General features: G+C 74.4%; 90 protein-coding genes and 1 tRNA gene (1 of these 91 cut by a window edge). 54 read left to right on the forward strand and 37 right to left on the reverse strand.

Annotated elements, in window-relative coordinates:
• The first annotated feature begins 326 nt into the window (after positions 1–326).
• The 4 genes from IEX99_RS12675 to dnaJ all read left to right on the forward strand — a co-directional run bounded on the left by IEX99_RS12675 (position 327) and on the right by dnaJ (position 4336).
• Positions 327–674 carry an ETC complex I subunit gene (locus IEX99_RS12675; protein WP_188900799.1) on the forward strand — a complete coding sequence of 116 codons (348 nt, stop codon included), beginning with the start codon at positions 327–329 and terminating at the stop codon, positions 672–674.
• Positions 675–779: 105 nt separating this feature from the next.
• A tRNA-Arg gene (locus IEX99_RS12680) sits at positions 780–856 on the forward strand.
• A gap of 282 nt (positions 857–1138) precedes the next feature.
• Positions 1139–3073, forward strand: coding sequence for a molecular chaperone DnaK (gene dnaK / locus IEX99_RS12685; RefSeq protein WP_188900801.1), 1935 nt, complete (start codon positions 1139–1141; stop codon positions 3071–3073).
• A gap of 105 nt (positions 3074–3178) precedes the next feature.
• Positions 3179–4336 carry a molecular chaperone DnaJ gene (gene dnaJ / locus IEX99_RS12690; RefSeq protein ID WP_188900803.1) on the forward strand — a complete coding sequence of 386 codons (1158 nt, stop codon included), beginning with the start codon at positions 3179–3181 and terminating at the stop codon, positions 4334–4336.
• Positions 4337–4360: 24 nt separating this feature from the next.
• Here the strand turns inward: dnaJ and IEX99_RS12695 are convergent, their stop codons facing one another.
• From IEX99_RS12695 to IEX99_RS12720, 6 genes are all read right to left on the reverse strand, one after another.
• Positions 4361–5209: a serine hydrolase gene (locus IEX99_RS12695; protein ID WP_188900805.1), complete on the reverse strand. Its 849-nt coding sequence runs from the start codon at positions 5207–5209 to the stop codon at positions 4361–4363.
• 54 nt (positions 5210–5263) lie between these two features.
• Complete coding sequence (locus IEX99_RS12700) at positions 5264–6232, reverse strand: Bug family tripartite tricarboxylate transporter substrate binding protein (protein ID WP_229677994.1); 969 nt, start codon at positions 6230–6232, stop codon at positions 5264–5266.
• 19 nt (positions 6233–6251) lie between these two features.
• Positions 6252–7247 (reverse strand): Bug family tripartite tricarboxylate transporter substrate binding protein, encoded by a 996-nt coding sequence (locus IEX99_RS12705; RefSeq protein WP_188900807.1) that lies wholly within the window; start codon positions 7245–7247, stop codon positions 6252–6254.
• Between the two features lie 17 nt (positions 7248–7264).
• Positions 7265–9370, reverse strand: coding sequence for a hydantoinase/oxoprolinase family protein (locus tag IEX99_RS12710; protein ID WP_188900809.1), 2106 nt, complete (start codon positions 9368–9370; stop codon positions 7265–7267).
• A complete protein-coding gene (locus IEX99_RS12715) occupies positions 9367–11028 on the reverse strand; it encodes a hydantoinase B/oxoprolinase family protein (RefSeq protein ID WP_188900810.1) in 1662 nt (553 codons plus the stop codon). Before IEX99_RS12715 ends, IEX99_RS12710 begins: the two co-directional genes overlap by 4 nt.
• A 66-nt stretch (positions 11029–11094) precedes the next feature.
• Entirely contained in the window at positions 11095–12168 is a 1074-nt protein-coding gene (locus tag IEX99_RS12720; RefSeq protein WP_188900812.1) for an LLM class flavin-dependent oxidoreductase, read from the reverse strand.
• 380 nt (positions 12169–12548) lie between these two features.
• Between IEX99_RS12720 and IEX99_RS12725 the strand changes: the two genes are divergently transcribed.
• The 3 genes from IEX99_RS12725 to IEX99_RS12735 are packed head-to-tail and all read left to right on the forward strand — an operon-like array spanning position 12549 to position 17223.
• Positions 12549–14345 (forward strand): FAD-dependent oxidoreductase, encoded by a 1797-nt coding sequence (locus IEX99_RS12725; RefSeq protein WP_188900814.1) that lies wholly within the window; start codon positions 12549–12551, stop codon positions 14343–14345.
• A complete protein-coding gene (locus IEX99_RS12730; protein WP_188900816.1) occupies positions 14333–16171 on the forward strand; it encodes a 2-oxoacid:acceptor oxidoreductase subunit alpha in 1839 nt (612 codons plus the stop codon). The genes IEX99_RS12725 and IEX99_RS12730 overlap by 13 nt, the downstream gene beginning before the upstream one ends.
• A complete protein-coding gene (locus IEX99_RS12735; RefSeq protein ID WP_188900818.1) occupies positions 16168–17223 on the forward strand; it encodes a 2-oxoacid:ferredoxin oxidoreductase subunit beta in 1056 nt (351 codons plus the stop codon). The genes IEX99_RS12730 and IEX99_RS12735 overlap by 4 nt, the downstream gene beginning before the upstream one ends.
• Positions 17224–17260: 37 nt before the next feature.
• Here IEX99_RS12735 and IEX99_RS12740 read toward each other — a convergent pair whose 3' ends face one another.
• Genes IEX99_RS12740 through IEX99_RS12750 form a run of 3 tightly spaced genes read right to left on the reverse strand, consistent with a single transcriptional unit; the run spans position 17261 to position 21776 of the window.
• Positions 17261–18418 carry an acyl-CoA dehydrogenase family protein gene (locus tag IEX99_RS12740; RefSeq protein WP_188900820.1) on the reverse strand — a complete coding sequence of 386 codons (1158 nt, stop codon included), beginning with the start codon at positions 18416–18418 and terminating at the stop codon, positions 17261–17263.
• A gap of 5 nt (positions 18419–18423) precedes the next feature.
• Positions 18424–19629: an acyl-CoA dehydrogenase family protein gene (locus tag IEX99_RS12745; protein ID WP_188900822.1), complete on the reverse strand. Its 1206-nt coding sequence runs from the start codon at positions 19627–19629 to the stop codon at positions 18424–18426.
• 26 nt (positions 19630–19655) lie between these two features.
• Positions 19656–21776, reverse strand: coding sequence for a 3-hydroxyacyl-CoA dehydrogenase NAD-binding domain-containing protein (locus IEX99_RS12750; protein WP_229677995.1), 2121 nt, complete (start codon positions 21774–21776; stop codon positions 19656–19658).
• Positions 21777–21981: 205 nt separating this feature from the next.
• Between IEX99_RS12750 and IEX99_RS12755 the strand changes: the two genes are divergently transcribed.
• A complete protein-coding gene (locus IEX99_RS12755; protein WP_188900824.1) occupies positions 21982–23169 on the forward strand; it encodes an acetyl-CoA C-acyltransferase in 1188 nt (395 codons plus the stop codon).
• Positions 23170–23182: 13 nt separating this feature from the next.
• Here IEX99_RS12755 and greB read toward each other — a convergent pair whose 3' ends face one another.
• On the reverse strand, positions 23183–23710 hold the full coding sequence (greB, locus tag IEX99_RS12760) for a transcription elongation factor GreB (RefSeq protein WP_188900826.1): 528 nt from the start codon (positions 23708–23710) through the stop codon (positions 23183–23185).
• A 197-nt stretch (positions 23711–23907) separates the two neighbouring features.
• Between greB and cnbZ the strand changes: the two genes are divergently transcribed.
• From cnbZ to fcl, 7 genes are all read left to right on the forward strand, one after another.
• Complete coding sequence (cnbZ, locus tag IEX99_RS12765; protein WP_188900829.1) at positions 23908–24693, forward strand: 2-amino-5-chloromuconate deaminase CnbZ; 786 nt, start codon at positions 23908–23910, stop codon at positions 24691–24693.
• A 40-nt stretch (positions 24694–24733) separates the two neighbouring features.
• Positions 24734–25828: an alpha-hydroxy acid oxidase gene (locus IEX99_RS12770; protein ID WP_188900831.1), complete on the forward strand. Its 1095-nt coding sequence runs from the start codon at positions 24734–24736 to the stop codon at positions 25826–25828.
• Between the two features lie 5 nt (positions 25829–25833).
• Complete coding sequence (locus IEX99_RS12775; protein WP_188900833.1) at positions 25834–27585, forward strand: thiamine pyrophosphate-binding protein; 1752 nt, start codon at positions 25834–25836, stop codon at positions 27583–27585.
• A gap of 41 nt (positions 27586–27626) precedes the next feature.
• Positions 27627–28517: a TauD/TfdA dioxygenase family protein gene (locus IEX99_RS12780; RefSeq protein ID WP_188900835.1), complete on the forward strand. Its 891-nt coding sequence runs from the start codon at positions 27627–27629 to the stop codon at positions 28515–28517.
• Between the two features lie 1762 nt (positions 28518–30279).
• The gene (locus IEX99_RS12785) at positions 30280–31440 is read left to right on the forward strand and encodes a Hint domain-containing protein (protein WP_188900837.1); all 1161 of its coding nucleotides are present in this window, start codon (positions 30280–30282) and stop codon (positions 31438–31440) included.
• A 257-nt stretch (positions 31441–31697) separates the two neighbouring features.
• Positions 31698–32822 (forward strand): GDP-mannose 4,6-dehydratase, encoded by a 1125-nt coding sequence (gene gmd / locus IEX99_RS12790; protein WP_188900839.1) that lies wholly within the window; start codon positions 31698–31700, stop codon positions 32820–32822.
• A complete protein-coding gene (fcl, locus tag IEX99_RS12795; RefSeq protein WP_308421494.1) occupies positions 32815–33762 on the forward strand; it encodes a GDP-L-fucose synthase in 948 nt (315 codons plus the stop codon). The genes gmd and fcl overlap by 8 nt, the downstream gene beginning before the upstream one ends.
• An 18-nt stretch (positions 33763–33780) precedes the next feature.
• Here fcl and IEX99_RS12800 read toward each other — a convergent pair whose 3' ends face one another.
• From IEX99_RS12800 to IEX99_RS12820, 5 genes are all read right to left on the reverse strand, one after another.
• Positions 33781–36915: an ATP-binding protein gene (locus IEX99_RS12800; protein ID WP_188900841.1), complete on the reverse strand. Its 3135-nt coding sequence runs from the start codon at positions 36913–36915 to the stop codon at positions 33781–33783.
• Between the two features lie 31 nt (positions 36916–36946).
• Positions 36947–38125 carry a TRAP transporter substrate-binding protein gene (locus tag IEX99_RS12805; protein WP_229677996.1) on the reverse strand — a complete coding sequence of 393 codons (1179 nt, stop codon included), beginning with the start codon at positions 38123–38125 and terminating at the stop codon, positions 36947–36949.
• Between the two features lie 225 nt (positions 38126–38350).
• Positions 38351–40528, reverse strand: coding sequence for a glycosyltransferase family 2 protein (locus IEX99_RS12810; protein WP_188900843.1), 2178 nt, complete (start codon positions 40526–40528; stop codon positions 38351–38353).
• 8 nt (positions 40529–40536) lie between these two features.
• Positions 40537–41478 (reverse strand): hypothetical protein, encoded by a 942-nt coding sequence (locus IEX99_RS12815; protein WP_188900845.1) that lies wholly within the window; start codon positions 41476–41478, stop codon positions 40537–40539.
• Between the two features lie 240 nt (positions 41479–41718).
• Positions 41719–43197, reverse strand: coding sequence for an oligosaccharide flippase family protein (locus IEX99_RS12820; RefSeq protein ID WP_188900847.1), 1479 nt, complete (start codon positions 43195–43197; stop codon positions 41719–41721).
• Positions 43198–43434: 237 nt separating this feature from the next.
• On the opposite strand from IEX99_RS12820, the gene egtB reads away from it, so the two are divergent.
• The 10 genes from egtB (at position 43435) to IEX99_RS12870 (ending at position 54652) form a co-directional block, all read left to right on the forward strand.
• Positions 43435–44655: an ergothioneine biosynthesis protein EgtB gene (egtB, locus tag IEX99_RS12825; protein ID WP_188900849.1), complete on the forward strand. Its 1221-nt coding sequence runs from the start codon at positions 43435–43437 to the stop codon at positions 44653–44655.
• On the forward strand, positions 44652–45611 hold the full coding sequence (gene egtD, locus IEX99_RS12830; RefSeq protein WP_188900851.1) for an L-histidine N(alpha)-methyltransferase: 960 nt from the start codon (positions 44652–44654) through the stop codon (positions 45609–45611). Before egtB ends, egtD begins: the two co-directional genes overlap by 4 nt.
• A gap of 42 nt (positions 45612–45653) precedes the next feature.
• Complete coding sequence (locus IEX99_RS12835; protein ID WP_188900853.1) at positions 45654–46397, forward strand: glycerophosphodiester phosphodiesterase family protein; 744 nt, start codon at positions 45654–45656, stop codon at positions 46395–46397.
• Between the two features lie 139 nt (positions 46398–46536).
• Positions 46537–47349: an ABC transporter ATP-binding protein gene (locus IEX99_RS12840; RefSeq protein ID WP_229677997.1), complete on the forward strand. Its 813-nt coding sequence runs from the start codon at positions 46537–46539 to the stop codon at positions 47347–47349.
• The gene (locus tag IEX99_RS12845; RefSeq protein ID WP_188900857.1) at positions 47346–49274 is read left to right on the forward strand and encodes a long-chain fatty acid--CoA ligase; all 1929 of its coding nucleotides are present in this window, start codon (positions 47346–47348) and stop codon (positions 49272–49274) included. Before IEX99_RS12840 ends, IEX99_RS12845 begins: the two co-directional genes overlap by 4 nt.
• 7 nt (positions 49275–49281) lie before the next feature.
• Entirely contained in the window at positions 49282–50175 is an 894-nt protein-coding gene (locus IEX99_RS12850) for a branched-chain amino acid ABC transporter permease (protein ID WP_188900859.1), read from the forward strand.
• Between the two features lie 16 nt (positions 50176–50191).
• A complete protein-coding gene (locus IEX99_RS12855; protein WP_188900861.1) occupies positions 50192–51259 on the forward strand; it encodes a branched-chain amino acid ABC transporter permease in 1068 nt (355 codons plus the stop codon).
• A 20-nt stretch (positions 51260–51279) separates the two neighbouring features.
• Positions 51280–52569 (forward strand): ABC transporter substrate-binding protein, encoded by a 1290-nt coding sequence (locus tag IEX99_RS12860; RefSeq protein ID WP_188900863.1) that lies wholly within the window; start codon positions 51280–51282, stop codon positions 52567–52569.
• Between the two features lie 68 nt (positions 52570–52637).
• The gene (locus tag IEX99_RS12865) at positions 52638–53420 is read left to right on the forward strand and encodes an ABC transporter ATP-binding protein (protein ID WP_229678018.1); all 783 of its coding nucleotides are present in this window, start codon (positions 52638–52640) and stop codon (positions 53418–53420) included.
• Positions 53417–54652, forward strand: a complete 1236-nt coding sequence (locus IEX99_RS12870; RefSeq protein WP_188900865.1) for a phenylacetate--CoA ligase family protein — start codon at positions 53417–53419, stop codon at positions 54650–54652. The genes IEX99_RS12865 and IEX99_RS12870 overlap by 4 nt, the downstream gene beginning before the upstream one ends.
• 948 nt (positions 54653–55600) lie before the next feature.
• Here IEX99_RS12870 and IEX99_RS12875 read toward each other — a convergent pair.
• The gene (locus IEX99_RS12875; protein ID WP_188900867.1) at positions 55601–56065 is read right to left on the reverse strand and encodes a hypothetical protein; all 465 of its coding nucleotides are present in this window, start codon (positions 56063–56065) and stop codon (positions 55601–55603) included.
• Positions 56066–56343: 278 nt separating this feature from the next.
• Here IEX99_RS12875 and IEX99_RS12880 point away from each other — a divergent pair, with 278 nt between their 5' ends.
• From IEX99_RS12880 to IEX99_RS12890, 3 genes are all read left to right on the forward strand, one after another.
• Entirely contained in the window at positions 56344–57402 is a 1059-nt protein-coding gene (locus IEX99_RS12880; RefSeq protein WP_188900869.1) for a cysteine synthase A, read from the forward strand.
• Positions 57403–57419: 17 nt separating this feature from the next.
• Positions 57420–58088, forward strand: a complete 669-nt coding sequence (gene cysE / locus IEX99_RS12885; protein ID WP_188900871.1) for a serine O-acetyltransferase — start codon at positions 57420–57422, stop codon at positions 58086–58088.
• A 160-nt stretch (positions 58089–58248) separates the two neighbouring features.
• Positions 58249–59403, forward strand: a complete 1155-nt coding sequence (locus IEX99_RS12890) for an amidohydrolase (RefSeq protein ID WP_188901095.1) — start codon at positions 58249–58251, stop codon at positions 59401–59403.
• Positions 59404–59424: 21 nt separating this feature from the next.
• Here IEX99_RS12890 and IEX99_RS12895 read toward each other — a convergent pair whose 3' ends face one another.
• Complete coding sequence (locus tag IEX99_RS12895; protein ID WP_229677999.1) at positions 59425–60384, reverse strand: alpha/beta hydrolase; 960 nt, start codon at positions 60382–60384, stop codon at positions 59425–59427.
• Positions 60385–60481: 97 nt separating this feature from the next.
• Between IEX99_RS12895 and IEX99_RS12900 the strand changes: the two genes are divergently transcribed.
• On the forward strand, positions 60482–63172 hold the full coding sequence (locus tag IEX99_RS12900; RefSeq protein WP_229678000.1) for a bifunctional acetate--CoA ligase family protein/GNAT family N-acetyltransferase: 2691 nt from the start codon (positions 60482–60484) through the stop codon (positions 63170–63172).
• A gap of 36 nt (positions 63173–63208) precedes the next feature.
• Here IEX99_RS12900 and IEX99_RS12905 read toward each other — a convergent pair whose 3' ends face one another.
• Entirely contained in the window at positions 63209–63781 is a 573-nt protein-coding gene (locus tag IEX99_RS12905) for an NADPH-dependent FMN reductase (RefSeq protein ID WP_188900873.1), read from the reverse strand.
• Positions 63782–63886: 105 nt separating this feature from the next.
• Positions 63887–65548: a thiamine pyrophosphate-dependent enzyme gene (locus IEX99_RS12910; protein ID WP_188900875.1), complete on the reverse strand. Its 1662-nt coding sequence runs from the start codon at positions 65546–65548 to the stop codon at positions 63887–63889.
• 113 nt (positions 65549–65661) lie between these two features.
• Here IEX99_RS12910 and IEX99_RS12915 point away from each other — a divergent pair, with 113 nt between their 5' ends.
• The 4 genes from IEX99_RS12915 (at position 65662) to IEX99_RS12930 (ending at position 69118) form a co-directional block, all read left to right on the forward strand.
• Positions 65662–66411 carry a metallophosphoesterase family protein gene (locus IEX99_RS12915; protein WP_188900876.1) on the forward strand — a complete coding sequence of 250 codons (750 nt, stop codon included), beginning with the start codon at positions 65662–65664 and terminating at the stop codon, positions 66409–66411.
• Between the two features lie 4 nt (positions 66412–66415).
• On the forward strand, positions 66416–67837 hold the full coding sequence (locus tag IEX99_RS12920; protein ID WP_188900878.1) for a bifunctional serine/threonine-protein kinase/universal stress protein: 1422 nt from the start codon (positions 66416–66418) through the stop codon (positions 67835–67837).
• 142 nt (positions 67838–67979) lie between these two features.
• Positions 67980–68480 (forward strand): PaaI family thioesterase, encoded by a 501-nt coding sequence (locus IEX99_RS12925; protein WP_188900880.1) that lies wholly within the window; start codon positions 67980–67982, stop codon positions 68478–68480.
• On the forward strand, positions 68477–69118 hold the full coding sequence (locus IEX99_RS12930; RefSeq protein WP_188900882.1) for a hypothetical protein: 642 nt from the start codon (positions 68477–68479) through the stop codon (positions 69116–69118). Before IEX99_RS12925 ends, IEX99_RS12930 begins: the two co-directional genes overlap by 4 nt.
• A gap of 110 nt (positions 69119–69228) precedes the next feature.
• Here the strand turns inward: IEX99_RS12930 and IEX99_RS12935 are convergent, their stop codons facing one another.
• Positions 69229–70221, reverse strand: a complete 993-nt coding sequence (locus IEX99_RS12935; RefSeq protein ID WP_188900883.1) for a Bug family tripartite tricarboxylate transporter substrate binding protein — start codon at positions 70219–70221, stop codon at positions 69229–69231.
• Positions 70222–70374: 153 nt separating this feature from the next.
• Between IEX99_RS12935 and IEX99_RS12940 the strand changes: the two genes are divergently transcribed.
• Positions 70375–71163, forward strand: coding sequence for an SDR family oxidoreductase (locus tag IEX99_RS12940; RefSeq protein WP_188900885.1), 789 nt, complete (start codon positions 70375–70377; stop codon positions 71161–71163).
• A 27-nt stretch (positions 71164–71190) separates the two neighbouring features.
• On the opposite strand, the gene rnd is transcribed toward IEX99_RS12940, so the two are convergent.
• Complete coding sequence (gene rnd, locus IEX99_RS12945) at positions 71191–72378, reverse strand: ribonuclease D (protein WP_188900887.1); 1188 nt, start codon at positions 72376–72378, stop codon at positions 71191–71193.
• Between the two features lie 111 nt (positions 72379–72489).
• Here rnd and IEX99_RS12950 point away from each other — a divergent pair, with 111 nt between their 5' ends.
• From IEX99_RS12950 to IEX99_RS12960, 3 genes are all read left to right on the forward strand, one after another.
• Positions 72490–73443 (forward strand): aldo/keto reductase, encoded by a 954-nt coding sequence (locus IEX99_RS12950; RefSeq protein WP_188900889.1) that lies wholly within the window; start codon positions 72490–72492, stop codon positions 73441–73443.
• A gap of 98 nt (positions 73444–73541) precedes the next feature.
• Entirely contained in the window at positions 73542–75362 is a 1821-nt protein-coding gene (aspS, locus tag IEX99_RS12955; RefSeq protein WP_188900891.1) for an aspartate--tRNA ligase, read from the forward strand.
• Positions 75363–75396: 34 nt separating this feature from the next.
• Positions 75397–76338 carry a cell envelope integrity EipB family protein gene (locus IEX99_RS12960; RefSeq protein ID WP_229678001.1) on the forward strand — a complete coding sequence of 314 codons (942 nt, stop codon included), beginning with the start codon at positions 75397–75399 and terminating at the stop codon, positions 76336–76338.
• A gap of 424 nt (positions 76339–76762) precedes the next feature.
• Here IEX99_RS12960 and IEX99_RS12965 read toward each other — a convergent pair whose 3' ends face one another.
• The 3 genes from IEX99_RS12965 to IEX99_RS12975 form a co-directional block, all read right to left on the reverse strand.
• Positions 76763–77272 carry a L,D-transpeptidase family protein gene (locus IEX99_RS12965; protein WP_188900893.1) on the reverse strand — a complete coding sequence of 170 codons (510 nt, stop codon included), beginning with the start codon at positions 77270–77272 and terminating at the stop codon, positions 76763–76765.
• A 10-nt stretch (positions 77273–77282) separates the two neighbouring features.
• Entirely contained in the window at positions 77283–77861 is a 579-nt protein-coding gene (locus tag IEX99_RS12970; RefSeq protein WP_188900895.1) for a YqaA family protein, read from the reverse strand.
• Between the two features lie 110 nt (positions 77862–77971).
• Positions 77972–79237 carry a GTP cyclohydrolase II gene (locus IEX99_RS12975; RefSeq protein WP_188900897.1) on the reverse strand — a complete coding sequence of 422 codons (1266 nt, stop codon included), beginning with the start codon at positions 79235–79237 and terminating at the stop codon, positions 77972–77974.
• 330 nt (positions 79238–79567) lie between these two features.
• On the opposite strand from IEX99_RS12975, the gene IEX99_RS12980 reads away from it, so the two are divergent.
• Positions 79568–80284: a response regulator transcription factor gene (locus IEX99_RS12980; RefSeq protein ID WP_188900899.1), complete on the forward strand. Its 717-nt coding sequence runs from the start codon at positions 79568–79570 to the stop codon at positions 80282–80284.
• Positions 80285–80518: 234 nt separating this feature from the next.
• Here IEX99_RS12980 and IEX99_RS12985 read toward each other — a convergent pair whose 3' ends face one another.
• Positions 80519–81124, reverse strand: coding sequence for a malonic semialdehyde reductase (locus IEX99_RS12985; protein ID WP_188900901.1), 606 nt, complete (start codon positions 81122–81124; stop codon positions 80519–80521).
• A 207-nt stretch (positions 81125–81331) separates the two neighbouring features.
• Between IEX99_RS12985 and IEX99_RS12990 the strand changes: the two genes are divergently transcribed.
• Together IEX99_RS12990 and IEX99_RS12995 are read left to right on the forward strand one after the other, a co-directional pair.
• On the forward strand, positions 81332–82684 hold the full coding sequence (locus IEX99_RS12990) for an NAD(P)/FAD-dependent oxidoreductase (protein WP_188900903.1): 1353 nt from the start codon (positions 81332–81334) through the stop codon (positions 82682–82684).
• 22 nt (positions 82685–82706) lie between these two features.
• On the forward strand, positions 82707–83078 hold the full coding sequence (locus IEX99_RS12995; RefSeq protein ID WP_188900905.1) for a DUF5368 family protein: 372 nt from the start codon (positions 82707–82709) through the stop codon (positions 83076–83078).
• Positions 83079–83120: 42 nt separating this feature from the next.
• Here IEX99_RS12995 and IEX99_RS13000 read toward each other — a convergent pair whose 3' ends face one another.
• On the reverse strand, positions 83121–83687 hold the full coding sequence (locus IEX99_RS13000) for a NifU family protein (RefSeq protein WP_188900907.1): 567 nt from the start codon (positions 83685–83687) through the stop codon (positions 83121–83123).
• Between the two features lie 427 nt (positions 83688–84114).
• Here IEX99_RS13000 and IEX99_RS13005 point away from each other — a divergent pair, with 427 nt between their 5' ends.
• From IEX99_RS13005 to IEX99_RS13015, 3 genes are all read left to right on the forward strand, one after another.
• Entirely contained in the window at positions 84115–84774 is a 660-nt protein-coding gene (locus IEX99_RS13005) for a class I SAM-dependent methyltransferase (protein ID WP_188900909.1), read from the forward strand.
• A 114-nt stretch (positions 84775–84888) separates the two neighbouring features.
• Positions 84889–85725, forward strand: a complete 837-nt coding sequence (locus tag IEX99_RS13010) for an SDR family NAD(P)-dependent oxidoreductase (RefSeq protein WP_188900911.1) — start codon at positions 84889–84891, stop codon at positions 85723–85725.
• A gap of 33 nt (positions 85726–85758) precedes the next feature.
• Positions 85759–86556: an enoyl-CoA hydratase/isomerase family protein gene (locus IEX99_RS13015; protein WP_188900913.1), complete on the forward strand. Its 798-nt coding sequence runs from the start codon at positions 85759–85761 to the stop codon at positions 86554–86556.
• Positions 86557–86588: 32 nt separating this feature from the next.
• Here the strand turns inward: IEX99_RS13015 and IEX99_RS13020 are convergent, their stop codons facing one another.
• From IEX99_RS13020 to IEX99_RS13030, 3 genes are read right to left on the reverse strand one after another with little or no spacing between them, the layout of a single operon-like run.
• Positions 86589–87767, reverse strand: coding sequence for an acyl-CoA dehydratase activase-related protein (locus tag IEX99_RS13020; protein WP_188900915.1), 1179 nt, complete (start codon positions 87765–87767; stop codon positions 86589–86591).
• Positions 87700–89865 (reverse strand): BadF/BadG/BcrA/BcrD ATPase family protein, encoded by a 2166-nt coding sequence (locus tag IEX99_RS13025; protein WP_229678002.1) that lies wholly within the window; start codon positions 89863–89865, stop codon positions 87700–87702. Before IEX99_RS13025 ends, IEX99_RS13020 begins: the two co-directional genes overlap by 68 nt.
• Positions 89866–89876: 11 nt before the next feature.
• A complete protein-coding gene (locus tag IEX99_RS13030; protein WP_188900919.1) occupies positions 89877–91385 on the reverse strand; it encodes a hypothetical protein in 1509 nt (502 codons plus the stop codon).
• 1207 nt (positions 91386–92592) lie between these two features.
• On the opposite strand from IEX99_RS13030, the gene IEX99_RS13035 reads away from it, so the two are divergent.
• The 3 genes from IEX99_RS13035 (at position 92593) to IEX99_RS13045 (ending at position 97332) form a co-directional block, all read left to right on the forward strand.
• The gene (locus tag IEX99_RS13035) at positions 92593–94848 is read left to right on the forward strand and encodes a xanthine dehydrogenase family protein molybdopterin-binding subunit (RefSeq protein ID WP_229678003.1); all 2256 of its coding nucleotides are present in this window, start codon (positions 92593–92595) and stop codon (positions 94846–94848) included.
• 272 nt (positions 94849–95120) lie between these two features.
• Positions 95121–96278, forward strand: a complete 1158-nt coding sequence (locus IEX99_RS13040; RefSeq protein ID WP_188900921.1) for an acyl-CoA dehydrogenase family protein — start codon at positions 95121–95123, stop codon at positions 96276–96278.
• A 37-nt stretch (positions 96279–96315) separates the two neighbouring features.
• A complete protein-coding gene (locus IEX99_RS13045) occupies positions 96316–97332 on the forward strand; it encodes a Bug family tripartite tricarboxylate transporter substrate binding protein (protein ID WP_188900923.1) in 1017 nt (338 codons plus the stop codon).
• 428 nt (positions 97333–97760) lie between these two features.
• On the opposite strand, the gene IEX99_RS13050 is transcribed toward IEX99_RS13045, so the two are convergent.
• Entirely contained in the window at positions 97761–98477 is a 717-nt protein-coding gene (locus tag IEX99_RS13050) for a glutathione S-transferase family protein (protein WP_188900925.1), read from the reverse strand.
• 82 nt (positions 98478–98559) lie between these two features.
• Here IEX99_RS13050 and glpK point away from each other — a divergent pair, with 82 nt between their 5' ends.
• Positions 98560–100125 carry a glycerol kinase GlpK gene (gene glpK / locus IEX99_RS13055; protein ID WP_188900927.1) on the forward strand — a complete coding sequence of 522 codons (1566 nt, stop codon included), beginning with the start codon at positions 98560–98562 and terminating at the stop codon, positions 100123–100125.
• Positions 100125–100832, forward strand: a complete 708-nt coding sequence (locus IEX99_RS13060; RefSeq protein ID WP_188900929.1) for a phosphatase PAP2 family protein — start codon at positions 100125–100127, stop codon at positions 100830–100832. The genes glpK and IEX99_RS13060 overlap by 1 nt, the downstream gene beginning before the upstream one ends.
• Before the next feature lie 30 nt (positions 100833–100862).
• Here the strand turns inward: IEX99_RS13060 and IEX99_RS13065 are convergent, their stop codons facing one another.
• From IEX99_RS13065 to IEX99_RS13080, 4 genes are all read right to left on the reverse strand, one after another.
• Positions 100863–102734, reverse strand: coding sequence for a sensor histidine kinase (locus tag IEX99_RS13065; RefSeq protein WP_188900931.1), 1872 nt, complete (start codon positions 102732–102734; stop codon positions 100863–100865).
• Entirely contained in the window at positions 102727–103038 is a 312-nt protein-coding gene (locus IEX99_RS22510; protein WP_229678004.1) for a hypothetical protein, read from the reverse strand. Before IEX99_RS22510 ends, IEX99_RS13065 begins: the two co-directional genes overlap by 8 nt.
• A gap of 70 nt (positions 103039–103108) precedes the next feature.
• A complete protein-coding gene (locus tag IEX99_RS13075; protein WP_188900933.1) occupies positions 103109–103687 on the reverse strand; it encodes a sigma-70 family RNA polymerase sigma factor in 579 nt (192 codons plus the stop codon).
• A gap of 69 nt (positions 103688–103756) precedes the next feature.
• A complete protein-coding gene (locus tag IEX99_RS13080) occupies positions 103757–104326 on the reverse strand; it encodes a sigma-70 family RNA polymerase sigma factor (protein WP_188900935.1) in 570 nt (189 codons plus the stop codon).
• Positions 104327–104382: 56 nt separating this feature from the next.
• Here IEX99_RS13080 and IEX99_RS13085 point away from each other — a divergent pair, with 56 nt between their 5' ends.
• Positions 104383–105165 (forward strand): PhyR family response regulator anti-anti-sigma factor, encoded by a 783-nt coding sequence (locus IEX99_RS13085; protein ID WP_188900937.1) that lies wholly within the window; start codon positions 104383–104385, stop codon positions 105163–105165.
• Positions 105166–105476: 311 nt separating this feature from the next.
• On the opposite strand, the gene IEX99_RS13090 is transcribed toward IEX99_RS13085, so the two are convergent.
• A complete protein-coding gene (locus tag IEX99_RS13090; protein WP_188900939.1) occupies positions 105477–106451 on the reverse strand; it encodes a TerC/Alx family metal homeostasis membrane protein in 975 nt (324 codons plus the stop codon).
• Between the two features lie 406 nt (positions 106452–106857).
• Between IEX99_RS13090 and IEX99_RS13095 the strand changes: the two genes are divergently transcribed.
• Positions 106858–107151, forward strand: coding sequence for a twin-arginine translocase TatA/TatE family subunit (locus tag IEX99_RS13095; RefSeq protein ID WP_188900942.1), 294 nt, complete (start codon positions 106858–106860; stop codon positions 107149–107151).
• A gap of 236 nt (positions 107152–107387) precedes the next feature.
• Here IEX99_RS13095 and IEX99_RS13100 read toward each other — a convergent pair whose 3' ends face one another.
• Positions 107388–108449 carry a phosphotriesterase family protein gene (locus IEX99_RS13100; protein WP_229678006.1) on the reverse strand — a complete coding sequence of 354 codons (1062 nt, stop codon included), beginning with the start codon at positions 108447–108449 and terminating at the stop codon, positions 107388–107390.
• Positions 108446–110044: an ABC transporter substrate-binding protein gene (locus IEX99_RS13105; protein ID WP_188900943.1), complete on the reverse strand. Its 1599-nt coding sequence runs from the start codon at positions 110042–110044 to the stop codon at positions 108446–108448. The genes IEX99_RS13100 and IEX99_RS13105 overlap by 4 nt, the downstream gene beginning before the upstream one ends.
• A gap of 233 nt (positions 110045–110277) precedes the next feature.
• Here IEX99_RS13105 and IEX99_RS13110 point away from each other — a divergent pair, with 233 nt between their 5' ends.
• The 4 genes from IEX99_RS13110 to IEX99_RS13125 form a co-directional block, all read left to right on the forward strand.
• Complete coding sequence (locus IEX99_RS13110; RefSeq protein WP_188900945.1) at positions 110278–111642, forward strand: MmgE/PrpD family protein; 1365 nt, start codon at positions 110278–110280, stop codon at positions 111640–111642.
• 192 nt (positions 111643–111834) lie between these two features.
• Positions 111835–112860, forward strand: a complete 1026-nt coding sequence (gene dctP / locus IEX99_RS13115) for a TRAP transporter substrate-binding protein DctP (RefSeq protein WP_188900947.1) — start codon at positions 111835–111837, stop codon at positions 112858–112860.
• Positions 112847–113383, forward strand: coding sequence for a TRAP transporter small permease (locus IEX99_RS13120; protein ID WP_188900949.1), 537 nt, complete (start codon positions 112847–112849; stop codon positions 113381–113383). Before dctP ends, IEX99_RS13120 begins: the two co-directional genes overlap by 14 nt.
• Positions 113380–113941: the 5' end (the start) of a TRAP transporter large permease gene (locus tag IEX99_RS13125; RefSeq protein ID WP_188900951.1), read on the forward strand. 713 nt of this gene lie beyond the right edge of the window; 562 of the gene's 1275 nt are visible here — the first part of the coding sequence; it begins with the start codon at positions 113380–113382; its stop codon lies beyond the right edge, outside the window. Before IEX99_RS13120 ends, IEX99_RS13125 begins: the two co-directional genes overlap by 4 nt.

The raw sequence follows: 113941 nt of genomic DNA on the forward strand, positions 1-113941 counted from the left end.
AACCTGAAGGCCGCAGGTTCAAATCCTGCCCCCGCACCCACCCTTCCAACCTCAACCAGACCAGCCGGACGCAAGGGCAGCATCCCCGCATGCTCGCGCCGTTGCCCCGAAAGTATCCATCCGGCGAAGGCCGCAGGTGATATGAGCGCCTTCGGCCGGCAGGAACACCATGAGCGGGTCCGTGAACCCCGCGGACAGACCGCCCGATCCGGGCCACTCCGATCCCGATGTTCCGCTTCCTCCCTCCGGAAGGGTCTGTTTTTGGTAGAAGAGGCCACGGTTGGATTCCCGCCGCCCCGATTGGCACCAGCAGGGACCCGAGTCGCATGGACAGCGCCATTCGCCACCCGCCTTCCGGTCGCGCCCGCCTCTACCAACCGCCGAAATCAGCGATGCAGTCCGGACGCGCACGCGCGCGGGGCTGGGTATTGGAGTTCGCCCCGGCCGAGCCGAAGCGCATCGACCCGCTGACCGGCTGGTGCGGCTCCGGCGACACGGTGGCGACGCAGCTTCGGCTGCATTTCGACACGAAGGACCACGCGCTGGCCTACGCGAGGGCCAACGGCATCGCGATCGAGGTCGAGGCGCCGCCGCCGTCGGAGCGGGCGGCGATCCGGCCGAAGGCCTACGCCGACAACTTCCGCTGGGGGCGGACCGAGAACTGGACGCATTGAGCCGGCGCGGGCGCGGCGCCGCGAAGCGGGCGCCGCTGCGGCTTGCGGCGGGCCAACCGCCGCTGGGCGAGTGGCGCCGATCCCGCTAGTCTGCGCCGCAAAGCGGCGCCCTTAGCTCAGCCGGATAGAGCGGCGACCTTCTAAGTCGCGGGTCGGGGGTTCGAATCCCTCAGGGCGCGCCAGAAAGCGAGAAACCGGTCGCTCATGCTCCCGCCGTTCGCTTCGCACGGGCCATGCAGGAAGCCGAAGGCGAGGGCCGGAGGCGCCACCTCGCTCCTTCTCCTTCCGTCTCCGGCCAGACCCTTGTTTCCGCCTCCGCGCCTCAATACATCCCCGGCGTGCAGGGCCCCGCCCGGCCGGGATCGGGTCCCCCCTCCGCCACAACCGACCCCATCCGCAACGAAGGGGGCGGGCGCGGTGCCTCCACCAGGGCCGCCCCCGCCAGCCGCTAAAGGAGATCACGGATGAGCAAAGTCATCGGCATCGACCTCGGCACCACCAACTCCTGCGTCGCCATCATGGAGGGCAAGGAGGTCCGGGTGATCGAGAACGCCGAAGGCATGCGGACCACGCCCAGCATGGTCGCCTTCACCAAGACAGGCGAGATTCTGGTGGGCCAGGCCGCGAAGCGCCAGGCGGTGACCAACCCGCAGAACACGCTCTACGCCGTCAAGCGCCTGATCGGCCGCCGCTTCGACGACCCGATGGTCCAGAAGGACATCGGCCTCGTCCCCTACAAGATCGTGCGCGCCGACAACGGCGACGCCTGGGTCGAGGTCGAGGGCAAGCGCTACGCGCCGCAGCAGATCAGCGCCTACGTGCTGACCAAGATGAAGGAGACGGCCGAGGCCTATCTCGGCGAGAAGGTGACGCAGGCCGTCATCACCGTCCCCGCCTACTTCAACGACGCCCAGCGTCAGGCGACGAAGGAGGCCGGCCAGATCGCGGGCCTCGAGGTGCTGCGCATCATCAACGAGCCGACCGCGGCCGCGCTCGCCTACGGGCTCGACAAGAAGCAGTCCGGCACGATCGCGGTCTACGACCTCGGCGGCGGCACCTTCGACATCTCGATCCTCGAGATCGGCGACGGCGTCTTCGAGGTGAAGTCCACCAACGGCGACACCTTCCTCGGCGGCGAGGACTTCGACCAGCGCGTCATCGACTACCTCGCGGACGAGTTCAGGAAGGAGCAGGGCATCGACCTGCGCAACGACCGCCTCGCGCTGCAGCGCCTGAAGGAGGCGGCGGAGCGCGCGAAGATCGAGCTCTCCTCGGCCAAGGAGACCGAGATCAACCTGCCCTTCATCACCGCCGACGCCAGCGGGCCGAAGCACCTGGTGATGCGGCTGACGCGGGCCAAGCTCGAGTCGCTCGTGGACGACCTCATCCAGCGCACGCTCGAGCCCTGCCGGCAGGCGCTGAAGGACGCCGGCATGGCGGCCAACGAGGTGGGCGAGGTGATCCTGGTCGGCGGCATGACCCGCATGCCCAAGGTCATCGAGACGGTGAAGCAGTTCTTCGGCAAGGAGCCGGCGCGCAACGTCAATCCGGACGAGGTGGTGGCGATCGGCGCTGCCATTCAGGGCGCGGTGCTGAAGGGCGAGGTGAAGGACGTCCTGCTGCTGGACGTGACGCCGCTCTCGCTCGGCATCGAGACGCTGGGCGGCGTGTTCACCCGGCTGATCGAGCGCAACACCACGATCCCGACCAAGAAGAGCCAGATTTTCTCCACCGCCGACGACAACCAGACCGCGGTCACCATCAAGGTGTACCAGGGCGAGCGCGAGATGGCGGCGGACAACAAGCTGCTCGGCCAGTTCGACCTGGTCGGCATCCCGCCCGCGCCGCGCGGCGTGCCGCAGATCGAGGTGACCTTCGACATCGACGCGAACGGCATCGTCAGCGTCTCGGCCAAGGACAAGGCCACCGGCAAGGAGCAGCAGATCCGCATCCAGGCCAAGTCGGGCCTGACCGAGGCCGACATCGAGCGCATGGTGAAGGAGGCCGAGGCGAACGCCGAGGCCGACCGGAAGCGGCGCGAGGCCGTGGAGGCGCGCAACCAGCTCGACGCGCTGGTGCACTCCACCGAGAAGACGCTGAAGGAGAACCAGGACAAGGTCCCGGCCGCCGAGAAGGCCGAGGTCGAGTCCGCCCTCTCCGCCGCGCGCTCGGCCATGGAGGGCCAGGACGCCGATGCCATCCGCCGCGCCTCCGAGCGGCTGAGCCAGGCGGCGATGAAGATGGGCGAGGCGCTCTACAAGGCGCAGCAGGCCGCCCCGCCGCCGCCGGGCGGCGAGGCGGCGGGCGGCGGTGCCGGGGCGGGCGGCGGTGCCGCGGGCGACAAGGTCGTGGACGCCGAGTTCGAGGAAGTGGACCCGAACAAGAAGAAGTCGGCGTAACCTAGGGGGACCGCCGTGTTCCGCGGCATGTGACGGGCGCCCGGTCCCGCGAGGGGCCGGGCGCCGTCGCCACGGCGCGGCGCGGCTCAGGGAACAGACCGGCGCATGGCCAAGAGGGATTACTACGAGGTTCTGGGCGTCGGACGCGACGCGGGCGAGGAGGACCTGAAGAGGGCCTACCGCAAGCTCGCGATGAAGTACCACCCGGACCGCAACCAGGGCGACAAGCAGGCCGAGGCACGGTTCAAGGAGGTCAACGAGGCCTACGACGTCCTCAAGGATGCGGAGAAGCGCGCCGCCTACGACCGCTACGGCCACGCCGCCTTCGAGCCCGCCATGGGCGGCGGCTATGCCGCCGGCGGCCATGGCGCGGGCGGCCCCTTCGGCGGTGCCTTCGAGGACATCTTCGAGGAGATGTTCGGCCGCTTCACCGGCCGCGGGCCGGGGGGGCGCGCCGCCGGGCGGGGCGCCGACCTGCGCCAGCAGGTCGAGATCTCGCTCGAGGAGGCGTTCAGCGGCACCAAGAAGACCATCCGCGTGCCGACCCTGGTCGCCTGCGAGGCGTGCAGCGGCACCGGGGCGGAGGGCGGCAGCGCCGCGGTGCAGACCTGCGCGGCCTGCCACGGCGCGGGCAAGATCCGCGCCCAGCAGGGCTTCTTCCTGATCGAGCGCACCTGCCCGACCTGCGGCGGCCAGGGCCGCGTCATCAAGAATCCCTGCAAGGTCTGCGCCGGCGCCGGGCGGGTGCAGCGCGACCGGGCGCTCTCCGTCACCATCCCGGCCGGGGTCGAGGACGGCACGCGCATCCGCCTCGCCGGCGAGGGCGAGGCCGGGGTGCGGGGCGCGCCGCCCGGCGACCTCTACGTGGACGTCGCGGTGCGCCCGCACCCGATCTTCCATCGCGAGGGCGCCAACATCTTCATCCGCGTGCCGCTGCGCATGACCCAGGCGGCGCTCGGCGGGCCGATCGAGGTGCCGACCATCGACGGCGGCCGGGCGCGGCTGACGATCCCGCCCGGCACCCAGAGCGGCGAGAAGTTCCGCCTGCGCGGCAAGGGCTTCTCCGTGCTGCGCAGCGCGGCGCGCGGCGACATGTATGTCGAGGTGGCGGTCGAGACGCCGCAGAACCTGACCAGGCGCCAGCGCGAGCTGCTCGAGGAGTTCGAGGCCGAGGCGGCGAAGACCGGCCGCTCCAGCCCCGAGAGCGAGGGCTTCTTCGCCAGGGTGAAGGAGTTCTGGGACGGGCTGAGCGGCGGGCGGTAGCGCCGCCCGGCCCGGCCGCCGCCCTCAGGTCCCGATCGCCTCCCAGCAGGCGCGCGACAGCCGGGCGATCGTCGCGAACGCCGCGGCATAGCCGGGCAGGCCGTCCGGCATCGTCTCCGGCACGAAGTCGGTGAAGGCGGCGAGGATGTAGAGCGGCCGCTCGTCGCGGAAGACGATGCCCGCGTCCATCCGCCCGCGCCGGCCGCGGCCGGTCTTGTTCGCGACCTTCGTCGCGTAGGGCAGCAGCGCCGGGATCATGGTGCGGTGCTGCTGCCAGGTGAGGATGTCGAGCCCGAGCCGGCAGAGGTCCGCGCTGCAGCCGAGCCGGTCTGCCGCCGCCGCGTCGCCCTGCGCGCCGCGCAGGACGAGGTCGAGCAGCAGGCCCTGGTCGCGCGGGGCGGTGTAGGCGTTCTGCTCGATCGGGTGGTCGTAGGCGAGGGTGAGGGGCGGGATCCTCGGGCCGTGGTGCGTGTGCGCCATGCCGAGGGCGCGGCACCAGGCGTTCAGCCCGTCCGCGTCCAGCCGCTCCAGCACGATCTGCGTGCAGACGTTGTCGCTGGTGATGATCATGTTGACGATCGCGTCGCGCAGCGGGATGACGCAGCCCGGCGTCATGTAGCGGTAGGTGCCGGACATCACGTCCTTCTGCAGCCGCGCCTCGATCGTGCAGGGCTCGTCGAGGCGGAGCCGGCCCTCGTGCACGGCCCTGAGCGCGGCCATCATGATCGAGGTCTTGCGCACGCTGGCCGAGGGCACCGGCACGTCGCCGTCGCGGTCGGCCTCCCGGCCGGTGGTGAGGTCCCTGAGGTACCAGCTCGTGCGGAAGGGCTGCGCGTCGCAGATCGCGTGCAGGCACGTGACCAGTTCGTCCACGGTGTCTCTCCCGTTGCGGTGTGGGATCCGCCGTGCGCGGTGCCGGCCGCCCGCTCAGTCGGCGGTGATGCCGGCGCGGCGGATCACCGCGCCCCAGCGCTCGATCTCGGCGCGCATGAAGGCGGCGTATTCGTCGGGACCGGCGGGGTGCGGCGCGACGCCAAGCTCGGCGAAGCGGGCGACCAGCCCCGGCGCGGCGAGGGCGTCCCGCGTGGCGGCGGCGATGCGCTCCACGATCGGGCGCGGCGTCGCGACGGGGGCGAAGAGCCCGGTCCAGACGCCGACCTCGAAGCCGGGCAGGGTCTCCGCCATGGTCGGCAGGTCGGGCAGGGCGGCGATGCGCCGCGGCGAGGTGACGGCGAGCGCGCGCAGCTTGCCGTCGCGCACATGCGGCAGCGCCGAGGCCAGGGTGTCGAACATCATGTCGAGCTGCCCGCCGAGCAGCGCGGTGGTGGCGAGCGAGGTGCTGCGGAACGGCACGTGCAGCACGTCCACGCCCGCCATGCCGCGGAACAGCTCGCCCGCCAGGTGGGTGGAGGTGCCGGCGCCGGCCGAGCCGTAGGTGAGACGCCCGGGCCGCTCGCGCGCCAGCGCGATCAGGCCGGCGAGGTCGCGCACCGGGAGCGAGGGATGCACGACGAGGATGTTCGGCCCGTTCGCCACCCCCGAGACCGCGGCGAAGTCGCGCTGCGGGTCGTAGGGCAGGCGGCGGTAGAGGGTGACGTTCATCGCGTGCGTGCTGACGCCGCCCATCACCAGCGTGTAGCCGTCCGGCTCGCTGCGCGCCACGGCCTCGGTGCCGATGATGCCGGCAGCGCCGGCGCGGTTCTCGATCACGACCGACTGGCCGAGGCGCGGCGAGAGCTGCGCGGCGAGGAGGCGCGCCGCGATGTCGGTGAACCCGCCCGGCGCGAAGGGCACGACGATGCGGACCGGGCGCGTCGGCCAGGGATCGGCCGCGGCGGCGGGCCTGCCGAGCGTCGCCGCCGCGGCGGCGCCGAGCGCGAGGCGTCGCGTGATCACGGGTCCCTCCCCGGCGCGGTCAGGGCGCGCGGATGTTGCGGGCGCGGATGATCTCGCCCCACTTCTCGCCCTCCCGGCGGAGGTAGGCGGCGAACTCCTCCGGCGCGCTGCCGACCGGCGTCATGCCCTGCTGCAGCAGCTTCTCCGTCACCTCCTGCGAGCGCAGCGCCGCGACGACCGCGGCGTGGATGCGGCGGAGCAGGGGGGCGGGCAGGCCGGCGGGCGCGAACAGGCCGAAATCGGTGGAGGACTGGTAGCCGGGCAGCCCGGCCTCGGCGAGGGTCGGCACCTCCGGCGCGAGCGGCGTGCGCAGCGCGGTGGAGACGCCGAGCGCGCGGAGCTGGCCCGCGCGCAGGAACGGGAGGGCGGTGATGGCGTCCACGAAGGTGACCTTGGTCTCGCCGGCGAGGATCGCCTGCGCCGCCGGGCCGCCGCCGCGATAGGGCACGTGCAGCATCTCGATCCCCGCCATGGACATCAGCAGCTCGGTCGCGAGGTGGCTGGTGCCGCCGAGGCCGGAGGTGCCGAAGGTCAGCTCGCCGGGGCGGGCGCGGGCGTAGGCGAGGAACTCGGCGAAGGTGTTGACCGGCAGCGAGGGATGCACGCAGAGCATCTGCGGGTTGGTCGCGAGCTGCGTGATCGGCGTGAAGGCGCGGTCGTTGTCGTAGGGCAGGCTCGCGTAGAGGTGGGGCGCGATGGCGTAGGTGCTGTTGGTGCCGGCGAGCAGCGTGTAGCCGTCGGGCCGCTGCCGCGCGACCCAGGCGTGGCCGACCGTGCCGGTGGCGCCGGGCCGGTTGTCCACGACGACCGGCTGGCCGAGGTCGGCGGAGAGCCGCTGGACGAGGATGCGCACCATCACGTCCGTCGAGCCGCCGGGCGGCCAGGGCACCACGACGGTCACCGGCCGGTTCGGCCAGTCCGATCCCGGCTGCGCCGCGCCCTGGGCCGCGGCGCGGCGCGCGGCGGCGGGAGGCAGCGCGGCGGTGGCGAGCAGCAGGCGGCGGCGGATCGGCATGGCGCACCTCCGGGGGGTCAGGGCAGGTCCATCACCAGGTTGAGGACGGAGTCCACCGTCACCTGCGCGTCCGGGCCGACGACGCAGGTGGATTCGCGCTCCTCGACCAGAGCCGGACCCGCGAAGCGGGCGCCGGGGGCGAGGGCGTAGCGGTCGTAGACGGCGCAGGCGAGCGGTCCGGCGCCCTCGAACACCACCTCGCGCGTGCCGCGGCGCGCGGCGGCGGCGTCGGCGCGCGCGGGGGCGGCGGCGCCGAGCGCGGCGTCGAGGCGGATGTCCTGGCCGGGCGCGCTGCAGGCGAGGCGCCAGGAGAGGGCCTCGATCGGCACCTCCTCGACGGTGCGGCCGAAGCGCTCGCGGTAGCTGGCGAAGAAGGCGGCGCGGATCGCCGGCAGGTCGGCGGGGCCGAGGGCGAGGGAGGGAAGGGGGACCGGGATCTCGAAGCCCTGGCCGACATGGCGCATCTCGGCGCTCGGCCTCAGCGCGATGCGGGCGGGATCGGCGCCGGCCTCGGTGAGCAGGCGGCGGCCCTCCTCCGCCATCTCGGCGAAGAGGGCGTTGACGTGCGCCCAGTCGGTCCGCTCCAGCCGCGCGACGTAGCTGCGCACCATGTCGGAGGCGGGCGGCGCGACGAGGAAGCCGAGGGCGGAGGCGACGCCGGCGCCGAGCGGGACGACGACGCGGCGGATCTTCAGCAGCTTCGCCAGCGCGTAGGCGTGCACCGGCCCGGCGCCGCCGAAGGCGACGAGGGTGTAGCGGCGCGGGTCGCGGCCCTTCTCCGCGAGGTGCATGCGCGTCGCGGCGGCCATGGTCTCGTCCACGAGGCGCTGCACGCCGAGCGCGGCCTCGGTGGCCGGGATGCGGAGCCGCGCGCCCACGCCCTCGGCGAAGGCGCGGCGCACGCGGTCGGGGTCGAGGCGCATCTCGCCGCCGAGGAAATAGGCGGGATCGAGCCGGCCGAGCAGCAGGTCGGCGTCGGTGACGGTGGGCTCGGTGCCGCCGCGGCCGTAGCAGATCGGGCCGGGCTTGGCGCCGGCGCTGCGCGGCCCGACCTTCATCAGGCCGGAGCCCTCCTCGACCCGGGCGATGGAGCCGCCGCCGGCGCCGATCTCGATCATGTCCACGACCGAGACCTTGAGCGGCAGGCCGCTGCCCTTGACGAAGCGGCGCACGCGCCCGGCCTCGAAGTCGAACTTGTGGTGCGGCGCGAAGTCCTCGACGAGGCACATCTTCGCCGTCGTGCCGCCCATGTCGTAGGAGACGACGCGGTCGAGGCCGGCGAGCCTCGCCAGGAACGCCGCGGCCATGGCGCCGGCGGCGGGCCCGGATTCGATCAGGCGGATCGGGAACTCCTTCGCCTCCCGCACCGCGGCGATGCCGCCGCCGGAGAGCATGACGTAGAGCCGCCCCTCGAAGCCGAGCGCGGTGAGCTGCGCCTCCAGCCGGTCGAGGTAGCGGCGCATGCGCGGCTGGACGTAGGCGTTGGCGACGGCGGTCGAGGTCCGCTCGAACTCGCGGATCTCCGGCGCGACGGCGGAGGAGAGGGTGAGCGGCAGGTCGGGGTAGAGGGAGCGCACGATCTCCGCGGCGCGGCGCTCGTGGCGCGGGTCGCGGTAGCTGTGCAGGAAGGCGATGGCGAGCGCCTCGGCGCCCTCGCGCTCGACCAGGTCGCGCGCGGCCTCGCGCACGGCGCCCTCGTCGAGCGGGCGCAGCACGTTGCCCTCGGCGTCCAGGCGCTCCGGCACGGTGCGGCGGCGGTGGCGGGGGACGAGGGTCGGCGCGGGCTCGAGGAAGAGGTCGTAGAGGTCGTAGCGGATCTCGCGGCCGATCTCGATCACGTCGCGGAAGCCCTCGGTCGCGATCAGGCCGACGATGGCGCCGGTGCGCTCGATCACCGTGTTGGTGACGAGGGTGGTGCCGTGGACGATGCTGTGCACCTCGCCCGGCGCGAGGCCCGCCTCGTCGAGGATGCGGCGGATGCCGGCGACGATCGCCTCCGACGGGTCGTCGGGCGTGGTGAGCAGCTTGCCGGTGCGGACGACGTTCCGGCGGGCGTCGTGCAGGACGAGGTCGGTGAAGGTGCCGCCGACGTCCACGCCGATCCGGGCGGTGGGCGCGCTCATTCCGAGGCTCCGTAGGCGCTGCGGGCGGCGGCGGGCGAGACGTAGCCGTTGCGCACGTCCTCGCGCAGCGCGGCGGGGTCGCGCTCGCGCGGGTCGCCGTAGCCGCCGCCGCCGGCGTAGCGCATCGTCAGCCGCGCGCCGGGCCGGATGGTGGTGCGCGACTTCGGGTGCGGGCGCGTGCCGTCGCTGATCGTGATCTCCGCCGGGGCGCCGGGGGCGCCGCCGAGGATGCCGGAGGCGGGATGGTCGCGCCGGTCGGAGAGCAGCGAGAGGCGCAGCGGGCCCGGCGCGCGGACCTCGATCTCCGCCTCCTGGCCGAGGCCGCCGCGGAAGCGGCCGGGGCCGCCGGAATCCGGGCGCAGCTCCTTCTTCCACACGACGAGCGGCGCGACGCTCTCGAAGGCCTCGATCGAGCCGGCGCCGGCGTTGGTGGGGAAGGCGGTGGTGGGCAGGCCGTCGCGGTGCGGGCTCGCGCCCATGCCGCCGCTCGCGAAGAGGATCTGCGAGAAGCGGTCGCCGTTGCGGTCGAGCCCGCTGAACAGGCAGCGCATGGTCGGCGCGCCGCCGCATTCGGCGATCACCCTGTCCGGGATCACCGTGCTCAGCGCCTTGTAGATCGCCCCGGCGAGCAGGTGGCCGGTGAGCTGGCGCGCGCTGCACGGCGCGGGGAAGCGGGGATTGAGGATGCTGCCCTCGGGCGCGGTGACCTCGATCGCCCGGTAGCTGCCCTCGTTGCGCGGGGTGAAGGGATCGAGCGCGCACTTGACCGGATAGACCGCATAGGCGTGGGTGTAGTTCATCACGCAGTTGATGCCGCGGTCCACCTGCGGCGAGGTGCCGGCGAAGTCAATCAGCATCCGCTCGCCCGCGACGGTGACGGCGCAGGCGATGCGCGTCACGTGCTCGTCGAAGCCGTCGGCCTCGATGGTGGCGCGCCAGGTGCCGTCGGGGAGCGCGGCGATGGCGCGGCGCATGGCGCGGTCGGCGCGGGCGCCGAGCGCGCGGGAGAGGGCCTGGAGGTCGTCGAGGCCGGCGTCCTCCAGGAACTCGGCGACGCGCGCGGCGCAGACCTGGTTGGCGGTGACCTGCGCCTCGAGGTCGCCCATCACCTGGTCCGGCACCCGCACGTTGGCACGCAGCAGGCCGACCAGCTCCTCGTTCCGCCTGCCCTCGCGCAGCAGGCGCATCGGCGGGACGCGGATGCCCTCCTCGAACACCTCGCGGCAGTCGGCGGACCAGAGCGCGCCGCCGACGTCGGGCGAATGCGCGATCGAGCCGGCGAAGCCGACCAGGCGGCCGCGGTGGAAGATCGGCGAGACGGTGGTGAAGTCCGGCAGGTGGCCGGTGGCGAGCCAGGGGTCGTTGGTGATGACGCAGTCGCCGGGCCGCCAGGTCTCGGGCGGGAAGGCCGCGAGGAAGGCCTTCGTCGTCCTCGGCAGGATGCAGGAGAAGGAGGCGATGCCGCCGGTGTTCTCGGAGACGGAGTCGCCGTTGCGGTCCATCAGTACCGTGGCGAAGTCGTTGGACTCGCGCACGATGGTGGAGAAGGCGGTGCGCAGCAGCGCCGCGGCGGCCTCGTCGGCGATGGAGATCAGGCGGCTCCAGTAGATCTCCAGCGTGATCGGGTCGAAGCCCTCGTCGGTGTCCGCGCCGCTCATGCCAGCCCTCCGCCGCTCCTGCCGGGCACGGTATCGGCGCGGCGCGGCGCTGTCACCGGTGCCTCGCTACTCTGCCGCGGCGGCGGGCGGGGCGCGGCGGCTCCGGAACCGCGGGGCGACCCTGGTCATGAACAGCCGGATCGATTCCGCCGCCACCTCCGCCGGCATGGGGCCGAGGCGGAAGGAGCAGATCACGCCGCCGACGCCGATCGCGTCGAGCTCCGCCATCCGCTCGGCGACCGTGTCCGGCGAGCCGTGGATCAGCGCGTGCTCGACCTGGACGCGGGCGGGCGGCGCGGCCTCGCGCCGCATGACGATGCCCTGCTCGGCCTCGACCGTCTCGCGCATGCGCCTGCGGTGCTCCTGCATCGCCTCGAAGGCCGGGATGCCGATGCGCGCCGCCTCGGCATCGGTCTCGGCGACGACGACGTTGCGCCAGACCCAGCTCTCGGCGACGCAGCGGGCGATGTGGGCCTCGTCGTGGCCCGCCTCGCGCATCGCCGCGCGGTAGAGCGCCATGCGCCGGCGCGTCACCTCGAGCGACTGGACGTTCATCATGAAGGGCAGGCCGCGGCGGCCGAGCGCGATCGCGCCCTCCTCGGAGGAGGCGGCGCGCAGCACGTAGGGGTGCGGGCGCGTGTAGGGCGTCGGCCGCAGGCGCGGCACCTTGAGCGTCCAGAACCGGCCCCGGTGCTCGAAGCCCTCGGGGCTGGTCCAGGCGCGGAGCATCACCTGCTCCGCCTCCTCGTAGCGCGCCTGGGCCTCCTGCCAGGCGATGCCGTAGCCCTGGTACTCGTACACGTTGTAGGCCGTGCCGCGGCCGAGGCCGACGATCAGGCGCCCGTGCGCGATGTTGTCGAGCAGCGCCATCTGCTCCGCGAGCCGCACGGGATGGTGCAGCGAGACCTGCGCCACCGCGAAGCCGACCCGGATGCGCGTCGTGCTCGCCGCGACCGCGGCGGCGAAGGTCACCGGGTCCACATAGGCGCAATTGCCGTCGAAGTGATGCTCGGCGAGCCAGAGCACCTCGACGCCGAGCGCATCGCAGAGCCGCGCCTCGGCGAGGCTCTCGTCGATGACGCGCGAGTCCTGCGCGGGGTCGCGGCTCTCCGGGAAGAGGAAGTTGCTGAACCTCAGCATGCCGCGGGTGCCCCTGTGCCGGTCCTCTCGACCAGCGTAACGCGGCGCGCCGGCGCGGCAACGGGGCGCGTCGCCTGCGGCCGGGGTGCGCTCCGTCACATGCTGCACGTGCGAAGAAGCGCCGGGGTGGGCCGGTTGCGGAGGGGCAGCCCTTGGGGCACAGTCCCGGGTCGCGGACAGGCAGGGAATGTCCATGGAATCCGGTCCCGACCCAGGCGGCGACGGCCCCGGGGGCATGGCGGCGCCGCGGCGCGCGGCGGCCGGCCCCGCCCTTCCGCGCCGGGCCGGCACGCCCTACATCGCGTGCCGCGCACGCGGGCGATGAGGACGACCACGGGGGCCGCGCCCGTCCTGACGATGCCGATCGCGGAGGGAGTCGCTTGAAGCCGACCGACGTCCGGAACCCGGACTACTTCCACAAGGTCGTGGACTGCCAGTGGGCGTGTCCGGCGCACACGCCGGTGCCGGAGTACATCCGGCTGATCGCGGCCGGTCGCTACACCGACGCCTACATGATCAACTGGCACTCCAACGTGTTCCCGGGGATCCTCGGCCGCACCTGCGACCGGCCCTGCGAGCCCGCCTGCCGGCGCGGCCGCGTCGAGCACGAGCCGGTGGCGATCTGCCGCCTCAAGCGCGTCGCCGCCGACAACAAGGAGGACATCGCGGCGCGCCTGCCGCCGATCCCGAAGGAGAAGAACGGCAAGCGCATCGCCTGCATCGGCGCCGGGCCGGCCTCGCTGACGGTGGCGCGCGACCTCGCGCCGCTCGGCTACGAGATCCACGTCTTCGACGACCAGGCGAAGCCCGGCGGCTTCATCCGCACCCAGATCCCGCGCTTCCGCCTGCCGGAGGAGATCATCGACGAGGAGTGCGGCTACATCACCGGGCGCGGCGGCGTGGTGCTGCACATGAACCGCCGCGTCGGGAGCCTGAAGGCGGTGCTGGCGGAGGGCTACGACGCCGTCTTCGTCGGCACCGGCGCCCCGCGCGGGCGCGAGCTGGAGGTGCCGGGGCGCAAGGAGGCCGCGGCCAACATCCACATCGGCATAGACTGGCTCGCCTCGGTGTCCTTCGGCCACGTCCATACGATCGGCCGGCGCGTGATCGTCCTCGGCGGCGGCAACACGGCGATGGACTGCTGCCGCTCCGCGCGCCGCCTCGGGGGCGAGGACGTGAAGGTCGTCGTCCGCTCCGGCTTCGAGGAGATGAAGGCCTCCCCCTGGGAGAAGGAGGACGCGATGCGCGAGGGCATCCCGATCCTCAACTGGCTGGTGCCGAAGGAGGTGCTGCACGACGACGGCCGCCTCACGGGCATCGTCTTCGAGAAGGTCCGGGCCGAGTACGACGCGAAGGGCCGCCGCAGCCTGGTGCCGACCGGCGAGCCGGACGTGGCGATGGAGTGCGACGACATCCTGGTCGCGATCGGCCAGGAGAACGCCTTCCCCTGGATCGAGCGGGACATCGGGCTGGAGTTCGACCGCTGGGGCCTGCCGAAGCTCGACCCGGCGACGCTGCAGTCCACCATCCCGAACGTCTTCTTCGGCGGCGACGCCGCCTTCGGCCCGAAGAACATCATCTGGGCGGTGGCGCACGGGCACGAGGCCGCGGTCTCGATCGACCTGTTCTGCCGCGGCGAGGACGTGCGCAACCGCCCGCCGCCCGAGGTGCGGATGGGCAGCACCAAGATGGGCATCCACGAGTGGTCGTACGACAACGACGTCTCGCTGGACCTGCGCTACAAGGTGCCGCACCGCGACCTGTCGCAGTCGCTGCGCGACATCACGGCGGAGGTGGAGCTCGGCTACGACCGCGAGCTCGCCTACAAGGAGGCGCAGCGCTGCCTCAATTGCGACGTGCAGACGGTGTTCACCGCCTCGCTCTGCATCGAGTGCGACGCCTGCGTGGACATCTGCCCGGTGGACTGCATCAACTTCACCGAGAACGGCGAGGAGGAGGAGCTGCGCCAGCGGCTCAAGGCGCCGGCGATCAATCCGGAACAGGCGCTCTACGTCGCCGACGGGCTCAAGACGGGCAGGGTCATGGTGAAGGACGAGGACGTCTGCCTGCACTGCGGCATGTGCGCCGAGCGCTGCCCGACGGGGGCGTGGGACATGCAGAAGTTCTTCCTCGAGACCGCGAAGCCCAAGGCGAGGCAGCCCGCATGCGCGCTCTGACCGCGACGAACGACTTCGTCGTCAAGTTCGCCAACGTCAACGGATCCGGCTCGGCCAGCGCGAACACGCTGTTCGCGAAGTCCATCCTGCGCATGGGCATCCCGATCGCCTCGCGCAACATCTTCCCCTCGAACATCCAGGGCCTGCCGACCTGGTTCGAGGTGCGGGTGAGCGGGGAGGGCCATCTCGGGCGACGCGGCGGCGTGGACCTGATGGTGGCGATGAACCCGCAGACCTGGGACCGCGACGTCGCCGAGATCGAGCCCGGCGGCTACCTGCTCTACGATTCGACCAAGCCGCTGCCGAAGTCGAAGTTCCGGGAGGACGTCAACGTCATCGGCGTGCCGCTGACCGAGATGTGCAACGCGGCCTACACGGACGCGCGGCAGCGGCAGCTGATGAAGAACATCATGTACGTCGGCGCGCTCTCCGCGCTGCTGCAGATCGACCCCGCGGTGGTCGAGACGCTGCTCGGCGAGCAGTACAAGGGCAAGGAGCGGCTGGCGCAGTCGAACCGCGACGCCTTCCACATGGGCCGCGACTGGGCGCTCAGGAACCTGGAGTGCCCGATCGGGCTCAGGCTGAGCGCCCTCGACGCGGTGGGCGAGCGCATCTTCGTGGACGGCAATTCGGCCGCGGCGCTCGGCGCCGTCTATGGCGGCGCCACGGTCTGCGCGTGGTATCCCATCACCCCCTCGACCTCGCTCGCCGAGGCCTTCGAGCGGTATTGCCGCCGCCTGCGCATGGACCCGGAGACGGGGAAGAAGCGCTTCGCCATCGTCCAGGCGGAGGACGAGCTGGCCTCGATCGGCATCGTGGTCGGCGCGGCGTGGAACGGGGCGCGCGCCTTCACCGCGACCTCGGGCCCCGGCATCTCGCTGATGCAGGAGTTCGTGGGTCTCGCCTACTTCGCCGAGATCCCGGCGGTGATCTTCGACGTGCAGCGGGCCGGCCCCTCGACGGGCATGCCGACGCGCACGCAGCAGGCCGATATCCTCGCCGCCGCCTACGCGAGCCACGGCGACACGAAGCACATCCTCCTCTTCCCCGAGGACCCGCACGAGTGCTTCACCATGGGCGCGGACGCCTTCGACCTGGCGGACCGCTTCCAGACGCCGGTCTTCGTCATGCTCGACCTCGACATCGGCATGAACGACTGGCTGTGCGAGCCCTTCCGCTGGGACGACGCGCGCCGCATGGACCGCGGCAAGGTGATGACCGCCGAGGAGCTCGAGGCCGGCAAGACCTTCGGCCGCTACCTCGACGTGGACGGCGACGGCATCCCCTACCGCACCTACCCGGGCACGCACCCGAGCAAGGGCGCGTTCTTCACCCGCGGCACCTCCCGCGACCGCTTCGCCAGGTACACCGAGCAGGGCTCGGCCTACGTGGACAACATGCAGCGCCTGCTGCGCAAGTTCGAGACGGCGAAAGCCTACGTGCCCCGCCCGGTCGAGCGGCGCGCGGCGCAGCCGACGCGCGACGGCGTGATCTACTACGGCTCGTCCAGCGCGGCGATGCGCGAGGCGCTCGGGGCGCTGGAGGCGGACGGCATCCATCTCGACGCGCTCAGGGTGCGCGCCTTCCCGTTCCACGACGACGTGATGGACTTCATCGCCCGCCACGACCGCGTCTTCGTCGTCGAGCAGAACCGCGACGCGCAGCTCCGCACGCTGCTGACCATCGAGGGCTGCGTCGATCCCGCGCGCCTGGTTCCCATCCTCCACTACGACGGCACGCCGATCACCGCGCGCTTCATCCGCGCGGCGATCGCCGACAAGGCCTCGGCGCTGAACGTCGTGCCGCTGCGCAAGGCGATGCCATGAGCTACCTGCCCAAGCCCAAGCTGCACCACCCGACGCTGCCGAAGAACGCGCTCGGCTACACGCGGCGCGACTACGAGGGGGCGATCAGCACCCTCTGCGCCGGCTGCGGGCACGATTCGATCAGCGCGGCCATCATCCAGGCCTGCTGGGAGCTCTCGATCGAGCCGCACCGGGTGGCGAAGCTCTCCGGCATCGGCTGCTCCTCCAAGACGCCGGACTACTTCCTCGGCGCGAGCCACGGCTTCAACTCCGTGCATGGGCGCATGCCCTCGGTGCTGACGGGGGCGAACCTCGCCAATCGCGACCTGATCTACCTCGGCATCTCGGGCGACGGCGACTCGGCCTCGATCGGGCTCGGCCAGTTCGCGCACATCATGCGCCGCGGCGTGAACATGACCTACATCGTCGAGAACAACGGCGTGTACGGGCTGACGAAAGGGCAGTTCTCGGCGACCTCCGACAAGGGCTCGAAGGCGAAGAGGGGCGCGGTCAACACCGACGAGGCGATCGACCTGGTCGGGCTCGCGATGCAGCTCGGCGCCACCTTCGTCGCGCGCAGCTTCTCCGGCGACAAGGCGCAGCTCGTGCCGCTGATCAAGGCGGCGCTGCTGCACGAGGGCGCGGCGTTCATCGACTGCATCAGCCCCTGCGTCGCCTTCAACAACCACGAGGGCTCGACCAAGAGCTACGACTTCGTGCGCGAGCACAACGAGGCGGTGAACAGGCTCGACGTCATCCTCGGCCGCCAGCCGATCACGGCGGAGTACGCGCCCGGCTCGGTCACCGAGGTGACGCAGCACGACGGCTCGGTGCTCCGCCTGCGCAAGCTCGCCCCGGACTACGACCCGACCGACCGCGTGGCCGCGATGAACTACCTGCAGGAGCGCAAGGCCGCGGGCGAGATCGTCACCGGCCTGCTCTACGTGGACCCGGACCCGACCGACCTGCACGCGAACATGGGCACGGTCGCGGTGCCGCTGAACCGCCTCGGCGACGCGGAGCTCTGCCCAGGCTCGGCGGCGCTCGCGCGCATCAACGCCGCGCTGCGCTGATCCGCGGGGCGGGCGCCGACGCGCCCGCCCCCCTGCCTCAGGCCGCGGCGGCGCTGATCAGGCCGCCGGCGCCGGCGAGCGCGTCGAGGTGGTGCTCCGCGTCGCCGAACGTCATGTCGATCGCCGTCAGCCGCTTGAAGTAGTGGCCGGCCGCGTACTCCATGGTCATCGCGATGCCGCCGTGGAGCTGGATGGCCTGCTGCCCGACGTACTTCGCCGAGCGGCCGACCTGCAGCTTCACCGCGCGCATCTGGCGGCGGCGCTCCACGGCGTCCTCCTCCTCGGCCATCATCGCGCCGAGCATCGCCATGCTGCGCGCCTCCTCCAGCGCGACCATCATCTCCGCCGCGCGGTGCTGCAGCGCCTGGAAGGAGCCGATCGGGCGGCCGAACTGCCTGCGCGTCTTGAGGTATTCGACGGTGAGGGCGTGCACCGCCTCCATCGCGCCGACCGCCTCGGCGGCAAGCGCGGCGATCGCCTCGTCCACCACCCGGTCCACGAGCGGCAGCCCGTCCTCCGGGTCGCCGAGCACCGCCTCCGGCCCGACGCGCACGCCCTCCAGCGTCACCTCCGCCGCCCGGTGCCCGTCCACCGCCGTGAAGCCGCGGCGGGAGACGCCGGGTGCCGCGGCGTCCACCAGGAACACGCCGATGCCCTTCCGGTCGCGCTGACCGCCGCCGGTGCGCGCCGTGACCACCAGGCGGTGCGCGGAATCGCCGTGCAGCACGACCGTCTTGCGCCCGTCCAGCACCCAGCCCGCGCCGTCGCGCTTCGCCGCCGTCGCCACGTCGTGCAGGTCGTAGCGCGACTGCGCCTCGGTGTGCGCGAAGGCGAGCAGCATCTCGCCCGCCGCGATCCGCGGCACCAGCGCGCGGCGCTGCTCGGCCGAGGCGCCGTGGCGGAGGAAGCCGCCGCCGAGCACCACCGTCGGCAGCCAGGGTTCGAGCGTCAGCGCCCGGCCCATCTGCTCGGCGACGATCATCGTCTCCTCGGCGCCGCCGCCGTGGCCGCCCTCGGCCTCGGCGAAGGGAAGCGCAAGCAGGCCCAGTTCGGCATAGGCCGTCCACATCTCGCGCGACCAGCCCTCCGGCGTCTTCATGTACGCCTTGCGCTGCTCGAACTTGTAGCGGTCGGCGAGCAGCCTGCCCACGCTGTCCTGCAGGAGCCGCTGCTCCTCGGTGAGGTCGAAATCCATCTGCGTCAGAGCCCCAGGAAGGCCTTGGCCATGATGTTCTTCTGGATCTCGTTCGATCCGCCGTAGATGCTCTGCTTGCGCCAGTTGAAGTAGGTCGGCTGCGCGAGCGCGGCCCAGTCGGGCACGAATTCGGGCTCGTTGCGGCGGTCCGCGTCGGGGTGCGCGCCGGCGAGGCCGTAGGGGCCGGCGGCGAGGACGAAGAGCTCGCTGATCGCCTGCTGCAGCTCCGTGCCGCGGATCTTGAGGATCGAGGAGGCCGGGTTGGGCTTGCGCTGCCCGAGGTTCTTCTGCTCCGTGGCGAGCACGCGCAGCGTCGTGATCTCCAGCGCCTTGAGCTGCACCTCGACCTCGGTGAGCCGCTCGCGGAAGCGCGGGTCCTCGATGATCGGCCGTCCGCCGCCCGGCGCCTGGCTCGCGATCAGCTTCAGCCGCCGGATCCGCTCCTTGGAGGCGCCGACGCGCGCCTGGCCCGTGCGCTCGTTGGAGAGCAGGAACTTCGCGCAGTCCCAGCCGCGGTTCTCGGTGCCGACGAGGTTCTCGACCGGAACCTTCACGTCGTCGAAGAAGACCTCGTTCACCTCGTGCGCGCCGTCGATGGTGATGATCGGGCGCACGGTGATGCCGGGCGTCTTCATGTCCACGAGCAGGAAGGAGATGCCCTCCTGCGGCTTCGCCGCCTGCGGGTCGGTGCGGACCAGCAGGAAGATCCAGTCCGCGTGCTGGGCGAGCGTCGTCCAGGTCTTCTGGCCGTTGACCACGTAGTGGTCGCCGACGCGCTTCGCCGCGCACTTGAGGCTGGCCAGGTCCGACCCGGCGCCCGGCTCGGAGAAGCCCTGGCACCACCAGTCGTCGAGGTTCGCCATGCGCGGCAGGAAGCGCTTCTTCTGCGCCTCCGTGCCGAACGCGATGATCACCGGGCCGCACATGCTGGTGTTGAAGGCGAGCGGCTGCGGCGCCGGGGTCTGCTGGATCTCCTCCTGCAGGATGAAGCGCCTGATCGGCGACCAGCCGGTGCCGCCCCACTCGACCGGCCAGTGCGGCACGGCCCAGCCCCTGGCGTTGAGCGTGCGCTGCCACTGCACGACCATCTCCTTGGTCGGCGTGCGGCCGGACTCCATGCGCTCGCGCGTGGCAGCGGGCAGGTTGCGGTCGATGAAGTCGCGCACCTCCTGGCGGAAGGCGCGCTCCTCCTCGGTGAAGCGGAGTTCCATGACCGTCGTCTCTCCCTTCGGTTCCTTCAGCCCGCCGCCCCGGCGCCCGCGATCGGCGACTTGCCGCCGTCGAGGCCGGCGAAGCTGCCGCCCTCGGCCGCGAGCCGCTCGATCAGCGCCGCCGGCTTGAGGTTCGGGTCGTTCGTCGCCGCGGCGTAGCGCGCGAGGCGGTCGCGCACCTCCTTGAGGCCGACCCGGTCGGCCCAGAACATCGGCCCGCCGCGCCAGGCGGGCCAGCCGAAGCCGTTGACGAAGACCACGTCGATGTCGGAGGCGCGGGTCGCGATGCCCTCCTCCAGGATGCGCGCGCCCTCGTTCACCATCGGCAGCAGCAGGCGGTCGAGGATCTCCTCGTCGGAGATCCTGCGCCGCGTGATGCCGAGGCGCTGCGAGGTCTCGAGGATGATCCGCTCCACCTCCGGGTCGGGGTGGCGCCTGCGGTTCTCGTCGTAGCGGTACCAGCCCTTGCCGGTCTTCTGCCCGTAGCGGCCGGCGGCGACGATCGCGTCGGCGATCGGCGCCACCGTGCCGCGCGCCCGCCGCACCGCCGCGCCGACGTCGAGGCCCGCGAGGTCGCCGGTCGCGAGCGGGCCCATCGCCATGCCGTAGGACTCCATCACCCGGTCTATGTCCTGCGGCAGGCAGCCCTCGGCCAGCAGCTTCTCGACCTGCGGGCCGCGCTTGCCGGTCATGCGGTTGCCGACGAAGCCGTCGCAATTGCCGACGACGACGGTCACCTTGCCGATCGCCTTGCCGACCTCCATCGCGGTGGCGATCGCCTCGGGCGAGCTCTCCCTGCCGCGCACGATCTCGAGCAGGCGCATGATGTTGGCCGGGCTGAAGAAGTGCATGCCCAGCACGTCGCGCGGCCGCTGCGTCGCGCGCGCGATGCGGTCTATGTCGAGGGTGGAGGTGTTGGAGGCGAGGATCGCGCCCGGCCGCGCGTGGCGGTCGAGCTCGGCGAACACCTTCTCCTTCACCGCGATGTCCTCGAACACCGCCTCGATCACCAGGTCGGCGTCCCCGATCGCCGCCATGTCGGTGGTGCCGTTCATCAGCGAGAGGCGGCGCCGGATCTCCTCCTCCGGCGGGGCGTTGCGGCTGCGGCGCCAGTTGGCCGCGCAGCGCTCGATGCCCTTCCGCAGCGCCTCCGCGTCCGCCTCGACGATGGTCACCGGGATGCCGGCGGCGGCGAAGCACATGGCGATGCCGCCGCCCATGGTGCCGGCGCCGATCACCGCCGCCTTCCTCACCTTCACCGTCGGCGTGCCGGGCGGGACGCCGGGGACCTTCTGCGCCTCGCGTTCGGCGAAGAAGATGTGGCGCAGCGCCAGCGACTGCTCGCTGTTCACCAGCTCGTTGAACAGCGCACGCTCGGTCTGGAGGCCCTGGTCGAAGGGCTCGGTCAGCGCGGCGCGGACGCTCTTGGCGCAGTTGACCGGCGCCAGCATGCCGCGGCTGCGCCTGAGCAGCGCCTCCGCCTCCGCGTCGAAGGCGGCGAGGTCGGCGCCCGCGGTCTTGTCGGCGCGGTCCCTGGCCAGCACGAAGCGCCGCCCCTCGGCGAGCGCGCGGCGGGCGAAGGCGACCGCCGCCGCCTCGATGTCGCCCTCCGCGACCTCGTCCACGAAGCCGAGCTTCAGCGCCTCCTCCGCCGTCACCGGCTCGCCGGAGACGATCATGCGGAGGGCGGGGATCGGGCCGATCAGACGCGGCATCCGCTGGGTGCCGCCGCCGCCCGGCAGGATGCCGCGCTTCACCTCCGGCAGGGCGAGCTTCGTGCCCTTCGCCGCGACCCGCGCATGGCAGGCGAGGGCGAGCTCCAGCCCGCCGCCGTAGGCGCCGCCGTGGATGCCGGCGACGACCGGCCCGGGGAAGCGCGCGATCTCCTCGGCGATGTCGTGCAGGCCGGGCGGCACGCGCGGCTTGCCGAACTCCGTCATCTCGGCCCCGGCGCTGAACATGCGCCCGGTGCCGACGATCACGACCGCCTTCGCGCCGGCCTCGCGCGCCGCGTTCAGGCCGGCGACGAGGTCCGCGCGCAGGGCGGCGCGGAGCGTGTTCACCGGCGGGTTGGCGAGGCGCAGGATGTGGATGTCGCCCTCGGCGGCGCGCTGCACGTAGCTGCCGGCGTCGTCCTGCTGCTGCAAGATCGTTTCTCCTCCGCATGGGCGGCCGCGGCGAGGCGGCGCCTCGGCGGACAGGCTACACGGCCGGCGGCCGGTCCGACAGCCCGCAGGGGAGGGGCGCCGGCCTTGCCGTGCGGCGCCGCTCACGCGCGGCCGGGCGGCCGGTTGCGGCGCGCCGGCCGCGCGCGCAGGATCGGGCCGACCGCGTGAGAGGAGGCCGCCCCCGATGGACCGCGCCGTGATCGTCTCCACCGCCCGCACGCCGATCGGCCGGGCCTATCGCGGGGCCTTCAACAACACCCCCGCTCCCACCCTCGCCGGCCACGCCATCCGCGCCGCCATCGAGCGGGCGGGCGTGGCGCCGGAGGAGGTGGCGGACGTCATCCTCGGCTGCGCCATGCAGGAGGGCAGCCAGGGCTACAACATCGGCCGCGTCGCCCTGATGCGCGCCGGCCTGCCCGCCTCGGTGCCGGGCACCAGCGTGGACCGGCAATGCGCCTCCGGCATGCAGGCGATCGCGGTCGCGGCCTGGCACGTGATGCACGAGGGGGTGAAGGTCGCCGTCGCCGGCGGCGTCGAGAGCATCAGCCTGGTGCAGACCGAGCACCGCAACCGCCACCGCGCCCGCGATCCGTGGATCGAGGCGCACCGGCCGGACGTGTACATGGCGATGCTCGACACCGCCGAGGTGGTGGCGAGGCGCTACGGCATCCCCCGCGAGGCGCAGGACGAGTACGCGCTGAGGAGCCAGCTCCGCACCGCCGCGGCGCAGCAGGCCGGGCGCTTCGACGACGAGATCGCCCCGCTGCCCACGACCATGCTCGTCGCCGACAAGGAGACGGGCGCGGTCACGGAGAAGCCGGTCACGCTGACGCGCGACGAGGGCAACCGGCCGGGCACGACGCTCGAGGGGCTGGCCGCGCTCAAGCCCGTCCGCGAGGGCGGCACCGTCACGGCGGGCAACGCCTCGCAGCTCTCGGACGGCGCCTCCGCCTGCGTGGTGATGAGCGAGCGGGAGGCGGAGCGGCGCGGCCTCAGGCCGCTCGGCGCCTTCGTCAGCCTCGCCGTCGCCGGGGTCGAGCCGGACGAGATGGGCATCGGGCCCGTGCGCGCGGTGCCGGAGCTCCTGCGGCGCAACGGGCTGACGATGGACGACATAGACCTCTGGGAGCTGAACGAGGCCTTCGCGGTGCAGGTCGTGTACTGCCGCGACACGCTCGGCATCCCGGACGAGAGGCTGAACGTCAACGGCGGCGCGATCGCGATCGGCCATCCCTACGGCATGTCGGCGGCGCGGCTGGTCGGGCACGCGCTGATCGAGGGGCGGCGGCGCGGCGCGAGGCGCGCGGTGGTGACGATGTGCGTCGGCGGCGGGATGGGCGCGGCGGGGCTGTTCGAGGTCTTCCCGGGCTGAGCGCCCGCCGCGCTCAGCCCTCGCCGTAGCGGATCGCCACCACCTCGACCTCCTCGGTGCCCTGCGGCGTGCGCACGCGCGCCAGGTCGCCGACGCGCCGGCCGAGCAGCGCGCGCGCGACCGGCGAGACCCAGGAGATGCGGCCGCGCGCGGTGTCCGCCTCGTCAATGCCGACGATGGTGACGGTGACCTCGCTGTCGTCCCCGCGGGCGTAGGTGACGGTGGCGCCGAAGAAGACCTGGTCGCGCCGCGTCTGCGCCGCGGGGTCCACGACCTGCGCGCGCTCCAGCCGCTTGCGCAGGAAGCGCACGCGGCGGTCGATCTCGCGCAGGCGGCGCTTGCCGTACTGGTAGTCCGCGTTCTCGGAGCGGTCGCCGAGGGAGGCGGCCCAGGCGACGACCTCGACCACCTGCGGCCGCTCCTCGTTCCACAGCCGGCGCAGCTCCTCGCTGAGCCGCGCGTGGCCCTCGGGGGTCATGTAGAAGGGCGTGCCGGGCGGGATGCCGGGCGGGCCGTCCTCGTCGTCCTCCTCGTCCGTCATGGTCCGTTTCCTCGCGACGCGGCCGGCCCGCGGCCGCGGGGGGGCGCCGCCTCATGCGGGGCGTGCGCGGTGCCATGGCGGAGCGCGAGGATCAAGTCCCGGGTCCGTCCCGCCCGTTGCCCTGGCCGCCCCGCTCGGCTTGACTGCCGCGTCGGTCCCGGACCAGCCGGCACGCGCGGGAGGCGCCACCTCGAACCATGCCCTACACCACCCTCGAGCGCCCCGCCGCCGGCTACCGCTTCATCCCCGCCGTGTTCCAGTATTCCGCCGGCGTCGCCGCCCTGCCCGGCTTCCGCATCGAGCGCGTGCGCTTCGCCGAGCCGGTGCCGCTCGCCGAGGGCTGGCGCCGCATCGCCGCCCTGCTCGACGCCGCCGGCCGCCCGCGCGCCGCCTTCTGCGCCTGCGAGCTGCGCTCGCCCGCGCCCTTCACCGAGGAGGGCTTCGCCGCCTTCAACCGCGGCTACGCCGCCGTCCTCGCGGCATGGGGCGTGCTGGGCGCGGACGGCCGCAATCCGGTCGCGCGCAGCAACGTCTGCCCCGAGGTCGCGCCGCCCGCGGAGCCCGCCTTCCACGCCTTCTGCTACACCGTGCCCGATGCGCAGGCGGCGCCCTCCTTCGTCGTCGCCGGCAGCGGCGAGGCGGAGGAGGGCCACGCCACCTACCGCGACCACGTCGTCGCACCCGGCGACGTCTCGCCGGCGGGGCTGCGCGCCAAGGCGCGCTGGGTCCTCGGCGAGATGGAGCGCCGCATGGCCGCGCTCGGCGCCGGCTGGCGCGCGACGACCGGCGTGCAGGCCTACACGGTGCACGACCTGCACCCCTTCCTCGCCGAGGAGATCGTCGCCCGCGGCGCGGCGCGGCACGGCCTCACCTGGCAGTTCTGCCGGCCGCCGGTGGCGGGGCTCGACTTCGAGATGGACTGCCGCGGCGTGCCGGTGGAGCGGGTGATCGCCGCCCGGGGCTCAACAGCCGCGCCGTCCTGAGGCATGCTCCGTCCCCGATCCCGGCGAGGACCCCCATGCGATGCTGAGCGAGACCGAAGGCCAGTTCCTGACCCTGCACGAATTCGTCAAGGCCGCGCGCCTCCGGCTCAGCGCCAACATCTGGGACTACCTGGTCGGCGGCACCGAGACCGAGACGACGCTGCGCCGCAACCGCATGGCGCTCGATTCCATCGCCTTCCGCCCGCGCGTGCTGCGCGACGTCTCGAGGGTGGACCCGAGCGGCCAGATCTTCGGGCGGAAGATCCGCCTGCCGGTCGCCCTCGCCCCGGTCGGCTCGCTGGAGTCCTTCGAGCCCGGCGGCGCGGCGACGGCGGGCAAGGGGGCCTCGGCCTTCGGCGTGCCGATCATCGTCAGCTCGGTGACGCATCCGGGGCTGGAGGCGGCGGCGGCGGCGACGCCGGGGCCGAAGATCTTCCAGCTCTACGTCCGCGGCGACGATTCCTTCGTGGACGAGCACGTCCGCCGCGCCGTGGATGCCGGCTACGACGCCTTCTGCCTCACCGTGGACACGGCGATCTACAGCCGCCGCGAGCGCGACATCGCCAAGCGCTTCGTCAAGCCCTGGCGCGCCCGCGCCTCCGGCATGGACTGGCAGGCGGGCCTGAGCTGGAGCCATGTGCGCCGCTTCAAGGACAGGCACCCGTCCGTGAAGCTGATCCTCAAGGGCATCGCCACCGCCGAGGACGCCGCGCTCGCCTGCGAGCACGGGGTGGAGGGCGTCTACGTCTCCAACCACGGCGGGCGGCAGCTCGACCACGGGCGCGGCGCCATCGAGGTGCTGCCCGAGGTGGTGAAGGCCGTCGCCGGCCGCGCGCGGATCCTGATTGACGGCGGCTTCTGCCGCGGCAGCGACGTGGTGAAGGCGATCGCGCTCGGCGCCGACGTGGTGGGGATGGGCCGCATGTACTGCTACGCCCTCGCCGCCGCCGGGGCGGAGGGCGTGCAGCGCATGCTGGAGATCCTCGAGGCCGAGATGATCGAGGTGATGGGCCTGCTCGGCGTGGACCGGCTCTCCGCCCTGGACGCGTCCTACCTGCACCCGGCGCAGCCGACCAACCCGCCGCACGTGCTGAGCGCCTTCCCGCTGCTCGACCTCGAGCACAAGGGGTATTGAGCGCGATGGGCGGCAGCACGGGAACGCGCCCCAACGCGGCGCCGGCGCGGATGACCGGCGGCGAGGCGCTGGCGCGCACCCTCGCCGCGGCGCGCGTCGGCCCGATGTTCGGCATGGGCGGCTTCCAGCTCCTGCCCTTCTACGAGGCGGTGCGCGCGCTCGGCCTGACGCACTTCCTCATCAACGACGAGCGCACCGGCTGCTTCGCCGCCGACGCCTGGGCGCGCGTCGCCAACCGCCCGGGCGTGTGCGACGCCACGCTCGGCCCCGGCGCCACGAACCTGACGACGGCGCTGGTCGAGGCGCTGAACGCCGGCACGCCGATGCTCGCGATCATCGGCGGCGCCAACCGCGACCACGCCGGCAAGAACATGACGCAGGAGGCGCGCCAGGCCGAGATCCTGCGCCCCGCCGCGAAGGAGCTGATCCGCGTCGAGAGCGTCCGGCGCGTGCCGGAGCTGGCGAGGCGCGCCCTCTCGGTGGCGACCGCCGGCCGGCCGGGGCCGGTGGTGCTGGAGGTGCCGGAGGACGTGGCGCACGGCGAGCACGAATTCCGGCCCGAGGAATTCGACCTTCCCGAGCGCATCACGCGCATCCCGGCGATGCGCGCGCGGCCCGACGCGCGGGAGGTGGAGCGCGCCGCCGCGATGCTGGCGCGGGCGAGGCGCCCGATGCTGCTGGTCGGCGGCGGCGTGCACCTCTCCCAGGCCTACGCGGCCTGCCAGCGGCTGGTGGAGGAGCAGGGCGTGCCGCTCGCCTGCACCATGAGCGGCAAGGGCGCGATCGCCTGCACGCATCCGCTGAACGCCGGCCTGTTCGGCCGCTACTCGCGCATCGCCAACGACCTGATCGCCGAGGCCGACCTGCTGCTCGTCGCCGGCTGCAAGCTCGGCGAGATCGCGACCAGGCGCTTCCAGCTCCTGCCGCCGGAGGTGCCGGTCATCCAGCTCGACATCGTGGCGGAGGAGATCGGGCGGACCTCGCGCTGCGACATCGCGCTCTGGGGCGACTGCGCGGCGGGGCTCGAGGACCTCGCGGAGGCGGCGAGGGGCGCGCGGCACGACCGCGCCGACTGGGCGGCGCAGGTGGCGCCGCGCATGGCGGCCTGGCGCGAGGGGGCGCGGGAGCGCCTGGAGAGCGCCGAGCGGCCGATCAACCTCGCCCGCGTGATCGCGGAGCTGAACCGGCTGATGCCGGAGGACTCCGTCCTCGTCGGCGACGGCGGCTTCGCCGGCCACTGGACCGGCCTGCTCTACGAGACGAAGCGGGCCGGGCGGCACTACGTCGCCGACCGCGGCCTCGCCTCGATCGGCTACGGGCTGCCGGGGGCGATCGGCGCCCAGCTCGCCGTCGGCGGGCGCCGCCGCGTCGCGGCGCTGACCGGCGACGGCGGGTTCAACATGACGCTCGGCGACCTGGAGACGGCGCGGCGCGCGGGCGCGGCGCCGGTGATCCTGGTGGTGAACAACGCCGCCTCCGGCTACGTCAAGGCGCTGCAGCACGCGATGTACGGCGCCGGGAACTACCAGTCCTCCGACCTCGTCGAGATGGACTACGCGGCGATCGCCCGCGCCATGGGCTGCGCCGGCATCCGCGTGGAGGACCCCGACCGCGTGGCGGACGCGCTCCGCGCGGGGCTCGCCAACACCGACACGCCGACCGTCATCGACCTGATCGTCACGCGCGACCCGGCGCGGATGCTGCCCGCGACGGACTCGCGCACCCTGAGGGTGGAGAAGGGCGACCGGCCGGCGTGACCACGGTCCGCGCCGGGCCGGCGCAGGGAGGGAGGTGCGGCATGAGCGCGACGACGGCGACAACGGTCGGGGACGGCACGGTCACGGTCGTCCCCACCGGCGCGGCGCTGGGGGCGGAGGTCCGCGGCGTGGACCTGCGGCGCGTCACGGACGCGCAGTTCGCGGCGATCCACCGGGCCTGGCTCGACCACTCGGTGCTCCTGTTCCGCGGCCAGACCCTCTCCGACGACGAGCTGATCGCCTTCAGCCGCCGCTTCGGCGAGCTCGACTGGGCGCCGGTGCAGGAGAACGGCCGGCGCTTCGTCGAGGGCAAGCCGGAGATCTACATCGTCTCCAACGTGCTCGGGCCGGACGGCCAGCCGATCGGCAGCCTCGGCGCCGGCGAGGCGGTGTGGCACACCGACATGTCCTACCTGGAGCAGCCGCCCAAGGCCTCCCTGCTCTACGCGCTGGAGATCCCGCCCGCCGGCGGCGACACGCACTTCTCCAGCATGTACGCCGCCTACGAGGCGCTGCCGGAGGCGCTGAAGCGCCGCGCCGCCGGCCTGCGCGTCAAGCACGACGGCACCTACAACAGCGGCGGCTTCCTGCGCGCCGGCGTGACGCCGACCGACGATCCGCGCACCGCGCCCGGCACGCTGCACCCGCTCGTCATCCGCCACCCCGAGACGGGGCGCCTCGCCCTCTACCTCGGCCGCCGCCGCAACGCCTACATCGCGGGCCTGCCGCTCGAGGAGTCCGAGGCGCTGCTCGACGCGATCTGGGCGGAGGCGACGCGGCCCGCGCATGCCTGGACGAACCACTGGCGCGTCGGCGACCTGGTGCTCTGGGACAACCGGTGCACCATGCACCGGCGCGATCCCTTCGACCCGCAGGCGCGGCGCATCATGCACCGCACGCAGATCAAGGGCGCGGCGCCGCCCTCGGCGTGATGGCGCGCCGGTGGCGTCGGGCGGCCGGCTCTCGGGAAGCGCCGTGTGGGGAGGCGCGACCGGCAGGCCGCGCGAGGCGGTCCCGGATCGGAGGCGCCCGGCGATGACGGCCGCGCCGTCCCCTCACCGACCGCACGGCCCGACGCTTCGGGCGGGAGGCGGTGCCGGCCGCTCCCGCCGTCATCCGGCGCCCGCGGCCGGGTGACGCGTGCGGCGCAGCTCGCCGAGCTGCTGCGGCGCGTGCCCGTCTCGCCCGCCGCGCGGCGCGAGATCCTGCGGCGCATGGGCGCGCCGGGGCGGCGCTAACACGGCCTCTCGCACATCGCCGAGCTCTGGGCACGGCATCGCCGCCTCGGCCGCGGCACGCCGTTCCGCGCGCCGCGGATCGAGCCCCTGCTCGCCGCGACCATCGCCTATCATGATGCGATGCGGCGCCTTCCGCCGCCGGCGATCGCACGGGTCGCCGGGCCATCGAGGTAGCGGCGGAACACCTCGGCGCCGCGCCCGCCGCTCGGCCGCGCGCGGCGGCGATCCGCCGCCCCGCTTCGCGCGGAGTACGCGCATCTTCCGCCGGCCGCGTGGAACGCCGCCCGTGCCGCCTTCCTGCGGCGCCCGGCGGCGCATCCGTGGCTGTTCCGCATCCCCCGCGTCGCGGCGCGCTACGAGGGGCAGGCGCGCGCGCCGCCATCGCCGCCGCGCTGGAGGCGATCGGGGGCGACTCCGCGGGCTGACCGCGCCCGGCCAAGGGCCGGCGATCCCGGCGCGCAGGCTGCGACGCCGCGGGATGGCGGAGCGAGGGAGGGGCAGCCAGCCCTGCGGGGCGGTTTCCGCCTTGGCGAGGGGCGCGCGGCCCGGCGGTCCGCCGTGCCGGCTCCGTCGCCGGAGCCGCGACCCGCGCACGCCCGTGGCGCCATGGATCGCGCCGAAGCGCCGGAGTCCGGCGTTTCTCCATCTTCCGATAGGGCGCCGCGGATCGGGATTCACGGTCGGACGGCTCATTTCTCGTTGACCCCCGTATCGTTTCGCCTACTGTGATGAACCACGGGCTTTGGAACGCGGACCCTGCTCGCCTGATGATCGGCACCCACGGCAACCTCGGAGCGAAGGGCGCGGCGGCTCCCGCCGGCGCGGCGTCGCGCCGGGGCGTGTACCGGGCGGCCCTGGTCGGCCCCTGGTCCATGACGGTCGGGGGGAGCGCCTCCGGCATGCGCCGCGCCCGTCGCCTGGTGCGCAAGCTCCGCTTCGGCGGGACGATCCGGGTGCCGCCGCTCGATTTCCGGCTCGGCGAGGCCCGCTGGGACGCGGCGCCGACCCCCGGGTGGCACCCGGCCGGGGCGGCCGGATCGGAGACGGGGATGTCCCTGGCGGGGACCGCCGCCGGGGAGCCGCCCGGCGCGGACGACGCACCGATCACGGAGAGCGCCGCCCGAAGGCGCGCGCCGCGCCGTCGGCAGCGCGCCGGCGCGCCCGGCGGCGGCCGCGGCAGGAGCGGCGGCCGCGCCGGCAGACCCGCGGGACGAGGCCGGTCGGGCGATCATCCGGCGCTGAAACCCTGCGTTGCGGCAGCGGCATGGCGCGAGCCCGCCGTGCCGCCGGCCATGCGCCGGCGCTTCCGGCCCTCGCGCCGCGACAGGCCTCCCTGGCCGGGATGCCCGCGGTTCCGGCGCGTCCCGGGCCGTGACCCCCCCTGCGCACCGCCTGAACCGCTCCTCGACCTCACAGCCCGGCATGGCGCCGGGCGCCATCCGAACGGAGGACCACGATGTCCGGCACCATCATCGTCGGCGACCAGAATCCCGCGAACCTCAACGACTCGCTCACCGGCGGCACCGGCGGCAACACCATCTACGGCGGGCAGGGCGACGACACCCTTGTCGGCGCCCAGCAGGCGGATCTGCTGATCGGTGGCGCGGGCGCCGATTCGATCGTCGGCGGCAACAGCGGCGACACGATCTATGGCGGCGGCAGCTACGACAGCGTCACCGGCGCCATCACCAATTCCGGGGATGACGGCGCCTCGGACACCATCATCGCCGGCAATGGCAATGATCTGATCTACGCCGGCTGGAACGACTACGTTGACGGCGGCACTGGCACCGACACCGTCGTCCTGCCGAGCGGCACCTGGACCGGCACGTCCACGACCGTGACCGTGGGCGGCACCACCTACACCCGCTGGGACGACGGCAACGGCAACTCCGTCTACCTGAGCGGCGTCGAGAGCACCACCACCATCGGCGGCGCCCCCTGCTACCTGGAGGGCACGCGGATCATGACCGCGCGCGGCGAGGTCGCGGTGGAGGATCTGCGCATCGGCGACCTCGTCGTCACCGCCCACGGCAGGGGACCGGTGCTGCAGCCCGTGGTCTGGATCGGCAAGCGCCGCGTCAACCTCGCCGCCCACCCGAACCGCGCGGCGGTCGAGCCGATCCTGATCCGCGCCGGCGCCCTCGGCGAGGGCGTGCCCTTCCGCGACCTGCGCGTCTCGCCGGAGCACGCGATCTTCGTGGACGGCCGCCTGGTGCCCGCCGGACTGCTGGTCAACGGCGCCAGCATCGTGCGCGAGCCCTGGTGGCAGGCGGTGACCTGGTACCACGTCGAGCTGCCCGAGCACGGCCTGCTGATGGCCGAGGGCGCGCCGGCGGAATCCTACTTCGACGCCGGCAACCGCCAGATGTTCGGCGAGGGGGCGCTCGCCGCCCTGTTCCCGGACTTCGCCGCCGGCCGCGACGAGCGGCGCTACGAGGACGCCGCCTGCTTCCCGCTGCTGCGCGAGGAGGGCCCGGAACTGGCCGCGATCCGCGCGAAGCTCGACGATCGCGCGGCGGCGGCGTTCGGCCCGCCGGCCTCGGCGCCGGCGGCGCGCGAGCCGGGCTGGGCGATCCGCATGCCGGCCGGCCGGCGCGCGCGACGCGCGGGCTGAGTTCCCGGCCGGCTCCGGAAGGACCTGCATCCCGGCGTGCCGCGCCTTCCCCTGCGGGCGGCGGGCACGCCATCCTCCGCGGGACGACCAGCGCCGCCGGCCAGGACCCGTTCGGGACCCGAGGCGGGCGGGGCGGCGGCGGCGGGGCCGGGGAGGGCCGCGGCGAGTCTGCCGCTCCCCGGCCTCCGGTCCGCGTAACCGCATGTTGAATCTCCCCCCTCCATGGTGCATGGAACGAGCGAAACCAGGGGGAACCCGTGCGCCGACGACGTCCCGTCGCCCTGATCACCGGCGTGACCGGCCAGGACGGCTCCTATCTCGCCGAGCTCCTGCTCTCCAAGGGCTACGAGGTCCACGGCATCAAGCGCCGCTCCTCCAGCTTCAACACCCAGCGCGTGGACCACCTCTACGCCGACCGGCACGAGCCGCGGGACGTCCGCTTCTTCCTGCACTACGGCGACCTGACCGACGCCACCAACCTGATCCGCATCCTGCAGGAGATCCGGCCGGACGAGATCTACAACCTCGGCGCCCAGAGCCACGTCGCCGTCAGCTTCGAGACGCCGGAATACACCGCCAATTCCGACGCGCTCGGCACGCTGCGGCTGCTCGAGGCCATGCGCATCCTCGGCCTCGGCGGGACCACGCGCTTCTACCAGGCCTCCACCAGCGAGCTCTACGGCAAGGTGCAGGCCGTGCCGCAGGACGAGCGGACGCCCTTCTACCCCCGCTCGCCCTACGGCGTGGCCAAGCTCTACGCCTACTGGATCGTGGTGAACTACCGCGAGGCCTACGGCTTCCACGCCTCCAACGGCATCCTCTTCAACCACGAGAGCCCGCGCCGCGGCGAGACCTTCGTGACGCGCAAGATCACCCGCGCCGCCGCGGCGATCGCGCTCGGCCGGCAGGACTGCCTCTGGCTCGGCAACCTCGAGGCGCGGCGCGACTGGGGGCACGCGCGCGACTACGTCGAGGGCATGTGGCGCATCCTCCAGCAGGACGCGCCGGACGACTACGTCCTCGCCACCGGCGAGACGCACAGCGTCCGCAGCTTCGTCGAGATGGCCTTCCGCGAGGTCGGCATCGCGCTGGAATGGCGCGGCGCGGGCGTGGAGGAGGTCGGCGTCTGCCGCGCCAGCGGGCGCGTCCTGGTGCGCATCGATCCGGCCTATCTCCGCCCGACCGAGGTGGACCTGCTGGTCGGCAACCCGGCGAAGGCGCGCGAGCGTCTCGGCTGGCGCCACACCGTCGCGCTCCCCCAGCTCGTCGCCGAGATGGTCGCGCACGACCTCGCCGTCCTGCGCGGCGCGGCGCCGGCGCAGTCCGAGGTCGAGGCGGCCATCGCCCGCGCCGCGGCGCTCGAGACCGCCGGCGATGGCTGAGTTCGCGCTGCGCGGCCGGCGCGTCTTCGTCGCCGGGCACCGCGGCATGGTCGGCTCCGCCTGCGTGCGCCGGCTGGAGCGCGAGGGCTGCACCATCCTGACCGTCGGCCGCGAGCGGCTCGACCTGACGCGCCAGGCCGCGGTCGAGGCCTGGATGGAGGAGGCGCGGCCGGAGGTCGTGGTGGTCGCCGCCGCCAGGGTCGGCGGCATCCTTGCCAACGACACCTATCCGGCCGAATTCCTCTACGAGAACCTGATGATCGAGGCGAACCTGATCCACGCCGCGCACCGCGTGGGGGTCGCGAAGCTGCTCTTCCTCGGCTCCTCCTGCATCTACCCGCGCGAGGCGCCGCAGCCGATCCCGGAGGAGGCGCTGCTCGCCGGACCGCTCGAGCCGACGAACGAGTGGTATGCCGTCGCCAAGATTGCCGGGATCAAGCTGTGCCAGGCCTACCGGCGCCAGCACGGCCGCGACTTCATCGCCGCGATGCCGTGCAATCTCTACGGGCCGAACGACTACTTCCACCCGGAGCGCAGCCACGTCATCCCCGCCCTGCTGCGCCGCTTCCACGAGGCGGCGCGGCGCGGCGACCCGGAGGTGGTCTGCTGGGGCACCGGCCGCCCGCGGCGCGAGTTCCTGCACGTGGACGACCTCGCCGAGGCCTGCGTCTTCCTGCTGCGCCGCTATTCCGACGCGCCGCACGTGAACGTCGGCACCGGCACCGACATCAGCATCGCCGAACTCGCCGCGCTGGTGGCGCGTGTCACCGGCTTCCGCGGCCGCATCGCGTGGGACACGTCGAAGCCGGACGGCACGCCGCTCAAGCGCATGGACATCGCGCGGATCACGGCGATGGGCTGGGCGCCCCGCATCCCCTTCGCGGAGGGGCTTGCGGAGACCTACCGCTGGTTCGTGGAGCAGGAGCGCGTCCGGGCCTGACCGGGACCGTCCCGCGCGTCACGCCCGCTGCGGTTCCGGGTGCGGCGACGGCACCGCCTCGGCCGTGTCGGCGCCCCCTTCGGGCGGCGCGATCTCCGGCCGCGCGTCGAGCTCGGCCAGGGTGACGCCGGCCAGCGCCAGCACCGTCGCCTGCAGCGCCCGTGCCTCCCCCATCGCGCCCGCCGCCGCGGCGCGCTGCAACCGCTCGGCGGCCGCCGCCAGGCGCAGTGCGCCGAGTGTGCGCCCGGCCCCGACCAGCCGGTGGGCACCCTGCCGCAGCGTGACCGGATCGGTCCGGCCCGGCGCGAGCGCGTCGGTCACCAGCACCAGCGCGCGGCGCAGCTCGCCGACGAACTCCGCGAGGATGCCGCGCGCCGCGGGCCCGAGATCGGCCGCCAGCCTGGCCAGGACGGCCTCGTCCAGCAGCGGCGGCGCCTCCGCGCCCTCGGCGTCCGCCGGCGGGGTGTCCGCCGCGTCCGCCTCCGGCGCGGGGGATGGCGCGGCGCGGGCCGGCCGCGCCAGCAGGCCGAGCGCGCCGGCGAGCGCGCCGCGCTCGACCGGCTTGACGAGGTGGCCGTCCATTCCCGCGGCGCGGCAGGCTTCGATCTGGTCGGGCAGGGCCGCGGCGGTCAACGCGATGATCGGCACGCGGCCCCGCGGTCCAGGCAGCGCCCGGATGCGCCGCGACGCCTCCAGACCGTCCATGCCGGGCATCTGCACGTCCATCAGGACGGCGTCGAAGTCCTCGCGCTCGACCGCGGCGACCGCCTCGGCGCCGCCGCAGACCGCGACCGCCTCGTGCCCCGCGGCGTCGAGCATGGCGCAGGTGACCAGCCGGTTCGCGGGCACGTCGTCCACCACCAGCACCCTGGGACGCGCCGCGGGCGGCGGCGCGGCGGACGCCGAGCGCGCCGCCGCGGCGTCCGGGGCCGGCGGTGCGCCCCGGGGCGCCGCGCGCGCGCCGGCGCCCGCGGCCGATCCGGGACCTCCCGCCGGCGCGGGCGCGGCCGGGGCCGGCGCGAGGGCCAGCGGTGGCGGGGCGGCGGCCCGCGCCTCCGGCGCGGCCGCGGGCTCCGGCCGCAGGCTGCGGAGCGGCAGCTCCACCCAGAACAGCGCGCCCTTGCCCGCCTCGCTGTCGCAGCCGATCCGTCCCCGCATCAGCGCCACCAGCCGGGCGGAAATGGCCAGGCCCAGCCCCGTCCCGGTCGCCTCCGCGCCGGAGCCGTCGCCGCCGAGCTGGACGAATTCCTCGAACAGCAGGTGGCGCTTGTCGGCCGGCACGCCCGGCCCGGTGTCCTGCACCTCGATCCGCAGCCCGTCCCCGGCGGGCGGCCCGGCGAGGCGGCGCACCCGCAGCGTCACCCGTCCGCCCGCCGGGGTGAACTTCACCGCGTTCGACAGCAGGTTGAGCACGAGCTGGCGCAGCCGGGTGGGGTCGCCCTCGATCAGCGCCGGCAGATCCTCCGGCGCGTCGAGGCGGAACTCGATGCCCTTGCGGTCCACCTCGGGCCGGAGCAGCGTGGCGCAGCCGTCGAGCAGCGGGCGCAGCGCCACCTCCCGCATGTGCAGGTCGAGCCGGCCGGCCTCGATCTTGGAGAGGTCGAGCAGGCCGTTGACCAGCTCCAGCACGTGCCGCCCCGCCTCGTGCAGGGTGCGCACCTGCTCGCGCTGATCGGGCGCGAGGCGCGGATCGTCCAGCAGGAGCTGGGCGAAGCCGAGCACGCCGTTGAGGGGCGTGCGCAGCTCGTGGCTCATCCGCGCCAGGAACTGGCTCTTGGCCTCGCCGGCGGCGGCGGCGGCGTCGCGCGCCGCGGCGAGCTCCTCCATGGTGCGCTTGAGCGCCGTGATGTCGGTGCGGATGCCGACGGTGCCCCCGTCGGGCGTGCGGCGCTCGGTGATCAGCACCCAGCGGCCGTCCGGCAGCAGGCGCTCCATCGGCGGGTTGTCGCCGCGGTGCCAGGCGACCATCTCGCGCACCCAGCTCTCGACATCCTCGCCGATCTGCGGGTACTGGCCGCGCAGCGCACCCTCGCGCAGGATGTCCTCGAACCGCGCGCCCGGCAGGATGAAGGGGGCGCTGATCCGGTAAAAGTCGCGGTAGCGGCTGTTGCAGACGACCAGCCGGTCCTCGGCGTCGAACATGACGAAGCCGTCGGACATGGCCTCCAGCGCGTTCTCGAGCGTGCGGCGGAACCGCGCCCGCTCCGCCTCGGCCCGCTCGCGCTGCGCCAGCGCGACGGAGAGGGCGAGGGCGAGGGCGGCGACCAGCAGCGCCAGCGCGCCCGAGACGATGAGCGCCCGCTCGCGGTCGCGGCGCCAGCCGGCGAGCGCGATCTCGGTGTCCTTCGTCGCGGCGACGAAGAGTTCCGCATAGAGGGTGGGCCGCGCGGCAACCAGCATGGGGCCGCCGCCGAGGCGCCTGGCGATCACCTCCCTGCCGTCGCCGCGATGGGCCAGGGAGGAGGCGGCGGGGCGCAGGCGCTGGCCGATCCGCGTCTCGTCGTGCGGCAGGCTCGCCAGCAGCGTGCCGTCGGCGCGCTCCAGCGCCACGCGCAGGCCGGGGCTCTCGCCGCCGACGCCGAGCAGCGAGCGGACCAGCGGCACCGGCACCTCGGCCACGCCGGTCGCCGGCCCGAGGCCGGGGATCTCGAGGCTGCGGGCGAAGAACAGCGTCCATTCGCCGGAGGCGGCATTCTGCACCGGCCCGCCGATCGTCACGGCGCCGCCCCGCGCGGCCGCCTCGGCGAAGCCCGAGGGCACGGGCAGCGGCGGCGGCCGCCGCCGCGAGACCGGCAGCGCGCTCGCCAGCGGCTGACCGTCGGGCCCGAGCAGGAGCAGGTCCCGGTAGGTGAGGTTCTGGTTGTTCAGCTCGCGCAGCAGGCGGTTGGCCAGGGCGGCGTCGAGCCGGCCGTCGGCCGCGACGAAGGGCTCGAGCAGCGCCGGCAGCCCGGCCAGCGTCGCGTCCACCTGCACGAAGGTGCGGTTGATCGAGGCCTCGACCGCCCGGGCCACGCGCTCGAGCGTCTCCGCGGCGGCGGCAAGCGCCGTCTCCCGCGCCTGGGCGACGACGAGCGCCGTCGCCACCCCCTGGGCGAAGAGGATGACGATCGCCGCGGCGAGGACCGCGAGCCGGAGGCGCCGCGGATTCTGCATCGGCCCCGCTCTCTCCCGCCCCCTCTCCGCCCTACTCCGGCCGCGCCAGGATCCCGAGCGCCGGGCCGAGCCGGGCGTTCCAGGCGGCGACGCAGTCGAGGCCGCAGCGCTGCACCCAGCGCGGCAGCACCGCCTCGGTCACCAGCCGTTGCCGCCGGGCGTCGTCGGCCGGGGTCACCGGCACGATGGTCATCCGGCCGGGCCGGCCGGCGCGGCAGTCCGGGCGGCCCGCGTTGCAGGCCAGCCCGTCGTCCGTCTCGCGGTCCGCCGCGTCCCAGATCGCCCGCTCGAGGTCGGCGATCTCGCGCCGCAGCAGCTCCTGGAGGTCGCGCGGCAGGGCGGCCCAGGCCGCCCGGTTGGCGCCGAAGACCGACAGGCCCCAGTTGATCGCCATGGCGTGGACGTGGGTCGTCACCTCGTGCAGCCCGATCGCGTTTCCCGACAGCGTGCCGGTGATGGCGCATTCCACCACGCCGGAACGGATCGCTGCCATGGTCTCGGCGAAGGAGGTTACGATCGGGATACCGCCGATCGCCGCCACCAGCTCGGACTGGGCGACCGAGGAAGTGCGGATGCGCCGGCCCGCGAGGTCGGCGAGGCCGCCGAAGGGACGGCGGCAGAACACCACCTGCGCCGGGTAGGTGTAGACGGCGAGCAGCTCGATCCCGTAGCGCTCCGCGAGCAGCGCCGCAAGGTGCGGGCGGTACAGGGCGACGGTCCGGCGCAGCGCGGCGATGTCGGGATTGATCCCCGGCAGGTCGGCGGCGTTGAACTCCGGCTCCTCGGAGCTGGTGAGCGCGAGCAGGGCGGTGCCGAAGGGCACCACGCCGAGCCGGACGAGCTGCAGCATCTCCGGCCCGCGGATGCCGCTGCGGTCGAAGGGAGCGATCTCGGGCAGCACGCGCCCGCCGGTGACCTCGGGGATGCGGTGGCGCCAGAACGGCTCCTCGTAGCGCACGTACTGGCTGACATCGGCCAGGCCGCCGACGACCCGCAGCCGGAGCGGCGCGGCGACGGCGGCTGGCGCCGGCCGGCCCGGCGGCGGGTCGGCCTGGGAGGGCGCCTGCCGTTCCGCTGCGGCCCCATCGCCCCCGCCCCCGGCCGCCGCGAAGCCGCCGCCGATCCTCGGCGCGGCGCAGGCCACGGCCATCGCCGCGGCGGCGAGACGAACCCATCTCGCGATCCTGCCGGACCGCGATGGCGGCGGCACGCGAGGCTCCTGGCGCGCACGCGCCGCCCCGTCGCATCGGCCGGCTTCGCCCGTGCCGGCGCCGCAGCGCCGCGGCCGCGCGCTCGGGGCCCGGCCCTCCGCGTCAAGAACGGTCACGCGCCGGCGCGCGTCGCGACGCCTGCTCTCCTCGCGCCCCCCATCCGATCGCATCCGGGGCCGGACGCCACCGCCGCGGCCGATCGCCGTGCAGCCGGGACAAACCGGTCACGTCCCCTCTTTCGCCAGCCCCTCCGCTCCGAGCGCGTGGCGAGCCGGGACATGCGGCGCTCCCCCATCGCATTCCGCGTCCGCACGTGCCGTGCGCCAAGCCTCGCTGTCGCGCATCAGCCCGAGCCGGAGCAGCTGGTCGGGGCCACTATAGCCGACGCTGCGCGGGCCGTGCAGCCGGAATTGCGGATCTGCGGCGAGCGCGGCGAGGTAGCGTCGGTACTCGCGCGAGTCGTCGAAATGCGCGCCGCGCGCCACCGCGTCGAGCGCGCGGGCGTGGAAGTCCTGCAGGAACTTGAAATGCAGCAGCACGCCGGTGGGCTGTCCGGCCGCCATCGCCATCGGCGCCAGCATGTGGGTGGACGCGATCAGCCGCGCGCCCTCGCGCCAGCGCACCAGCGGCACCTTCGTCAGGTTGGGCGAGCACCGCGGCGCCAGGGCGCGGAACCAGGCCGCGCCGCGCAGCGGGCGGAGCCGCCAGGCGAGGTTGTAGAGCCGCCGGTGCAGGAAGCGCGCCGGCCGGCGCGGATCGGCCTCCGGGAAGAAGACCCGCTCGCGCAGGCCGCCGTACTGCTGGACGTAGGGGAAGTGCTCGCACGGCTCCTCCCGCAGCCGCGGCGGCTCGAAGAACGGCGCCGCCGCGACGAGATCGTCGCCGGGGCGGAACGCCATCTCGTGCAGCGGCCCCGCGGGGAAGCAGTCGAGCAGCACGGCGCGCAGCGCCTCGGAGCCGATGGCGTCGAGGTGGGCGCACAGGGCGCGCAGGGAGCCGTCGCGCTCGCTGCCCGGAAAGACCAGCACCTCGTCGGCGTCGAGCACCAGCACCCAGTGCCCACGCGCCCAGCGGTCGAGCACCGCATTGGTCCAGTCCACGCCGAAATTCGAGCCGGCGTAGCTGCCCGGCGCGTCGATCAGGTGCACCCAGCCGCGCTCGGCCTCGGCGACGGCGCGGGTGCCGTCGCGCGATCCGTTGTCGATGAGGATGGCGCGGTCGACCCCGAGGCGGCGGGCATGGGCGAGCGCCGAGGGCAGGCGCAGCGCCTCGTTGCGCGCCACGATCAGCGCCAGGATCTCGCCCGCGCGCGGCGCCGGCGGCGCGCCGACCGGGGCGAGGCCGTCGGGGAGCGGGGCCGCCTTCCCCGGCGCTGCCGCCGGCGTCACGATCCCGCCCATCCTGCCGTCGCTCCGCCCCCGCCTCCGGCGCCGTCCCGCCACCACCGTCCTGTCGTCGCCCGGACCGGCGGCGCCGGCCGCCGGATCGCCGGAGGCGGCCAGGGCGAGGCTGACCGCCTCCGGCTCGATCCGCGAATCGAATTTCCGCGCGAACGGCAGGCCGCTGGCGAAGGCCGGCGGCAGGTCGCGGACCCCGAGGATGCGGGGGCCGTAGCCCTCCATCACCTGGTAGCTCGACGGCGGGCCGAGCCGCACGGCGCCGCGGGCGACGAAGGCGCCGAGCAGGGTCTGGAAGAAGCTCTCGTCCGGGATGTGCGCGAGGCGGAAGAACCGGGCGTACCAGGGGTTGGCGTCGAGGAATTCGAGCATCCGACGGGCGGTGCCCGCGGTCAGGCACCACCACTGGCTGCCCACCATCGGCGTCATGCCGCGCAGTCCGCGCGCCAGGTCGCGGCGGCCGAGGCGCCAGGCGTTGCGGTTGACGAGCCGGAGCAGCCGGGAGTCCTGCTCGCGGCCCCGCAGGGTGGGGTACCAGAAGCGGCGCAGGCTCTCCCGCTCGGGCGGCTCGGCGCAGGCGAAGCGCAGGTCGGCATGCTCCCGCCCGTCGAGGAGGAGGTCGGCGATCTCCGCCGCCGGACGGATCGGCAGGTGGGTGCCGGAGAGCAGGCACAGCGCGCGCGGCGCTCGCGCCGCCCCGGCCGCCCCCTCGGCCGGCGGCGCGAGCGCCGCGCGCATCAGCGCGAGCGTCGCCTCGACCATGGCGAACCCGCCCCATTCGGCGGCGAAGGAGCGCTGCCGCGGCAGCAGTTCGGCTCCGGCCGGCAGGCCGGCGAGGTGCAGCGCGGCGCGGGTCTCCTCGGCGCGGCGGTCGAGATGCACCCAGCACCGCGCGCCGCCCCGCGTCAGGCGGTCGAGCAGCAGCCGGATCTGGGGCGCGTTCTCATGGGCGAGCACCAGGCAGCCGAGGCCGGCGAGCGGGGAGCCGCCGGGGGCGTCCGGCACCGGCGCGTTCATGCCGCGGCAGCGCTGTCGCGCGGCGCCGGGCCGGCCGACGGGACGGCGGACCATGGCGCGGCCGGGGCGACCGGCGCCGGCAGCGCCAGCCAGCGGCGCCAATAGCGCGCGATGGCCCCGGCCTCGGGACCGGCCGGACGAAAGGGGCGGCCGAGCAGCGCGGCGAACAGGCTGGCGCCGAGGCTGCCGGTCTCGATCTCGTCGTGGGCGACGAGGCGGCGCCGTGCCGCCTCCAGCGCCCGGCCGCGGGCGATGCCGAGCGGCGCCGACGCCCACGCCGGGAGGCCGCCCGGGGCACGGCGCAGCGCCTCATGGGCCAGGCGCAGCGCATGCCGCCGCGACCCGGGCAGCAGGGCCGGCCAGCAGAGGGCCTTAGCCGCGGAGCCGTCCGGCGGCACGTCGAGCGCGCAGGCGGCTGCCCCGCCGCGCGGATGCTGGTCGAGCAGGCCCCAGAGCGCATGCGCGGGATCGGGCAGGAGGCGCATCCGGACCCCGGAGGGGAAGGCCGCGGCGGACGGGCCGGCGCGGTCCGTCTGGGCGAGGACCGGCCGCCAGCCGTGCTCCGCGAGCCTCTGCGCCAAGCCTGGCGGGGAGGGGCAGACCGCCGCCGCCGGGTCGTGCATGAACACCAGCGGACGGGGCGGCCGATCGGCCAGGGCGGCGAACCCCTCGGCCTCGACGGCGCCCGGCGTCGCGCCGCCGAGCCAGAGGATCGCCGCGTCCGGGGGCAGCCGGGCCGCGGCCGCCCGACCGAAGCCGCCGGCCGCGACCCGTCGCGCCACGCCCAGCCGGTGGGCCGCGAGGAGGGACTCGATCCCCTCGGCCCTCAGCTGCCCGCCGAGGTCGCCGAGCGGGGGCAGGCCGAGCAGGACCACGCGCGGCGCGGGGGCGAGCAGCGGGATCAGCCCGTCCTCGAGCCGCCGCTTGATCCGCTCCATCTGCCATGCTCCTGGCGCCGCCCGCATCCCGTCTCCTCATCCGGCCGCACCCCGGTCCGGACCGGTCGGCCGCGGAACGCACGGCAGTACGGACGGTTGCGACGCAGGGTGGCGCGGGGAGGCGGGCCGCGCCCGCCAGTGGTTGCGCCGGCGCGCGGACGGCCGCTCCGGCGAGGACGGCCGCGAGCCGCACGGATCCCGCGGAGGCGGCGCCGGCCGGCGTCGCCCGGCGCATCCGCCTCAGCCGGGCGCCAGGACCGGGGCCGGCGAGGGACTTCCGTGCGGGGGCGGTCCCGCCGCCAGCAGCGCCCGGGGCAGGCGCCGCCCGAGCGCGAGCCATGCGACGAGCGTGAAAACCGTGGCGCCGATCGCCGCCGCCGCCGCCATGCGGAGGAGGGGAGGCGCGGAAAGGCGGGTCTCGAGCGCCAGCACCGCCGCGACCATCGCCGCCGTGGCGAGGACGCCGGGCGCGATCCGCCGGGCCAGCCACGGCGGCGACCGGCCGAGGTGCCGCAGCGCAAGCCCGGCGAGCGGCGGGGCGATGGCGACCGTGGTCGCGGCCCAGCACAGCGCGACCCCGCTCGCCGTCTCCGGACGCAGCACCAGGAGGAGGGTGAGCGGCGCGCCGAGCTGGGCCAGCGCGACGGCGAGGTTGATGCGGGTGCGCCCGAGGGCGACGAACAGCCCGCCGGTGTCGCCATAGGCGAAGCCGACCACCGCGGCCAGGCCGGCGATGCGCGCCGCGTCGGCCGCTCCCTGCCAGGCCGGGCCGAGCAGCCCCTGAACCAGGTCGCCGGCGGTGAGCGCGACGCCGGCCGCGATCGGCATGCCCATCAGGGCCTGCAGCTGGGCGAGATCGCCATAGGCCTCGGCGAGCGCGGCGCGGTCGTGCTGGAGCGCGGAAAGGCGCTGGATGGACAGCCGCGCCATCGAGCCCCAGGCGACGGCGAGGACCGAATCGACCAGGCGGAAGGCGATGTGGCTCACCGCGACCAGCGCCTCCGCGACGAGCATGCCCAGCGCGACGACGAAGATCCGATAGCGGCCCGCGAGCGCCAGGATGGAGAGCACCTGAGGCCCGGCGACGGGCCAGAGGTCGGCGAGCGCCGCGAGGCGGATGCGCGGCCGGTAGGCGATGCGCAGACGCCAGGCGAGCAGGGAGAAGGTGATGGCGGTGGCGACCGCCTGCTGGACGAACATCGCCCAGGCTCCGGCGCCGAGCTGCGCCGCGGCCAGGCCGGCGGTCAGGCCGATCGGGTGGCCGATGATGGCGCGCATCGCCAGCAGCCGGTTGCGCCGCTGGCGCAGCAGCAGCCCGGAACAGGCGCCGGAGACGGCGGAGAAGGGCAGCAGCGGCGCCAGCGCCAGGGCGATGTCCCTGACCTCCTCGCCCGAACCGGCGCCGAGCGAGAGCAGCGGGGCGAGCCCGACGAGCAGCAGCCCGCCGCCGAAACCCGCGAGCAGGTGCGCGGTCAGCGCACCGTCCACATGGTCCTGCTCGAGTCGCGGCCGCTGTACCAGCGAATCCGGGAACAGCGAGGAGGCGGCGAGGTCGATCAGCAGGAAGGCGGAGAGCGCCACCGTGCCGACGCCCGCCGCGTGCGGCCCGATGACGCGGCCGATCAGCAGCAGGGAGAACAGCGAAAGCACGGCCGTCGTCCCGGTCTCGAGGATCACCCATGCCGGCGCCTGGGCACCGGGAATGCGGAAGCGTGGCACGTGGTCCCTGCTGTTGCTGCGCGCCCCCATCATCGCCCGGCGCCCCCGGATCGGGAGCCGATCATGGTCGGCCGCGTCTCAACAATGCGGCGACCGGTTCGCGGTTGCGCGCGCCGCGTCGCCACGCGCGCGGGCACCGGCAACCTCGCGATCACGGAACCGTGTGCCGGGCCGGGGCGAAGGTTGCCGCGAGGGGACCGCCAGGGTTGGATGGCGCCGTCGAGGATGAGGTGTCGGATGAACGCCAGCGACCGGAGCGCCGCCGCGGCCGGCCTCGCCGCCCGCTACGCCGCCGTGCGCGCGCGCACCGAGGCCCTCGCCGCGCCGCTCTCGGCCGAGGACCAGTGCGTGCAGTCCATGCCCGACGCCTCGCCCGCGAAGTGGCACCGGGCGCACACCACCTGGTTCTTCGAGACCTTCGTGCTGGTCCCGCACGCGCCGGGCTACGCCGCCTTCGACCCGGCCTTCGCCTTCCTGTTCAACTCCTACTACGAGGCGGCGGGACCGCGGCACGCGCGGCCGCGGCGGGGGATGCTGACGCGGCCCTCCTGCGCCCGGGTCGCGGACTATCGCGCGCATGTGGACGCGGCGATGGCGGCGCTGCTGGACGGCGCCGGGCCGGCGCCCGGACTCGCGGCGCTGGTCGAGCTCGGCCTGCAGCACGAGGAGCAGCACCAGGAGCTGCTGCTGACCGACATCCTGCACGCGCTGGCGCAGAACCCGCTGCGCCCCGCCTACGATCCGGACTGGCGCGATCCCGCCGCGCCGGAGGGGCCGGCGCGCTGGCTCGACGGGCCCGCGGGGATCGTCGAGATCGGGCACGCCGGGCCGGGCGGGGCGGCCGGCGGCGGCTTCGCCTTCGACAACGAGACGCCGCGCCACCGCGCGCTGCTCGCGCCCTGGCGCGTCGCCGACCGGCCGGTGACCAACGGCGAATGGCTCGCCTTCCTCGAGGCGGGCGGCTACCGCGAGCCGCTGCTCTGGATGGCGGACGGCTGGGCGGCGCGCCAGGCCGAGGGCTGGGAGGCGCCGCTCTACTGGGAGCGCCGCGACGGCGCCTGGCTCGCCTTCACCCTGGGCGGGCTGCGCCCGCTCGACCCGGCGGCGCCGGTCCGGCACGTGAGCTGGTACGAGGCCGACGCCTTCGCGCGCTGGGCCGGCAAGCGCCTGCCGACCGAGCAGGAGTGGGAGGCGGCGGCCGGATTGCCGGGCTTCCTCGCCGCGGACGGCCATGTCTGGCAGTGGACCGGCAGCGCCTACCGCCCCTATCCGGGCTTCCGGCCGTGGGAGGGCGCGGTCGGCGAGTACAACGGCAAGTTCATGATCGGCCAGATGGTGCTGCGCGGCGGCTCGCTCGCGACGCCGCCCGGCCATGCGCGGCCGACCTACCGCAACTTCTTCCCGCCCGGGGCGCGCTGGCAGTTCTCCGGCCTGCGGCTGGCGGAGGACGCGGCGTGAGCGGCGCGGCGCAGGCGGCGGGGCGGCAGCGGGCGGCGCTGCTGGCCGACGCCCTCGCCGGCCTCACCGCGCCGCGCAAGACGCTGCCCTGCAAGTGGCTCTACGACGCGGAGGGGGCGCGGCTGTTCGAGGCGATCACGCGCCTGCCGGAGTACTACCCGACGCGCACCGAGACGGCGATCCTGCGCGGCGGCTGCGCGGCGGAGGCGGCGAGGCTGGCCGGGCCCGGGGCGGCGGTGGTGGAGTTCGGCTCCGGCAGCGCGGAGAAGGTGGCGATCCTGCTCGCCGCGCTCGCCGCGCCCGCCGCCTACGTGCCGGTGGACATCGCGCCCGACTGGCTCGGGGCGGCGGCGGCGCGGGTCGCGGCCGACTGGCCGGGGCTCGCGGTGCTGCCGGTGGTCGCGGACTTCACGCGCCCCTTCGCGCTGCCCGCGGGCCTGCCGGCGAAGGCGCCGCGCCTCGGCTTCTTCCCCGGCTCGACCATCGGCAATTTCGATCCGGCGGGGGCGGAGGCGTTCCTCGCGATGGCGCGGCGGGTGCTGGGGGAGGGGGCGCGGCTGCTGATCGGCGCCGACCTGGTGAAGGACCCGGCGGTGCTGGAGGCGGCCTACGACGACGCGGCCGGCGTGACGGCGCGGTTCAACCTGAACCTGCTGGCGCGCCTCAACCGCGAGTGCGGCGCGGATTTCGACCTCTCGGCCTTCCGCCACCAGGCGGTGTGGAACCCGCGGGAGGAGCGGGTGGAGATGCACCTCGTCTCGCTGCGGCCGCAGGCGGTGAGCCTGGCGGGGCGGCGCATCGGCTTCGCCGCCGGCGAGACCATCCACACCGAGAACAGCCACAAGTACCGCCCCGAGGGCTTCGCGCGGCTCTGCGCGCGCGGCGGCTGGGACGCGGAGCGGTGCTGGACCGATCCGGCGCGGCTGTTCTCCGTCTGGCTGCTGCGCGCCGGCTGAGGCTTCCCCCCGGCCGGCGCCTCGCGCAGGATCGGGCGCGCCATGACGACCCGACGACGCCCGCAGATCGCCAGCCACCGCGGCGGGGCCTTCCTCTGGCCCGAGAACAGCATGACGGCCTTCCGCGAGACCGCGCGCCTGCCGGTGGACCAGGTGGAGTGCGACGTGCACCTCTCCGCCGACGGCGAGGTGGTGGTCATGCACGACGCGACGCTCGACCGCACGACCGACGCGCGCGGGCCGGTCGCGGCGCGCAGCGCGGCGGAGCTGCGCGCGGTGCGGGTGCGGGGCACCGGCGGGGAGGGGGTGCCGATGCTGGCCGACCTCGCCGCGCTGATCCGGCCGACCGGTCTGCTGCTGCGCGTGGAGATCAAGGCCGACGCGGACGGCCTGCCCTATCCGGGCATCGTGGAGCGCGTGCTCGCGGTGCTGGACGCGGCGGGGATGCGCGGGCGCACGGTGGTGATCGGCTTCCAGGCGCCGACCGTGGCGGAAGCGGCGCGGGCGGGCGGGCTGGCCGGGGTCGCCTGGCTGCTGGAGCGTCCCTGGTGGCGCGCGCTCGACCTCCCGGGTGCGATCGCCGCGGCGCGCGCGCACGGCGTCGGCGAGATCGGGCTGCACGAGGCGCTGGTGGACGCGCGGGTGGTGGCCGCGGTGCGCGCGGCGGGGCTCGGCATCGGCTGCTGGGGCGCCAACCACGCGCCGAGCATCCGGCGCATGCTCGCGCTGGGCGTGGACGTGTTCGCCACCGACGATCCGCCGCTGGCGCTCGGCCTGCGCGGCTGAGCGCGCCGCGGCCGGGCCACGCCTCCGGCGGCGGCTTGCCGCCGGCCGGGACGCCGCCATATGCTGAGGCATAAGGTCCGCACGCAGCCGGACCGGGAGGCCGGGCCGCCGGGGCGGCCGGATGCGGGAGAGCGTTCGCGTGGACGCCGAAACGCCGATTCTGGAGGCCGAGCGTGTCTCGCTGCGCTTCGGCGGCGTGCGCGCCCTGACCGACGTCTCCTTCGCGGTGCGGCGGGGCGAGATCTTCTCCATCATCGGGCCGAACGGCGCCGGCAAGACCTCGATGGTCAACTGCGTCTCGGGGCGCTACCGGCCGACCGAGGGGCGCATCCTGTTCGAGGGCCGGGACATCACGCGGATGCCGACGCGCCGGCGCGCCGCGCTCGGCATCGGGCGGACCTTCCAGAACCTCGCCCTGTTCGGGCACATGACGGTGCTCGACAACATCATGGTCGGGCGCCACCACCTGCTGCGCTCGGGCTTCCTGCGCGGGATGGTCTACTGGCTCGGCGGCGCGCAGCGGGAGGAGATCGCGCACCGGCGCGAGGTCGAGGAGATCATAGATTTCCTCGAGATCCAGCACGTGCGCAAGGCGGTCGCCGGGCAGCTCCCCTACGGGCTGCGCAAGCGCGTGGAGCTGGCGCGCGCCGTGGCGCTGCGGCCGAAGCTGATCCTGCTCGACGAGCCGATGGCGGGCATGAACCTCGAGGAGAAGGAGGACATGGCCCGCTACATCCTGGACCTGAACGAGGAGTGGGGCATGACCGTGCTCATGATCGAGCACGACATGGGCGTGGTGATGGATATCTCGCAGCGCGTGATGGTGCTCGACTTCGGCAGGAAGATCGCCGAGGGGCCGCCCGAGGCGGTGCTGGCCGACGAGCACGTGAAGCGCGCCTACCTGGGCGAGGCGGACGAGGCGGTCTCCGAGCCGGAGGAGGCGGTGGCATGAGGACGGCCGAGGCGGCGCCCGACACCCTGCCGAAGCTCTTGGTCCGCAACGCGCGCGCGCACCCGGAGGAAGTGGCGCTGCGCGAGAAGGAGTTCGGCATCTGGCGCAGCATCACCTGGGCGCAGTACGAGGCGCGCACCCGCGCCATCGCGCTCGGCCTGCACGGCCTCGGCCTCGGGCGCGGCGACGTGGTGGCGCTGATCGGCGACAACCGGCCCGACTGGGTGATGGGCGAGATCGCGGCCCACGCGCTGGGGGCGCGCTCGCTCGGCATCTACCGCGACGCGCTCGACGACGAGGTGGCCTACCTGCTGGAGTTCAGCGGCGCCAGGGCGGTGATCGCCGAGGACGAGGAGCAGGTGGACAAGCTCCTCAACGTCTCCGACCGCGTGCCGGCGCTGCGCCACATCGTCTATTGCGACCCGCGCGGCATGCGGAAGTACGCCGACCCCCGCCTCGTGCCGATGGGCGCGCTGGTCGAGCGCGGCGAGGCGCTGGCGCGCGAGCGGCCCGCGCTGTGGGAGGAGCTGGTCGCGGCGACCGACGGCGAGGAGGTGGCGATCCTCTGCACCACCTCCGGCACCACGGCGCGGCCGAAGCTCGCCATGCTGCAGGCGCGGGCGCTGATCCGGCACTGCGAGAGCTACCTCAGGGCCGATCCGAAGGGGCCGGAGGACGAGTACGTCTCCGTCCTGCCGCTGCCCTGGATCATGGAGCAGGTCTATGCCCTCGGCTGGGGCCTGATCGCGCGGATGAAGGTCAACTTCGTCGAGGAGCCCGAGACGACGATGGCCGACTTCCGCGAGATCGGCCCGACCTTCGTGCTGTTCGCGCCGCGCGTGTGGGAGGCGATCGCGGCCGAGGTGCGCGCCAAGGTGATGGACGCCTCGCCGCTCAAGCAGCGGATGTTCGAGACCGGAATGCGGCTCGGCCTCGCGGCGCTGGACCGGGGGCGGCGATCGGCGGCGGCGGACGCGCTGCTGTTCCGCGCGCTGCGCGACCGGCTCGGGTTCAGCCGGCTGAAGTCCGCCGCGACCGGCGGCGCCGCGCTGGGTCCAGACACGTTCCGCTTCTTCCTCGCCATGGGCGTGCCGCTGCGCCAGCTCTACGGGCAGACCGAGCTGCTCGGCGCCTACACCATCCACCGGCCCGGCGAGGTGGACTTCGACACCGTCGGCGTGCCCTTCGACCCCTCGATCGAGATCCGCATCCACGAGCCCGACCAGAACGGCGTCGGCGAGATCGTGACGCGCCACCCCAACATGTTCGCCGGCTACCACGGCATGGCGGAGAACCCGGACCTGCGCGACGGCTGGCTGCACACCGGGGACGCCGGCTACTTCGGCAAGGGCGGGCACCTCGTCGTGATCGACCGCATCAAGGATATCGCGACGACGAGCCGCGGCGACCGCTTCTCGCCGCAGTACATCGAGAACAAGCTGAAGTTCTCGCCCTACGTGGCCGAGGCGGTGGTGCTCGGCGACGGGCGGCCGCACCTCGCGGCGATGATCTGCATCCGCTTCCCGATCGTCGCCAAGTGGGCGGAGCGCAACCGCATCGCCTTCACCACCTACACCGACCTGTCGTCGAAGCCGCAGGTGCTGGAGCTGCTGCGGGAGGAGGTCCGTAAGGTGAACGCCTCGCTGCCGGAGCCGCAGCGCATCCGCGACTTCGTCCTGCTCTACAAGGAGCTCGACGCCGACGACGAGGAGCTGACGCGCACGCGCAAGATCCGCCGCGGGGTGATCGCGAAGAAGTACGGCGACATCATCGAGGCGCTCTACCGCGGCGACCGCGCCATTCCGGTGGACACGACGATCACCTTCCAGGACGGCACCAAGCAGCGGATCCGTACCACCCTCGCCGTGGTCTCCGCCGACGCCGGCGAGAGGGCGCCGGCGCCGCTTCCGATGGCGGCGGAGTAGGGGTGCGATGGAACTCGGCTTTTTCCTGCAGCTCCTTCTGAACGGGCTGATCGTCGGCGCGCTCTACGGCGTGGTGGCGATGAGCTTCGTGCTGATCTACAAGGCCTCGCAGGTGGTGAACTTCGCGCAGGGCGAGTTCCTGCTGGTCGGCGCCTGGGTGTGCTGGTGGCTGCTCACCGCCTGGCAGCTCCCGTTCTGGGCGGGATTCCTCGTCACCCTCGCCTTCATGACGGCGTTCGGCGTCATTCTTCAGGTCGTCGTGCTGCGGCCGCTGATCGGGGAGCCGGTGATCAGCGTCATCATGGTCACGATCGGCCTTTCGATCTTCTTCCAGGCGCTGATGAAGTGGATGTTCGGCGTCTTCGCTCAGCCCTTCCCCTCGATCTTCGCGGCGGACCAGGTGCGGGTGCTGGGGCTCGAGGTGCAGAGCGTCTATCTGCTCTCGCTTGCCATCTCGGTGGCGATCATGCTCGGCTTCTGGTGGTTCTTCACCTACTCGAAGCACGGCCTCGCGATGCGCGCCACCGCCTTCGACCAGCAGGTGGCGGCCTCGCTCGGCGTCTCGGTCCCCCGCGTCTTCGCCATGTCCTGGGCGATCTCGGCGGTGGTCTCGGCGGTGGCGGGCGTGGTGGTGGGGGTGGTGAACGGCGTCTCCTCCGCGCTCTCCTTCTACGGCATCAAGGTGTTTCCGGCGGTGATCCTGGGCGGGCTCGACTCGATCGTCGGCGCCGTGCTCGGCGGGCTGATCGTCGGCGTGCTGGAGAACGTGGCGCAGTGGCTGGACGCCGAGGTGCTGAACTGGGGCAACATGTACCAGATCGCACCCTTCTACGCGCTGATCCTGATCCTGCTGATCAAGCCCTACGGCCTGTTCGGCACCGAGGCCATCGAGCGGGTGTGAGGGGGACGCCGCGGCCATGGCCGTGATGACGCCGGCGGGCGACTACCGCACCACCTACCGGGAGGACATGACGATCTTCCCGACGCTCGGCAGCCGCGTGGCGCTGTGGGCGGGGATCGCGCTGCTCTGCCTCGCGCCGCTGGTGCTCGACCGCTATCTGCTGCACCTGCTGATCAACATCGGCTTCCTCGGCATCGCCGCGCTCGGCCTCAACATCCTGGTCGGCTTCACCGGGCAGATTTCGATCGGGCATGCCGCCTTCTTCGGCTTCGGCGCCTTCGCCTCGGCCTGGCTGCACGACGTGCTGCACGTGCCGGTCGCGCTCGCGATTCCGCTCGCCGGGCTGATGACGGCGATGGTCGGGCTCGTCTTCGGCGCGCCGGCGGCGCGGCTCAAGGGCCTCTACCTCGCCATCGCGACGCTCGCGGCGCAGTTCATCCTGGAGGACTTCTTCGCCCGCGCGCAGTGGTTCACCGGCGGCGTGGCAGGGCGCGTGACCGAGCCCTTCGGCCTGTTCGGCATCGCCTTCGACCGGGACGAGACCTATTTCTACGTCGTGCTGGCCTTCGTCGTCGTGATGTTCCTCGGCGCGGCCAACCTGATGCGCACGCGCGACGGGCGGGCGCTGGTCGCGGTGCGCGACCACTACCTCAGCGCCGAGATGATGGGCATCAACCTCGCCTACTACCGGACGCTGAGCTTCGGCATCGCGAGCTTCTACGCCGGCATCGGCGGCGCGCTCTACGCCCACTACCTGCTGTTCGTGAGCGTCGAGGCGTTCAACATCCTGTTCTCCATCCAGTTCCTCGGCATGGTCATCATCGGCGGCCTCGGCAGCGTCATGGGCAGCCTGATGGGCGCCGCCTTCATGGTGCTGCTGCCGGAGGTGGTGCAGGGCCTCGCCAACCTGCTCGCCGGCAGCCCGATCGACCGCGCGCTGAGGCTCGGCGCCTCGATCAGCTATCTCCGCGAGATGGTGATCGGCGCCGCGATCATCCTGTTCCTGATGTTCGAGCCGGACGGCCTCGCGCACCGCTGGCGGCTGATCAAGGCCTACTGGAAGCTCTACCCCTACTCGCACTGACCTCGGGAGGAGACATGGCGATGAGCATCAAGCGGACCGTCCTCGGGCTTGCGGTCGCGGGCGGCTTCGCGCTGCCGGCCGCGGCCCAGCCGATCCCGGTCGGGCACCTGATGGACAATTCGGGCGCCACCTCCGACGTCGGCGTGCCCTACGGGCAGGGGGTCGCCGACGCGCTGGCCTGGGTGAACGCCACCCGCAACGGGGTCAACGGGCGCCGGCTGAACGTCCTCGGCTTCGACTACGGCTACCAGGCGCCGCGCGCCGTCGCCCAGTACCAGGCCTGGGTGAACCGCGAGCGCGTGGTCGCCATCCAGGGCTGGGGCACGGCGGACACCGAGGCGCTGGTGCGCTTCGTCACCCGCGACCGCATCCCCTACATCTCCGCCTCCTACTCCGCCGCGCTGACCGACGCCGCCGGGCGCTCCGGCCGCCAGGGCGTCGAGGCCGCGCCGTTCAATTTCTTCTACGGCCCGTCCTACTCCGACGCCCTGCGCGGCATGCTGCAGTGGGCGAAGCAGGACTGGGAACGCCGCGGCCAGCAGGGCCGGCCGCGCTACGTGCACATGGGCGCCAACCATCCCTATCCGAACTCGCCGAAGGAGGCGGGCGAGACGCTGGCGCGCGAGCTCGGCTTCGAGGTGCTGCCGGCGATTCAGTTCGCGCTCACCCCCGGCGACTATACGGCGCAGTGCCTGACGCTCCGCAACCAGGGCGCCCATTACGCCTATCTCGGCAACACCGCGGGCTCCAACATCTCGGTCCTGCGCGCCTGTCAGACGGCGGGGGTGCAGGTGCAGTTCCTCGGCAATGTCTGGGGAATGGACGAGAACGCGATGAAGGCCGCCGGCACCGCGGCGAACGGCGTCGTCTTCCCGGTGCGCACCGCCGTCGTCTGGGGCCAGGACGCGCCGGGGATGCAGACGGTGCGCCAGATCAGCCGGCAGTCGGACCAGGCCGGCACCGCCTACCGTCCCGTGCACTACCTGGCCGGCGTCTGCTCCGCCATGCTGATGGTGGAGGCGATGGAGACCGCCGCGCAGAACGGCGGCGAGGTCTCCGGCCCGCGCATCCGCGACGGCTTCTACGCGCGCCAGAACTGGGTCCCGCGCGGCCTCGAGGGCGTCTGCGTCCCGGTGACCTACACGGCGGATGACCACCGCGGCACGATGCGCGTCGCGCTCTACCGCGCCGTCGTCACCGGCGACACCGCGCAGGGCTCGGTGGCCGACCTGATGCGCGCCGGCACCATGCGGATCGAGCCGGTGGCGACCATCGAGCTCGAGCGGCGCCGCGACTGGCTCGGCTGGTGAGCGCCACCGCGCCCGATGCCGCCGCCGCGCCGCCGTCGGGCGCCCCGCGCCCGGCGGCGGCCGAGCCGCTGCTCGCGGTGAACAACATCGAGGTGGTGTACAACGACGTCATCCTGGTGCTGCGCGGCCTCTCGCTCGCCGTCCCGCAGGGGGAGATCGTCGCCCTGCTCGGCGCCAACGGCGCCGGCAAGTCCACCACGCTCAAGGCGATCTCCGGCCTGCTGCGGACCGAGGAGGGGGAGGTCACGCGCGGCGACATCCGCTTCGCCGGCGAGCGCATCGACGGCGCCGAGCCGCACGAGATCGTGCGCAAGGGCATCTTCCAGGTGATGGAGGGCCGGCGCATCGTCGCCGACATGACGCCGGTCGAGAACCTCCGCCTCGGCGCCTTCACCCGCTCCGACGCCGAGGTGAGGCGCGACATCGAGATGGTGTTCGAGTACTTCCCGCGCCTGAAGGAACGCACCGGCCTCGCCGGCTACCTCTCCGGCGGGGAGCAGCAGATGCTCGCGATCGGGCGCGCGCTGATGGCGCGGCCGAAGCTGATCCTGATGGACGAGCCCTCGATGGGCCTCTCGCCGCTCCTGGTGAAGGAGGTGTTCGGCATCATCCGCCGCCTCAACCGCGAGCTCGGCATCACCATCCTGCTCGTCGAGCAGAACGCGCGCATGGCGCTCTCGGTCGCGGGCTACGGCTACGTCATGGAGCAGGGCAAGGTGGTGCTGGACGGCACGGCGGAGCAGCTCGCGAACAACGAGGACGTGAAGGAGTTCTACCTCGGCGGCCACGGGGCGGAGCGCAAGTCGTTCAGGAACCTGAAGTCCTACAAGCGGCGGAAGCGCTGGCTGTGAGCGGATTCTTCGACGCCCTGGAAACCCGCAGCGCGGACGAGCGCGCGGCGGCGCTGCGCCAGGCGCTGCCGCGCCAGGTCGCGCACGCCAGGGCGAACGCGCCGCACTACGCGGCGCTGCTCGCGGACGTGGATCCGGCGGAGATCACCGGCACCGCCGCGCTCGCGCGCCTGCCGGTGACGCGCAAGTCCGATCTGATCGCGCGCCAGGCCGAGGCGCCGCCCTTCGGCGGCGTGGTGGCGACGCCGATGGCGCGCCTCGCCCGCGTCTTCGCCTCGCCCGGCCCGATCTACGAGCCGGAGGGGGACACGCCCGACTACTGGCGCTACGCCCGCGCGCTGTTCGCGACCGGCCTGCGCGCCGGGGAGCTGCTGCACAACTGCTTCGCCTACCACTTCACGCCCGCGGGCATGATGCTGGAAGGGGGCGCCCGCGCCCTCGGCTGCCCGGTCTTCCCCGCCGGCACCGGCAACACGGAGATGCAGGCGCGGGCCGCGGCGCATCTCCGCCCGCGCTGCTATTCCGGCACGCCGGACTTCCTCAAGACCATCCTGGAGAAGGGCGACGAGCTCGGCCTCGACCTCTCCTCGATCCGCATCGGCCACGTCACCGCCGGCCCCTACCTGCCGAGCCTGCGCGCATGGTACGCGGCGCGCGGCCTGACCGTGCTGCAGTCCTACGGCACCGCCGACCTCGGCCTGATCGCCTACGAGTCCGAGGCGCGCGAGGGCATGATCGCGGACGAGGGCGTGGTGGTGGAGATCGTCCGCCCCGGCACCGGCGATCCCGTTCCGGAGGGCGAGGTGGGCGAGGTCGTCGTCACCACCCTCAACCCGCACCACCCGCTGATCCGCTTCGCCACCGGCGATCTCTCGGCGGTGCTGCCGGGCGTCTCGCCCTGCGGGCGGACCAACCTGCGCATCCGCGGCTGGATGGGCCGCGCCGACCAGGCGACGAAGGTGCGCGGCCTGTTCGTCCGCCCGGAGCAGGTGGCCGAGATCCTGCGCGCCCATCCCGCCGTGCGGCGCGCGCGCCTCGTCGTCGCGCTCGCGGGCGAGCGCGACGCGATGACGCTGCGCGCCGAGGCCGCTTCCGCCGATCCCGGCCTCGCCGAGAGCCTCGCCCGCGCCCTGCAATCCGTGACGAAGCTGCGCGGCGCGGTGGAGCTGGTGCCGCCGGGCACGCTGCCCAACGACGGCAAGGTGATCGAGGACACGCGCCCCATCGGGTGACGACGATGCTTCCGGAAGGCAGCCGCTACGAGGAGATCCGCGCCCGCTTCCGCTGGCGCGTGCCCGAACGCTACAACATCGGCGCCGATGCCTGCGACAGGTGGGCCGACGGCAGCGGCCGCGGTTGGCGATGTCGTTGCGGCATGCCTCTGGGCCGAGGGCGTCGCGAACGCAGGCGATGGCGTTCCAGGGACCGCCAACCGGCGCGGCGGGCTGCGGCGCCAGGCAGCGCCGCCCGCTTGGCGAAGGTCTGCGCGATCGGGTTCGGATCCGGGCCGCAGGGCGGCGGCGAGGCAGGCGCGCGCCGGCCGCCTTCGTCGCCTCGCGCCCCTCTTCACCATGGGGCTGCCAGGTCGCCGACCGCCACCGTGTCGCCGTGGCGCAAGCCCGGTGCGAGGAACTGCTCGACATGGGGCCGTTTCCCCCGGCGGTGCCCGCGGCAGCGGCCCCGGCGCACCGATCGCCGCGCCGGTTTGCGTTTCCGGACGTTTTCCGTCGTTTGCGATCGGCCCTGGCGTTCTGGCTTGGCCAGGGCGACGGAGAACTCGCGCCTTCGGGTCGGTCGGACCGACGCCACGGTAAGCGGCAGGACACCGAGTTCGGCAAGCCAATCCATGGCTTGGCGGAAGCTTTGCGGCGCGACCATCCGGCCGTGCGTGTCGTGACGGGCGCCGCTGCTGAACGCGTCCTGCGTCAGAGTCCAGGCGCCGTCCAGGCCGCCGCGGATGCCTGCATAGTAGCCTGCATAGTAACGGCGGCGCCTCCTCGGCAAGCCGAGAGGCGGCGCGCCCGCCGCCCAGTGCCCGCGGGCGCGCCGCGCTCCGCGGCTCCCGGCCTGCCCGGCGCGTGCCCGCCCGAAACGCGGCTCGCCCGGCCGGCTCCACGGGGAGGCGCGGGGCGCGCCTGCGACTGTTCCCGGCCCGCGCGATCGGCGCAGCGGCACCGGAATCAGCGGCGCGGCGGAGCGCTGCGCAGGGGATGGCGGAACAGCAATCCGGCGCGGCGCAGGGCGAGGCCGATCCGGATCAGCGTCGGCAGCACGGCGTAGGCGGGAAACGGCGGCAGCCAGCGGGCGAGCGCCGCCAGCGCCTCGCCGCGCGTGCCGCGCTGGGCGAGGGCGCAGGCGAGCAGGAGCTCGGCCTCCTCCGGACATAACCGCGGGCAGAGCGGGCTGCCGAGGGCCGGCGGCTGGCCGGCCTCCGCCAGCGAGCGCAGCAGGAGATCGAGCGGGGCGGCGGCGGCCTCGGCGTTTTCGGCGGCGAGGAGCAGGCGCAGCCCGGGCAGGGGCGGGGCGCCGCGCGCGGCCTCGCATCCCCAGCGGCGCAGCGCCTCGGCGAGCAGCCGTTCCGCAGCCGGGAGTTCGTCCAGCGGGGCTGCGGTCCATGACCGGGCGGGGAGGCCGTAGCTCGCCATGCGGGGCATCTCCGTGGGGACGGCTCACGATAATGCAAATAAGAACGATTCGCAAATATGTGCGAACCGCACCTCCTGCCGTCGGAGGGCGGCGCCCTGGCGGCGACGCGGTACGGCGGAAGGGAGCATGGGGCAGGAGCCGCCATTGCCCGCCGCCGATCTCGCCCGCGCCCCGCGCCATTCGCGCGGTTCCCCCGGATCGCCCCCGCCCCCGAAGCGCGGCTCTTGATCGGCATCGGGTGCCGCCCGACGATCCTGTCATGATGTGGAGCCCCCGCATGCCCCCGACCCCAGCCGCGACCCCGGCGACCGCCCCCCTCACCCCCAGCATCGCGGACGGCTTCGCCGGCGCCGTCGGCCGCACGCCGCTGATCCGCCTGCGCCGCGCCTCCGAGGCGACGGGCTGCGAGATCCTCGGCAAGGCCGAGTTCATGCAGCCCGGCGGCAGCGTGAAGGACCGCGCCGCCCTCGGCATCATCGAGGACGCCGAGGCGCGCGGCCTGCTCGTCCCCGGCGAGCCCGGCATCGTCGTCGAGGGCACGGCCGGCAACACCGGCATCGGCCTCACCCTCGTCGCCAACGCCCGCGGCTACCGCTCCATCATCGTCGTGCCGGAGACGCAGAGCCGGGAGAAGCTCGACTTCCTGCGCATGATCGGCGCCGACCTGCGCCTCGTCCCCGCCAGGCCCTACCGCGATCCCGGCAACTACGTGCACGTCTCGCGCCGCATCGCCGAGGAGCTGCAGGCCGAGGGCAGGCGCGTGATCTGGGCCAACCAGTTCGACAACCTCGCCAACCGCGCCTACCACGAGGTGACGACGGGCCCCGAGATCTGGGCCCAGACGGGCGGCAGGGTTGACGCCTTCACCTGCTCCTGCGGCACCGGCGGGACGCTCGCCGGCGTCGCCGCGGCGCTGAAGACGAGGAACCCGCAGGTGCGCGTCGTGCTGGCCGACCCGATGGGCAGCGCGCTCTACTCCTGGGTCAAGACCGGCGAGCTGGCGTTCTCGGGCAGCTCGATCACCGAGGGCATCGGCCAGGCCGCGCGCGCCCCCGGCAACCTCGAGAGCGCGCGGGCGCTGATAGACGACGCGGTGCAGATCGAGGACCCGGAGATGCTGGAGCAGGTCTTCGACCTGCTGATCCACGAGGGGATCTCGGTCGGCGGCTCGTCGGGCATCAACGTCGCCGCGGCGATCCGCGTCGCGCGCGCGCTCGGCCCCGGGCACACGGTCGTCACCGTGCTCTGCGACGGGGGCGCGCGCTACCAGAGCAAGCTGTTCAACCCGGAATTCCTGCGCGAGCGGAACCTGCCGGTTCCGCCCTGGCTGGCCTGAGGGAAAGGGCGCCGCCGATGGAACTCCTCGAACTCGCCCGCACCGTCCGCGCCCGCGACCCGGCGCGGCCCACCTGGGCGGAGGCGATCCTCGCCTATCCCGGCGTGCACGCCGTGCTGTGGCACCGCCTGGCGCACGCGCTCTGGCGCCTCGGCCTGCGCGCGACGGCGCGCGTCGTCTCGCACATCGGCCGCTTCCTCACCGGCATCGAGATCCATCCCGGGGCGAGGATCGGCCGGCGGCTGTTCATCGACCACGGCATGGGGGTGGTGATCGGCGAGACGGCGGAGATCGGCGACGACGTGCTGATCTACCACGGCGTGACGCTGGGCGGCCTGTCCGGCCAGCCCGGCAAGCGCCACCCGACGGTGGAGGACGGCGTCGCGATCGGCGCCGGGGCGCAGGTGCTCGGCCCGATCACCGTCGGCGCCGGGGCGCGCATCGGCGCCAACGCCGTGGTGACGCGCGACGTGCCGCGCGGCGCGACCGTGGTCGGCATCCCGGCCCGCCCGCCGGGCCGCGGCCCCTGCGACGAGGCCTCGATCGGCTACGGCCTGACGAAGCAGGAGGTGGACCCGGTCGGCGAGCAGATCGCCGCCCTGCGCGCCGAGGTGGCGGAGCTGCGCGCCGAGCTCGCCGCGCTGAAGCGCGAACGGGCGGAGAAGCCCGCCGCGCCGGTGGCGTAGGCCGGCGCCTCCCCCGCTTCCGGTCCCGCGGCCGGCGAGGGAAGGGGAAGCGCGGGCCGCGGCGGGGCGCCCCGGCCGCGGAGCGGCGGCGCATCCGCGTTCGCGTGGCGCGGACCGGGCACGGGTGGAGCCCGGCCGCGCGACGCGCTACAGCCTTCGCATGGACCCCGCCCTCGCCCGGACGCTCGCCGCCTGGCGCCGCCACCTGCACGCCCATCCCGGCCTGACGCTGGACGAGGGCGAGACCGCCGCCTTCGTCGTCACCCGCCTGCGCGAGCTCGGCGTCACCGAGATCGCCGAACGGGTCGGCGGGCATGGCGTGGTCGCCACGCTGCGGCGCGGCGAGGGCTCGAACCGCTCGGTCGGCCTGCGCGCCGACATGGACGCGCTCCCCATCGAGGAGCGCAACGAGGACCTGCCCCACCGCTCGACCAGGCCCGGCGTGATGCACGCCTGCGGGCATGACGGGCACACCGCGGCGCTGCTCGGCGCCGCGGCGCTGCTGCTGCGCGATCCCTCCTGGACCGGCACGGTGCGCCTGCTGTTCCAGCCGGCCGAGGAGGGCGGCGGCGGCGCGCGCGCCATGATCGCGGACGGGCTGTTCCGGCGCTTCCCGATGGAGCGGATCTTCGGCTGGCACAACTGGCCCGGCCTCGAGGCCGGCACCGTCGCGGTGCACGAGCGCGCGGTGATGGCCGCCGGCGCGCGCTTCGAGATCGCCTTCGAGGGGCACGCCGGCCACGCCGCGCTGCCGCAGCTCGCGCGGGACCCGATGCTCGCCGCCGGGCACTGCATCGTCGCCGTGCAGTCCATCGTGGCGCGCAACCTCGACCCGCTGGAGGCGGGCGTGGTCAGCATCACCATGGTCGAGGGCGGCGAGGCGCAGAACCAGATCGCCGCGCGGGTGCTGCTGAAGGGCTCGGCGCGCTGGCTGCGCGACGCCACGGGCGAGGCGCTGCAGGCGTCGCTGCGCCGGGTGGCCGAGGGCGTCGCCGCGACCTACGGCGTGCAGGCACGGCTCGACTGGCGCCAGGGCGTGCCGGTGACCGAGAACCACCCGGCCGAGCGCGAGCTGGCCGCGGCCGCGGCCGAGGCGGTGACGACGCTGCGCCGCGACCTCGCGCCGGCGATGACCGGCGAGGACTTCTCCTGGTTCCTGCGCGAGGTGCCCGGCGCCTTCGTCTGGATCGGCAACGGCCCGACCGAGGGCGGGCGCGAGCTGCACAGCCCGCGCTACGACTTCAACGACGCGGTGCTGCCGGCGGCCTCGGGCTGGCTCGCGGAGGTGGCGAAGCGGGCGCTGGCGGGGGGATGAGCCGCGCCCGCCGGGCCGGGATCAGCGCAGCACCCGCCCGAGCCACGCCCCCGCGCCGTCCACCGCGCGCCGCGCCGCGCCGACATGGGCGACGGCGCGCAGGAAGCCGTGGATCGTGCCCCTGAACACCTCGCTCTCCACCGGCACGCCCGCCGCGCGCAGCTTCTCCACCATCGCCAGGTTCTCGCTCGCCAGCACGTCGAGCTCGGCGATGTGCACGAGCGTCGGCGGCAGGCCGCGCAGGTCGGCGCGCAGCGGCGCCGCGAGCGGGTTCACCCGGTCGGCCGGGCGCGGCGCGTAGCACGCCCAGTAGAAGTCCATCTTCTCGCGCGTCAGGAAGTGGCCCTCCGCGAATTCGCGGTAGGAGGGGGTGTCCAGCCGGCTGTCGAGCACGCCGTAATTGATCAGCAGCCCGCGCAGCGCGAGCGCGGGATCGGTCTCGCGCAGCAGCAGCGCCGTGCCGGCCGCGAGGTTGCCGCCCGCCGAATCGCCGCCGACCGCGATGCGCTTCGGGTCGAGGCCCCATTCCGCGCCGTGCGCCGCCAGCCAGCGCACCACCGCCGCGCATTCCTCGAGCGCCTGCGGGAAGGCCGCCTCGGGCGAGAGCGCGTAGTCCGGCCCCACCACCGCGCAGCCCGCCGCCGCCGCGTATTCGCGCATCAGCCGGTCGTGCGTGTCCACCGAGTTCCACACCCAGCCGCCGCCATGCAGGTAGACCAGCACGGGCAGCGGCCCGGCGTCCGCCGTCGGCCGGTGCACGCGGCAGAGCAGGCGCCGGCCGCGGATCGGCAGCCAGCGGTCGGCGCTCTCCGCCATGCGCGGCCCGCCCTCGGAGAGCGGCAGGTTCAGCGCCTCCGTCACCGCGCGGCTCTCGTCGAGCGGCGGGGCGAGGCGCAAGGGCGGATGGCTCCTGCCGCGCTCCTCCATCATCGCCTGGAAGGCGGCCATCTCCGGGTCCCAGCGCGACATGTCCGCGGGCATGCGATCCTCCTCCGATCCCGCGCGCAGTGGACCTGGAGCCGCCGCCCGCCGCAAGATGTCGGCCCGCCGCGATTGCGGAGGGCCGCGGGGACGGCGCATGCTGCGCCGCGTCATGCCGCTGCCGCTCCTCGCCGCCCCGCCGCGCCCGGCCGCCGCGGGCTTCCGCGACACGGCGCTGTTCCGGCCCGGCAGCGTCGCGCTGATCGCCGATGCCGCGCTGCCGGAGACGGCGGTGGTCGCGGCCAACCTCGCCGCCGGCGGGTTCCGCGGCCGTCTGCTCGCCGCCGGCATCCCGACCCCGGCGGGCTTCGAGCCCGCCGCGCCCTCGGTCGAGGCGCTGCCCGTCGCGCCCGACCTCGCCGTGCTCTGCCTCCCGCCCGATCGGCTGGAGGCGGCGATGCGGGCGCTGGCCGCGCGCGGCTGCTTCGCGGCGATCGTGCCGGTCGCCGCGCCGGACCTCGCCGGGACCTGCGCGCGCACCGGCGTGCGCGCGCTCGGCCAGGGCAGCTTCGGGCTGTGCGTGCCGGCGATCGGGCTCAACGCCTCGCTCTCCCACGTCGCGCCGCGCCCGGGGCGGCTCGCGCTCGTCGCGCAGTCGGCGGCGCTGACGCGCGCGGTGCTCGACTGGGCGGCGGCGGAGTCGGTCGGCTTCAGCCACGTCGTCGGCATCGGCGGCAATGCCAGCCTCGGCTTCGCCGTCGCGCTCGACTGGCTGGCGCGCGAGGGGGAGACGGGCGCGGTGCTGCTCGACCTGCGCCGCATCCGCAACCGCCGCGCCTTCATCTCCGCGGCGCGCGCCGTCTCGCGCACGCGCCCGGTGGTGGCGATCCGCGCCGGCGGGCGGCTCGCCGACGCGACGGGCGTCGCGGATGCGGTGATGGAGGCGGCGCTGCGCCGCGCCGGCGTGCTGCGCGTCGGCGGGCTCGAGGAACTGCTGAGCGCCGCCGAGACGCTGGCGCGGCTGCGCGGCGCCCCGCGCGCGGGCGAGGGCGACCGGATCGCCATCGTCGCCAACGGCACCGGCCTCGGCCGGCTCGCCGCCGATGCGGTGCTGGCGGGCGGGGCGCGGCTCGCCGATCCGCCGGAGGCGGCGCGGGCGGCGCTCGCCGCGCTGCTGCCGCCCGGCTGGAGCGGCGGCAACCCGCTCTCGCTCGGCCCCCAGGCCGGCACGCGGCTCGGCGAGGCCGCCGCCATGCTCGCCGCCCTGCCGGAGGTGGATTCGGTCGTCGCCCTGCACGCGCCGGTGCCGGGCGAGGACGCGGACACGGTGCGCGAGGCGCTGGTCGCCGCCTCCCGCGCCCGCGGCGCCGGCGCGCTGCGCCCGCCGGCGCCGATCCTGGTCGGCTGGCCCGGCGGGGCGAGCGCCGGGGCGCAGCGCGCCGCCCTCGCCGCCGCGGGCATCGCCGTCTTCGAGACGCCCGAGGCCGCCGTGCGCGGCGCGCTGCAGCTCGCGCAGGACCGCCGCAACCGCGCCGCCGCGGCCGAGCTGCCGCCGCGCGAGGTGCTGGAATTCGCGCCGGACCGCGCGGCGGTGCGGCGGACCCTGGACGGCGCCCGCGCCGCCGGCCGGCTCGCGCTCACCGAGGAGGAGGCGCTCGGCGTGCTCGCGGCCTACGGCGTGCCGGTGGTGCCGGGCCGCGCCGTCGCGGGCGCCGAGGACGCGGGCGTCGCCGCCGCCATGCTCGGCTTCCCGGTCGTGCTCAAGATCCTCAGTCCCGACATCGCGCGGAAGACCGAGCATGGCGGCGTCGCGCTCGGCCTCTCCAGCGTCGCCGAGGTGGTGCGCGAGGCGCTGGCGATGCGCGAGCGGGTGCGCGCGGCGCGGCCCGAGGCGCGGTTCGCGGGCTTCCTCGTGCAGCGCCAGGCCGCGCGGGCGCACGAGCTGCGCCTGCGCCTCGGCGAGGACGCCATGTTCGGCCCCTGGATCGGCTTCGGGGCCGGCGGCACCGCCGCCGACCTGCTGGCCGACGAGGCCTTCGACCTGCCGCCGCTCAACCTCGCCCTGGCGCACGCGCTGATCGCGCGCGCCCGCCGCACCGCGCGCCTGCTCGCCGGCCACCGCGACCATCCGGCGGCCGACCGCGGCGCGGTCGCCGCGGCGCTGGTGCGCCTGTCGCAGATCGCGGTGGACTTCCCCGAGATCGCGACGCTCGGCGTCAACCCGCTGCTCGCGGACGCGCAGGGCGTGCTGGCGGTGGACGCCTCGCTCACCCTGCGCCCAGCGGGCGCGCCGGGGGCGGTGCTCGCCATCGCGCCCTATCCGGCGGAGCTGGCGCGGCCCTGGCGCGCCCCGGACGGCACGGTGCTGACGGTCCGCCCGATCCGGCCGGAGGACGCGGCGGCCCACGCCGAGGCCTTCCGCCGCCTGACGCCGGAGGATGTCCGCCGCCGCTTCTTCTCGGCGCTGAGGGAGCTGCCGCCGGCGCAGATCGCGCGGCTGACGCAGATCGACTACGACCGCGAGATGGCCTTCATCGCGGTGGAGCGGCGCGAGGACGGCTCCGAGCGCACCGTCGGCGTCGCCCGGCTGGTGCGCGAGATCGGCAGCCCGGCCGGCGAGGCGGAATTCGCGGTGATCGTGGACCCCGCCTGGCGGGGCCGCGGCCTGGCGCGGCACCTGATGGAGCGGCTGATCGCCTGGGCGCGCGAGCAGGGCGTGACGGCGGTGGTCGGCCAGGTGCTGGCGGAGAACACGCCGATGCTCGGCTTCGTGCGCGCCCTCGGCTTCGCCGTCCGCCGCCTCCCGGGCGAGGAGGACGTGGTCGAGGCGCGGCTCGATCTCCGCTGACGCGCGCGGGGCGGGCCGCGCCGGCCGACCCCGCCCTCAGCGCCGCAGCCGCTCCGTCCAGTCCTTCAGCGCGACGAGCAGCGCGGCGATGAACTCGCGCGTCTTCTCGTCGGTCAGGCGGCCCTGGTCGTCGAAGCGCTGGTTGGCGCCCGCGATCATCACCTCCGGCCGGTTCAGCGGCAGGGCGTTGAGGAAGACGAACATCTGCCGCAGGTGGTACTGCGCCCGCGCCGTGCCGAGCGCGCCGGGGCTCGCGCCCATGATGGCGAGGGGCTTGCCGTCGAAGGGCTGCTCCGGCGGGCGGGAGGCCCAGTCGAGCGCGTTCTTCAGCACCCCCGGCACCGAGTAGTTGTATTCCGGCGTGACGATCAGCAGCGCGTCGGCGGCCTTGATCCGCGCCCGGAGGTCGGCGACCACGGGCGGGAAGCCCTGCTGCTTCACGTCCTCGTCATAGGGCGGGATGTCGCGGAGGCGGTCGAAGGTCTCGATCCGCATCCCGGCGGGCGCCAGCTCGACCGCCGCGCGCAGCGCCGCGGCGTTGTAGGAGCCCCGGCGCAGGCTGCCGGCGATGCCGAGAACGGTGATTCCTCCTCCGGTGTTTTCGCTCATGCCGTTCGTCCTCCGTTCCAGGCGCGCCCTCGCGCGCCGCGCCCGGGTAGGTGGTGGAGCCCGGGCCGGCGTCCACCCTCCTCCCGGCCGCGCCGCCGGCGCGGCTCACCCCGCCGCGTCCGGGGGCGCCGGCCTGTGGATGAAGCGCCAGGGATCGGCCTCGGAATCGCGCGGGATCTCGACCTCGATCAGCCAGGGCACCGCGTCGTCGCCGAGCGCGCGTTCCAGCACGGGCCGCAGCGCCTCGGGCGAGGCCACGCGGGCGGCGCGCGCGCCGAAGGAGTCGGCGAGGCGCACGAAGTCGGGATTGTGCAGGTCGGCGGCGACGACGCGGCCGCCGAACGCGGTCCGCTGGTCGCGCCGCACGTTGCCGTAGGCGCTGTTGTTGAACACCAGCGTCGTCAGGCCGATGCCGTGCTGCACCGCGGTCGCCAGCTCCTGCACCGCGAACAGGAACCCGCCGTCGCCGCAGACCGAGACCACCGGCCGGTCCGGATGCGCCACCTTGACGCCGAGCGCGGTCGGGAAGCCGGCGCCGAGCGTGCCCTGGTAGCCGGAGGAGACGTAGGTGCGCGGCTCGTGCACCGGGAAGCCGTACCAGGAGGCGAAGCCGATCTGCGTCAGCTCCTCGCAGAAGAAGCCGTCGCGCGGCAGCACCGCGCGGATCACCCGCAGGTAGTCGATCAGCGGCCGCACGGAGAGGATCTCGCGCGCCGCCCAGGCCTTGGCCTCCGCGATCGCCGCGCGCCGCCCGGCCGGCGGCCCGGCGTGGCCGGCGCGGCGCAGCGCCTCGGCGAGGCCGCGCGCGCCCTCCGCGGCGTCCGCCAGCACGGCGACATCGGCGGGCAGGCGGCGGAACTCCGCCGGGTCTATGTCGATGCGGATGGTCTTCAGGCCCGGCGGGCGCCAGGGCTCCCGCCCCGCCGGGTTCCAGCCCCAGCGCCAGCCCGGCACCTCCAGCCGCGTGCCGATGCCGAGGATCAGGTCGGTCGTGCGCCACAGGCGATAGGCCGCGGCGATGGTCAGGCCGAGCGGGTGGTCGTCGTCCACCACCCCGCGCCCGCTGCGGAAGGAGACGACCGGCGCGCCCATGCGCTCGGCGAGCTCCAGCACCTCCGCCCCGGCGTGCTGCGCGCCGCCGCCGACGAAGATCATCGGCGCCCGCGCCGCGGCGACCAGCCGCGCCGCGCGGTCGAGCGCGTCGGTGTCGAGCGGCGGGCGCGGATGCGGCGGCAGCGGATCGAGCGGCGCGACCTCCGCCGTCTCGGTGAAGCGCTCCCAGGGCATCTCGAGCGCGGCGGGGCCCGGGCGGCCGGAGCCCATCTCCTGGAAGGCGCGCGCCACCAGATGCGGCGCCTGGGCCGGGTGCTCGATCCGCTCGGCCCATTTCACGAGGCCGCGCAGGGTGGCGAGCTGGTCCGGCATCTCGTGCAGGTGCCCGCGGCCGCGGCCGAGATAGGGGCCCGGCACCTGGCCCGTCAGGCAGAGCACCGGGGCGTTGCAGCCGAAGGCGGTGAGCAGCGCGGCCGCGGTGTTGAGCACCCCGGGGCCCGGCACCACCGCATAGGCGCTCGGCCGCCCCGTGGAGCGCGCATGGCCGAAGGCCATGTAGCCGCAGGCCTGCTCGTGCCGCGCCCCGATCACGCGCAGGCCGGGGGAGCGCGCGAAGGCGTCGAACAGCCCGTAGACCTGCGCGCCGGGCAGGCCGAAGACCGTGTCCACGCCGTGCCGGCGGAGCTGGGCCACGATCGCCTCGCCCCCGGTCATCCTCTCTGCCGCCATCCCTCTGCGCCCCTTCCGCTGCCCGCGTCCCGCGCCAAGATGCCAGGGAAGCGGCGCCCCGGCACGGCCTGTCGTGGCCCGCTTCCGACCGGAGCCCGATGCGGATCGCGCTGCTCGCCGACATCCACGCCAATCGCGAGGCGCTCGCCGCCTGCCTCGCGCATGCGGCGCGGCAGGGCGCGCGGCGCCTCGTCTTCCTCGGCGATCTCGTGGGCTACGGCGCCGACCCGTGCTGGGTGGTGGAGACGGTGCGGGCGCGCGTCGCCGGGGGCGAGGCGGTCGCGCTGCTCGGCAACCACGACGAGGCCGCGGTGTCGCCGCGCGGGCCGGTCGGGATGAACCCGGCTGCCGCCGCCGCCATCGCCTGGACGCGCGGGCGGCTGGACGCGGAGGCCGCCGCCTTCCTCGCCTCCCTGCCCCTCGTGGTGGAAGAGGAGGACCGGCTCTACGTGCACGCCGACGCCTCCGCCCCGGCGCGCTGGCGCTACGTCGCCGGCACCGAGGCGGCGCGGCGCAGCCTGGCGGCCACCGCAGCGCGGATCACCCTCTGCGGCCATGTCCACGTGCCCGGGCTCTACGGCCTGACCGCGACGGACAAGCTGGTCGCCCACCGCCCGGCCGCCGGCGTGGCGGTGCCGCTGCTGCGGCCGCGGCGCTGGCTCGCCGTGCTCGGCGCCGTCGGCCAGCCGCGCGACGGCGATCCGAGCGCCTGCTACGGCCTGCTCGACACCGGGCGGTCGGAGCTCGCCTGGATGCGCGTGCCCTACGACGTGGCGACGGCGGCGGCGAAGATCCGCGCGGCCGGCCTGCCGGAGTCGCTCGCCGCGCGGCTCGAGCGGGGGCGGTAGGGGGATGCCGGGGCGTCCGCGCGTCGTCGCCGGCGCGACCATCGACGGCTTCACCATCGGCGCGCAGATCCACGCCGGCGGCATGGCGACGCTCTGGGAGGCGACGCATCCGGACCACCCCGGCCGGCCGCTGCTGATGAAGGTGCCGCGCCTGCGCGAGGGCGAGGACCCGGCGGCGATCGTCGGCTTCGAGATGGAGCAGATGATCCTGCCGCGCCTCTCGGGCCCCCACGTGCCCCGCTTCGTCGCCGCCGCGGGCTTCGAGCGGCAGCCCTACCTGGTGATGGAGCGCATCCTCGGCACCTCGCTCGCGGCGCGCCTGCCCTCGCTGCCGCTCGCCGCTGAGGAGGTCGCGGCGATCGGCGCGCGCGTGGCGGAGGCGCTGGACTCGCTGCACCGCCAGGCGGTCGTGCATCTCGACGTCAAGCCCTCGAACATCCTGTTCCGGCGCGGCACCGGCGAGGCGGTGCTGGTGGATTTCGGCCTGGCGCGCCACCGCCTGCTGCCCGACCTGCTGGAGGAGGAGTTCCGCCTGCCCTACGGCAGCGCACCCTACATGGCGCCGGAGCAGGCCATGGGCGTGCGCGGGGAGCCGCGCAGCGACCTCTTCGCCCTCGGCGCGGTCCTCTACCAGCTCAAGACCGGCATGCTGCCGTTCGGCGAACCGCAGGGCCTGAAGGCGGTGCGGCGCCGGATCTGGCGCGACCCGCTGCCGCCGCGCGCGCTCCGGCCCACCTGCCCGCCCTGGCTGCAGGAGATCATCCTGCGCTGCCTCGAGGTGGATCCGGCGCGCCGCCACCCGACTGCGGCGCAGCTCGCCTTCGACCTGCGCCACCCGGACCAGGTCGCGCTCTCGCCTCGGGCGGAAAAGCGCGGGCGCGACGGCTGGACCGCCGTGCTGCGGCGGCGCTTCGACCCGAAGGCGCGGCCCGTGTTCCGGCGCCCGGCCGAGGAGGCCGACGCGGTGCACGCGCCGATCGTCGCCGTCGCCGTGGACGTCGCCGAGCAGAGCGCCGCCATGGCGCAGGTGCTGCGCGCCGGGCTCGGCCCCATCATGGCCTCGCTGCCGGGGGCGCGGGTCGCCTGCATCAACGTGCTCGATCTGCGCCGCGCCGCGCCGGAGGAGGGCGAGAACCGGCACGTGCAGCGGCTGGTGGCGCTGCGCCACTGGGCGGCGCCGCTCGGCCTGCCGGAGGGACGGATCACCTACCACGTGCTGGAGGCGGCGGACCCGGCGCAGGCGCTGATCGAATACGCGACGGCGAACCGGGTGGACCACATCGTCATGGGCGCGCGGGCGGATTCCTTGCGTCGCCGGCTGCTCGGCAGCGTCTCCGCCGGCGTCGCGGCGCACGCGCCGTGCACGGTGACGGTGGTGCGCCCGCGCGGCGTGAACGCGGGCGGCGCCGAGCCGGGCCGGGCGTGACGCGCGGCGCTGCCCGCCGCGCGGTGGAGAACCGCGCGGGGGTCTTCGCGCCCCGCGCTTGACCTTCGCGTCGCCCGCCCCGATGGTCCCGGCCCGAAGGACGCCGGAGCATCGGCGTCTCCCAGCACCCGACGGGATGCCGATGACCGTTCCGCACGCGTCGGCGCAGCGCCGCGCCGACACCGATGCCTCCCCCGTGCCCGAGGGGTTCGCGCCACGCCCGGTGGGCGGCGGATTCCTGCAGGGCGTCGGGCCGATCTACGCCAGGCGCGGGGAGGGGGAGCGGTGCGTGCGCTACGGCTTCCTGGTCGGCCGCCAGCACTGCAATCCCATGGACATCTGCCACGGCGGCATGCTCGCCACCCTCGCCGACGTCGTGCTCGGCCTCGAGGGCGTGCGGCAGGCGGGCGGCAGGGGCCACTTCACGACGGTCAGCCTGACGACCGATTTCCTTGCCCCCGTGCCGCTCGGCGCCTGGGTCGAGGCCGAGGCCGAGCTGCTCTCGCGCGGCCGGTCCATGCTGTTCGTGCAGGGCCTCTTCACCGTCGGCGGGGCGCCCGTGCTGCGCGCGAGCGGCGTGTTCCGCCTGCCGTCGCCGCTCCCCGCGAACGGCGAGGCGGGCGCCGCCACGGGCCGGCGATGAGGCGGTCTCCGGACGCGGGCGGCGCGGCCTCGCCGCCGCCGGGCCCGACGCCCTCCCCCCGGCCGCCGATCCGACTGGTCGTCGCCGCCGGGCTGCACGGCGCCTTCCTCCTCGCCCGCGGGCGGCCGGAGGGGCTCGCCTTCGTCGAGGGGACGCCGGCGGGGGCGCTGCGCAGCTTCTGGGCGGCGGCGATCTGCCTACCGGCCTATCTGGCGCTGCGCCTCTTCGCCTGGGGGATGCAGGGCGGTCCGCCGGGCGGCGGGCTCGGCCGGGCCCTGGCGGTGGCGCTGATCGGCGGCGTCTGCGCCTGGGCCGGCTTCGCCCTGGTCTCGCAGATCCTGGCCGAGGCGGTGGGCCGCGCCCGCGCCTGGCCGCGCTTCCTCGCGGCGTGGAACTGGACCGGCGTGGCGCAGCACCTGGCCCTGCTCGCCGCCGCGGTGCCGGCCGCGGTCGGGATGCCGGTGCCGGTGGCCTGCGCGGCCGGCCTCGCGGCGCTCGGCTACGCGCTGTGGCTGGAGTGGTTCGTCGCCCGCACCGCGCTCGGGCTCTCGGCGTCGGACGCGGCGGGGTTCGTGCTGCTCAACCTCGCGCTCGGCCTGTTCCTGCACGGGCTCGGCGAGCACCTGACGGGCGGATAGGCGAGGCGATAACGACGGCGGCGCGCAGGGGGCAGGGCGACCGCACGGCCCGGCTTGGCGAACCATCCGCGAGGGCCGTTGCAGCGCGCGCCGCCGGGCGGGAAGCTGCCCTAGCTCGGCTGGATGCCGAGGCGGCGGATCAGGTCTCCCCAGCGCTGCAAGTCGTCGCGCATGACGCGGCCGAGGTGCTCCGGCCCGGGTTCCGGGATTTCCAGGCTCTGCCGGGCGAAGCGCTCGCGCAGCGCCGGCTCGGCGAGCACGCGCCGCAGGTCGGCGTCGAGCTTCGCCACCACCGGCGCCGGCAGCCCGGCCGGGCCGAGCATGGCGAACCAGGTGCCGACCTCGTAGCCCGGATGGCCGGACTCGGCGACGGTCGGCACCTCCGGCAGCGCGGGGGAGCGCTGCGGTCCGGTGGTCGCGAGCGCGCGCAGCCGCCCCGCCTGCACCGCGGGGACGGCGAGCACGGGGTTGTGGAACATCGCCTGCACCTGCCCGCCGAGCAGCGCGGTGTGCGCCGGCGCGGCGCCCTGGAAGGGCACGTGGGTGAAGCGGGCGCCGACGCGCAGTGCGAAGAGCTCGGCCGAGAGGTGGGTGGGCGTGCCGGTGCCTGCCGAGGTGATCGTCACCTCGCCCGGCCGGTCGCGCATCAGCGCCGCGAACTCGGCGAGGGTCCGCGCCGGCACGGAGGGATGCACGACGACGACGAGGCTGTAGTAGGCGACCAGCGAGACCGGCGTGAAGTCGCGGATCGGGTCGTAGGGCAGGCTGCGGTAGAGCGCCACGTTCTGCACGTGCGAGGAGGCGCAGAGCAGCAGGGTGTGGCCGTCCGGCGCGCTGCGCGCGACGTGCTCGGCGCCGATGTTGCCGCCCGCGCCGGCGCGGTTCTCCACCACCGCCGGCTGGCCCCAGATCTCGGCGAGGCGCTCGCCGAGGCTGCGCGCGATCACGTCGGCCGGACCGCCGGGCGCGAAGGGGACGACGACGCGCACCGGGCGCGCCGGCCAGCCCGGGGCCGGCTGCTGCGCGGGGGCGGGATTGCGCTGCGGCAGGAGGGCGGCTGCGCCGAGCGTTGCGAGCACGGCGCGGCGGCGGAGGTGCGGCATGGCGGACGGGTCCTCCCTCGGTCCGGCGTGCTTCCCGCGCCGGTCGCCGGGCGGCGATGGTGGGCCACGCCGCGGCGCGGCGCAACCGCGGGCGCATTGACAGGGCGGGGCCGGCGCGGCGCTACTGGCGCCGGATCGGGGAGGGACGGTGCGATGGAACTGGGCCTGCGCGGACGCAAGGCCGTGGTCACCGGCGGCTCGCTCGGCATCGGGCGCGCCATCGCGCGCGAGCTGGCGGGCGAGGGCGTGGAGGTGGCGATCGTGGCGCGCGACGCGGCGCGGCTGGAGGCGGCGGCGCGCGACATCGCGCGCGAGAGCGGCACCCGCTGCGTCCCGCTCGGCGCCGACCTCTCCGACGCGGCGCAGCTCGAGCGCGCCATGGCGGAAGCGGAGCGGGCGCTCGGCCGGGTGGACATCCTCGTGAACAACGCCGGCGCGACGCCGATGGGCCGCATCGGCGACACGCCGGACGCGGTGTGGATGAAGTCCATCGCCCTGAAGCTGATGGGCTACGTGCGCTGCGCGCGGATCCTGACGCCGGCGATGCGGGCGCGGAAGTGGGGGCGGGTGATCAACGTCATCGGCCGCTCCGGCCACCAGCCGCGCGCCGCCTACATCGTCGGCAGCACGGTGAACGCCTCGCTGCTCGCCTTCACCCACGCCCTCGCCCAGGAATGCGCCCCCGACAACGTGCTGGTGGTGGGCGTCAATCCCGGCCCGATCGCGACGCCGCGCTGGGACCAGGTGGTGGCGCAGGGCGCGGCCGGGGCGGGGCGCAGCGTCGAGGCGGAGAACGCGGCGGCGATCGCCACCGTGGCGCTCGGCCGGCTCGGGACGCCGGAGGAGTGCTCGGGGCTGGTCGCGTTCCTGTGCTCGGACCGCGCCGCCTTCATCACCGGCACGATGATCGACATAGACGGCGGCGGCACGCGCTGCATCTGAGGCGCGGGCGCGCCGCGTGCCGGCCGATCAGCCGACCGGGATCAGCTTCACCCGCCTGCCCTCGACGCCGAGCGCGAGCCGCCCGGCCTTCAGCGCCAGCGCCGCCTCGCCGAACACCGCGCGGCGCCAGCCGTGCAGCGCCGGGATGTCCGCCCCGTCCCCGGCGGCGAGCCGGTCGAGGTCCTCGCTGCTCGCCAGCAGCTTCGGCGCGACGTGGCTCTCCTCGCTCTTCGCCGCGAGCAGGACCTTGAGCAGCGCCACGAGGGCGGGCGAGGGGGCCGGGCCGCCGCGCTCGCGCGGGGCCTCCGGCAGGTCCGATTCCGGCAGTTCCTTCGCGGCGCGCACCGCGGCGAGGAGGGAGGCGCCGGTCTTGCCCTTGGCGAAGCCCTCGGTGATGCCGCGCGCGCGGGCGAGGTCGGCGGGCGTCTCCGGCGCGGTGGCGGCGATCTCGAGCAGCGTCTCGTCCTTCACCAGGCGCTGGCGCGGGATGTTGATGCGCTGCGCCTCGCGCTCGCGCCAGGCCGCGACGGCGCGCAGCACGCCGAGGAAGCGGCGGTTGGTGGTGCGCGGCCGCAGCCGCTCCCAGGCGGTCTCCGGGTCGGTGCGGTAGGTGGCGGGATCGGCGAGGACGGCCATCTCCTCCGCCACCCAGTCGAGCCGGCCCTCGCGCTCGAGCCGCGCCGTGAGCGCGGTGTAGATGCGCCTCAGATGCGTCACGTCGGAGGCCGCGTAGGCGATCTGGGCGGGCGAGAGCGGGCGCGCCGACCAGTCGCTGAAGCGGTGCGCCTTGTCGATGTGCGCGCCGGCCAGCGCCCGGGCGAGGGCGTCGTAGCTCACCTGGTCGCCGAAGCCGGCGACCATGGCGGCGACCTGGGTGTCGAAGAGCGGGGCCGGGACGAAGCCGAATTTGAGCAGGAAGATCTCCACGTCCTGGCGGGCGGCGTGGAAGACCTTGGTGACGGCGGGGTCGGCGAGGAGCCCGCCCAGGGGGGCGAGGTCGAGCCCGGGGGCGAGGACGTCGATCACGGCGACGTCCCGCTCGCCGGCGAGCTGCACGACGCAGAGCTCCGGCCAGTAGGTCCGCTCGCGCATGAACTCCGTGTCCACGGCGACGAAGCGCTCGGTCCGCAGCCGCCCGCAGAGGGCGGCGAGGTCGTCGGTGGCGGTGACGAGGGTCGGGGCGGGCTCGGTCGCGTGCGGGGGGCGGCGGCTCATGGACCCGCGGTTTAGACTCCGCGGCGGCGCCGGGAAAGCCGCCGGGGGCTGGCCGGCGGACGGCGGGCGGGGCAAGCTCCGCCCCCGAGGCGGAGGGAGGAGGAGCGAGCCATGCGCAAGCGGGCCCTGGGCCGGTCGGGCCTGGACGTGCCGCCGGTGATCGTGGGCGGCAACGTGTTCGGCTGGACGGTGGACCAGGCGGCCGCCTTCCGGCTGCTCGACGCCTGCGTCGACGCCGGCCTCGACGCGATCGACACGGCCGACGTCTATTCCACCTGGGTGCCGGGCCACGCCGGCGGCGAGTCCGAGACGGTGATCGGCGCCTGGCTCAGGGCGCGGCCGGGGATGCGCAACCGCGTGCTGATCCTGACCAAGTGCGGGATGGCGATGCCGGGGCAGGGGAAGGGCCTCTCCCCGGCCTGGATCATGCGGGCGGCGGATGCCTCGCTGCGCCGCCTCGGGATCGAGCGGATCGACCTCTACCAGGCCCATCAGGACGACCCGGAGGTGCCGGTCGAGGAGACCCTCGGCGCCTTCGCCCGGCTGATCGAGCAGGGCAAGGTGCGGGCGATCGGCGCCTCCAACTACACGGCGCCGCGCCTCCGGGCGGCGCTCGACGCGAGCGCCAGGCACGGCCTGCCGCGCTACGAGAGCCTGCAGCCGCACTACAACCTGATGGAGCGAGGGATCGAGACGGACCTGCTGCCGCTCTGCCGCGAGCAGGGGCTGGGGGTGATCCCCTATTTCGCGCTGGCGGCGGGCTTCCTCACCGGCAAGTACCGGTCCGAGGCGGACCTGGACAAGAGCCCGCGCGGCCGGCGGAGCGCGGCGAAGTACCTGACCGACCGCGGCAGGCGGGTGCTGGCCGCGCTGGACCAGGTGGCGGCCCGCCACGGCGCGACCCCGGCGCAGGTGGCGCTCGCCTGGCTGCTGGCCAAGCCCGGGATCACGGCGCCGATCGCCAGCGCGACGACGCCGGAGCAGCTCGCCGAGCTGGCGAAGGCGGGGAGCCTCGCGCTGGATGCCGGATCGGTGGCGGCGCTGGACGCGGCCAGCAGCGGCTGAGCGCCGCGGGGGCCGCGTCCAGCGCCGCGGGGTTGACTTCCGCGCCCGGCGACCCTCTCTGCGCCGTCGTTCCCGGCCGCAACCAGGGTTCCCCCGCGATGCATCCCTACCGCACCCACACCTGCGGCGCGCTGCGCGCCAGCGACGCCGGCACGACGGCCCGCCTCTCCGGCTGGGTGCACCGCAAGCGCGACCACGGCGGCCTGCTGTTCGTGGACCTGCGCGACCACTACGGCATCACGCAGTGCGTCGCGGCCCAGGGCAGCCCGGCCTTCGCGGCGCTCGAGGAGGTGCGGCCCGAGAGCGTCGTCACCGTCACCGGCGAGGTGGTGCTGCGCGAGCCCGGTACGGTGAACCCGCGGCTGCCGACGGGGGAGATCGAGCTCCGCGTGCAGGATCTCGCCGTGCAGTCCGCGGCCGAGGTCCTGCCGATCCAGGTCGCGGGCGAGGCGGAATACCCCGAGGAGCTGCGCCTCCGCTACCGCTTCCTCGACCTGCGGCGGGAGCGGCCGCACCGCAACATCATGCTGCGCTCGCAGGTGATCGCCTCGATCCGGCGGCGGATGATCGAGGGGGGCTTCACCGAGTTCCAGACGCCGATCCTGACCGCGAGCAGCCCGGAGGGGGCGCGCGACTACCTCGTGCCCTCGCGCCTGCATCCCGGCACCTTCTACGCGCTGCCGCAGGCGCCGCAGCAGTTCAAGCAGCTCATCATGGTGGCGGGCTTCGACCGCTACTTCCAGATCGCGCCCTGCTTCCGCGACGAGGCCTCGCGCGCCGACCGCTCGCCGGGCGAGTTCTACCAGCTCGACTTCGAGATGAGCTTCGTCACGCAGGAGGACGTGTTCGCGGCCATCGAGCCGGTGCTGGCGGGCGTGTTCGAGGAGTTCGCCGACTTCACCGGCCGGAGGCGCACGGTGACGCCGCCGCCCTTCCCGCGCATCCCCTACGACCGGGCGATGCTGGAGTTCGGCTCGGACAAGCCGGACCTGCGCAACCCGATCCGCATCCGCGACGTCACGGCGCAATTCGCCGGCGGCAGCTTCGGCTTGTTCGCGCGGATCGCGGCTGCGGGCGGGACGGTTCGGGCGATCCCGGCGCCCGGCGCGGCATCCCGGCCGCGCAGCTTCTTCGACGGCATGAACGAGTGGGCGCGCAGCGAGCAGGGTGCCGCCGGCCTCGGCTACATCGTGTTCGAGGGCGGCGAGGCGAAGGGTCCGATCGCGCGCAACCTGGAGGCCGACCGCGCCGCCGCCATCGGGGAGGTGTGCGGCCTGAAGGACGGCGACGCGGTCTTCTTCGCGGCCGCCGCCAGGCCCGCCGAGGCGGCGAAGCTCGCCGGCCACGCCCGCATCCGGCTCGGGCACGAGCTCGACCTCTACGAGAAGGACGCCTTCCGCTTCTGCTGGGTGACCGACTTCCCGATGTACGAGCGCAACGAGGAGACGGGGCAGATCGAGTTCAGCCACAACCCCTTCTCGATGCCGCAGGGCGGGCTGGAGGCGCTGAACACCAAGGACCCGCTCGAGATCAAGGCGTTCCAGTACGACATCGTCTGCAACGGGGTCGAGCTGTCCTCCGGCGCGATCCGCAACCACCGGCCCGACATCATGCTCCGCGCCTTCGAGATCGCCGGCTACACGGCCGAGGAGGTGGAGCGCCGGTTCGGCGGCATGCTCAACGCCTTCCGCTACGGCGCGCCGCCGCACGGGGGCAGCGCCCCGGGCATAGACCGGATCGTCATGCTGCTCGCCGACGAGCCCAACATCCGCGAGGTGATCCTGTTCCCCATGAACCAGCAGGCGCAGGACCTGATGATGGGCGCCCCCGCGCCGGTGGACCCGGCGCGGCTGAAGGAGCTCCACATCCGGCTGGATCTGCCCCCGCCGAAGGGTGCGCCGGGCGGCAGGACGTCCTAAGTAGGGTCGAGCGCACCCCATGGAGCCCCGCCTCATGCGGCCTCGTCACGCCTTCGCGCTGCTCGGCTTCCTCGCCGCGGCGGTCGCCGCCACGCCCGTCGTGCCGGCGCAGTCCCTCGGCAAGAACGCCATCCCGGGGAAGGGCGCACCGGCGGCGGCGCAGGCGTCGCCCGCGGCGGCTCCCCCCGGGGCGCCCATCACCGCCGAGCGCATGGCCCCGCATCGCGCGGCCTACCGCCTCTCCCTGGACCGGGCGCGCGACACGCTGCAGATCGCGGGCGCGGCCGGTGTCATGCTCTACGAGCTGGTGGATGCCTGCGAGGGCTGGACCACGCGGCAGCGCTTCACCCTGACCCTCACCGACCGGGACGGGCAGGAGATCGACACCACCTCCGACTACTCGACCTACGAGAGCAAGGACGGGCGCCGGCTGCGCTTCTCGCTGACGCAGACCAGCCAGGGCGCGGTCAGCCAGCGCGTCGCCGGCGAGGCGGAGATCGGGCCCGACGGCAGCGGCGTGGTGCGCTACACCGAGCCCGAGGCGAAGGAGGAGCGGCTGCCGCCCGGGACGCTGCTGCCGACCCTGCACACCATCCGCGCGCTCGAGGCCGCGCGCACCGGCCAGCGCTTCCTCGCGGCGCCCCTGTTCGACGGCACCCAGCCGGAGGGCGCGCAGGACACCACGACCGTGATCGGCGACTGGCAGGAGGCGCGGGCCGGCATCGGCGGGCGCTTCCCGATGCTCGCCGACCTCGGCAGCGCGCGGATGCGGGTGGCCTTCTTTCCGCGCGGCTCCGGCGGCGCCGACGACGGCCGGCGGGACCGGCGCCAGGGCGGCGGGACCGGCACGCCGGACTACGAGGTGAGCCTGCGCTACTTCGAGAACGGCGTGGCGGACGAGCTGAAGATGGACTTCGGCGACTTCGTCGTGGAGGGCCGGCTGGAGCAGCTCGAACCCGTCCCGGGCGGCTGCTGAGCGGCGCCGCGGCGCGGCCTTCCGCCGCCGAGCCGGCCTGCCGCTCCGGGGCGGGTCGGTCCAACGCCACCGGCCAAGGCTTCCCGGTTCGGTGCTCTCCGGCGGGAAGGACGGCATGCCTGCCCATGGGCGCCCCCCGCCGCCCCGCAAGACCTCGGCCTGAGTTGCCGGCCTGCGCGCCGATGGCGGGCGGCGCCTCGCCTCCGGCCTCCGCCCGGGTGGTGCCGTCATCCTCGACAACCTCGACAGCCGCGAGGTGAGGGGGCGAGGCGCGGCTCCTGCCTCTCCCCACATCGATCGCGCCCGCCGTGCTCGCGGCGGAGGCTGGAGCCGTTTCCGCTCGGCTGCGCGCGCTGCACGCTCCAGCTCGTCGTTGCCGAGCTGATTCGCGCTCCCGGCTGTTTCCAGCCGTCCGCGATCGGCTCTATCCGGGCCCGACCACCTCGAGCCCCGTCAGCCCCGCCGCCAGCACCGCGCGCAGGTCGCGCTCGGCGAGCGCCACGCAGCCCTCGGTCGGCGCGTAGTCCGGGCGGGCGAGGTGCAGGAAGATCGCGCTGCCGCGGCCGCGCCCAACCGGCGCGTCGTTCCAGCCGAGCACGCCGAGGATGTCGTACGCCCCGTCCGCGCGCCATAGGCGCTCGTGCCGGGCGGGGTGCGGCAGGCGCACGCGGCGGTTGTAGTCGGGGTGCGCGGGGTCGTCGCACCAGCCGTCCTCCGGCGCGATCGGCTCGGCCGGCACGGCGCAGCGCGGCTTGGCGACGCGATCGGCGCGCCACAGCACGCGGCGCAGCGGCAGCAGCCCGGCGGGGGTCGCGCCGTCGCCCTCGCGCTTCTCGCGCGCGTCGCGCACGCCGCCCCTGCCGAGGGCGCAGCGGAACACGCCCACGCCCCGCAGCGCCAGCCGCCCGTCCGGGAGAACGCGCGCGACGCTCATCGGCGGCCGCTCACAGGAAGCGCAGCGCCACGAAGCCCAGCACCAGCGCCGCCGCGGCGGCGGTGGTCACCAGCGCCAGCCGCTTCTCGATGAACGAGCGCACCGACGGCCCGAAGAAGCGGACGAGCGCGGCCACCAGGAAGAACCTGGCGCCGCGTGCGACGAAGCTGGTCAGCACGAACAGGGCGAAGTCCATTTTCGCCGCGCCGGCGGCGAGGGTCGCGACCTTGTAGGGAAGCGGCGTCAGGCCCTTGACCAGCACCACCGCCGCGCCCCAGCGCTCGAACCAGTGCTCGAACTGGATCACCGCATCGCCGTAGCCGTAGGTCTTGAGCACCGGGAACGCCACCGCCTCGAACAGGAAGAAGCCGATCGCGTAGCCGAGCGCGCCCCCCAGCACCGACGCCACGGTGCAGATCCAGGCCAGCCGCCAGGCGCGGTCCGGGCGGGCGAGCGCCATCGGCACCAGCAGGGCGTCGGGCGGGATCGGGAAGACGCTGCTCTCGGCGAAGCTGATGCCGGCCAGCCAGGCGGGAGCGCGCGAGTGCCCGGCGAGGGCGAGCGTTCGCAGGTAGAGGCGTTCGAGCATTGGGGCGCGGGGTCCGGAAGCGGGGCGGCGGAAGGGCGGGCGAGGATCGTCACATGCCCCGCGGGACGCCCGCCGTCGAGGGCATCCGCGGGCAGGCCGGCCATGCGCCCTCAGGCCAGGAGGTGGCCGAAGCGTCTGGCCTTGGTGGCGAGGTAGCGGTCGTTCACCCCGTTCGCCTCGAACCGGTGCGCCTCTCGCCCCGCCACCTCGATGCCGCAGGCGGCGAGTCCGGCGAGCTTGTCGGGGTTGTTGGTCAGCAGCCGCACCCGGCCGAGACCGAGCGCGCGCAGCATGGTCGCGGCGACCAGGAAGTTCCGCTCGTCAGCAGCGTAGCCGAGCGCCCGGTTGGCGTCGAGCGTGTCGAGCCCGGTGTCCTGCAGCCGGTAGGCGCGCAGCTTGTTCACCAGGCCGATGCCGCGTCCCTCCTGCGCCAGGTAGAGCAGCACCCCCGCCCCCTCCGCCGCCATGCGCCGGATCGCGCCGCGCAGCTGCGGGCCGCAGTCGCAGCGGAGCGAGCCGAGCAGGTCGCCGGTGAAGCACTCCGAATGCACCCGCACCAGCGGCGCCGGCGCTTCCGGCGTCCGATCCTCCGGCCGGCCGACGACGATCGCCAGGTGCTCGATCCCGCCGTCGGCGGCGCGGAAGGCGACGATGCGGGCGTCCGGCGCATCCTCGAGCGGCACTGCGGCCTCGGCGACGCGCACGAGGCTGGTCGCGGCCGTCGCCGGATAGCCGAGCGCCCAGTCGGCGGGGACCGAGAGCAGGTCGAGCCGTGCCGCGCTGCCCTCGGCGGCCGGGGCGGCGAGCAGCGCCGGCAGCAGTCGGGCGAGCTTGGCGAGCGCGAGCGCCGCCCCGGACAGCGCCGGAACGGCGGGCACCAGCTCCGGCGCGCCGGCCTCGGGCGGCAGCAGCGCCTCGGCGGTCGGATCGGCGAGGCCGCGCAGCGCCTCGGGGGCGAGCAGGGCGGGGGGAAGGCGCAGCGCGACCACCCCGGCGGGCTCGCGCGCCGCCGCATCGGCACCCCCGCCGCACTGCGGGATCGGCCGGTGCAGGACCGCCGCGGCGCGCGACGGGGCGAGGAGCAGCAGCGGCGGCGCCGCGGCCGCGGCGGCGAGCTCGCCGAGACCGCACGCGCCCACCGTCTCGGCCGCGGCGAGGCAGAGCGTCCCCTCCGGCGCGCGCAGCAGCACCGGGGTGCCCCGGCGCAGCTCGCCCACCGCCCGGTGCACGGCGCGCAGCCGGGAGGCGAGGGCCGCGCCGGACCCGGCGGCCGCCGCGGAGGGCCCCCCTCCGGCCCCGCTCCCGGGATCGGCGGGGCCGCCGTCCGCGCTGGGCGGGCGTTGGGGGGCGGCGAGGCGGCCGGAAGGGGGGCTCATGCGGTCGGATCCCGTGCGGCTGGCGAGGCGAGCATCAACGCTGCACTGCATGGTGCGAATGTGGCGCGGTTTTGGCCCAGCGCATCGGCTGCCCTCCCGAATTCACATCGGCGTGGCCGCCGGCGCGCGCCCGGCCGATCATGCGCCCCAGCCGCCGGAATGTTGAGGAACCGGAAGCGTGACCGCGCGCTTTGGTGATCGTCGGGCGAGGCTTGCTCGCCGCGTGGATGGGGTGGCAACATGTCAAATATAGCTGAGATGGTGTTCATCGCGCCGCCGCGAGACAGGGTGGCCCAGCTTCGCGAGGACAGCGCCAAGGTAGGAGTGGGGATGCCCGAACCGCGTCCGATCCTGATCGTGGATGACGACGAGGCGTTGCGCTCGACGCTGATGGAGCAGCTCGCCCTGGGCGGCGAGTTCGCACCGGCGGAGGCGGCGACGATCGCCGAGGCGGAAGCGATGCTGACCGCCGAGGACGCCCGTTTCGACATGGTGCTGCTCGACATCGGCCTGCCCGACGGGGACGGGCGGGAGCTCTGCGCCCGGCTGCGCCGCCAGGGCCTGCGCATGCCGATCATCATGCTGACCGGCGCCGACGCCGAGCAGGACGTGGTCCGGGGCCTGGACGCGGGGGCGAACGACTACATCGCCAAGCCGTTCCGGCTGAACGAGCTGCTCGCCCGGATCCGCGCCCAGCTCCGGGTCTTCGACAACTCCGAGGACGCGGTCTTCACCATCGGGCCCTACACCTTCCGGCCCTCGGCGAAGCTGCTGCTCGAGCCGGCGCGCAACCGCAAGATCCGCCTGACCGAGAAGGAGGCGGCGATCCTCAAATTCCTCTACCGCGCCGGCGGCCGGCCGGTCGGCCGCCAGGTGCTGCTGAACGAGGTCTGGGGCTACAACAGCGCGGTCACGACCCACACGCTCGAGACCCACATCTACCGCCTGCGCCAGAAGATCGAGCCCGACCCGGCCAACGCCCAGCTCCTGCTGACCGAGGGCGGCGGCTACCGGCTCGACCCGACCGCCGGCCGCGCCGCCGCCTGATCCCGGATCCCCGGGCGCGCGGCCTGCGGCCGGCCGGGCGCGCCCGAACGGGCGCCGCCGCCCGTGCGGCGCGGCCGCCCCCCCCGATGGCGGTGCCCGCCGTCCGCTACCGTTCGCTACCCCGGGGCCGGCATGGACATGGCGGAGCGACGAGGCGCGCCTCCGGCCGCCCCGGATCGCGTCCGCGCGCGTGCCGCTGCGGGCGGCACGCCGAAGGAGGGCGCATCGCGGCGCCTATTCCAGCCGGCACGCCTCGTCGAAGGAGAGGCGCGGCAGGCGCGGGGGCAGCGGCACCGACTTGTCGGCGTAGCCGAGATTGACGAGGAAGTTGCTCCGCCAGCCCGTGCCGGCGAGGAACAGCTCGTCCACCACCGCCCGGTCGAAGCCGCTCATCGGCCCGGCGTCGAGGCCGTGCGCCCGCGCGGCCAGGATCAGGTAGGCGCCCTGCAGGACGGCGTTGCGCGTCGCCGTGTCCTCGGCGAGCGCGGGATGGTCGGCGAACCAGTCGCGCGCGTCGGCCGCATGGGGGAAGAGGACCGGGAGCTTCTCGTAGAAGGCGAGATCGGCCGCGACGATCACCGTGACCGGCGCGGTCATGGTCTTCTCGACGTTGCCGGGCGAGAGCGCCTGCTTGAGCTTCGCCCTGCCCTCCGCGGTGCGGACGAAGACGAAGCGCCCGGGCGAGGAGTTGGCGCTCGTCGGCCCCCATTTCAGCGTGTCGTAGATCTCCTGCAGCACGCGGTCCGGAATGCGGCGCGGCGTCCAGCGGTAGTGGGTGCGCGCGGCGCGGAACAGCGTGTCCAGCGCGCTGTCCTCGATCGCGCCGGGGAGGTCGAGCATCGGCGGGGCCTCGTCACGGAATCGCCGACAGCGATAGCCCAGGCGGCGGCCGCGCCCAAGCCGTCCGCGACCGGCCGGGGGGCGGCCAGGCGAGGCCGCCGCGCTTGCGCTGGATCAAGCGCTCCGCGCCGATGGCGTGGCAACCTGTCAGCGAAAGCGGTCAGGATGCGGCGCCGCGGCACCCCGACCGCAGCCCTGGAGGACCCGATGTCGCTTCGCCGGCCGGTATCGCCGGACGGATCCGCAGCAGCGTTCCTCGATCGGCGCCGCCTGCTGCGCGCCGCGCTGGCCGCCGGCACCGTGGCGGCGGCGGGCGGCGCCCCGTCCCGCTCGCGCGCCGCAGCGGTCCGGACCCGGGCGCGGATCGTCATCGCGGGAGCCGGGGCGGCCGGGCTCGCGACCGCCGCGCGCCTCGCGGCGCGGCTGGACGGTGCCGAGATCACGCTGCTCGACCGGCGGCGCGAGCACCTCTACCAGCCCGGGCTCACCCTGGTCGCGGCGGGGCTCAAGCCGCCGGGCTACGTGCTCGGCGAGACCGCCGCCTTCGTCCCGCGCGGCGTGCGCTGGATCGAGGAGCGCGTGGCCGAGTTCGACCCGGTCGCGCGCAGGGTGGTCACCGACGCCGGCCGGTCCCTGCCCTACGACCACCTCGTCGTCGCGACCGGGCTGCAGCTCGACTACGCCGCGATCGCGGGCATGGACACGGCGCGCATCGGGCGGGACGGGCTCGGCTCCGTCTACGCCGGGCCGGAGGAGGCGGCGGCGACCTGGCGGGCGCTGTCGGCCTTCGCCGACCGCGGCGGCACCGCCCTGTTCGGCCGGCCCTCGACCGAGATGAAATGCGCCGGCGCGCCGCTGAAGCACACCTTCATCACCGACGACATCCTCCGCCGCCGCGGCAACCGCGGCAGAGCCGAGCTGATCTACAACGCGCACAGCGGCGCGCTGTTCGGCGTGCCCATCGTCTCCGAGCGCGTGCGCATGCTGTTCGAGGAGCGCGGCGTCCGCGTGAACTACCGGCACGAGCTGGAGGCGATCGACCTCGGCCGGCGCATCGCCACCTTCCGCACGCCCTCGGGGCCGGTCGAGATCGGCTACGACTTCATCACCGTGGTGCCGCCGATGCGCGCGCCCGAGGCGGTGCGCAACAGCCCGCTGCCCTGGCAGGACGGCCCCCTCGCCGCGGACGGCTGGGTCGAGGCGGACCGCGCGACGCTCCGCCACCCCCGCTTCCCGGAGGTCTTCGCGGTCGGCGACGTCGCCGGCGTGCCGAAGGGCAAGACGGCGGCGAGCGTGAAGTGGCAGGTGCCGGTCGCGGTGGACCACCTGGTCGCCGACATCGCCGGGACGCGGTCGGAGGCGGCCTACAATGGCTACACCTCCTGCCCGCTGATCACCCGCATCGGCCGCGCGATGCTCGTGGAGTTCGACTATCACGACAACCTGGTCCCGTCCTTTCCGGGGGTCGTCGCGCCGCTCGAGGAACTCTGGATCACCTGGGTGATGAAGGCGATCGCGCTGAAGCCGACCTACCTCGCCATGCTGCGCGGCCGGGCGTGAGCGAGGCGGCGCGGAGGCGGCGATGAAGGAGCTCGACCCCTGGGTGTTCCTCGCGGTGCTCCAGGAGATGCTGGGGCCGCTGCTGTGGGGTCTGCTCGCGCTCGCCGGGCTGGCGGCGATCGGTTTCCTGGCGGTGCTGGTGCGCGACCGGGGACGCCTGCGGGCGCGGCGGCTGGTCTGGGCCGAGGCGGCGGGCCTGCTCGGCGGCATCGCGGCGGTGCTGCTGACGCATGCCGTCACCGATTCCGGCTTCGCCGACATCGGCGGGCCGATCGACTGGGTGGTCCTGGCGGCCATCTTCCTGGCCGGCGGCTTCGGCACGACGATCGCGGCCTATGCCGTGTTCGGCCTGACGGGCCGGAACGACCGGCGGCACCGGATCGCCGGCGCCTGAGCGCGGCGGGCCGCCCCGCGGGACGCCCGCCGTCCCGCGGGGTCAGAACTCGACCTGCTCCACCGCCACCACCTCCGGCACGTAGTGGCGCAGCATGTTCTCGACGCCGTGCTTCAGCGTTGCGCGCGAGGAGGGGCAGCCGGCGCAGGCGCCCTGCATGTGCAGGCGCACGATGCCGTCGCGGTAGCCGCGGAAGATGATGTCGCCGCCGTCGCCGGCCACCGCCGGGCGGACGCGCGTGTCCAGCAGCTCCTTGATCTGCTCCACGACCTCGGCGTCGGCCGGGTCGAAATCCTCCTCGGCCTGGTCCTCCAGGCCCTCGAGCACCGGGGCGCCGGAGAGGAAGTGCTCCATGATGGCGCCGAGGACGCGCGGCTTCAGGCCCTGCCAGTCGGCCGCTCCGGCCTTGGTGACGGTGATGAAGTCGTCGCCGAGGAAGACGCGCGCCACGTCGCCGACGCGGAAGATGCGCTCGGCGAGCGGGGAACGGATGGCCGCCTCGGCGGGGTCGGTGAAGTCGGCGGTGCCGCGGCCGACGCCCATCACCTCCCGCCCCGGGAGGAACTTCAGCGTGGCGGGGTTCGGCGTGCTCTCGGTCTCGATGAACATGGCGCTCCTGGCCCTGGAGGTCCGGCTCGGGGAATACCCGACCGATGTGGTCCGTTTTGCCTCGCGCTGCAACCGGGTCGCTCCCCGGCCGGCTGCGGAGACGCGAGGCAGGGTGCGGCGCCTGCGGCCCGGGCGCGCCGGTCGCCGTGCGGGGCGGCCTGCGTCGCGGGCCCGCTGCCCGCCGCCGGCCCTGCGGGCCGCGCTTCGGGGGGTGCGCCGGCGCACGCGCCAGGCCTCCGGCATCGGGCCGATGCCGCAGGCCCGATCGGAGGCCTGCTCGGGGAGGTCCATCCCGCCATGCGCGTCCCGGTTGCCGTGCCCTCCCCCCGGCGCGGGGGGCGCGGCGGCGGGCACGCCCCCTACCGCGCCGCCGCCGGGCGTGACAGCTTCGACCCGGCGCACGAATGTCGCGCCGCCACGAGGGACCATGAAGCAATTCCTGCATGTCGGCTGCGGGCCGCGGCGCAAGGACGGAACGACGCCAGGCTTCGCCGGGCCGGAATGGGCGGAGGTGCGGCTCGACATCGACCCCGCCGTCGCGCCCGACATCGTCGCCTCCATGACCGACATGCGGGGGGTGGTGCCGGATGCCGCCTTCGACGCCCTGTTCTCCTCGCACAACCTCGAGCATCTCTACGCCCACGAGGTGCCTCTGGCACTGGCCGAGTTCCGTCGCGTGCTGCGGCCCGAGGGCTTCGCCGTCATCACCTGCCCCGACCTGCAGGCGGTGGCGCGCGCGATCGCCGAGGACCGGCTGACCGAGCCGCTCGGGCAATCGCCGGCCGGGCCGATCACGCCGCTCGACATGGTCTTCGGCTGGCGCCCGGCCCTCGCCGCCGGCAACCACTTCATGGCGCACCGCTGCGGCTTCACCTTCACCTTCCTCGGCCGACTGCTGCGCGCGGCGGGATTCGCCTCGGTGCTCGGGGCGAAGCCGCAGGGGCCCTTCAACCTCTGGGTGCTGGCCACCCCCGGGCCATGCGACGAGGCGACGCTGCGCCGACTGGCGCGCGCGTTCTTCTGGCGTCCCCCGCCGCGTCCGGCGGGCGCGGAGGCGCCGGCGGCGGACGGCACGCCGCCGACGTGACACGCGGCGACGCGGCGCTGCGACACTCCCCGTCGCCGCCGCGCCGGGGGATGATGCGCCCGGCGCCGGGCCGCCGGCGCCCGGACATGACCGGCCACCGAGGGAGGAGACATCATGCCGGACACCCCCACGCAGCGCGTCGCGATCGTCACCGGCGGAGCGAAGGGCATCGGCGGCGCCATGGTGCGCGGCCTGCTCGGCGCCGGCGCCGCGGTCGTCGCCGCCGACCGCGACGCGCCGGCGCTCGCCGCGCTCGCGGAGGGCCTCGACGCGGCGGCAGGCGAGCGGCTGCTGACCCACGCCGCCGACCTCACCGCGCCGGGCGCGGCGGAGGCGCTGGTGGAGGCGGCGCACGCCCGCTTCGGAAGGGTGGACATCCTGGTCAACAACGCCGGCATCGGCATGGGCATGATCCGGCCCGACAACTGGAAGAACCCGATCAAATTCTGGGAGGTGACGCCGGAGCAGTGGCGGCGCTTCCTCGAGGTCAACGCCACCATCGCCTTCCTCCTCTCGCGCCTGGTCGCGCCGGCGATGGCGCGGCAGGGCTTCGGGCGGATCGTCAACGTCACCACCAGCCTCGGCACCATGATGCGCGCGGGCAGCCCGACCTACGGCCCCTCCAAGGCGGCGTTCGAGGCGCTGGCGGCGATCATGGCGGCCGACCTCGGGGGCACCGGCGTCACCTGCAACGTGCTGGTGCCGGGCGGGGTGACGAACACCGCCATGGTGCCGCAGGAGGCGGGCTTCGACCGGGCGCGGATGTTCCAGCCGGAGATCATGGTGCCGCCGCTGCTCTGGCTCGTCTCCGACGCCGCCGCGGGGGTGACGGCGCGGCGCTTCCTCGCCGCCCACTGGGATCCCGCCCTGCCGCCCGGGCAGGCGGCGGAGCGGGCCGGCGCGCCGATCGCCTGGACGGCGCTCGCCGTGCTGCCGATCGTGCCGACCTGAGCGCCGCCCTCGGGATCGAAGAGGAGAGAAGCGATGTCCGTCCTGGAGACCGAGCGCCACGGCCAGGTGTTCGTGGTGCGCATGAACCGGCCGGAGCGGCTGAACGCGCTCAACCACGAGCTGCGCAGCCGGCTCGCCGAGGCCTGGACCGAGTTCCGCCGCGACGAGGGGCTGGAGGTGGCGATCTTCACCGGCGCCGGCCGCGCCTTCTGCGCCGGGGAGGACATGAAGGAATCGCTCGCCGACGGCGCGCCCGGCGGGCGGCGCCCGGAGATCGAGGACCCCTTCCTGTCCGGCGCGCTGGAGAAGCCGGTGATCGCCGCGATCAACGGCTACGCCATGGGCGGCGGCTTCATGCTGGTGGAGCGCACCGACCTGCGCGTCGCCGTGCGCGGCGCGGTGTTCGAGGTCTCGGAGGCGAAGCGCTGGCTGCTCGGCGGCTGGAACCACGGCCATCTCGCCAACCTGCCCTATCCGGTGGCGATGGAGATGGCGCTCGGCTTCCGCTTCACGGCGGAGCGCTTCCACGAGCTCGGCTTCCTCAACCGCCTCGTCGAGCCGGAGGCGCTGATCCCGACGGCGATGGAGATGGCGCAGCACCTGCTGGGCCTGCCGCCCGCCTCGCGCGTCAACACGGTGCACATGATGCGCCAGATGCGGCCGAAGCCGGCGCCGGCGTTCGAGCGCCTCGCCGCCCGGCTGCACGAGCACGGGGCGAAGAGCGACCTGATGGAGTCGCGCGCCGCCTTCGCCGAGAAGCGCGCGCCGCGGTTCAGGGGCTGGGACGACCCGCAGGACCGCTACCGGCTGCCGAGGTTGGAAGGGGGCTGAGGCCGGCGGCTCCCGCGGCGGGGCGGCGCCGGTCAGCCCAGCAGCGGACAGCCCGGCGGCATGCGCGCCTGCTTCCGCCCGATGATGTCGGCGGACATGCGCTCCAGGTAATAGGCGATCGTCTCCACGCGGATCTTCACCGAGCCCGCGGGCTTGGTCGAATCGAGGTCCTGGAAGGAGAAGTACAGCGTCCCCGATCGCTCCACGGTCTGCTGCACCGGCGTGTAGGTCGGCTGGTCCATGCCGCATTCGTAGCTGGTCAGCCGGATCACGCAGGTGATCCAGGGCGTCCGCGCGGCGAACTTCGCGCCCCACAGGATCTCGTTCGTGTTGGCGCTGTAGGAGGTGGGCCAGACGTCGGCGATGTCGAAGGGCGACCTGATCTCGCCCGCGCGGACCTGCTCGCCGAACAGCCAGTCCATCAGGTCCCCGTCCGTCGGCAGGTACTGCGACCAGAGGATCGGATAGCCGTGGGCCTGCAGGTCGGTCTCGATCTCGTGCCCGATCCCGGGGTCCATGTGGTAGGGCCGGGCGAGCACGAGGATGCAGGGGCGTCCCTCCCGGGCGCACCAGGCCAGGATCTCGCGCGACCTGCCGCGCAGCCGGTCGTTGAAGGCGGAGAGCGCCTGGTAGCCGGCGTCCACCGCCCGCTGCACCTCCTTCATCGGGAGGCCGGGCAGCATCTCCGCCAGGGCGGGGTGGAGCTGCTTCGCCACCAGGCGTGGGTCGCCGAGCGACACCAGCGGCGCCAGGTAGCGGATGCCCTGCTCGGCGAAGACGTCCTTCTCCCGGGTGAAGCCGGCGCGGATATTCTCTGGCGCCGCCATCACCCGCGGGCAGGCCAGCGAATCCGCGACGTGTCCGTGGAGCATGGATGGCAGCGAGTAGATCATCGGCGAGAACAGCACGTCGATCCTGCGCTTCTGCCCGAAGATCAGCTCGCCGTAGTGGCCCGACATGCACTTCACCGGGTAGCAGCAGTCCACCGTGCCGCGGCCGCGGCCGAACTCCCGCCCCTGCTCCTCGCTGGTGTCGGAGGAGAAGACGATGGAGCGCGCCTCGATCCCCAGCGCCTCGAACAGGCCGATCCAGAACTGGTGCGTGGACCAGATGTTGAGCGTGCGCGGGATGCCGATGCGGAGCCTAGGCCGTGGCCCTGGCGCGGCGGAAGGCTTCCTCCCGAACAAGCTCTCCAAGGTTTGGATGAACACGCCGCTGCTCCTCCATCCGGGCCTTCACCACCCGCATCTCGTTGGCGTCCTCGACCAGCCCCTTCGGGCAGGAGTTGCCGCTGATCACCCGTTCCCACCCCTCCTCCACCGGCACCTTGCTCCAGGGCCGGCCCTTGCCGCCGGGGAGCTGGACGTCGATGAATGTGCGCCGGCAGTTCACCGGACACCAGCGGCAGACCGTGTGCTCGTTGGTCGTGCTGCGGTGGGCGAGCGCCTCGATCGCCTCGAAGCCGCGGAACCGCGTGGGGCGGCCGTCGCGCCACGCCTCCAGCGCGCAGAGCGCGGCGCCGATCGCGCCCGCCTCCCCGGAGTAGGGGTGGATCATCACCTCCGCGTCCGGGACCTTCGCGGTGATGAAGTCCACCTGCGCCTTGACGACGGCGAGGTTGCGGTGCGTGCCGCCCTGCAGCACGAACCTCCGCCCGACCGCGCGCAGGTTCTGCAGCTGCCCCGCGTAGACCCAGACGTTCAGCGGCAGCACGGCGGCGAGCGAGGCCATGATCTCCTCGGACGACCAGCCCTTGCGCTGCTGGTTGACGATGTCGGACTGCAGGAACACGCCGCACCCCATGGCGAGCGTCGGCATCGACTTCGCCTCGAAGGCCCGCTCCGCGTAGCGCTCCAGCGGCACGCCGTAGCGGTCGGCGACGCCCTGCAGGAAGGCGCCGTTGCCGGAGGAGCACTGCGAGTTGAGCCGGAAGTCGGAGACGGTGCCCTGGCGCAGGATCATGACCTTCACGTCGGTCCCGCCGACGTCGCAGATCACGTCCGCGTCCGGGAAGAAGTGCAGCGCGGCCTTGGCGTGGGCCACGGTCTCCACCACGCCGACGTCGGCGCCGAGGATGTCCTTCAGCAGGTCCTTCCCGTAGCCGGTGAGGGCGAGGGCGCCGATGTCGCGGAAGCCGGCCTCGCGGATCTGGCGCAGCAGCGCCTGCGCGTCCTCGATCGGGTTGCCCCTCGACTGCACGTAGCAGGAGAAGAGCATCTCCTGCTCCGGCGAGATCACGACCGCCTTGGTGGTGGTGCTGCCGAAGTCGCAGCCGATCATCACCGGCCGGCCCGGGCGGACGCGCTCGGCCTCCGGCACCACGCGCATGGCGTGGGCGTTGCGCGGCCGGCCGTAGGTCTCGAGGAAGGCGGCGAGCTCCTGCCCGTCGCGGACCAGGCCGCGCGCGCCCTCCCTGGCCTTCTGCTCGTGCTGGCCGACCTCGATCCACCAGCGCAGCCGGTCGGTGCCGGCGTAGGTGGCGACGCCCTCCGGCTCCTTGCCGCCGATCTCGACGCAGCCGAGCGCCGCGTAGTAGAGCGCCTCCGCCGGCACCCGGATCAGGTCGGCCGCCGTCCTGCCCTCGGGCAGCGCGATGCGCCGCTGCTGCCACAGATTGCCGAGGTGGCGGCGCCACGCCTGCTGCAGGCCGGAGAAGAACAGGTTCGGGCCGCCGAGCAGCAGCACCTCCGGCAACGGCGTGTTGCCCTTCGTCAGGGTGGCGAGGTTCTGGTAGACCACCGCCTCGAACAGGCTGGCGATGATCTCCTCGACCGGCACGCCGCCCTTGACCAGGGTGTTGGCGTCGGTCTCGGCGAAGATCCCGCATTTCGAGCTGATCTTGTGCAGGCTCCGGCCCTCGTAGGGCATGCTGGCCAGCGCCTCGGCCGGGATCTGCAGCTTGCGCGCGGTCTTCTCGATGAAGGTGCCGGTGCCGCCGCTGCAGGCGGACTGCATGAAGACCTGCTTGCTCCGCCCGCCGCCGGCGGGGGTGAAGAAGATGGTCTTCATGTCCTCGCCGCCGATCTCGGAGACGAAGAGCACGTCGGGGTGCAGGCGCTCCACCGCCGCGGCGACGGCGACCACCTCCTGGATGAGCTTGCCGCCGACCAGCGGCGCGAGGAGGCCCGCGCCGGAGCCGGTGAAGAAGATGCGGTCGCGTCCCGGCTCGAGCCCGGCCTCCGCCTCCATCCGGCCGAGGAAGTCGAGCACCTTCTCGGCCTGGCGCGTGTTGTGCCGTTGGTAGTCCTGCCAGAGCACCGCGCCGTCGCGCACCACGACGGCCTTGACCGTCGTGGAGCCGACATCCATGCCGACGATCCTCATGCCCGCCCCCTCGCGGCCAGGTGCAGCACCAGGTTGGCCGCCGTTCCCGCCGCCCCGGCGTGGGGCACGCGGTAGGTGGCGCGCCGCATCTCCGGATGCGCTTCGAGCAGGGCGCGGGCCCGCTCGGTCGTCAGGCCGGTCCGCTCCAGCGCCTCCTCGTACTCCCGCTGCGCGCGCTTCTTCGCCTCGGTCAGGATCATCTGGCAGCGCGACAGGGCGTGCACCTCGGCGTCGCCCTTGATCTCGAGCGGCGCGTAGAGGAGGTCCGGGTGCTTGCCGAGCACCCCCGCCATGGCGCCGATGCTCATCGTGTTGGGCATGCAGGCGTAGGGCGAGAGCTCGCAGATCATGTGCGCGCGCCTGTTGAGGTGGGCCCACAGCGCCTTGCCCACCAGCATGTCGCCCTCGCCGCCGGACAGGCGGTGGTGGTAGTAGGGCGCGGCGAGGCGGCGCAGCTCGTACTGGTCCGGCAGCGCGTGCGGGATGCCGCCGAGCGCCGCGCGGAGGCGGTCGTAGGTCCAGCCGAACACGCGCTGCAGCGCCCGCACGGCGGCGATCTTCGCGCGGGCGGTGCGGTCCACGCCGACCTCGTCCTCGAAGCCCTGGACGTAGAACCGCATCCAGTAGTCGAGCCAGACCGCGATCGCGGCCGGGTAGACCTCGGCGCCCTCCGCCTCGAGCCAGCGGTGCATGTTGTGGTTGGGCTCGCCCTCCACCGTCTGGAGGTAGAACTCGCCGGTGATCTTCACGACCGGCCGGACGCGCAGGCGGTCCACCTCGATCGCCTCGAAGCGTCGGTACACCTCGCGCAGCGCCTCGACGAAGTACCCGGTGCCGAGGTGCCAGGCGAGCGACCCCCACTTGCCGTCGCGCTGCGGGCGGTTGCGGAACGCCTGCTCGAGGTGGTCCACGCACGCCGCGACGACGCGGTCGGTCTCGCCCGGCACCACCTCGTAGGGCCGGACCTGGTACTCCAGGCTCTGCAGCGCGTCCGCGCAGAGGATGGCCCAGAGGATGCCGAGCGTGAGCGGCATGTCCACCTTGAGCCCGCCGCCGGCGAGCGCGCCCTGGTCCATCCGGTCCTGCGCGACCAGGAAGAGGCGGAAGGCCTCCAAGCCGACGTTGCGCAGCGCGAGCTCGTAGCTCTGGTGGTACTGCCCGAAGCGGCAGGCCCCGCAGGAGCCGGCGGTGACGTAGACGTAGCGCCGCGCGGTCTCCTCCGCGCCGATGCGCGACGCCTCGGCGCGGAGGAAGTTGGCCAGGTTGCCGGTGGTGAAGCTGGTCGGGCAGCACTGCCCGACATCGGCGAGCTCGCGCCCCGCGAGCAGGTCCTCGCGCGTCGCGGTGGGCAGGATGCGCGCCCGGTGGCCGAGGTTCTCGAAGACCGCCTTGATCAGCCGCTCGGCGCGCCAGTGCAGCCCGCCGAACAGGATCTCGACCTGCCCGCGCTCCTCAGGCGTGAAGGGCGCCGGCCTGTAGGTGCGGTATGGCGAGGTCTGGTTCATCGCGGCCTCCACACGGTCCTCGGATTGCCTGCCTGTGCCGCGGCGCCGGCGGCGCCAGGATGCGCGCGCGGATCGCCTGGCGCCGGCGGCCGGGCGAGGAGAGTCGCGGCGGCCAGGCGCCATGCGCCGAAGACGGTGGGCCGCCCGATCGGCGGGGCGGGCCCGACGGGGGAACGGATCGGAGGGGAATGGGCGGGGAATGGGCGGGGATCATGGGGCCGGCGGAAGCCGGCCCGATGCATGCGCTGGCGCCGCGCCGGACCCTCACCGTCCGTCATGCCTCCTCCCCGGATGCCGATCGCGAGGGTGGCCCCTCTGCGTCCCGCGCATTATGACGGAGCGCGGCATCCGGTTCCCGGGGGGAACGGGCAGTTCCCGATTTCGTTTGAGGGGCGGTCGCGATCGGCATCGGGGCTGCGGCACCCGGGCGTCGGCGCCACGGCCGCGGCGGGGCTTCGGCCGCCGGCGGTGCCCGCGCCGGCCCGCGTCCGGCCGCCGCGTGCGGGGCTGCGCCCGCGTGCCTCGGCGGCGCGATCCGACCTTGGGTACGGGCTGTCTCTCCAGCAATACGGTCGGGTCGGCGGCCTGTCCCATCAGCTCGTCCGGCACGGCGGATCGTAACCAAGGGTGAATGATCGCGCCGGCCCCGCCAAGGGGCAGATCGGGCGGACCAGCGCGGACCAGGCCCGGCTGAACGGCCGAGAGGCGCAGGCCGGCGGCGTCGCGGCCTCGGCCCGCTCCCGCGCTCGTGATCGGCGCGGCGGCCCGCCCCGAGGAGGAAGGGCCGCGAATCGGCCGGGCCCGGGGGCGCGCGGCGCCGTCCAACGAGGGGCCTCCTCGCCGGGGGACGAGGGGCTGTGCGGGACGGCCGTGCTTCCGCTGCGGAAGCCGCGGGAACCGGCCAGGTCGCGCCGTGACGCGAGGCGCGGCCCGGCCGGCGGCGACCGGCTCTGTCCTCGCCCGGCGTGCGCCGCGCTCCGCCCTGCCGGCGCGAGGCAGGTCATTGCCGCGCCGGGGCGCACGGACTAGGGTCGGTGGACCCCTCAGTCGCCGTCCGGCAGGTCCCCGGAGATCGCGCGCCGGCCGCCCGCCGCGCGGATGCGAGGCCGGGGCGGCGCGACGCGGCGGAGGTCGGTCCCCAGGGCACGGCCCGCCCTGCGGACCCGAAAGCGAACAACGATCCCCGGCCAGGGCAGGAGGAGCAGCAGTGACCGACGACAATCCCGGCAACAAGTGGATCGGCAAGCGCACCATCCGGCCCGACGGCATGGACAAGGTCACGGGCCGCGCCGCCTACGCCGCCGACGCCACGATGCCCGGCATGATCTGGGGCAAGATCCTGCGCAGCCCGCATCCCCATGCCCGCATCAGGTCGATCAACACCGCCAAGGCCGAGGCGCTTCCCGGCGTGAAGGCGGTGATGACCGGCAAGGACCTGGTGGACTTCCCGGTCGAGACGCCGGTCCCGCTCGGGATCCAGGACATGCGGTGGATGGCGCGCAACGTGATGGCGCGCGACAAGGTCCTGTTCCCGGGGCACCCGGTGGCGGCCGTCGCCGCCACCTCGCAGAAGATCGCGGCCGAGGCCTGCAAGCTGATCGAGGTCGAGTACGAGGTCCTGCCCTGGGTGATCGACGTCGAGGACGCGATCAAGCCGGACGCGCCGATCCTGCACGACTTCATCCGGTTCGAGGGCAGGCCCTCCAACATCGCCGGCAAGCTCGAGCACAGGCTCGGCGACGTCGAGGCGGGCTTCGCCGAGGCCGACGTCGTCATCGAGCGCAGCTTCCGGACGAGGCCGGTCCACCAGGGCTACATCGAGCCGCACGCCTGCCTCGTCAGCGTCGCGCCCGACGGCAAGGCCACGATCTGGAGCTCGAGCCAGGGCCAGTTCATGGTCCGCGCCATGTGCGCCTACCTCACCGGCATCCCGCAGAGCGACATCCGCGCCATCCCGGCGGAGATCGGCGGAGGCTTCGGCGGCAAGACCATCATCTACCTCGAGCCGGTGGCGCTGGTGCTCGCGCGCAAGTCCGGCCGCCCGGTCAAGATGGTGATGACGCGCGAGGAGGTGTTCCGCGCCACGGGGCCGACCTCGGGCTCCTACAGCACGGTCCGGATCGGCGCGAAGAGGGACGGCCGGATCGTCGCCGCGAAGGGCACGTTCTACCTGCAGGCGGGCGCGTTCCCCGGCTCGCCGATCCGCGGGGCGGTCGGCTGCGCCTTCGCGCCCTACGACATCCCGAACGTGCACTCCCTCGGCTTCGACGTCGTCTCCAACCGGTCGAAGGTGGCGGCCTACCGCGCGCCGGGCGCGCCGATCGGGGCCTACGCGGTCGAGTGCGTGCTCGACGAGCTGGCCGAGGCCCTGAAGATGGACCCGCTCGAGCTCCGGCTGAGGAACGCGGCCAGGGAGGGCACGAAGGCCGCGCACGGCCCGACCTATCCCCGCATCGGCTACGAGGAGACGGTGCGGGCGGCGATGGAACATCCGCACTATCGGGCGCCGCTCGGCCCGAACCAGGGGCGGGGCGTCGCGAGCGGCTTCTGGTTCAACGCCGGCGGCGAGTCGAGCGCCCAGGTCAATATCACCGAGGACGGCAACGTCGTGGTGATCACGGGCCATCCCGACATCGGCGGCTCGCGCGCCTCGACGGCCAACATCACGGCCGAGCTGCTCGGCATCGACTACCGCAGGGTGAACGTGCTGATCGGCGACACCAGCACGATCGGCTACAGCAACCTCACCGGCGGCAGCCGCGTCACCTTCGCCTCCGCCATGGTGGTCACGCAGTCCACCGAGAAGGTGATCACGCAGCTCCGCGAGCGGGCGGCGAAGATCTGGGGCATCGACCCCGACGCCGTGAAGTGGGAGAACGGCGAGGCCCGCCCCGCCGGCGACAACGCGGGCAAGTTCCCGCCGCTCTCCCTCGCCGAGATCGCCGCCCGGGCGAGCCAGACGGGCGGACCGATCGGCGCCGGCGTCCAGCTCAACACCACCGGCGCCGAGGGCGGCTTCGGGACGCACATCTGCGATGTCGAGGTGGACCCGCAGACCGGGATCGTCCGCGTCGTGCGCTACACCGCGATCCAGGACGTCGGCCGGGCGATCCACCCGAGCTATGTCGAGGGCCAGATGCAGGGAGGCGCCGCGCAGGGCATCGGCTGGGCGCTCAGCGAGGAGTACATCTACGACCGGAACGGCAACGTCGACAACGCGGGCTTCCTCGACTACCGGATGCCCGTCTGCTCCGACCTGCCGATGATCGACACGGTCATCATCGAGGTGCCGAACCCGAAGCACCCGCAGGGCGTGCGCGGCGTCGGCGAGGTGCCGATCGTGCCGCCGCTCGCGGCGGTTGCGAACGCCGTGTACAACGCGACCGGCCGGCGCTTCTACAGCCTGCCGATGTCGCCGCCGCGGGTGCTGGCGGCGCTGGAGCCGGAGCCGATCGCTGCCTGAGGGATCGCCGCGCCTGGCCCGCGGCGGGAACGGCAAGGCCAGGCCGCCGCGATGGCCGCCCGCGGCGTGGGGGAGCGGCGCGCGGCGGCGCGGTCGTGATCGGTGACAACGCCCGCGTGCGCGACCCGCCGCCCGGCCTTCTTCCGGCTCGGCGCCGCGGCGCGTCGGGGTCTCGGCCGGCGCGACGGGACCGTGCGGTCGGGCGTCTTCGCGAGGCCGGTCCGCCGGCGCGCGGCGGCGGCCGGCAGGGGCTGACGGAAGCGGGCGATGCGATGACGACGGCGACCAACCTGACCTTCGGCTTCACCGAGGAGCAGCGGCTGATGCGCGAAAGCGTCCTCGGCCTGCTGCAGCGCGTGCTGCCGCCCGAGAAGATCCGCGCCCTCGACCGCGCCGGCGAGTTCCCGCACGAGGCCTACGCCGCCCTCGCCGGGGCGGGCTTCATGGCGCTGCCGTTCCATCCCGACTATGGCGGCACGGGCGGCAGCGCGAAGGACCTGGCGGTGCTGGTGGAGGCGATGGCCTACCATTACGCCTCCATCGCCACCGCCTACCTGACCACCACCATCTACGCGGGCCAGCACATCGCGCTGCACGGCTCGGAGGAACTGAAGCGCCGCTACCTGCCGCGCATCGCCGACGGCTCGGTGAGGATGGCCTTCGCGCTGACCGAGCCGGAAGCGGGCTCGGACGCCGCGGCGATCCGGCTGCGCGCCGAGAGGCGCGGCGACCGCTGGGTGCTGAACGGGCAGAAGCTCTACATCACCTGCGCCCATGTTGCCGACCACCTGGTCACGGTCGCCAAGACCGACCCCGAGGCCGGCGCGCGCGGCATCAGCATCTTCCTGGTGGACGCCAGGGCGCCCGGCGTCACGATCCGGCCGCTCGAGACGCTCGGCCGCCGCACGACGCGCGCGAACGAGGTGTTCTACCGCGACGTCGAGGTGGCCGCCGACCACATGATCGGCGAGGAGAACCGCGGCTGGCGCGGGCTGATGAAGTGCCTGAACCTGGAGCGGCTCTGCCTCGCCGCCGCGGCCGCCGGCAACATGCAGCACGTCATCGACTACGCCGCCGGCTACGCGCGGGAGCGCCGCCAGTTCGGCCGCCGCATCTCCTCCTTCCAGGCGATCGCGCACAAGTTCGCCGACATGCAGGCGATGGCCGAGACCACGCGGCTGCTGGTCTGGCGCGTGGCGGAGATGCTCGATGCCGGGCTCGATCCGGTGATGGAGACCTCGATCGCCAAGATGGTGGCGACCGAGAGCGACTTCCGCTGCGCCGACCTCGGCATGCAGATCATGGGCGGCGCCGGCTACACGATGGAGCACGACATGCAGCGCTTCTTCCGCGACAGCCGGATCGGCCCGATCGGCGGCGGCTCGAACGAGATCCAGCGCAACGTGATCGCGAAGCTGATGGGCCTGTAGGGCGCCGGACGGGCGCACGCAGGGAAGGGGAGGTGCCATGGGCGACATCATCCATCCGCGGGCGAGGCCTGCCGGCGCGGGCCGGCGAGCGCTCGTCGGGGCCGGCCTGGCGCTGGCGGCGGCGGCCGGGATTCGGACCGCCGCGGCCCAGGAGTGGCCGGCACGGCCCGTGCGCTTCATCGTGCCCTTCCCGACCGGCGGCACGACCGACGTCATAGGCCGCCTGATCACCGAGCATCTGCGCGGCGCCTTCGGCCAGCCCTTCGTCGTGGAGAACCGGCCTGGCGCCGGCGGCAATGTCGGCGTGGACGCCATCGCCAAGAGCGAGGCGGACGGATACACCATCGGCCTCGCCACCGTGGGGCCGCTTGCGATCAACGTCTCGCTGTTCTCGCGCCTGCCGTATGATCCGCGTCGCGACCTGCAGGGCATCACGCTCATCGCGCGCTCGCCCAACCTGCTCGTGGTCCCGTCGGCGTCGCCGGTCCGCACGCTGCAGGACCTGATCGCCGCGGCGAAGGCCAGGCCGGGCGGCCTGAACTACGGCTCGCCCGGCAACGGCACGACGGGCCATCTGTCCGGCGAGCTGCTGAAGACGCGTCTCGGGCTCGATATCCTCCACGTCCCCTTCGCCGGCAACGCCGCCGTGCATACCGCGCTGCTGCGCGGCGACGTGCAGTTCACCTTCGACAGCATGGCGACCGCCGTGCCGCAGGTGCGCGCGGGCGCCTTCCGCGCGCTGGCTGTGACGAGCCGCGAGCGCTGGCCGGCGCTGCCGGAGGTCCCGACGATGATCGAGGCTGGCGTCGCCGACTTCGAGATGGTGCCGTGGTTCTGCATCATCGGGCCCGCCCGCATGCCGCGGCCGGTGGTGGACCGGCTGAACGTCGAGATCCACAGGGCGCTGGCGAAGCCGGAGGTCGAGGCGCGGTTCATCGAGAGCTTCGGCATGCAGGTCGCGCTTTCGACGCCGGACGAGCTTTCCGACCTCATCGCCCGCGAGATCCCGCGCTGGCGCGAGGTGATCCAGGCCGCCGGCGCGCGCGTGGATTGACGCGGCCCGCGGGGGGGGGGGGAGGCGCCGAGGGGCCGCGTGCTCCGGCGCCTCGCGCGCGGCGGCGGCCGCCGCGGGCGGGCTCGCCCCTCGTCAGGGGGCCGCGCCGCGGCCGCGCGGCCATGCACCGGAGGTCGCGGGCGGTGGCGGCGAGGCGGGCCCTGCGGAATCCCCTCCCCCCTTGGAGAGCGCCGATCCGCGGCGTGCCGCGGGTCCGGGCGGTTCGGAAGCGCCGCTTCCGATGGGTGGGCGGACGGAGGCGCTTCCGCCGCGGGCGTCCGCGGAGCGCGACGGTCCTGGTCCCGGGACGTGATGCCCCGCCGCCCGGGTGCGGGTCCCCGCGAGGAGGGTTGGTGCCCGCGGTGCCGCTCGCCCTCCGCCGCGCATGTTGGCGCGCCGCGGCCCTCGCGCGGGCCGCCGACCGGGTTTCAGCCGCCGGACCGGTCCTCCGCCGGCGCCCGGCGCGCCAGGCCGCCGAACAGGTCGAGCATCCGCCCGCGCCAGCCATGCAGCGGGTCGTCGGGGGTGAGCAGCGGGAAGGCGCTGACGCAGCGCGCCCACTGGAAGCCGCCGAAGACGATGTAGTCGGCATAGGCCGGCCCGTCCGCGCCACCGAGCCAGGGCCGCTCGCGCAGCACCATCCGCACCGGGTGCATCGCCTGGCGGAACTGCCCGACCCGCTGCTCCCGGCCGGCGATGACCTCGGCGAGCGGCTTGCCGTAGCGCCGCTCGCGCGAGGCGACGAAATAGGCGCGGTCCTCCGGCCCCAGATGCGGCACGATGTCCGCCACCACCAGCCCGGCGATGCCCGGGATCTGCACCGCGTCCGCCCAGGTGTTGACGAAGCGCGCCAGTGCCCGGCCGCCGGGCCCGCCGAACAGCGAGGGGCGGTCGGGATAGGCGTCCTCGAGATACTCGGCGATGCGCCAGGAATCGGCCACCACCCGGTCGCCGTCGCGCAGCACCGGCACCCGGTCCTGGCCCGAGTCGGCGATCGCCGCCTTGTCGCTGAAGCGCCAGGGGAGGGTCTCGACCTCCAGCCCCTTGTGCGCCAGGGCGAGCTTCGCCCGCCAGCAGTAGGGGCTGAACCGCCGCGCGGGGTCCGCGCCGCAGAGGTCGTGCAGCAGCCGCCGCGGTGCCGCCATGCGGTTGTCCTTCCCTCGATGGGCTCGCGCGCCGTAATCTTCCACCGGACATTGAGAAAACCAAGGCATTCCGCGAACCGGCATGGCGGACCTGCTGCTCGCCCTCGACCAGGGCACCACCTCGACGCGCGCCATCCTCTTCGGCCCGGACCTCCTCCCGCGCGCCGTGGCGCAGCGGGAGCTGCCGCAGCACTACCCCGCCCCCGCCTGGGTCGAGCACGAGCCGGAGGACATCTGGTCGGCGAGCCTCGCCGTGCTGCGCGAGGCGCTGGAGCGCGGCGGGGCCGGGCCGCGTTCGGTCGCCGGCATCGGCATCACCAACCAGCGCGAGACCACGCTGGTCTGGGACCGCGCCACCGGCCGGGCGATCCACCGCGCCATCGTCTGGCAGGACCGCCGCACCGCCGGGGCCTGCGCCCGGCTGCGCGACGACGGCCAGGCCTCGGCGCTGATCGCCGAACGCACCGGGCTGCTGCCGGACCCCTACTTCTCCGCCACCAAGCTCGCCTGGATCCTCGACGGCGTCGCCGGGGCGCGGGCCGCGGCCGAGCGCGGCGACCTCTGCTTCGGCACGGTTGACAGCTTCCTGCTGTTCCGCCTGACGGGCGGGCGCGTGCATGCGACCGACGCCACCAACGCCGCGCGGACCATGCTGTTCGACATCCGCCGCGGCGCCTGGGACGAGGACCTGCTCCGCCTGTTCCGCGTCCCCGCCGCGATGCTGCCGGAGGTGCGCGACTGCGCCGCGGAGTTCGGCGCCACCGACCCCGCCCTGCTCGGCGGCGTCGCCGTGCCGGTCCGCGGCATGGCCGGCGACCAGCAGGCGGCGACCCTCGGCCAGGCGTGCTTCGCGCCGGGCATGGTGAAGGCGACCTACGGCACCGGCTGCTTCGCGCTGCTCAACACGGGGACGGCGCCGGTGGCCTCGCGCAACCGGCTGCTCACCACCATCGCCTGGCAGCTCGGGGGGCGGCGCACCTACGCGCTGGAGGGCGCGATCTTCGTCGCCGGCGCGGCGGTGCAGTGGCTGCGCGACGGCCTCGGCCTCATCGCCGAGGCGCGCGAGGCGGGGGCGCTGGCGGCGCGGGCCGATCCCCGGCAGGCGGTGTATCTGGTCCCCGCCTTCGCCGGCCTCGGCGCGCCCTGGTGGGACGCCGAGGCGCGCGGCGCCCTGTTCGGCCTGACGCGCGGCACCGGCCGCGCCGAGATCGCCCGCGCCGCGCTGGAGAGCGTCGCCTACCAGACCGCCGACCTGCTCGCGGCGATGGAGGCGGATCTCGCCGCCATGCCCGGCGCGGTGCCCGCAGCGCCCGGGCAGGGGCGGGTGCTGCGCGTGGACGGCGGCATGGTCGCCTCCGACTGGACCATGCAGTTCCTCGCCGACCTGCTCGGCGCCCCGGTGGACCGCCCGACGGTGCTGGAGACGACGGCGCTCGGCGCCGCCTATCTCGCCGGCCTGCAGGCCGGGCTGCGCGCCGGGCCCGACGCGGCGGCGGAGACCCACTGGCGGCGCGACCGCCGCTTCCTTCCCGCCATGGCGCGGGAGGAGGCGGAGCGCCGGCTGGCCGGCTGGCGCGACGCGGTGCGCCGGACCCTCAGCACGCCGCCGTCGTGCCAGTCGGCGCCCGCGGGGGAGCGGGCCGGGTGATGGCGCAGGTGGCGATGGACCCGCCCCGCCCGGCTTCGCGGCGGCGCATGGAGGCGGCCGAGCGGCAGGTCGGGGTGCTCGGCGTGTTCGGCGCCTTCTGCTTCCTGGCGGTCGCGATCTACGTCGATCTGCTCGGCCGCGTCGGCCTCGACACCGCCTTGCAGGAATCGTTGCGGATGGCCGCGGAATGGGCGGACCCGTTCCGCGACCACTGGGTGGAGCAGGCGGCGCGCGACCTGGCGCCGGCCGGCGGACCGACCATCCTCGGGCTGGTCGTCGCGGTGGCCACCGCGCACGTCGTGCTCAGCCGCGGCTGGGGCGCCGCGACGCTGGTGCTGGCGGCGCTCGCGGGCGGGCTGCTGGCGGGAGCCGTCCTCAAGATCGGCTTCGGCAGGCCCGGCAGCCTCCTCACGCCGCAATGGCTGCAGATGTTCGGCGCCAGCTTCCCGAGCGCCGGCGCCCTCGCCTCGGCGATCGTCTATCCCACCCTGGGCGCAGTGCTCGCCGTCATCTACCGCAGCCGCCTGGTCGGCGCCTTCCTGATCGCCTGTGCCCTGCTGGCGACGGTGCTGGTCGGACTCAGCCGCGCTCTCCTGCACATCCATTTGCCGACCGACGTGCTCGCCGGCTGGTCCGCGGGACTCGCCTGGGCCTCGCTGTGCTGGATCGTGATCCGGCGCACCCGCAACTGGGGCCGGCTGTACTGAACGCGCCACGGCGGCGCGGCGCCGCGCCTCTCAGGAGGGGGCGGCACGGCGGTGCGGCGCCGGGCGCAGGGCGGCCGGGCGCAGCGGGAAGTCGAGCGTCACCATGGTTCCCGCGCCGGTCTCCACGCGCAGCTCGCCGCCGAGCTGGCGGGCGAGGGCGCGGACGAGCTGGTTGCCGAGGCCGCGCCGGTCCGCCGCGCGGTCGAGCCCGCCGCCGACGCCGTCGTCGCGCACCGAGAGCCGCGCCCGCTCCCCCTCCGCGGTCAGCGTCACCTCCAGCCGGCCGTGGCGCCCTCCCGGGAAGGCATAGGCGAGCGCGTTGGTCACCGCCTCGGTGATCACCAGCGCCAGCGGCACGGCCTGGTCCGAGGAGATGCGGAGCGACGGCGCCCGCACCGCCAGCGCGATGCGATCGCCGGGACGCTCGCCGGAGGCCTGGAAGATCTGACCCGCCAGCTCCTCGATGAAGGCGCCGAGGTCGATCGCCTCGTGGTCCGGATGCATGTAGAGGTGGCGGTGCAGCGTCGCGAGCGCGCGCACGCGGTCGCGCGCCGCCTCGAATTCGGCGCGCGCGGCGGGTTCGGCGATGCGCGCGCCCTGCAGGTTCAGCAGCGAGCTGACGATCTGCAGGTTGTTCTTCACCCGGTGGTGCACCTCGGCCATCAGCAGCTCGCTGCGCTCGAGCGCCGCGCGCAGTTCCGCCTCCTGGGCGGCGAGGCGCTCGGCGGCGTGCTCGAATCCGGCGGCGAGGTCGCGCACCTCGTCGGGCCAGTGGCGGTCCCGCTCGCCGTCGAGCAGCACGGGCCGCGGGCCGGCGGCGCCGCGCCAGCGCGGCAGCGTCTCCCGGAGCTGCTCGAGCGGGCGCACCACCCAGGCGCCGATGCCGAAGGCGAGGGCCGCGGTGTTCGCCAGGAACAGGAGCGACAGCTCGAGGAATCGCCGCCGCGCCTCGCGCCGCGCCGCGCGCAGCGGTTCGAGGCTGGGCTCCGCCAGGATGAGCGTCAGGCCGGGGGCGAGCCGGGCGACGGCGACCAGGACCGGCGTCCCGCCCGCGGTCGCGAGCGCGACCGGGGGGGCGCCGGGGGAGGCGGCATCGAGCCAGCCCGCCGGCGGCGGCGCCGCCGAGGCGACCGCGGTGAGCGGCACCGGGGGCGCGAAGACCATCTCGGCCGCATCGGCGTTCGCCAGCCAGACGAGATGCGAGGGGGCGTCGGTGCTCGCCGCATGCACATCGGCGGCGAAGCGCGTCAGCGGCAGCGCCGCGACCAGGGCGCCGCCGCCCGGCACGGCCCGCGTCGCCCCGCCGGCGGGCCCGAGCGGCACGGCGACCGCCACCGCCGCGCCCTCCGGCGCGTTCGGCGAGGGAAGCAGGTCGACGATCCCGCCTGCGGCGGGGGTTGCCGCGCGCAGGGCCCACATCAGCGAGGCGAAGGGCCAGTCCGCCGCCGCGTCGGGCGGCGACACGCAGAGCGGCGTGCCGTCCCCGGCGAGCAGCGCGTGCATCGCCGCGCCGTTCCGCGCCTCGGGCCGCGGCATCTCCGCCGGCGGCGCGAGGGCGGCGAGGATGGCGGCGCAGGCGGCCTCGCCGCCGCGCGCGAGCAGCGCCTCCTGCGGCATCAGCGCCGCGGCGCCCATGAGCCGCTGCTCTACCGCCTCGATCCGCGCCTCGATCCGCGCCGCGATCAGGTCCCGCGCCATCGCGACGCGGCGGCGGAGGCTGTGCTCGGCCTCCTGGAACGCGCCCTCGGCGTTGAGCAGGGCGGCGAGCAGGGCGCCGGGCAGCGCGCAGGCAAGCAGGAGGGCGAGCAGGCGGCCGCGGATGGTGCGCGGCGAGCAGGCATTGGCGATCCGGCGGCCGATGCCGCGCCAGGGCGGCGCGGCGCGTTCCCGCGACTCAGCCACCACGGCGCCGGGTGCGGTCTTCCTCGATCAGCCGCAGCCACTCGGCCGGGATGTCCTCGTCCTTGTAGCGGTCGAACATCTGGTGGAGGCTGCGGCTGAGCCAGATGTCGAATGCCGTCTCGGCTACCGCCTTTCCGCCCGCGGAGCCGTCCAGCCGCGAGGGCCGCGGGGTCGCGCCCATGGGACCGGCCGTCGCGCCGGGGGCACCGGAAGCCGGCCGCTTCTGCTGCTGCCTGGCATGCCGGCCACCGTGCCTTCCGCCGCCTCGCCGCGCCGGGTCGCCCATTTCCTCCGGCTCGCCCATCGCCGCTCTCGTCCGGAACGGCACGAGCGGCCAACCGAGGGATTCGCCGACCGTTCCGGAAAAGCCGAGCCTATACCGTTGCGCGCGGATCACCAAGCCCGTTCGCCTCATGCGCGCGCTTGCCCTGCGGCCGTTCCGGCGCGGTGCGCGCCGCCGACGCCATCGGCCGATCCTCGCCGAGCAGCCAGGCCTGGAGCTGCCGCCGGGCCCGGAACACGCGGCTCTTCGCCGTGCCGACGGCGCAGCCCGTCGCGCCCGCCACCTCCTCGTAGCTCAGGCCCTGGAGCACGACCATGAACAGCGCCTCGCGCTGGTCGGTCGGCAGCCGGCCGAGGGCCCGGCTGAGCTCCTTGAGCACCATGCGGTCCTCGTGCGCGCCGCTGACCGCGAAGGAGGCCATCGGCACGTCGTCGATGTCGGTGGTCTCGCGCTGCTTGCGCAGGGTCGAAATGAAGCGGTTGCGCAGGATCCGGTGCATCCAGGCCGCGAAGTTGGTGCCGGGGGTGAAGCTGTCCTGCGCGGCGAGGGCGTTGGCCACCGCGTCCTGCACCAGGTCCTCGGCCGCCGCGCGGTTGCGCGTCAGTGCAAGCGCCTGGATGCGCAGCTTCGGCAGGAGCGCGATGAGCTGGTCGTGGAATTCGTCGTGCATCGAACATGGGTCCCCGCGTCGTGTAGAGGGGGAATGCCGCGGACGTCCGGGTTGTTGCCTCGCGCCGCGTCACAGCGCCGCGAGCGGCTCGGCGCTGCGCGGCGCGGGCGGCGGGTCGCCCTCGAGCGCCGCGGCGAGCCTCCTGCGACCGCGGCTGACCCGGGCCTTCATGGTGCCGATCGGAACGTTGCAGACCGTGGCCGCCTCCGCGTAGGAGAGGCCGCGCGCGCCGACCAGCACCAGCGCCTCGCGCAGCGGGGGCGGCAGCGCGGCGAGGGCGCGCGCGAGGTCCTGCATGCCTGCCTCGTGCTCCTGCGCCGGCGGGCGGCCCTCCCCCGGCTGTCCGGCGGAGGAGACGGCCAACCGCGCCGCCTCGCGGCGGCGCCGGCGATGGGCCTCGTGGAAGGTGTTGCGCAGCACCGCGAAGGCCCAGGCGCGCAGCTCGGCGGCAGGGTCCGGACCCGGGCGGAATGCGCCCGGAGCCCGCAGCATGCGCAGCAGCGCCTCCTGCACCAGGTCGTCGGCTTCGCTCCGCGATCCGGCGAGTAGGCGGGCGAGGGCGCGCAACTCCGGCAACATTCCCGCGAGCGCGGCACGCTGATCGAAGGCGTCGGCTTGTTGTGCCACGATCCTGTGCATATCAACGCGGGCCGGGCCGTGACAGGCTGTCGTTGCCCGCGGGGGATGAAAAGACGATGAGCGCTACCGGTGCGGAGCCGCGGGCGGCACTGATCCGCTCGCTTCCCTACGCGCGGCGCTTCGCGCGCGCGCTGGTGGGCGGACAGCGCGACGGCGACGCGCTGGTCGCGCGGGCGCTGCGCGAGGTGCTGGACGCGGCGGCCTCCCGGGGCGGCGACGGCCGGGCGACGGCGGAGCTGGCCGTGGACGCGACCGCGCGCATCGCGCTCTACCGCGCCGTCGGGCGGCTCGTGCCGGACGCGCCCGGGGCCGCGGACGGGGGGCTGCCCGTCCTGCAGCGCAAGCTCCTGCTGCTGACGGCGCTGGAGGAGCTCGACATCGAGGACGCGGCGGCGGCGGCCGACCTCGATCCGGAGCGGGCGTCGCAGGAGCTCGCTCGGGCACGCGAGACGCTGCGCTCCAGGGCGACGGAGCGCGTTCTGATCATCGAGGACGAGCCGATCATCGCGATGGACATCCAGGCGCTGGTCGAGGGCTGCGGCCACACCGTGGTCGGCATCGCCGGCAGCGAGGAGGAGGCCGTCGCCATCGCCGAGGTCGAGAAGCCCGGCCTCGTGCTCGCCGACATCAACCTGGGCGCCGGCGGCGACGGAACCGCCGCGGTGGCGCGCATCCTCGAGCGCCACCGGGCGCCGGTGATCTTCGTGACCGCCTATCCCGAGCGCCTGCTGACCGGCGAGGCGGTCGAGCCCGCCTTCGTCATCACCAAGCCCTTCGACCCGACCACGCTCGCCATCGCCACCTACCAGGCGGTCACCCGCGGCATGCGGCTGCGCTAGGCGGGCGCGCCGCGCGTCCGCCCATCCGCGCCGTGCCGCGGCGCCGATCGGGAGGCGCCGCGGCGACGGGCTCCCGTCCCCGGGCGGCACCGGCCGCGGCCGGCCGGGTCCGACCCGCAACGGCCGTTCACCGGCCCGGACCGCGGCGGCCTGAGGCCCCGCGCCGCCGCCTCAGGGCGGCGGACGGCATCCGGCCGAGACGGCCGCGCGATTCGCGCCCCCGGTCCGCGGGGCCTAGTCCGCGGGGACGGAGCGGCGCTCGCGCCGCGGGCGCGGGAGCAGCGGGCGCCGAGCCTGCCCGCTGCCATGCCTCAGGCCGCTGCCCGGCTCTCTGAGCGGGTCTTCCACAGGCTCAGCGCGATCGAGCCGCCGATGATCGCCGCCGTGGCGAACAGCGCGTACTCCACCGGCACCGCCTTCCCGCCGGCCACGTAGTTCGCCAGCATCTTCGCGCCGACGATCATCAGCACGATCGAGAGCCCGTGCTTGAGGTACCGGAAGCGGTGCACGATCCCGGCCAGGGCAAAGTAGAGGGCCCGCAGGCCGAGGATCGCGAACACGTTTGCCGTGTAGACGACGAACGGGTCGGTCGTGACGGCGAAGATCGCCGGGATGGAATCGAGGGCGAAGACCAGGTCGGTCAGCTCGACCAGCACCAGCACGAGCAGCAGCGGGGTCAGCATCAGCCGGCCGCCCTCCCGCACGACGAAGCGGTTGCCGCGGTAGCCCTCGGTCACCGGGAAGCGCCGGCGCAGCCAGAGCAGCACCGGGTTGTCCGCCGGGTCGGCCTCCGGCTCGCCGACCGTGCGCAGCATCTTCCAGCCGGACCAGACGAGGAACAGGCCGAAGCCGATCATGACCCAGTCGAATTCGCGCACCAGCGCGGTGCCGAGCAGGATCATCAGCGCCCGCATCGTCAGCGCGCCGAGGATGCCCCAGAGCAGCACCCGGTGCTGGTAGGCCGCCGGCACCCGGAACCGCGCGAAGATCAGGACGAAGACGAAGATGTTGTCGACCGACAGCGACCACTCGATGAGGTAGCCGGTCAGGAACTCGAGGGCGCGCGCCTGCCGCTCCTCCGGCGTCGCGCCGTAGGCGGTCCAGAGCCAAGCGCAGAACCCGAGGGCGAGCGCGAAATAGGCGCCGGACTTGATGAGCGCGGTGCGCACGGGCACCGGCAGCGGGTCGCCCTTGGCGTCCTTCCTCGCGAAGACGCCGAGGTCGAGCGCCAGCAGGACCAGCACGGCCGCGTTGAACGCGACCCAGAACCACAAGGAGGCCTCCACGCAGTCCACTCCCCTTCCCCGATGGGCGCGGTTCGGAAGGAGAGGGGGGACCTGCCGCCTGCCGGACCGCGCACGATGGCTCGTCGCGATCCGACATCGCGGGGCGGGCGCGGCCAGCGGAACGGCAGCGGTTCCGCGCCTGCCCGCCGGCCGCCAGAGGGGCCCGGATCAGGCACCCAGATGGTCCAGGAACGGATCGGCCGCAAGGGGGTGCCGCGCGAGCGCCGGCCGGCGGGCGGACGCCGGCGAGAATCCGGCGCCACCCCATTGCCTCGGCCCCCCGAACGCGCCATCTGCCGGTTTGCGCAGGCGGGGCCGGGACACTAGTGTCGGCGCCGGACAACGGGACAAGCGCCGCCGGGCCGGAGAACGGGGCGGCGCGCGCACAGGGATCGAGGCCGAGACGATGGGTTCCTTCAGCATCTGGCACTGGTTGGTGGTTCTGGCGGTCGTCCTGCTGCTGTTCGGCGGCAGCGGCAAGATCAGCAGCCTGATGGGCGACCTCGCCAAGGGCATCAAGTCGTTCAAGAAGAACATGAGCGAGGAATCCGACGCCTCGATGGAGGCGCAGGCCACCACGCCGGCCGCGCCGAGCCAGCCGGCCGGCACGATCGCGGGGCCGAGCGCCTCGGCGGCGGCCGGTGCCGGCGCGGCGCAGTCCGCGCAGCCTTCCTCGGGCACCAGCCGGCCCGCCGCCTGAGCGTCGGGGGGGGCCCGCCCCCCTGGCGCCGGATGCCGAGCGCCGCGTCCGGACGGCGCCCGGCAGGCCTCCGGAGGACGCGCGCCGCGACGGCGGATGGCAACCGTCCCGGCAGGGCCTGACGCGCGGCGCCCGGACCCTTGCGGGTCCTGACCAGCCGCCTGGTGCTCGCCGGCCGCGCCGGTGCGGGCGCTGCCCCGGGGCGGCAGGGCTCCGGCCGGCCTGCGCCGGCGGCGTCAGGCGAAGGTCAGCAGCCGCCGCGGCGTCCGCACCAGGATCTCCTCGATCTCATCCTCGCTGAATCCGCGGCGGCGCATCAGCGGCAGCACCCGCTTGTGGATGTGCCCGTAGCCCCAGCCGCCCCAGCGCGTCATGTGGGCGCGGTGGCAGATGTCGTGCGCGATCACCACCTGGCCGCGGTGGCCGCGGTCCAGCACCTTGCGGATCGCGCGCAGCCGCCCGGCGTCGTTCGGCATGTCCACGTCCGGGTTGAGCGGGTAGAGGCAGCTCTCCTGCCCGAACAGGTCCCACTCCAGCACCACGCCGGTATCGGCGAGGCGGAACAGCGCGTCGTCGTCGAACACCGTGCGGTCGATGTGGCACATGATGGTGCGCGACGGGTCGCCGCCGCGCGCCCTCACGAAGTCCATCACCTCCTGCGGCTGGTCCTGGCGGCGGCCGGGATGGATGGTGAGCGCCGCGCCGGTCTCCTGCTGCGCGATCAGCGCGCCCTGCAGCACGCGGCGCTCGAGCGGCGTCCAGGGGTTCTGGCAGCCGATCTCGCCGATGATGCCGGCGCGCACGGAGGTTCCCCAGGCGCCCTCCCGCACCTGCGCGACCATCTCCGCGGCGAAGCTGTCCACGCTCCGCTCGTGGTTGCGCGGGTCCTGGTATTCCTCGACGTAGTGGCCGCAGCCCATGACGATGTGGCAGCCGGTCGCCTCGCTGACGCGGACCAGCCCCTCCGGATCGGGGTCTATGCCGCCGATGGTCAGCTCGACGATGGTGCTGCAGCCGGCCTCGACCGCCTCGCGCACCGCCTCGATCGCGACGTCCACGCTGCGCTGGGTCAGGTTCGCGGGCGAGCCGGCGGTCGAGGTCATCATCCCCCAGTGGTTCTCGAGCCCGGGCTCCGGCCCCGGATCGCCGCCCCGCTGGGAGGGCGGCGTGAGGTTCCAGATCAGGTGCTCGTGCATCAGCGTCGAGCCGAGCGCCGCGGGGTCCACCAGCCCCCGCACCGTCTGCGCCCTGCCCCGCATCTCCGCCCGCGTCAGCCCGCCCATGCGCGTCCCCCTCACGTCCGCCGCACGTTCCACGGATAGGGCGAGGTGCCCTTGAGGATGCCGGTCAGCGTGCTGCGGTAGCCGGTGCGGATGAAGAACTGGCCGAGCGGCAGGATCGGCGCGTTCTCGAAGGACTCCTTCTGGATCTCGTCGGCCAGCCGCTTCCGCTCGGCCTCCGTCGGGGCGAGGAGCCACTCGGCGGCGAGCTGCTCGACGCGGTCGTTCCTGTACCAGCCGAACCAGCCGCGGTCGCCCTGGCCGCGCAGCGTCGCGTTGACCGCCGGATTGATGATCGAGATGCCGGGCCACCAGGTGTGGAAGATGCTCCAGCCGCCGCGCTCCGGCGGTTCCCTGCTGGCGCGGCGCTGCACGACGGAGCCCCAGTCGGTCTCCACCAGCTCGACGTTCATGCCGAGCCGGCGCAGCAGGTCGGCCGTGACGTGGCCGAAGGGGCCGATGGTCGGGAAGTCGGTCGGGTTGATGATGACGATGCGCTGCCCGGCGTAGCCGGCCTCGCGGATCATCGCCCTCACGCGGTCGAGGTCGCGCGGCCCGGTCAGCGGCTCGGCGCCGGTGCGGCTTTCGTACGGCGTGCCGCAGGGCCACATGGAATGGCAGGCGCGGAAGGCCTCCGGGTCGTTGCCCGTCACGCCGCGCAGGTAGTCCTCCTGGTTGATGGCGTGGAGCAGGGCGCGGCGCATGCGCGGGTTGTCGAAGGGCGGATGCAGGCAGTTGAAGCGCGCGATGCCGATGTAGCCGAGCGTGTTGGTGATCTCCACCTGCACGCCGCGGGCGCGGCGGAGCAGCGGCGTGAGGTCGGCGTTCACCTGCTCCCACCAGTCGATCTCGCCGGCCTGCAGCGCGGCGGCGGCGGTGGCGCTGTCGGGGATGATGCTCCACTCGATGCGGTCGAAATGCGCGACCTTGCCGCCGGCGGTGCGCGAGGGCGGCTCCTGGCGCGGCACGTAGCCCTCGAACCGGGCGTAGGCGGCGCGGCTGCCGGAGACGTATTCGCCGGCGAGGAAGCGGTAGGGGCCGGAGCCCACGATCTCGGTGACCTGCTGGAAGGGATCGGTGCGCGCGAGGCGCTCCGGCATCATGAAGGGCACGACCGCCGCGGGCTTGGCGAGGGCGTCGAGCAGCATCGGGAAGCGCGACTTCAGGCGGATGCGGATGGTGCGGTCGTCCGCCGCCTCCCAGGCGTCCACCACGGCGCCGAGCGACTGGCCGAAGGTGTCGCGCCGGCTCCAGCGCGCGAGGCTCGCGGCGCAGTCCTGCGCGCGCACCGGCTCGCCGTCGTGGAAGCGCAGGCCCTCGCGCAGGCGGATCAGCCAGGTGAGGCCGTCGTCGGAGACGCTGTGCCCCTCGGCCATCTGCGGCCGCACCTCGAGGTCCTCGGTCAGTCCGTAGAGCGTGTCGAACACGGTCCAGCCGTGGTTCTCGGTGACGGCGGCCGTGGTCCAGATCGGATCGAGCGAGGTGAGGTTGGCCTGCGGCACGAAGCGGAGCACGCGCGCGCGGGCTGGCTGGGCAACGGCCGGGGCGGCGAGGCCGGCGCCCGCCGCGAAGGCGGCCGAGGCGGCGGAGGCAAGGAGGTCGCGGCGGCGCATGGGGCGTGTCTCCTCCCGTCGGATGTCGGGGAAGAGCATGCCACCGCGCCGAATCGGCGCACAAGCGCGCGGGCCGGGGCGGCACGGCCGTTCCTCCCCCGGCCCCGCTGGACGGCGGGGCGCGCGCGTGCCCTTCTTGCGCACCGCCCGCCCGCGGGACGGGGACATCGGGCGGGCGAGGGCCGCCGGGGATCGGGCCGCGGCGGCCGGAACGGAACGGGGGAGAGAGCCGCATGACCACCAAGGCGCTGGCCGATTTCGTGGCGGGGCTGCGCTACGAGGACCTGCCGCCGCCGGTCGTCAGGCAGGCCTGCCGGGTGGTGCTCGATGCCGTCGGCTGCGCCGTCGCCGCCTGGACCGAGGATCCGGAGAAGGCCGCCGTCGCGCGTGACATCGCCCGCCTCTATCCCGCCTCGCCCGGCGCGGGCGTGATCGGCGCCGCCGGCGTCGCCGCGCAGCCCGCCTTCGCGGCGCTGGCCAACGGCATCCTGGTCAACGCGGCGGACAACGACGACACGCACAAGCGGGCGCTGCTGCACGTCGGCTCGGTGGTCGTGCCGACCGCGCTCGCCCTCGCCGAGACCGAGCGCCTGTCGGGGCGCGAGATGATCCTGGCGCTGGTCGCGGGCTACGAGGTCGCGGTGCGCGTCGGCATGGCGGTGATGCCGACGCACTACCGCTTCTGGCACTCCACCGCGACCAACGGCACCTTCGGCGCCGCGGCCACGGCCGCCAAGGCGCTCGGGCTGGATGCGGACGGGACGCGGCGGGCGCTCGGCCTCGCCGGCACGCAGGCGGCGGGGCTCAACACCTTCTTCGAATCCGGCGACATGACGAAGAGCATCCATCCCGGGAAGGCGGCGCTGAACGGCGTGCTCTCCGCGCAGCTCGCGCGGCTCGGCGCCACCAGCCCGCCCGGCATCCTGGAGCATCCGAAGGGCTACCTCGCCGCGTTCTCGCTGGAGCCGAGGCCGGAGGCGCTGACCGCCGGCCTCGGCACGGAGTGGGAGATCCTGCAGAACGGCTTCAAGTACTTCCCCTCGATCCTGGCGAGCCACTCGCCGATCCAGGCGACGCTCGCCATCGTCAATCGCCATCCGGTGGACCCGCGCCGCATCGCCCGAATCACGAACGAGACCTACCGCACCGTCACGACGCACTTCTCGAGCAAGGAGGTCGGCTCGGTGATGGCGGCGCGCGTCTCGGTTCCCTACTGCATCGCCGTCGCCGCCGTGGACCGCAGGCTCACCCAGGCGCAGTTCGCGCCGGGGCGGATCAACGATCCCCTGGTGCGCCAAGTGCTCGAGCGCACGGAGGTCGTCGCCGACGAGGCGCTCGACAGGCTCTATCCGGACAAGTTTCCCGCGCGCGTCACCATCACGCTCGACGACGGGCAGTCCTTCACCGAGACGGTGCTGATCCCCAAGGGCGATCCCGGCGCGCCGCTCAGCGACCAGGAACTCGGGGACAAGTTCCGCGAGAACTGCGCGGGGCGGATGGACGCGGCGCGGACGGACCGCCTGCGGGATGCGATCCTCGGCCTGCCGGACGCGCCCTCGGTGGCGCCGCTCCTCGGGCTGCTGACGGGCGCGCGCTGAACGATCCCGCGCCGCCGATGCCGCAAGGGGGCGGCAACTCCTGGCCGCCCCCCAGATCCGGAACGAGCGGCCCCGAGGCCGTCGCGCGGCCGAGCGCGCCTCGGCTCCGGGGCGCGATTGACCCTGTCCCGAATTTGATTAGTCTCCGGCTTCCTGGGCCAGCATGGCCCGAGCTTCACAGGGAGGAGGCGAATGAGGAGGCGAACGCTCGTCCTCGCGGCCGGCGCCGGTCTGAGTGCCCCATTGATCGCGCGGCCGGCGGCGGCGCAGGTGCGCCTGCGCATCTCGCTCGACACCAACCCGACCCACGTTCGCAACCGGAACGCCGAACGGTTCGTCGAGGAGCTGCGGAAGCGTGCCGGCGACCAGATCCAGGCCGAGATCTTCCCCAGCGCCCAGCTCTTCCGCGACCGCGACATCGCGCGGGCGCTGCGGCAGGGCTCGGTGGAGATGGGCATCCCCGGCACCTGGAACCTCGACGGCATCGAGCCCAACACCGCGATCACCTCGCTGCCAATGTTCTACGGCGTGCCGCCCGAGGTGGTGCGCCGCGTCGGCGACGGCCCGGTCGGCCAGCAGCTCAACGAGCGCATGGAGCAGCGGCTGCGGGTGAAGGTGCTCGGCCGCTGGTTCAATCTCGGCTACAACCACTTCTACGGGGTTTCGCGTCCGCTCAACAAGTACGAGGACCTGCGCGGGCTGCGCGTGCGGCATCCCGGCGGCTCGGCCAACGCGGCGCGCATCCGCGTGCTGGGCGGCAGCCCCGTGCTGATCCCCTGGCCCGACCTGCCGCTCGCGATGAGTCAGGGCGTCGTGGACGCGCTGATCACGACGCACGAGAGCGCCGTGACCTCCAAGCTCTGGGATTCCGGGCTGCGCTACTCCTTCGAGGACCGGCAGTACTTCTCCCAGTACGTGCCGATGGTGAGCACGCAGTTCTGGAGCCGCCTCTCGCCGGAACTGCAGACCGCGATGGCCGAGGCGTGGGAGGCGATCGTCGACGGGCAGCGGGAGCAGGCGGAGGCGGCCCAGGCCGCGGCGCGCGACACGCTGATCAGCAACGGCGTGCGCATGGCGCAGCCCTCGGCCGAGGAGCTGGCGGACGCGCGGCGCCGGCTCATGGCCGCGCAGGACGAGATCATCGCCGAGATCAAGATCGACCGCGACATGGTCGAGAAGGTCATGAACGAACTCCGCGCGGCGAATGTCAGTTTCTGAGGTCGCCGCCGCCTCGGCGCACGGGGAAGCCGCCGCCCGGCGATCCCTGCTCGACCGCATCGACGCGGTGCTGGTCGGCGGGTTCGCGGCGGCGGCGCTTCTCGTCTGCGCCGTCAATGTGCTGATCCGCACCGTCGCCCCGCAGAGTGCCTTCGACTGGGGCGACGAGGTGCAGGTCTACCTCGTCATCTGGGCGGTGTGCCTCTCCTTCGGGGCGGTGACCGCGGCCAACCGGCACGTCAGGGCCGACCTGTTCGTGGAACTCCTGCCGCCCGGCGTGCGGCGCGCGGCGCACGTCCTCTCCGACCTGCTGGGCTTCGGGATGTCGGCGCTGCTCACCTGGTACGGCGCCGCGGTGACGCTCGACGGCTACGAGTTCGGCGACCTGTCCACGACGACGCTTCGCTTCCCGCTCTGGATCTACCTGCTCGCGCTGCCGGTGGGGGCCGGACTGATGACGCTGCGCTATGCGATCCGGTTGTGGCGGGGCCTCTTCTCCGCCGGGCGGAGCGGCGTGACGTGACCGCCGCGGTCGGCGTCGCCTTCGTCGCCCTCCTCGTCCTCGGGGTGCCGATCTGGCTGGTGCTGGGCATCTCGGCCACGGCGCTCTTCGCGCTGGAAGCGCAGCCGCTGGTCGGCCTGGCGCAGAAGGTGATGGACGAGCTGAACTCCGCCACCCTGCTCGCCGTCCCCTACTTCGTCGCCGCCGCCGTGTTCATGGAGCGCGGCAACGTGGCGCGCGCACTGATCGGCGCGGCCGAGGCCTGGGTGGGCAGCGTGCGCGGCGGGCTCGGCCTCGTCTGCGTCGTCTCCTGCACGATCTTCGCCGCGATGTGCGGCTCCTCCGTCGCCACCGCGATGGCGATGGGCACCATCCTGGTGCCGGCCATGCTGCGCGCCGGCTACGAGCGCCACTTCGCCGCCGGCATCATCGCCGCCTCCGGCACGCTCGGCATCCTGATCCCGCCGAGCCTCGCCTTCGTCGTCTACGGCGTGCTGGCGGACGAGGCGATCCCGCGCCTGTTCCTCGCCGGCGTCATCCCCGGCCTGATGCAGGCCGGGCTGATCGCCGGTTGGATCC

This window comes from Caldovatus sediminis (assembly GCF_014644455.1).
GTDB classification, from domain to species: Bacteria; Pseudomonadota; Alphaproteobacteria; order Acetobacterales; family Acetobacteraceae; genus Caldovatus; species Caldovatus sediminis.

What these genes read in the sequence shown, in the direction of transcription:
- IEX99_RS12800 (WP_188900841.1), bottom strand. Translation starts at nt 36,915, where the DNA reads ATGCAGAATCCGCGGCGCCTCCGGCTCGCGGTCCTCGCCGCGGCGATC.
- IEX99_RS13040 (WP_188900921.1), top strand. Translation starts at nt 95,121, where the DNA reads ATGACGACGGCGACCAACCTGACCTTCGGCTTCACCGAGGAGCAGCGG.
- IEX99_RS12910 (WP_188900875.1), bottom strand. Translation starts at nt 65,548, where the DNA reads ATGACCGGGGGCGAGGCGATCGTGGCCCAGCTCCGCCGGCACGGCGTG.
- IEX99_RS13075 (WP_188900933.1), bottom strand. Translation starts at nt 103,687, where the DNA reads ATGCACGACGAATTCCACGACCAGCTCATCGCGCTCCTGCCGAAGCTG.
- IEX99_RS12985 (WP_188900901.1), bottom strand. Translation starts at nt 81,124, where the DNA reads ATGCTCGACCTCCCCGGCGCGATCGAGGACAGCGCGCTGGACACGCTG.
- IEX99_RS12965 (WP_188900893.1), bottom strand. Translation starts at nt 77,272, where the DNA reads ATGAGCGTCGCGCGCGTTCTCCCGGACGGGCGGCTGGCGCTGCGGGGC.
- IEX99_RS13010 (WP_188900911.1), top strand. Translation starts at nt 84,889, where the DNA reads ATGCCGGACACCCCCACGCAGCGCGTCGCGATCGTCACCGGCGGAGCG.
- IEX99_RS12755 (WP_188900824.1), top strand. Translation starts at nt 21,982, where the DNA reads ATGGACCGCGCCGTGATCGTCTCCACCGCCCGCACGCCGATCGGCCGG.
- IEX99_RS12950 (WP_188900889.1), top strand. Translation starts at nt 72,490, where the DNA reads ATGCGCAAGCGGGCCCTGGGCCGGTCGGGCCTGGACGTGCCGCCGGTG.
- IEX99_RS13025 (WP_229678002.1), bottom strand. Translation starts at nt 89,865, where the DNA reads ATGGATGTCGGCTCCACGACGGTCAAGGCCGTCGTGGTGCGCGACGGC.
- IEX99_RS12960 (WP_229678001.1), top strand. Translation starts at nt 75,397, where the DNA reads ATGCGGCCTCGTCACGCCTTCGCGCTGCTCGGCTTCCTCGCCGCGGCG.
- IEX99_RS12675 (WP_188900799.1), top strand. Translation starts at nt 327, where the DNA reads ATGGACAGCGCCATTCGCCACCCGCCTTCCGGTCGCGCCCGCCTCTAC.
- IEX99_RS12995 (WP_188900905.1), top strand. Translation starts at nt 82,707, where the DNA reads ATGAAGGAGCTCGACCCCTGGGTGTTCCTCGCGGTGCTCCAGGAGATG.
- IEX99_RS12715 (WP_188900810.1), bottom strand. Translation starts at nt 11,028, where the DNA reads ATGAGCGGCGCGGACACCGACGAGGGCTTCGACCCGATCACGCTGGAG.
- IEX99_RS12875 (WP_188900867.1), bottom strand. Translation starts at nt 56,065, where the DNA reads ATGGCGAGCTACGGCCTCCCCGCCCGGTCATGGACCGCAGCCCCGCTG.
- IEX99_RS12900 (WP_229678000.1), top strand. Translation starts at nt 60,482, where the DNA reads ATGCTGCGCCGCGTCATGCCGCTGCCGCTCCTCGCCGCCCCGCCGCGC.
- IEX99_RS12890 (WP_188901095.1), top strand. Translation starts at nt 58,249, where the DNA reads ATGGACCCCGCCCTCGCCCGGACGCTCGCCGCCTGGCGCCGCCACCTG.
- IEX99_RS12735 (WP_188900818.1), top strand. Translation starts at nt 16,168, where the DNA reads ATGAGCTACCTGCCCAAGCCCAAGCTGCACCACCCGACGCTGCCGAAG.
- IEX99_RS13095 (WP_188900942.1), top strand. Translation starts at nt 106,858, where the DNA reads ATGGGTTCCTTCAGCATCTGGCACTGGTTGGTGGTTCTGGCGGTCGTC.
- dnaK (WP_188900801.1), top strand. Translation starts at nt 1,139, where the DNA reads ATGAGCAAAGTCATCGGCATCGACCTCGGCACCACCAACTCCTGCGTC.
- greB (WP_188900826.1), bottom strand. Translation starts at nt 23,710, where the DNA reads ATGACGGACGAGGAGGACGACGAGGACGGCCCGCCCGGCATCCCGCCC.
- IEX99_RS12930 (WP_188900882.1), top strand. Translation starts at nt 68,477, where the DNA reads ATGAGGCGGTCTCCGGACGCGGGCGGCGCGGCCTCGCCGCCGCCGGGC.
- aspS (WP_188900891.1), top strand. Translation starts at nt 73,542, where the DNA reads ATGCATCCCTACCGCACCCACACCTGCGGCGCGCTGCGCGCCAGCGAC.
- IEX99_RS12770 (WP_188900831.1), top strand. Translation starts at nt 24,734, where the DNA reads ATGCTGAGCGAGACCGAAGGCCAGTTCCTGACCCTGCACGAATTCGTC.
- fcl (WP_308421494.1), top strand. Translation starts at nt 32,815, where the DNA reads ATGGCTGAGTTCGCGCTGCGCGGCCGGCGCGTCTTCGTCGCCGGGCAC.
- egtB (WP_188900849.1), top strand. Translation starts at nt 43,435, where the DNA reads ATGAACGCCAGCGACCGGAGCGCCGCCGCGGCCGGCCTCGCCGCCCGC.
- IEX99_RS12815 (WP_188900845.1), bottom strand. Translation starts at nt 41,478, where the DNA reads ATGGAGCGGATCAAGCGGCGGCTCGAGGACGGGCTGATCCCGCTGCTC.
- cysE (WP_188900871.1), top strand. Translation starts at nt 57,420, where the DNA reads ATGGAACTCCTCGAACTCGCCCGCACCGTCCGCGCCCGCGACCCGGCG.
- dctP (WP_188900947.1), top strand. Translation starts at nt 111,835, where the DNA reads ATGAGGAGGCGAACGCTCGTCCTCGCGGCCGGCGCCGGTCTGAGTGCC.
- IEX99_RS13030 (WP_188900919.1), bottom strand. Translation starts at nt 91,385, where the DNA reads ATGAACCAGACCTCGCCATACCGCACCTACAGGCCGGCGCCCTTCACG.
- IEX99_RS13080 (WP_188900935.1), bottom strand. Translation starts at nt 104,326, where the DNA reads ATGCACAGGATCGTGGCACAACAAGCCGACGCCTTCGATCAGCGTGCC.
- IEX99_RS12880 (WP_188900869.1), top strand. Translation starts at nt 56,344, where the DNA reads ATGCCCCCGACCCCAGCCGCGACCCCGGCGACCGCCCCCCTCACCCCC.
- IEX99_RS13005 (WP_188900909.1), top strand. Translation starts at nt 84,115, where the DNA reads ATGAAGCAATTCCTGCATGTCGGCTGCGGGCCGCGGCGCAAGGACGGA.
- IEX99_RS12835 (WP_188900853.1), top strand. Translation starts at nt 45,654, where the DNA reads ATGACGACCCGACGACGCCCGCAGATCGCCAGCCACCGCGGCGGGGCC.
- IEX99_RS12860 (WP_188900863.1), top strand. Translation starts at nt 51,280, where the DNA reads ATGAGCATCAAGCGGACCGTCCTCGGGCTTGCGGTCGCGGGCGGCTTC.
- rnd (WP_188900887.1), bottom strand. Translation starts at nt 72,378, where the DNA reads ATGAGCCGCCGCCCCCCGCACGCGACCGAGCCCGCCCCGACCCTCGTC.
- IEX99_RS12935 (WP_188900883.1), bottom strand. Translation starts at nt 70,221, where the DNA reads ATGCCGCACCTCCGCCGCCGCGCCGTGCTCGCAACGCTCGGCGCAGCC.
- IEX99_RS12895 (WP_229677999.1), bottom strand. Translation starts at nt 60,384, where the DNA reads ATGCCCGCGGACATGTCGCGCTGGGACCCGGAGATGGCCGCCTTCCAG.
- IEX99_RS13085 (WP_188900937.1), top strand. Translation starts at nt 104,383, where the DNA reads ATGAGCGCTACCGGTGCGGAGCCGCGGGCGGCACTGATCCGCTCGCTT.
- IEX99_RS12845 (WP_188900857.1), top strand. Translation starts at nt 47,346, where the DNA reads ATGAGGACGGCCGAGGCGGCGCCCGACACCCTGCCGAAGCTCTTGGTC.
- dnaJ (WP_188900803.1), top strand. Translation starts at nt 3,179, where the DNA reads ATGGCCAAGAGGGATTACTACGAGGTTCTGGGCGTCGGACGCGACGCG.
- IEX99_RS12730 (WP_188900816.1), top strand. Translation starts at nt 14,333, where the DNA reads ATGCGCGCTCTGACCGCGACGAACGACTTCGTCGTCAAGTTCGCCAAC.
- IEX99_RS12990 (WP_188900903.1), top strand. Translation starts at nt 81,332, where the DNA reads ATGTCGCTTCGCCGGCCGGTATCGCCGGACGGATCCGCAGCAGCGTTC.
- IEX99_RS12925 (WP_188900880.1), top strand. Translation starts at nt 67,980, where the DNA reads ATGACCGTTCCGCACGCGTCGGCGCAGCGCCGCGCCGACACCGATGCC.
- IEX99_RS12720 (WP_188900812.1), bottom strand. Translation starts at nt 12,168, where the DNA reads ATGCTGAGGTTCAGCAACTTCCTCTTCCCGGAGAGCCGCGACCCCGCG.
- glpK (WP_188900927.1), top strand. Translation starts at nt 98,560, where the DNA reads ATGGCGGACCTGCTGCTCGCCCTCGACCAGGGCACCACCTCGACGCGC.
- IEX99_RS13105 (WP_188900943.1), bottom strand. Translation starts at nt 110,044, where the DNA reads ATGCGCCGCCGCGACCTCCTTGCCTCCGCCGCCTCGGCCGCCTTCGCG.
- IEX99_RS12905 (WP_188900873.1), bottom strand. Translation starts at nt 63,781, where the DNA reads ATGAGCGAAAACACCGGAGGAGGAATCACCGTTCTCGGCATCGCCGGC.
- IEX99_RS12775 (WP_188900833.1), top strand. Translation starts at nt 25,834, where the DNA reads ATGGGCGGCAGCACGGGAACGCGCCCCAACGCGGCGCCGGCGCGGATG.
- IEX99_RS13110 (WP_188900945.1), top strand. Translation starts at nt 110,278, where the DNA reads ATGACCACCAAGGCGCTGGCCGATTTCGTGGCGGGGCTGCGCTACGAG.
- IEX99_RS12855 (WP_188900861.1), top strand. Translation starts at nt 50,192, where the DNA reads ATGGCCGTGATGACGCCGGCGGGCGACTACCGCACCACCTACCGGGAG.
- cnbZ (WP_188900829.1), top strand. Translation starts at nt 23,908, where the DNA reads ATGCCCTACACCACCCTCGAGCGCCCCGCCGCCGGCTACCGCTTCATC.
- IEX99_RS12785 (WP_188900837.1), top strand. Translation starts at nt 30,280, where the DNA reads ATGTCCGGCACCATCATCGTCGGCGACCAGAATCCCGCGAACCTCAAC.
- IEX99_RS13060 (WP_188900929.1), top strand. Translation starts at nt 100,125, where the DNA reads ATGGCGCAGGTGGCGATGGACCCGCCCCGCCCGGCTTCGCGGCGGCGC.
- IEX99_RS13120 (WP_188900949.1), top strand. Translation starts at nt 112,847, where the DNA reads ATGTCAGTTTCTGAGGTCGCCGCCGCCTCGGCGCACGGGGAAGCCGCC.
- IEX99_RS12915 (WP_188900876.1), top strand. Translation starts at nt 65,662, where the DNA reads ATGCGGATCGCGCTGCTCGCCGACATCCACGCCAATCGCGAGGCGCTC.
- IEX99_RS12975 (WP_188900897.1), bottom strand. Translation starts at nt 79,237, where the DNA reads ATGAGCCCCCCTTCCGGCCGCCTCGCCGCCCCCCAACGCCCGCCCAGC.
- IEX99_RS12745 (WP_188900822.1), bottom strand. Translation starts at nt 19,629, where the DNA reads ATGGAACTCCGCTTCACCGAGGAGGAGCGCGCCTTCCGCCAGGAGGTG.
- IEX99_RS12980 (WP_188900899.1), top strand. Translation starts at nt 79,568, where the DNA reads ATGCCCGAACCGCGTCCGATCCTGATCGTGGATGACGACGAGGCGTTG.
- IEX99_RS12780 (WP_188900835.1), top strand. Translation starts at nt 27,627, where the DNA reads ATGAGCGCGACGACGGCGACAACGGTCGGGGACGGCACGGTCACGGTC.
- IEX99_RS12850 (WP_188900859.1), top strand. Translation starts at nt 49,282, where the DNA reads ATGGAACTCGGCTTTTTCCTGCAGCTCCTTCTGAACGGGCTGATCGTC.
- IEX99_RS13000 (WP_188900907.1), bottom strand. Translation starts at nt 83,687, where the DNA reads ATGTTCATCGAGACCGAGAGCACGCCGAACCCCGCCACGCTGAAGTTC.
- IEX99_RS12940 (WP_188900885.1), top strand. Translation starts at nt 70,375, where the DNA reads ATGGAACTGGGCCTGCGCGGACGCAAGGCCGTGGTCACCGGCGGCTCG.
- IEX99_RS12705 (WP_188900807.1), bottom strand. Translation starts at nt 7,247, where the DNA reads ATGCCGATCCGCCGCCGCCTGCTGCTCGCCACCGCCGCGCTGCCTCCC.
- IEX99_RS12740 (WP_188900820.1), bottom strand. Translation starts at nt 18,418, where the DNA reads ATGGATTTCGACCTCACCGAGGAGCAGCGGCTCCTGCAGGACAGCGTG.
- IEX99_RS12920 (WP_188900878.1), top strand. Translation starts at nt 66,416, where the DNA reads ATGCCGGGGCGTCCGCGCGTCGTCGCCGGCGCGACCATCGACGGCTTC.
- IEX99_RS22510 (WP_229678004.1), bottom strand. Translation starts at nt 103,038, where the DNA reads ATGGGCGAGCCGGAGGAAATGGGCGACCCGGCGCGGCGAGGCGGCGGA.
- IEX99_RS13050 (WP_188900925.1), bottom strand. Translation starts at nt 98,477, where the DNA reads ATGGCGGCACCGCGGCGGCTGCTGCACGACCTCTGCGGCGCGGACCCC.
- IEX99_RS12970 (WP_188900895.1), bottom strand. Translation starts at nt 77,861, where the DNA reads ATGCTCGAACGCCTCTACCTGCGAACGCTCGCCCTCGCCGGGCACTCG.
- IEX99_RS13045 (WP_188900923.1), top strand. Translation starts at nt 96,316, where the DNA reads ATGGGCGACATCATCCATCCGCGGGCGAGGCCTGCCGGCGCGGGCCGG.
- IEX99_RS12710 (WP_188900809.1), bottom strand. Translation starts at nt 9,370, where the DNA reads ATGAGCGCGCCCACCGCCCGGATCGGCGTGGACGTCGGCGGCACCTTC.
- IEX99_RS13015 (WP_188900913.1), top strand. Translation starts at nt 85,759, where the DNA reads ATGTCCGTCCTGGAGACCGAGCGCCACGGCCAGGTGTTCGTGGTGCGC.